Origin of the sequence: Rhodobacter sp. SY28-1 (assembly GCF_005222785.1) — a bacterium.
Classification (GTDB): Bacteria; Pseudomonadota; Alphaproteobacteria; order Rhodobacterales; family Rhodobacteraceae; genus Tabrizicola.
In genome coordinates this window covers 387,363-498,400 of sequence record NZ_STGH01000001.1, presented here as the reverse complement: position 1 = coordinate 498,400, position 111,038 = coordinate 387,363, and the positions used below count along the sequence as shown (strand labels likewise).

The 111,038-nt window shown below is 66.3% G+C and carries 118 protein-coding genes and 2 riboswitches (1 of these 120 only partly in view); of the genes, 52 read left to right on the top strand and 66 right to left on the bottom strand.

Annotated elements, in window-relative coordinates:
* The 4 genes in view from pcaG to pcaD are tightly spaced (at most 2 nt apart) and all read right to left on the bottom strand, a layout consistent with a single transcriptional unit that may run on beyond the window.
* Positions 1-342, bottom strand: the 5' portion of a protein-coding gene (pcaG, locus tag E8M84_RS02500) for a protocatechuate 3,4-dioxygenase subunit alpha (RefSeq protein WP_137109591.1). Its footprint begins 270 nt before the window's first position; only the first 342 of its 612 coding nucleotides appear in the window; its start codon is at positions 340-342; its stop codon lies beyond the left edge, outside the window.
* Between the two features lie 2 nt (positions 343-344).
* Positions 345-1,067, bottom strand: coding sequence for a protocatechuate 3,4-dioxygenase subunit beta (pcaH, locus tag E8M84_RS02495; protein WP_137109590.1), 723 nt, complete (start codon positions 1,065-1,067; stop codon positions 345-347).
* Complete coding sequence (pcaC, locus tag E8M84_RS02490) at positions 1,064-1,450, bottom strand: 4-carboxymuconolactone decarboxylase (RefSeq protein ID WP_137109589.1); 387 nt, start codon at positions 1,448-1,450, stop codon at positions 1,064-1,066. Before pcaC ends, pcaH begins: the two co-directional genes overlap by 4 nt.
* A complete protein-coding gene (gene pcaD, locus E8M84_RS02485) occupies positions 1,443-2,228 on the bottom strand; it encodes a 3-oxoadipate enol-lactonase (protein ID WP_137109588.1) in 786 nt (261 codons plus the stop codon). The genes pcaC and pcaD overlap by 8 nt, the downstream gene beginning before the upstream one ends.
* Before the next feature lie 77 nt (positions 2,229-2,305).
* Between pcaD and E8M84_RS02480 the strand changes: the two genes are divergently transcribed.
* Positions 2,306-3,235 (top strand): LysR substrate-binding domain-containing protein, encoded by a 930-nt coding sequence (locus tag E8M84_RS02480; RefSeq protein WP_137109587.1) that lies wholly within the window; start codon positions 2,306-2,308, stop codon positions 3,233-3,235.
* Here E8M84_RS02480 and E8M84_RS02475 read toward each other — a convergent pair.
* Genes E8M84_RS02475 through hmgA form a run of 6 tightly spaced genes read right to left on the bottom strand, consistent with a single transcriptional unit; the run spans position 3,226 to position 9,498 of the window.
* Entirely contained in the window at positions 3,226-3,423 is a 198-nt protein-coding gene (locus tag E8M84_RS02475; RefSeq protein WP_240790266.1) for a DUF2783 domain-containing protein, read from the bottom strand. The genes E8M84_RS02480 and E8M84_RS02475 overlap by 10 nt on opposite strands.
* A gap of 4 nt (positions 3,424-3,427) precedes the next feature.
* A complete protein-coding gene (locus tag E8M84_RS02470) occupies positions 3,428-5,044 on the bottom strand; it encodes an FAD-dependent oxidoreductase (RefSeq protein ID WP_170971825.1) in 1,617 nt (538 codons plus the stop codon).
* A 19-nt stretch (positions 5,045-5,063) separates the two neighbouring features.
* The gene (locus tag E8M84_RS02465) at positions 5,064-6,014 is read right to left on the bottom strand and encodes an MBL fold metallo-hydrolase (RefSeq protein WP_137109585.1); all 951 of its coding nucleotides are present in this window, start codon (positions 6,012-6,014) and stop codon (positions 5,064-5,066) included.
* A 9-nt stretch (positions 6,015-6,023) separates the two neighbouring features.
* Positions 6,024-7,280, bottom strand: a complete 1,257-nt coding sequence (gene fahA / locus E8M84_RS02460) for a fumarylacetoacetase (protein WP_137109584.1) — start codon at positions 7,278-7,280, stop codon at positions 6,024-6,026.
* Complete coding sequence (locus tag E8M84_RS02455) at positions 7,277-8,140, bottom strand: MBL fold metallo-hydrolase (RefSeq protein WP_240790265.1); 864 nt, start codon at positions 8,138-8,140, stop codon at positions 7,277-7,279. The genes fahA and E8M84_RS02455 overlap by 4 nt, the downstream gene beginning before the upstream one ends.
* Entirely contained in the window at positions 8,137-9,498 is a 1,362-nt protein-coding gene (hmgA, locus tag E8M84_RS02450) for a homogentisate 1,2-dioxygenase (RefSeq protein ID WP_137109583.1), read from the bottom strand. Before hmgA ends, E8M84_RS02455 begins: the two co-directional genes overlap by 4 nt.
* Positions 9,499-9,621: 123 nt before the next feature.
* On the opposite strand from hmgA, the gene maiA reads away from it, so the two are divergent.
* Positions 9,622-10,251, top strand: coding sequence for a maleylacetoacetate isomerase (gene maiA / locus E8M84_RS02445; protein ID WP_137109582.1), 630 nt, complete (start codon positions 9,622-9,624; stop codon positions 10,249-10,251).
* Positions 10,252-10,307: 56 nt separating this feature from the next.
* Positions 10,308-10,772: a MarR family winged helix-turn-helix transcriptional regulator gene (locus tag E8M84_RS02440; protein WP_137109581.1), complete on the top strand. Its 465-nt coding sequence runs from the start codon at positions 10,308-10,310 to the stop codon at positions 10,770-10,772.
* A 6-nt stretch (positions 10,773-10,778) separates the two neighbouring features.
* Here E8M84_RS02440 and E8M84_RS02435 read toward each other — a convergent pair whose 3' ends face one another.
* The 3 genes from E8M84_RS02435 to E8M84_RS02425 all read right to left on the bottom strand — a co-directional run bounded on the left by E8M84_RS02435 (position 10,779) and on the right by E8M84_RS02425 (position 14,517).
* Positions 10,779-12,131 (bottom strand): aminotransferase class III-fold pyridoxal phosphate-dependent enzyme, encoded by a 1,353-nt coding sequence (locus E8M84_RS02435; RefSeq protein ID WP_137109580.1) that lies wholly within the window; start codon positions 12,129-12,131, stop codon positions 10,779-10,781.
* Between the two features lie 22 nt (positions 12,132-12,153).
* On the bottom strand, positions 12,154-13,635 hold the full coding sequence (locus E8M84_RS02430) for an aldehyde dehydrogenase (RefSeq protein ID WP_137109579.1): 1,482 nt from the start codon (positions 13,633-13,635) through the stop codon (positions 12,154-12,156).
* 90 nt (positions 13,636-13,725) lie between these two features.
* Positions 13,726-14,517: an IclR family transcriptional regulator gene (locus E8M84_RS02425; protein WP_137109578.1), complete on the bottom strand. Its 792-nt coding sequence runs from the start codon at positions 14,515-14,517 to the stop codon at positions 13,726-13,728.
* 142 nt (positions 14,518-14,659) lie between these two features.
* On the opposite strand from E8M84_RS02425, the gene E8M84_RS02420 reads away from it, so the two are divergent.
* Complete coding sequence (locus tag E8M84_RS02420; RefSeq protein ID WP_137109577.1) at positions 14,660-15,898, top strand: Tm-1-like ATP-binding domain-containing protein; 1,239 nt, start codon at positions 14,660-14,662, stop codon at positions 15,896-15,898.
* Here E8M84_RS02420 and E8M84_RS02415 read toward each other — a convergent pair.
* Genes E8M84_RS02415 through E8M84_RS02375 form a run of 9 tightly spaced genes read right to left on the bottom strand, consistent with a single transcriptional unit; the run spans position 15,895 to position 24,278 of the window.
* Complete coding sequence (locus E8M84_RS02415) at positions 15,895-17,514, bottom strand: AMP-binding protein (protein WP_137109576.1); 1,620 nt, start codon at positions 17,512-17,514, stop codon at positions 15,895-15,897. The genes E8M84_RS02420 and E8M84_RS02415 overlap by 4 nt on opposite strands.
* Positions 17,515-17,541: 27 nt before the next feature.
* On the bottom strand, positions 17,542-17,940 hold the full coding sequence (locus E8M84_RS02410; protein WP_137109575.1) for a RidA family protein: 399 nt from the start codon (positions 17,938-17,940) through the stop codon (positions 17,542-17,544).
* Positions 17,933-18,343: a thioesterase family protein gene (locus E8M84_RS02405; RefSeq protein ID WP_137109574.1), complete on the bottom strand. Its 411-nt coding sequence runs from the start codon at positions 18,341-18,343 to the stop codon at positions 17,933-17,935. The genes E8M84_RS02410 and E8M84_RS02405 overlap by 8 nt, the downstream gene beginning before the upstream one ends.
* Before the next feature lie 2 nt (positions 18,344-18,345).
* Positions 18,346-18,795 (bottom strand): cupin domain-containing protein, encoded by a 450-nt coding sequence (locus E8M84_RS02400; RefSeq protein ID WP_137109573.1) that lies wholly within the window; start codon positions 18,793-18,795, stop codon positions 18,346-18,348.
* Between the two features lie 11 nt (positions 18,796-18,806).
* Positions 18,807-19,943 carry an acyl-CoA dehydrogenase family protein gene (locus E8M84_RS02395; RefSeq protein ID WP_137109572.1) on the bottom strand — a complete coding sequence of 379 codons (1,137 nt, stop codon included), beginning with the start codon at positions 19,941-19,943 and terminating at the stop codon, positions 18,807-18,809.
* A gap of 51 nt (positions 19,944-19,994) precedes the next feature.
* A complete protein-coding gene (locus E8M84_RS02390; RefSeq protein ID WP_137109571.1) occupies positions 19,995-20,822 on the bottom strand; it encodes an enoyl-CoA hydratase family protein in 828 nt (275 codons plus the stop codon).
* On the bottom strand, positions 20,819-21,250 hold the full coding sequence (locus tag E8M84_RS02385) for a MarR family winged helix-turn-helix transcriptional regulator (RefSeq protein ID WP_137109570.1): 432 nt from the start codon (positions 21,248-21,250) through the stop codon (positions 20,819-20,821). The genes E8M84_RS02390 and E8M84_RS02385 overlap by 4 nt, the downstream gene beginning before the upstream one ends.
* Positions 21,247-21,996 (bottom strand): SDR family NAD(P)-dependent oxidoreductase, encoded by a 750-nt coding sequence (locus tag E8M84_RS02380; protein ID WP_137109569.1) that lies wholly within the window; start codon positions 21,994-21,996, stop codon positions 21,247-21,249. Before E8M84_RS02380 ends, E8M84_RS02385 begins: the two co-directional genes overlap by 4 nt.
* Positions 21,993-24,278 (bottom strand): bifunctional salicylyl-CoA 5-hydroxylase/oxidoreductase, encoded by a 2,286-nt coding sequence (locus tag E8M84_RS02375; protein ID WP_137109568.1) that lies wholly within the window; start codon positions 24,276-24,278, stop codon positions 21,993-21,995. The genes E8M84_RS02380 and E8M84_RS02375 overlap by 4 nt, the downstream gene beginning before the upstream one ends.
* A 105-nt stretch (positions 24,279-24,383) precedes the next feature.
* Between E8M84_RS02375 and E8M84_RS02370 the strand changes: the two genes are divergently transcribed.
* The 5 genes from E8M84_RS02370 (at position 24,384) to E8M84_RS02350 (ending at position 30,198) form a co-directional block, all read left to right on the top strand.
* Complete coding sequence (locus E8M84_RS02370) at positions 24,384-25,139, top strand: enoyl-CoA hydratase-related protein (protein ID WP_137109567.1); 756 nt, start codon at positions 24,384-24,386, stop codon at positions 25,137-25,139.
* Positions 25,136-26,254: a 3-hydroxyacyl-CoA dehydrogenase NAD-binding domain-containing protein gene (locus E8M84_RS02365; protein WP_137109566.1), complete on the top strand. Its 1,119-nt coding sequence runs from the start codon at positions 25,136-25,138 to the stop codon at positions 26,252-26,254. The genes E8M84_RS02370 and E8M84_RS02365 overlap by 4 nt, the downstream gene beginning before the upstream one ends.
* A complete protein-coding gene (locus E8M84_RS02360; protein WP_137109565.1) occupies positions 26,251-27,429 on the top strand; it encodes an acetyl-CoA C-acyltransferase in 1,179 nt (392 codons plus the stop codon). Before E8M84_RS02365 ends, E8M84_RS02360 begins: the two co-directional genes overlap by 4 nt.
* A 205-nt stretch (positions 27,430-27,634) precedes the next feature.
* Complete coding sequence (locus tag E8M84_RS02355) at positions 27,635-28,633, top strand: ligase-associated DNA damage response exonuclease (RefSeq protein WP_137109564.1); 999 nt, start codon at positions 27,635-27,637, stop codon at positions 28,631-28,633.
* A complete protein-coding gene (locus E8M84_RS02350; protein ID WP_137109563.1) occupies positions 28,630-30,198 on the top strand; it encodes a cisplatin damage response ATP-dependent DNA ligase in 1,569 nt (522 codons plus the stop codon). Before E8M84_RS02355 ends, E8M84_RS02350 begins: the two co-directional genes overlap by 4 nt.
* Before the next feature lie 3 nt (positions 30,199-30,201).
* Here the strand turns inward: E8M84_RS02350 and E8M84_RS02345 are convergent, their stop codons facing one another.
* On the bottom strand, positions 30,202-30,570 hold the full coding sequence (locus E8M84_RS02345) for a DsrE family protein (RefSeq protein WP_137109562.1): 369 nt from the start codon (positions 30,568-30,570) through the stop codon (positions 30,202-30,204).
* 88 nt (positions 30,571-30,658) lie between these two features.
* Here E8M84_RS02345 and E8M84_RS02340 point away from each other — a divergent pair, with 88 nt between their 5' ends.
* The gene (locus E8M84_RS02340) at positions 30,659-31,609 is read left to right on the top strand and encodes an AraC family transcriptional regulator (RefSeq protein ID WP_205914556.1); all 951 of its coding nucleotides are present in this window, start codon (positions 30,659-30,661) and stop codon (positions 31,607-31,609) included.
* 81 nt (positions 31,610-31,690) lie between these two features.
* Here E8M84_RS02340 and E8M84_RS21385 read toward each other — a convergent pair whose 3' ends face one another.
* On the bottom strand, positions 31,691-31,837 hold the full coding sequence (locus tag E8M84_RS21385; protein WP_170971824.1) for a hypothetical protein: 147 nt from the start codon (positions 31,835-31,837) through the stop codon (positions 31,691-31,693).
* A gap of 93 nt (positions 31,838-31,930) precedes the next feature.
* The gene (gene cobO / locus E8M84_RS02335; RefSeq protein ID WP_137109560.1) at positions 31,931-32,563 is read right to left on the bottom strand and encodes a cob(I)yrinic acid a,c-diamide adenosyltransferase; all 633 of its coding nucleotides are present in this window, start codon (positions 32,561-32,563) and stop codon (positions 31,931-31,933) included.
* A 36-nt stretch (positions 32,564-32,599) separates the two neighbouring features.
* A riboswitch (cobalamin riboswitch) is annotated at positions 32,600-32,799 on the top strand.
* A gap of 82 nt (positions 32,800-32,881) precedes the next feature.
* Between cobO and E8M84_RS02330 the strand changes: the two genes are divergently transcribed.
* The 7 genes from E8M84_RS02330 to cobJ all read left to right on the top strand — a co-directional run bounded on the left by E8M84_RS02330 (position 32,882) and on the right by cobJ (position 40,984).
* On the top strand, positions 32,882-33,253 hold the full coding sequence (locus E8M84_RS02330) for a DUF1636 domain-containing protein (RefSeq protein WP_137109559.1): 372 nt from the start codon (positions 32,882-32,884) through the stop codon (positions 33,251-33,253).
* On the top strand, positions 33,250-34,284 hold the full coding sequence (gene cobW / locus E8M84_RS02325) for a cobalamin biosynthesis protein CobW (RefSeq protein WP_137109558.1): 1,035 nt from the start codon (positions 33,250-33,252) through the stop codon (positions 34,282-34,284). Before E8M84_RS02330 ends, cobW begins: the two co-directional genes overlap by 4 nt.
* Before the next feature lie 103 nt (positions 34,285-34,387).
* Positions 34,388-37,621, top strand: a complete 3,234-nt coding sequence (gene cobN, locus E8M84_RS02320; protein ID WP_137109557.1) for a cobaltochelatase subunit CobN — start codon at positions 34,388-34,390, stop codon at positions 37,619-37,621.
* 142 nt (positions 37,622-37,763) lie between these two features.
* A complete protein-coding gene (gene cobG / locus E8M84_RS02315; RefSeq protein WP_137109556.1) occupies positions 37,764-38,906 on the top strand; it encodes a precorrin-3B synthase in 1,143 nt (380 codons plus the stop codon).
* Positions 38,890-39,519 (top strand): precorrin-8X methylmutase, encoded by a 630-nt coding sequence (locus tag E8M84_RS02310; protein ID WP_137109555.1) that lies wholly within the window; start codon positions 38,890-38,892, stop codon positions 39,517-39,519. Before cobG ends, E8M84_RS02310 begins: the two co-directional genes overlap by 17 nt.
* Positions 39,520-39,521: 2 nt before the next feature.
* Entirely contained in the window at positions 39,522-40,253 is a 732-nt protein-coding gene (locus E8M84_RS02305) for a precorrin-2 C(20)-methyltransferase (protein WP_137110805.1), read from the top strand.
* Positions 40,250-40,984 carry a precorrin-3B C(17)-methyltransferase gene (gene cobJ, locus E8M84_RS02300; RefSeq protein ID WP_137109554.1) on the top strand — a complete coding sequence of 245 codons (735 nt, stop codon included), beginning with the start codon at positions 40,250-40,252 and terminating at the stop codon, positions 40,982-40,984. The genes E8M84_RS02305 and cobJ overlap by 4 nt, the downstream gene beginning before the upstream one ends.
* A 59-nt stretch (positions 40,985-41,043) precedes the next feature.
* On the opposite strand, the gene E8M84_RS02295 is transcribed toward cobJ, so the two are convergent.
* Positions 41,044-41,775: a cobalt-precorrin-6A reductase gene (locus E8M84_RS02295; RefSeq protein ID WP_137109553.1), complete on the bottom strand. Its 732-nt coding sequence runs from the start codon at positions 41,773-41,775 to the stop codon at positions 41,044-41,046.
* Here E8M84_RS02295 and cbiE point away from each other — a divergent pair.
* From cbiE to E8M84_RS02255, 8 genes are all read left to right on the top strand, one after another.
* On the top strand, positions 41,774-42,943 hold the full coding sequence (gene cbiE / locus E8M84_RS02290; protein ID WP_137109552.1) for a precorrin-6y C5,15-methyltransferase (decarboxylating) subunit CbiE: 1,170 nt from the start codon (positions 41,774-41,776) through the stop codon (positions 42,941-42,943). The genes E8M84_RS02295 and cbiE overlap by 2 nt on opposite strands.
* Positions 42,940-43,299, top strand: a complete 360-nt coding sequence (locus E8M84_RS02285) for a cobalamin biosynthesis protein (protein WP_137110804.1) — start codon at positions 42,940-42,942, stop codon at positions 43,297-43,299. Before cbiE ends, E8M84_RS02285 begins: the two co-directional genes overlap by 4 nt.
* On the top strand, positions 43,296-44,081 hold the full coding sequence (cobM, locus tag E8M84_RS02280) for a precorrin-4 C(11)-methyltransferase (protein WP_137109551.1): 786 nt from the start codon (positions 43,296-43,298) through the stop codon (positions 44,079-44,081). The genes E8M84_RS02285 and cobM overlap by 4 nt, the downstream gene beginning before the upstream one ends.
* Positions 44,078-45,394, top strand: coding sequence for a cobyrinate a,c-diamide synthase (locus E8M84_RS02275; protein ID WP_137109550.1), 1,317 nt, complete (start codon positions 44,078-44,080; stop codon positions 45,392-45,394). The genes cobM and E8M84_RS02275 overlap by 4 nt, the downstream gene beginning before the upstream one ends.
* The gene (gene cobA, locus E8M84_RS02270) at positions 45,391-46,119 is read left to right on the top strand and encodes a uroporphyrinogen-III C-methyltransferase (RefSeq protein WP_137109549.1); all 729 of its coding nucleotides are present in this window, start codon (positions 45,391-45,393) and stop codon (positions 46,117-46,119) included. Before E8M84_RS02275 ends, cobA begins: the two co-directional genes overlap by 4 nt.
* A gap of 43 nt (positions 46,120-46,162) precedes the next feature.
* A riboswitch (cobalamin riboswitch) is annotated at positions 46,163-46,382 on the top strand.
* A gap of 32 nt (positions 46,383-46,414) precedes the next feature.
* Positions 46,415-47,086 carry an energy-coupling factor ABC transporter permease gene (locus tag E8M84_RS02265; protein WP_137109548.1) on the top strand — a complete coding sequence of 224 codons (672 nt, stop codon included), beginning with the start codon at positions 46,415-46,417 and terminating at the stop codon, positions 47,084-47,086.
* A 55-nt stretch (positions 47,087-47,141) separates the two neighbouring features.
* Complete coding sequence (cobF, locus tag E8M84_RS02260) at positions 47,142-47,882, top strand: precorrin-6A synthase (deacetylating) (protein WP_137109547.1); 741 nt, start codon at positions 47,142-47,144, stop codon at positions 47,880-47,882.
* Positions 47,875-48,819, top strand: coding sequence for a phosphotransferase enzyme family protein (locus tag E8M84_RS02255; RefSeq protein WP_137109546.1), 945 nt, complete (start codon positions 47,875-47,877; stop codon positions 48,817-48,819). Before cobF ends, E8M84_RS02255 begins: the two co-directional genes overlap by 8 nt.
* Before the next feature lie 64 nt (positions 48,820-48,883).
* Here the strand turns inward: E8M84_RS02255 and E8M84_RS02250 are convergent, their stop codons facing one another.
* Together E8M84_RS02250 and E8M84_RS02245 are read right to left on the bottom strand one after the other, a co-directional pair.
* Positions 48,884-49,771 (bottom strand): DMT family transporter, encoded by an 888-nt coding sequence (locus tag E8M84_RS02250; RefSeq protein ID WP_240790264.1) that lies wholly within the window; start codon positions 49,769-49,771, stop codon positions 48,884-48,886.
* A complete protein-coding gene (locus E8M84_RS02245; protein WP_137109545.1) occupies positions 49,771-50,655 on the bottom strand; it encodes a LysR family transcriptional regulator in 885 nt (294 codons plus the stop codon). Before E8M84_RS02245 ends, E8M84_RS02250 begins: the two co-directional genes overlap by 1 nt.
* A gap of 127 nt (positions 50,656-50,782) precedes the next feature.
* Here E8M84_RS02245 and E8M84_RS02240 point away from each other — a divergent pair, with 127 nt between their 5' ends.
* The 16 genes from E8M84_RS02240 to E8M84_RS02165 all read left to right on the top strand — a co-directional run bounded on the left by E8M84_RS02240 (position 50,783) and on the right by E8M84_RS02165 (position 61,774).
* The gene (locus E8M84_RS02240; protein ID WP_137109544.1) at positions 50,783-51,316 is read left to right on the top strand and encodes a hypothetical protein; all 534 of its coding nucleotides are present in this window, start codon (positions 50,783-50,785) and stop codon (positions 51,314-51,316) included.
* 63 nt (positions 51,317-51,379) lie between these two features.
* Complete coding sequence (locus tag E8M84_RS02235; protein WP_137109543.1) at positions 51,380-52,264, top strand: glycosyltransferase; 885 nt, start codon at positions 51,380-51,382, stop codon at positions 52,262-52,264.
* A gap of 193 nt (positions 52,265-52,457) precedes the next feature.
* Positions 52,458-53,975, top strand: a complete 1,518-nt coding sequence (gene ffh, locus E8M84_RS02230) for a signal recognition particle protein (protein WP_137109542.1) — start codon at positions 52,458-52,460, stop codon at positions 53,973-53,975.
* Complete coding sequence (locus E8M84_RS02225) at positions 53,972-54,514, top strand: GNAT family N-acetyltransferase (RefSeq protein WP_137109541.1); 543 nt, start codon at positions 53,972-53,974, stop codon at positions 54,512-54,514. The genes ffh and E8M84_RS02225 overlap by 4 nt, the downstream gene beginning before the upstream one ends.
* A complete protein-coding gene (locus E8M84_RS02220) occupies positions 54,511-55,038 on the top strand; it encodes a GNAT family N-acetyltransferase (protein ID WP_137109540.1) in 528 nt (175 codons plus the stop codon). The genes E8M84_RS02225 and E8M84_RS02220 overlap by 4 nt, the downstream gene beginning before the upstream one ends.
* A complete protein-coding gene (locus E8M84_RS02215) occupies positions 55,035-55,673 on the top strand; it encodes a GNAT family N-acetyltransferase (RefSeq protein WP_137109539.1) in 639 nt (212 codons plus the stop codon). The genes E8M84_RS02220 and E8M84_RS02215 overlap by 4 nt, the downstream gene beginning before the upstream one ends.
* Positions 55,670-55,966, top strand: coding sequence for a chorismate mutase (locus E8M84_RS02210; protein WP_137109538.1), 297 nt, complete (start codon positions 55,670-55,672; stop codon positions 55,964-55,966). Before E8M84_RS02215 ends, E8M84_RS02210 begins: the two co-directional genes overlap by 4 nt.
* Positions 55,967-56,006: 40 nt before the next feature.
* Complete coding sequence (gene rpsP, locus E8M84_RS02205; protein WP_137109537.1) at positions 56,007-56,360, top strand: 30S ribosomal protein S16; 354 nt, start codon at positions 56,007-56,009, stop codon at positions 56,358-56,360.
* Positions 56,350-56,997, top strand: coding sequence for a 5,6-dimethylbenzimidazole synthase (gene bluB / locus E8M84_RS02200; protein WP_394347394.1), 648 nt, complete (start codon positions 56,350-56,352; stop codon positions 56,995-56,997). Before rpsP ends, bluB begins: the two co-directional genes overlap by 11 nt.
* A complete protein-coding gene (gene rimM / locus E8M84_RS02195) occupies positions 56,997-57,500 on the top strand; it encodes a ribosome maturation factor RimM (protein WP_137109535.1) in 504 nt (167 codons plus the stop codon). Before bluB ends, rimM begins: the two co-directional genes overlap by 1 nt.
* A gap of 60 nt (positions 57,501-57,560) precedes the next feature.
* The gene (locus E8M84_RS02190; RefSeq protein WP_137109534.1) at positions 57,561-58,529 is read left to right on the top strand and encodes a hypothetical protein; all 969 of its coding nucleotides are present in this window, start codon (positions 57,561-57,563) and stop codon (positions 58,527-58,529) included.
* Positions 58,530-58,573: 44 nt separating this feature from the next.
* Positions 58,574-59,377 carry a tRNA (guanosine(37)-N1)-methyltransferase TrmD gene (gene trmD / locus E8M84_RS02185; RefSeq protein ID WP_137109533.1) on the top strand — a complete coding sequence of 268 codons (804 nt, stop codon included), beginning with the start codon at positions 58,574-58,576 and terminating at the stop codon, positions 59,375-59,377.
* A 256-nt stretch (positions 59,378-59,633) separates the two neighbouring features.
* Positions 59,634-60,008 (top strand): 50S ribosomal protein L19, encoded by a 375-nt coding sequence (gene rplS / locus E8M84_RS02180; RefSeq protein ID WP_137109532.1) that lies wholly within the window; start codon positions 59,634-59,636, stop codon positions 60,006-60,008.
* An 11-nt stretch (positions 60,009-60,019) separates the two neighbouring features.
* Positions 60,020-60,241, top strand: coding sequence for a 50S ribosomal protein L31 (gene rpmE, locus E8M84_RS02175; RefSeq protein ID WP_137109531.1), 222 nt, complete (start codon positions 60,020-60,022; stop codon positions 60,239-60,241).
* A gap of 110 nt (positions 60,242-60,351) precedes the next feature.
* Complete coding sequence (locus E8M84_RS02170) at positions 60,352-60,849, top strand: hypothetical protein (protein WP_137109530.1); 498 nt, start codon at positions 60,352-60,354, stop codon at positions 60,847-60,849.
* A 115-nt stretch (positions 60,850-60,964) separates the two neighbouring features.
* Positions 60,965-61,774, top strand: coding sequence for a division plane positioning ATPase MipZ (locus E8M84_RS02165; RefSeq protein ID WP_137109529.1), 810 nt, complete (start codon positions 60,965-60,967; stop codon positions 61,772-61,774).
* On the opposite strand, the gene E8M84_RS21380 is transcribed toward E8M84_RS02165, so the two are convergent.
* The 13 genes from E8M84_RS21380 to xdhA form a co-directional block, all read right to left on the bottom strand.
* Positions 61,743-61,916, bottom strand: coding sequence for a hypothetical protein (locus E8M84_RS21380; protein WP_170971823.1), 174 nt, complete (start codon positions 61,914-61,916; stop codon positions 61,743-61,745). The genes E8M84_RS02165 and E8M84_RS21380 overlap by 32 nt on opposite strands.
* Positions 61,917-62,066: 150 nt before the next feature.
* Complete coding sequence (locus tag E8M84_RS02160; RefSeq protein WP_137109528.1) at positions 62,067-62,864, bottom strand: GH25 family lysozyme; 798 nt, start codon at positions 62,862-62,864, stop codon at positions 62,067-62,069.
* A gap of 72 nt (positions 62,865-62,936) precedes the next feature.
* The gene (locus tag E8M84_RS02155; RefSeq protein ID WP_137109527.1) at positions 62,937-63,440 is read right to left on the bottom strand and encodes an EF-hand domain-containing protein; all 504 of its coding nucleotides are present in this window, start codon (positions 63,438-63,440) and stop codon (positions 62,937-62,939) included.
* Positions 63,441-63,504: 64 nt separating this feature from the next.
* The gene (locus E8M84_RS02150) at positions 63,505-63,849 is read right to left on the bottom strand and encodes a carboxymuconolactone decarboxylase family protein (RefSeq protein ID WP_137109526.1); all 345 of its coding nucleotides are present in this window, start codon (positions 63,847-63,849) and stop codon (positions 63,505-63,507) included.
* A 61-nt stretch (positions 63,850-63,910) separates the two neighbouring features.
* Positions 63,911-64,987: an FAD-binding oxidoreductase gene (locus tag E8M84_RS02145; RefSeq protein ID WP_137109525.1), complete on the bottom strand. Its 1,077-nt coding sequence runs from the start codon at positions 64,985-64,987 to the stop codon at positions 63,911-63,913.
* Between the two features lie 49 nt (positions 64,988-65,036).
* Positions 65,037-65,945: an aldo/keto reductase gene (locus tag E8M84_RS02140; protein ID WP_137109524.1), complete on the bottom strand. Its 909-nt coding sequence runs from the start codon at positions 65,943-65,945 to the stop codon at positions 65,037-65,039.
* 79 nt (positions 65,946-66,024) lie between these two features.
* Positions 66,025-67,113: a BMP family ABC transporter substrate-binding protein gene (locus E8M84_RS02135; protein WP_137109523.1), complete on the bottom strand. Its 1,089-nt coding sequence runs from the start codon at positions 67,111-67,113 to the stop codon at positions 66,025-66,027.
* Between the two features lie 52 nt (positions 67,114-67,165).
* Entirely contained in the window at positions 67,166-68,092 is a 927-nt protein-coding gene (locus tag E8M84_RS02130) for an ABC transporter permease (RefSeq protein WP_137109522.1), read from the bottom strand.
* Position 68,093: 1 nt separating this feature from the next.
* Complete coding sequence (locus E8M84_RS02125) at positions 68,094-69,173, bottom strand: ABC transporter permease (RefSeq protein ID WP_137109521.1); 1,080 nt, start codon at positions 69,171-69,173, stop codon at positions 68,094-68,096.
* Positions 69,160-70,689: an ABC transporter ATP-binding protein gene (locus E8M84_RS02120; protein WP_137109520.1), complete on the bottom strand. Its 1,530-nt coding sequence runs from the start codon at positions 70,687-70,689 to the stop codon at positions 69,160-69,162. The genes E8M84_RS02125 and E8M84_RS02120 overlap by 14 nt, the downstream gene beginning before the upstream one ends.
* Positions 70,686-71,651, bottom strand: coding sequence for a xanthine dehydrogenase accessory protein XdhC (gene xdhC / locus E8M84_RS02115; RefSeq protein WP_137109519.1), 966 nt, complete (start codon positions 71,649-71,651; stop codon positions 70,686-70,688). Before xdhC ends, E8M84_RS02120 begins: the two co-directional genes overlap by 4 nt.
* Positions 71,644-74,055 carry a xanthine dehydrogenase molybdopterin binding subunit gene (gene xdhB, locus E8M84_RS02110; RefSeq protein ID WP_137109518.1) on the bottom strand — a complete coding sequence of 804 codons (2,412 nt, stop codon included), beginning with the start codon at positions 74,053-74,055 and terminating at the stop codon, positions 71,644-71,646. The genes xdhC and xdhB overlap by 8 nt, the downstream gene beginning before the upstream one ends.
* A complete protein-coding gene (gene xdhA, locus E8M84_RS02105; protein WP_137109517.1) occupies positions 74,052-75,428 on the bottom strand; it encodes a xanthine dehydrogenase small subunit in 1,377 nt (458 codons plus the stop codon). The genes xdhB and xdhA overlap by 4 nt, the downstream gene beginning before the upstream one ends.
* Before the next feature lie 298 nt (positions 75,429-75,726).
* On the opposite strand from xdhA, the gene E8M84_RS02100 reads away from it, so the two are divergent.
* The 6 genes from E8M84_RS02100 (at position 75,727) to E8M84_RS02075 (ending at position 84,429) form a co-directional block, all read left to right on the top strand.
* Positions 75,727-76,266, top strand: coding sequence for a DUF2269 family protein (locus tag E8M84_RS02100; protein WP_137109516.1), 540 nt, complete (start codon positions 75,727-75,729; stop codon positions 76,264-76,266).
* Positions 76,267-76,361: 95 nt separating this feature from the next.
* Positions 76,362-76,976 carry a glutathione S-transferase family protein gene (locus tag E8M84_RS02095; protein ID WP_137109515.1) on the top strand — a complete coding sequence of 205 codons (615 nt, stop codon included), beginning with the start codon at positions 76,362-76,364 and terminating at the stop codon, positions 76,974-76,976.
* Between the two features lie 103 nt (positions 76,977-77,079).
* Entirely contained in the window at positions 77,080-80,526 is a 3,447-nt protein-coding gene (dnaE, locus tag E8M84_RS02090; protein WP_137109514.1) for a DNA polymerase III subunit alpha, read from the top strand.
* A 79-nt stretch (positions 80,527-80,605) separates the two neighbouring features.
* The gene (locus tag E8M84_RS02085; protein WP_137109513.1) at positions 80,606-81,337 is read left to right on the top strand and encodes a heparan-alpha-glucosaminide N-acetyltransferase; all 732 of its coding nucleotides are present in this window, start codon (positions 80,606-80,608) and stop codon (positions 81,335-81,337) included.
* Positions 81,338-81,394: 57 nt separating this feature from the next.
* On the top strand, positions 81,395-83,812 hold the full coding sequence (gene pheT / locus E8M84_RS02080; protein WP_137109512.1) for a phenylalanine--tRNA ligase subunit beta: 2,418 nt from the start codon (positions 81,395-81,397) through the stop codon (positions 83,810-83,812).
* A 149-nt stretch (positions 83,813-83,961) separates the two neighbouring features.
* Positions 83,962-84,429 (top strand): DUF411 domain-containing protein, encoded by a 468-nt coding sequence (locus tag E8M84_RS02075; protein ID WP_137109511.1) that lies wholly within the window; start codon positions 83,962-83,964, stop codon positions 84,427-84,429.
* A 10-nt stretch (positions 84,430-84,439) separates the two neighbouring features.
* On the opposite strand, the gene E8M84_RS02070 is transcribed toward E8M84_RS02075, so the two are convergent.
* The 12 genes from E8M84_RS02070 to panB form a co-directional block, all read right to left on the bottom strand.
* Positions 84,440-85,120: a DUF1523 family protein gene (locus E8M84_RS02070; protein WP_137109510.1), complete on the bottom strand. Its 681-nt coding sequence runs from the start codon at positions 85,118-85,120 to the stop codon at positions 84,440-84,442.
* A 12-nt stretch (positions 85,121-85,132) separates the two neighbouring features.
* Complete coding sequence (locus tag E8M84_RS02065; protein WP_137109509.1) at positions 85,133-85,411, bottom strand: hypothetical protein; 279 nt, start codon at positions 85,409-85,411, stop codon at positions 85,133-85,135.
* Position 85,412: 1 nt separating this feature from the next.
* The gene (locus E8M84_RS02060; RefSeq protein ID WP_137109508.1) at positions 85,413-86,762 is read right to left on the bottom strand and encodes a DUF6638 family protein; all 1,350 of its coding nucleotides are present in this window, start codon (positions 86,760-86,762) and stop codon (positions 85,413-85,415) included.
* Positions 86,759-87,361, bottom strand: coding sequence for a hypothetical protein (locus E8M84_RS02055; RefSeq protein WP_137109507.1), 603 nt, complete (start codon positions 87,359-87,361; stop codon positions 86,759-86,761). Before E8M84_RS02055 ends, E8M84_RS02060 begins: the two co-directional genes overlap by 4 nt.
* Positions 87,362-87,409: 48 nt before the next feature.
* The gene (locus E8M84_RS21770; protein WP_170971822.1) at positions 87,410-87,805 is read right to left on the bottom strand and encodes a hypothetical protein; all 396 of its coding nucleotides are present in this window, start codon (positions 87,803-87,805) and stop codon (positions 87,410-87,412) included.
* Positions 87,802-88,113: a hypothetical protein gene (locus E8M84_RS02045; protein ID WP_137109506.1), complete on the bottom strand. Its 312-nt coding sequence runs from the start codon at positions 88,111-88,113 to the stop codon at positions 87,802-87,804. Before E8M84_RS02045 ends, E8M84_RS21770 begins: the two co-directional genes overlap by 4 nt.
* A 3-nt stretch (positions 88,114-88,116) precedes the next feature.
* Positions 88,117-90,045: an ATP-binding protein gene (locus E8M84_RS02040; RefSeq protein ID WP_137109505.1), complete on the bottom strand. Its 1,929-nt coding sequence runs from the start codon at positions 90,043-90,045 to the stop codon at positions 88,117-88,119.
* Between the two features lie 66 nt (positions 90,046-90,111).
* Positions 90,112-91,239, bottom strand: coding sequence for a hypothetical protein (locus E8M84_RS02035; protein ID WP_137109504.1), 1,128 nt, complete (start codon positions 91,237-91,239; stop codon positions 90,112-90,114).
* The gene (locus E8M84_RS02030) at positions 91,232-91,579 is read right to left on the bottom strand and encodes a hypothetical protein (protein ID WP_137109503.1); all 348 of its coding nucleotides are present in this window, start codon (positions 91,577-91,579) and stop codon (positions 91,232-91,234) included. Before E8M84_RS02030 ends, E8M84_RS02035 begins: the two co-directional genes overlap by 8 nt.
* Entirely contained in the window at positions 91,576-92,646 is a 1,071-nt protein-coding gene (locus E8M84_RS02025; protein WP_137109502.1) for a hypothetical protein, read from the bottom strand. Before E8M84_RS02025 ends, E8M84_RS02030 begins: the two co-directional genes overlap by 4 nt.
* A gap of 274 nt (positions 92,647-92,920) precedes the next feature.
* On the bottom strand, positions 92,921-93,760 hold the full coding sequence (gene panC, locus E8M84_RS02020) for a pantoate--beta-alanine ligase (RefSeq protein WP_137109501.1): 840 nt from the start codon (positions 93,758-93,760) through the stop codon (positions 92,921-92,923).
* Positions 93,757-94,593, bottom strand: a complete 837-nt coding sequence (gene panB / locus E8M84_RS02015; protein WP_137109500.1) for a 3-methyl-2-oxobutanoate hydroxymethyltransferase — start codon at positions 94,591-94,593, stop codon at positions 93,757-93,759. The genes panC and panB overlap by 4 nt, the downstream gene beginning before the upstream one ends.
* Before the next feature lie 155 nt (positions 94,594-94,748).
* Here panB and E8M84_RS02010 point away from each other — a divergent pair, with 155 nt between their 5' ends.
* Positions 94,749-95,090, top strand: coding sequence for a cupin domain-containing protein (locus E8M84_RS02010; RefSeq protein WP_137109499.1), 342 nt, complete (start codon positions 94,749-94,751; stop codon positions 95,088-95,090).
* On the opposite strand, the gene E8M84_RS02005 is transcribed toward E8M84_RS02010, so the two are convergent.
* The gene (locus tag E8M84_RS02005) at positions 95,087-95,959 is read right to left on the bottom strand and encodes a L,D-transpeptidase (protein WP_137109498.1); all 873 of its coding nucleotides are present in this window, start codon (positions 95,957-95,959) and stop codon (positions 95,087-95,089) included. The genes E8M84_RS02010 and E8M84_RS02005 overlap by 4 nt on opposite strands.
* 223 nt (positions 95,960-96,182) lie before the next feature.
* Between E8M84_RS02005 and E8M84_RS02000 the strand changes: the two genes are divergently transcribed.
* A complete protein-coding gene (locus tag E8M84_RS02000; protein WP_137109497.1) occupies positions 96,183-96,437 on the top strand; it encodes a GlsB/YeaQ/YmgE family stress response membrane protein in 255 nt (84 codons plus the stop codon).
* 36 nt (positions 96,438-96,473) lie between these two features.
* Here E8M84_RS02000 and E8M84_RS01995 read toward each other — a convergent pair whose 3' ends face one another.
* Positions 96,474-97,682: an aminopeptidase P family protein gene (locus E8M84_RS01995; protein WP_137110802.1), complete on the bottom strand. Its 1,209-nt coding sequence runs from the start codon at positions 97,680-97,682 to the stop codon at positions 96,474-96,476.
* A gap of 245 nt (positions 97,683-97,927) precedes the next feature.
* Here E8M84_RS01995 and E8M84_RS01990 point away from each other — a divergent pair, with 245 nt between their 5' ends.
* From E8M84_RS01990 to E8M84_RS01980, 3 genes are all read left to right on the top strand, one after another.
* Positions 97,928-98,266 (top strand): zf-TFIIB domain-containing protein, encoded by a 339-nt coding sequence (locus E8M84_RS01990; protein WP_137109496.1) that lies wholly within the window; start codon positions 97,928-97,930, stop codon positions 98,264-98,266.
* A 139-nt stretch (positions 98,267-98,405) separates the two neighbouring features.
* The gene (locus tag E8M84_RS01985; protein WP_137109495.1) at positions 98,406-98,756 is read left to right on the top strand and encodes a cupin domain-containing protein; all 351 of its coding nucleotides are present in this window, start codon (positions 98,406-98,408) and stop codon (positions 98,754-98,756) included.
* Between the two features lie 82 nt (positions 98,757-98,838).
* On the top strand, positions 98,839-99,828 hold the full coding sequence (locus E8M84_RS01980; protein ID WP_137110801.1) for a P1 family peptidase: 990 nt from the start codon (positions 98,839-98,841) through the stop codon (positions 99,826-99,828).
* A 143-nt stretch (positions 99,829-99,971) separates the two neighbouring features.
* On the opposite strand, the gene E8M84_RS01975 is transcribed toward E8M84_RS01980, so the two are convergent.
* From E8M84_RS01975 to E8M84_RS01925, 11 genes are all read right to left on the bottom strand, one after another.
* On the bottom strand, positions 99,972-100,412 hold the full coding sequence (locus E8M84_RS01975; RefSeq protein ID WP_137109494.1) for a molybdenum cofactor biosynthesis protein MoaE: 441 nt from the start codon (positions 100,410-100,412) through the stop codon (positions 99,972-99,974).
* A gap of 1 nt (position 100,413) precedes the next feature.
* Positions 100,414-100,662: a molybdopterin converting factor subunit 1 gene (gene moaD / locus E8M84_RS01970; protein ID WP_137109493.1), complete on the bottom strand. Its 249-nt coding sequence runs from the start codon at positions 100,660-100,662 to the stop codon at positions 100,414-100,416.
* A complete protein-coding gene (pgsA, locus tag E8M84_RS01965) occupies positions 100,659-101,324 on the bottom strand; it encodes a CDP-diacylglycerol--glycerol-3-phosphate 3-phosphatidyltransferase (protein WP_137109492.1) in 666 nt (221 codons plus the stop codon). The genes moaD and pgsA overlap by 4 nt, the downstream gene beginning before the upstream one ends.
* A 67-nt stretch (positions 101,325-101,391) precedes the next feature.
* Positions 101,392-102,687 carry a pitrilysin family protein gene (locus tag E8M84_RS01960; protein ID WP_137109491.1) on the bottom strand — a complete coding sequence of 432 codons (1,296 nt, stop codon included), beginning with the start codon at positions 102,685-102,687 and terminating at the stop codon, positions 101,392-101,394.
* Positions 102,684-104,033, bottom strand: a complete 1,350-nt coding sequence (locus E8M84_RS01955) for a pitrilysin family protein (protein WP_137109490.1) — start codon at positions 104,031-104,033, stop codon at positions 102,684-102,686. The genes E8M84_RS01960 and E8M84_RS01955 overlap by 4 nt, the downstream gene beginning before the upstream one ends.
* 84 nt (positions 104,034-104,117) lie before the next feature.
* On the bottom strand, positions 104,118-104,648 hold the full coding sequence (locus E8M84_RS01950) for a DUF3035 domain-containing protein (protein WP_137109489.1): 531 nt from the start codon (positions 104,646-104,648) through the stop codon (positions 104,118-104,120).
* A 61-nt stretch (positions 104,649-104,709) separates the two neighbouring features.
* The gene (gene lspA, locus E8M84_RS01945; protein ID WP_137109488.1) at positions 104,710-105,204 is read right to left on the bottom strand and encodes a signal peptidase II; all 495 of its coding nucleotides are present in this window, start codon (positions 105,202-105,204) and stop codon (positions 104,710-104,712) included.
* Between the two features lies 1 nt (position 105,205).
* Positions 105,206-106,792 carry a bifunctional phosphoribosylaminoimidazolecarboxamide formyltransferase/IMP cyclohydrolase gene (gene purH, locus E8M84_RS01940; protein WP_137109487.1) on the bottom strand — a complete coding sequence of 529 codons (1,587 nt, stop codon included), beginning with the start codon at positions 106,790-106,792 and terminating at the stop codon, positions 105,206-105,208.
* Positions 106,793-106,804: 12 nt separating this feature from the next.
* The gene (locus E8M84_RS01935) at positions 106,805-108,538 is read right to left on the bottom strand and encodes a heparinase II/III family protein (protein WP_137109486.1); all 1,734 of its coding nucleotides are present in this window, start codon (positions 108,536-108,538) and stop codon (positions 106,805-106,807) included.
* Positions 108,539-108,626: 88 nt separating this feature from the next.
* Positions 108,627-109,778 carry a saccharopine dehydrogenase family protein gene (locus E8M84_RS01930; protein WP_137109485.1) on the bottom strand — a complete coding sequence of 384 codons (1,152 nt, stop codon included), beginning with the start codon at positions 109,776-109,778 and terminating at the stop codon, positions 108,627-108,629.
* 98 nt (positions 109,779-109,876) lie between these two features.
* Positions 109,877-110,926, bottom strand: coding sequence for a saccharopine dehydrogenase (locus E8M84_RS01925; protein WP_137109484.1), 1,050 nt, complete (start codon positions 110,924-110,926; stop codon positions 109,877-109,879).
* Between the last annotated feature and the right edge of the window lie 112 nt (positions 110,927-111,038).

Here is a 111,038-nt window from a genome sequence, read left to right as displayed (position 1 = left end):
GACCATCCACTGACCACTGTCGAAATCGGTGATGATCCGCCCCCAGCCCCGGAAATCAGCCGAGCATTCGGCATGGCGCGGGTCTTCGGGATGCGGATAGATCCCGGCGCTGTCGGCCTGCCAGACCTCCAGGAGCACGTCCTTGACCGGCGCGCCGGTGCCGTCCAGCACCACGCCTTCGACCCGGATACGCTCACCCTTCGTGTCCGGCCCGGCGATGACCTGTCCCAGCTCCTGCCGGAAGATCGAAAAGCCGGCCGCCCCCGGCGCAAGCCCGATGTGCACATAGGGTCCCGCCGTCTGCGACGGGGTTTCCTTCAGGTAGTCCAACGGCTGCGGCATGGTCAGTTCCCCTCCAGCCGGTTTTCGAACAGCGTCGACCGGCGCCCGCGCAGGACGATGTCGAACTTGTAGGCCAGGCAGTCCAGCGGAATCGCCGCGTTCATGTCCAGCGGAGCGATCAGCTGGTCGATTGCGCGCGGATCGGGGATCGTGTTCACGATTGGGCACTGCCGGATCAGCGGGTCTCCTTCGAAATACATCTGGGTAATCAGCCGCTGGCTGAACGCCGACCCGAACACCGACACATGGATATGTGCGGGCCGCCAGTTGTTCACCCAGTTCCGCCAGGGATAGGCCCCGGGTTTGACGGTGCGGAAGTAGTAATAGCCGTTCTCGTCGGTCAGGGTCCTCCCGCAGCCGCCGAAGTTCGGGTCCAGCGCGCCAAGATAGCCGTCCTTCTTGTGCCGATAGCGGCCCGAGGCATTGGCTTGCCAGATTTCCACCAGTGTCTTCGGCACAGGGCGGCCATTTTCATCCAGCACCCGGCCGTGGACGATGATCCGCTCCCCCACCGGGTCGCCGGTTTTGGCGTAGTTGCGGATAAGGTCGTTGTCGATCGGGTCGATGTCGTTGTGCCCGAAGGTCGGCCCGGTGATCTCGGACAGCGAGCCTTCCAGCGACAACAGCGCCAGTCGCGGGCTGCGTGGCACGCTGGTCTTGTAGTCCTGCGCGAGCGCCGGCGGATGCCAGAGCCGGTCGCGCTGATAGAACTCGGCGGGCTTCATGGGGTCTCCTCCTTGGCCATGGCGGCGAATGTCTCTTTGGCGATCTTGATCGCATGATTTGCCCGGGGCACGCCTGCGTAAATTGCGACGTGCAGCAAGGCCTCCATCACATCGGCTTCGCTGGCCCCGGTGTGGCGCGTAGCGCGGATGTGCATCGCAAGCTCGTGGTCATTCCCAAGCCCGGCCAGGAGAGCGATGGTCAGCATCGACCGTTCCCGCAGGCTGATCGTGTCTCGCGCCCAGACATGCCCCCAGGCCGCATCGGTGATCAGCGCCTGGAAGGGGGCGTCGAAATCGGTCTTTGCCGCCTCGGCCCGGTCGACATGCGCGTCGCCCAGCACCTTGCGGCGGATCGCCATGCCGCGTTTGGTCAGATCAACCATGTGCATGTGCTTTCAGAAAGGGGCCGACCAGTGTGGCCCAGGCCTCGGGCGCCTCGACGCACGGCAGATGCCCCGCACCCGGAATGACATGGAAGGCGGCACCCGGGATCAACCCCGCCGTCGCCCGCACCAGATCGGGAGAAGATGCCCCGTCCGCTTCCCCCGCGATCACCAGCGCAGGCACCCGCAGCCGCCGCGTCGCTTCGGTCTGGTCTCCCCCGGCAAGCGCCTTGCAGGCTGCGATGTACCCATCTGCCGGGGTCCGGGCCAGCATCGTGCGCCACAGCGCAAGCTCGGGCGTCGCGCGGAAGGGTGCCGCAAACCAGCGTTCCATCACCGCATCGGCGATACTCTCCAGCCCGCCCGCCTGGATCGCGTCGATCCGGGCCTGCCAGCTTTCCACTGTCCCCAGCCGCGCCGCGGTGTTGGACAGGACAAGCGCACGCACCAGATCGGGGCGCAACTCGGCCACCCGTTGCGCGATCAGGCCGCCGATGGACAGGCCAACGAAAACCACCGGTCCACGCGCCACCGCCTCGATCACCGCAATCGCGTCCTCGGCATGATCGTCCAGCCGCTCGCCGCCGCCCAAGCCCGACAACCCATGCCCGCGCTTGTCATATCGGAGCAACCGAAGCCCCTGCGGCAACAGCGGCAAGACCTTGTCCCACAGTCGCAGATCGGTGCCCAGCGAGTTGGCAAACACCACCGCAGGCGCGGCTTCAGGGCCGTCGACCTGCACATGCAGCACTCCGAACGGACGACATAAGGCTTGCATCGCGACTCCTCCCGTTCATAACCTAAATCAGCTGAACCCGGCGCGATAATGCAAAGGTGGCTTAGGGTCATAATCGTATGGCTATGCATCCCGCGATCAAGCTGCGCCACATCAGGGCCTTTCTGGACATTGCAGACCAGGGCAGCCTGTCCACGGTTGCCCGGCGGCAGCGGATCAGCCAGCCCGCGCTCAGCCGGACCCTGGCAGAGCTGGAACAGCTTCTCGACACATCGCTGTTCCAGCGCGTGCGCCGCCGTCTGGTCCTGACCGAAGCCGGAGCCACCTTCCGCCGTCACGCCGCGCTTGGCCTGCAATCGCTTGAGGCGGCGGCCGAGGCCCTGCGCCCCGATGGCAGCGGCGGGGCAATCCGCGTGGGCCTGCTTCCGACCGCCGCGACCCGGCTTCTGCCCCGCGTGGCCCTGCGGTTTCATGCCGACCTGCCCGAGGTCACTTTGAAGATCGAGACCGGCCCCCATCGTTATCTTATCGGCCTTTTGCGCGACGGTCTCGTCGATCTGATGATCGGCAGGATGCCGGTGGCCTCCGAAATGGCGGGGCTCAGCTTTTCCCACCTGCACGAAGAGGCTGTCGTCCTTGTCGCCCGAGCAGGTCACCCGCTGGCCGGCACAAGCATCCGCAGCATGCTGCAGATCTCACCGCTGATCCTGCCGCCCGGCGATGCCCTGATCCGGCCCGGAGTGGACGAATACCTGGCCAGCCTCGGCCTGACCGGCCTGCGCCCGACGGTCGAAACCGTGGCCCTTGCCGTCGGTCGCGGCCTTCTTGCCGGATCGGACGCGCTCTGGTTCATCTCGCGCGGGGTGGTGGCCGAAGAACTGGACCGCGGCGAACTGATCGAAATCCCGACCGGGGTCCGCTTCCTGTCCGGCGCGGTCGGCATCACCCGGCGTCAGGCGGCCGAACCGAGCCCGGGCATCGAGCACCTGGTCAGCCTTTGCCACGAGGCGGCGGCCACCCTGTACGGATCAGCCCGGCCTCAGCCCTGACCCTTGGGGTCGCGCGCCAGCCGCATGGCATCGGTCAGGATGGCGTGATCGCCGATATGGTTCATCAGGATCAGGATCAGCCGGGCATTCAAGGCGTGGCTTTCCGCCTCGCTCAGTCCCTCATGGGTCGCGATCAGCGCGGCATAGCTTTCGTCGGGCCGGGTCAGGTTTGGGGTAGTGGTCAGCACGGGCTCACTCCTTTCCAAGCGCCTTGGCCAGCGCAGCCGCAACGGCGGCCTCGTCATAGCGGTCCCAGCGCGCCGCGACATGCTGGTCGGGCCGGATCAGATAGACCGCGCCCGGTGCCTCACCCAGATAGCGGGCCGCAATCTCGGGCGTCGTTGCCAGCGCCAGTCGCGGGACGGTCAGGCCGTGGGCCGTCACCTGCTCCGGCGCCTCGGCGTTGATCGTCATCAGCGTGAAGCCGCGCCCCAGTGCCTGCAGCAGCCAACCTCCCGCGACCGGCGCATCGGGGCAGGGCGAACCGGGCCGGGTGCGGGGCGGCATGTCCGGGTGATCCGGCCCGTTCAGCGCCGATCCGTCATAGGTGCAGGGCACCGAAAGCCGCCCCGAATTCACTACGGTCCTGGCAAAGGGCAGGTGTTCGGCCAGGGTCAGCACAGCGTTGCGGAACAGCTTCGAGACCGGCGTCTTGGGTGTGATGAAATCCGTTGCCCGCGTGGAATTCAGGATGTTCTCGTCCGCGCCATGTATCCGCTCACGGTCATAACTGTCGAGCAGACTTTCGGGCGCGGTGCCGTCCAGTACGAGTGTCAGCTTCCAGGCCAGGTTGTCCACATCCTGAATCCCCGAGTTCGCCCCGCGCGCCCCGAACGGGCTGACCTGATGCGCAGAGTCCCCGGCAAAGAGGATGCGGCCATGGCGGAACTTCTCCATCCGGCGGCATTGGAAGGTGTAGATCGAACACCAGTCCAGTTCATACTCGACTCCCGGCCCCAGCATCGCATCCACCCGCTTGCGGATGTTGGCCGGCTCCAGCTCTTTCGCGCGGTCGATGTTCCAGCCCAGCTGAAAGTCGATGCGCCAGATGTCGTCGGGCTGCTTGTGCAAAAGCGCGCTGTCGCCCGACTTGAAATACGGCTCGAACCAGAACCAGCGTTCGGTGGGGAAATCGGCCTTCATCTTCACGTCGGCGATCAGGAAGTTGTCCTCGAACACCCGCCCGTCAAAGGACAGCCCCAGCATCCCGCGCACCGGGCTGCGCGCTCCGTCGCAAGCAATCAGCCAGTCGGTTTCCAGCCGGTAAGGCCCGTCCGGAGTCATGATGTCCAGCGTCACATGATCCGCTGCCGGGGTCACCGCATCGACGCGGTTCCGCCCCCGCAACTCGATCGGGGCACCCTCGGCCTGCGCCTTCACGATGGCGTCGTGCAGGAACTTCTCGAACCAGGGTTGCTGCAGGTTGATGAAGGCCGGGAAGGCATGGCCTCCTTCGGGCAAGAGGTTGAAATCATACAGCAGCCGGTCGTCGTGGAAGACCTTGCCGACGTTCCACTGCACGCCCTTGTCCAGCATCGGCCCCGCCGCGCCCAGCCGGTCGCAGATTTCCAGCGTGCGCTTGGCAAAGCACAAGGCCCGGCTGCCAAGTCCCGCGCCCTCGTGGTCGTCCAGCAGCACCACCGGCACCCCGCGCCGCCCAAGATCCAAAGCCGTGGCCAGACCGATGGGCCCCCCGCCCACGATCACGACCTTCCGGCGTACCGGGGTCGCGGCATCCTGATCCGGGGACTTCGCGTATGGGTAAAGGCGGAACGCAACGGCGTAGCGTTCGGGAACCAGCGCAGTCATTTCATCCTCCCCAATACCGTCAGCTTTGCAGGGCCGCCCACATCTCCAGATCGCGGGCGGCGGTCCAGATCCGGGGATGGCTGATGCCGCGCGCCTCGTCGTAGGCCCGGGCCACGTTGAACGGCAGGCAATGCTCGTAGATCGCATAGTCCTTGAACTTCGGATCACACTCCGCGCGGCAGGCGTCCCAGGCCTCTTTCAGCGACCCATTCCGCGCCGCGACCCGGGCCACCGGCTTGTAGGTGGACTCCACAAAATCCTTCGTCCGGTCCAGCGCGGCATTCACAGCCTTGGCCCCGATCACTGCATCGCCACGTCCCGGAGCAATCGCATCCAGATCATAGGCCCGGATCGCCTCCAGCGTTCCGCCCCAATCGGCGAAATGGCCGTCACCGCAGTAGCAGGCCGAATGCGCCTCGACGATGTCGCCGGTGAACATCACATTCTGATCCGGGACATGGATCACTGCGTCGCCCGCCGTATGCGCGCGGCCCAGCTGGAGAATATCGACCCGCCGGTTGCCCAGCCAAACCGACATCTTGCCGTTGAAGGTCGTGGTCGGCCAGGTAAGCCCGGGGATGCTTTCATGCCCCTGGAACAGGCGCGGAAAGCGCTGGAACTCACTGTCCCAGTCTTCCTGCCCTCGTTCCGCCACCATGTTGCGGGCGGCTTCCGACATGATGACCTGCGGCGCCTGGAAGGCCGACGCCCCCAGCACCCGCACCGCGTGGTAATGCGTCAGCACCACATGGCTGATCGGCTTGTCGGTCACCCCCCGGATGCAGTCGATCACCTTCTGCGCCAGCCGGGGCGTCGCCTGCGCCTCGACCACCATGACGCTGTCATCCCCGATGATGACGCCCGAGTTCGGGTCGCCCTCGGCCGTAAAGGCGTATAGCCCCTCGCCGATCTCGGTGAAGCTGATGGTCTTCTCCGCCATGTCGCCCTGCGACGCGAAAGCCTTTGCCATGTCCTGTCCTTATCTCGCGTAGGGGTCGGCCAGCGCTGGAATCACCTTGCCCGTGCACTCGCCAAACCCGATGGTGTAGCCGTCCCCCTTGCACTGTCCGCGCAGGGTGAGGGTGTCGTTGTCCTGAATGAAACTGCGGGTGCCGCCTGCAACCGGGAAAGGCTCTTTCCCGCCCCAGGACAGTTCCAGCAGGCTGCCGCGCGCGTCCTTTGTTGGACCCGAGATCGTGCCGGACCCCAGAAGGTCCCCCACATTCATCGCGCAGCCCGAGGTCGTGTGATGCGCCAACTGCTGCGGGGCCGAGTAATACATCTCGGCGTAATTGGTCCGCGCGATCACGGTTTCCGCGCCGCCTTCGGGGGTCAGACCAACCTCCAGCGCGATGTCGTAGAGCATCGGGCGCGGCTCCTGCAGGTAGGGCAGCAGCGGCTTTTCCCGCGCGGGGGTCGAGGTCCGGAACGGCTCCAGCGCGGCTTTCATCACGATCCAGGGGGAAATCGTCGTTGCCGTCGCCTTGGCCTGGAACGGCCCCAAGGGCTGATACTCCCAGGCCTGGATGTCCCGCGCCGACCAGTCGTTCAGAAGCACATAGCCGAAGATCATCTCGTCCGCTTCGGCCACCGTCACCGGCTGGCCATGGGTCGAGGGCTGACCCACGACTGCCCCCATCTCCAGCTCGATATCGAACCGGGCCGAGGGCGCAAAGCGCGGCACCGCGTCATCCGGACCCTTCACCTGCCCCCAGGGGCGGCGGACCGGCGTGCCCGACACCACCACCGAAGACGCCCGCCCGTTGTAGCCGATGGGAATGTGCAGCCAGTTCGGTGGCAAGGCGTTTTCCGCCCCACGGAACATGGTGCCCACGTTGAAGGCATGGTTCCGCCCGGCGTAGAAGTCGGTGTACTCACTGACGAGGAAGGGCAGGTGCAGGGTTGCACCCGCACGCGGCACCAGATGCGGCTCCACCTCCGCACGGGATGCCGAGCCCTCAGCCAGCAGCCCCGTCACCTGCGCCCGCAGATCGGCCCAGACCGCCGGGCCTGCCTCCATCACCTCGTTCCAGAAGGGCACATCCAGCAGCGAGCCACCCGGCAAGGCGATAACGCCCTCTTCCTCCAGCGCCGCGAGGTCCAGGATGAAATCTCCGATGGCCATCCCGCAACGCGGTTCATCCTCCAACGAGAACACCCCACAGGGCAGGTTGTTCAACGGAAACGGATGGTCCGGCGCGTTGGCGCTTTCGACCCAGGACCGCAGAAGGCTCATAGCGCTATCTCCATTCCGTCGCGTGCGACGATGACCGGCCCGTCATAGGCCACCCCGGCCCGCGCCTGCCACATGGCATCGGTGAAGGCCGGATCATCGACCGGCACCTGATGGTTCAACACCAGCTTCCCCACCTTGCCGATGGCAGCCACCCGGCCGACATCGTCGATCATCGTATGGCTGCCCACCAGATGCGCCCGCAGCTTTTCGCCCCCGCCGGTCCGTTGCAGGATCGCCTCAATCCCCTCGGGCAGCAGCGCTTCGTGCACCAACACGTCCGCACCCATGGCAAACGCGCCAAGACCCGGATCAAAGACCGTATCGCCCGAGAAAACCGCCGTCTTTGCCCCCTCGAACCGGTAGGCAAAGGAGTGCTCCACCGGCGGATGCGTCGTCCGGTAGGCGCTGACCCTCAGCCCTTCGAACGGCACCACACCCGCTTCGACCTCCACCACCTCGACCAGACCCGACAGCGGCACCCGCCCGTCGTCCACGACGCGCAGGTGGATGTCCATCGCCATCGCCGCCTGGAACCCCGCCCAATAGGCGCGCACCCCGGGAGGGCCATAGACCCGAATCCGATCCTTCCGACCCGAAACCCAGGCGGTGTGGATCAGCCCCCCAAGCTCCAGCACATGGTCCGAATGCAGGTGCGTGACAAACACCACCGCCAGCCGGTTCAGCGCCACGCCCGCCTCCACCAGCCCCCGCGCCACGCCCAGGCCTGCGTCGATGACGATCAGCTGCCCGTCCAGCTCCAGCAGCGAGGACGACGGCATCGACGCCCCCGCCCGCAAGGACGGGCCGCCCTTCACCCCAAGGGTCACGATCCGGTTCACGCCCGCACCACCTGTCTTCACTTGATCCCGGTCGTCCCGTCGAACTTCTTCTCCAGGGACCCCCAGCAGTCGATGTAATCCTCTTGCGCATGGCCGTTGGTCGCGGCCCAGGGGGTAAGGTGCTGAGGGAAACGGGTCTCGAACATGAAGCTCATTGTCTCGTCCAGCTTCTCGGGCTTCAGCGCGGCGTTCGAGGCCCCTTCGAACGCGTTCCGGTCCGGCCCATGCGGGATCATGCAGTTGTGCAGGGACATGCCGCCCGGGACGAACCCCTTGGGCTTGGCATCATAGACGCCGTAGATGTTGCCCATCAGCTCGGACATGACGTTCTTGTGGTACCACGGCGGGCGGAAGGTGTTTTCCGCCACCATCCAGCGTTCGCGGAACAGGACGAAGTCGATGTTGGCCGTCCCTTCGATCCCCGACGGGGCCGTCAGCACCGTGAAGATCGACGGATCGGGATGATCGAACAGGATCGCCCCCACCGGGCAGTAGGTCCGGAGGTCGTATTTGCAGGGCGCATAGTTGCCGTGCCAGGCCACCACATCCAGCGGGCTGTGGTCGATCTCGGTCACATGGAACATCCCCGCCCATTTGACATAGACCTTGGACGGCGCATCCCTGTCCTCGAACGCTGCGACGGGGGTCTTGAAGTCCCGACGGTTCGCCATGCAGTTCGCGCCAATGGGCCCCCGCCCCGGAAGGGCGAACTTCTGGCCGTAATTCTCGCAGACAAAGCCTCGCGCCGGGCCTTCCAGCACCTCGACCCGGTAGACCAACCCGCGCGGCAGAATGGCAATCTCGCGCGGTTCCAGGTCGATGATCCCCAGTTCGGTGCAGAACCGCAGACGACCTTCCTGAGGCACCACCAGCAATTCGCCATCGGCCGAGAAGAAATATTCGTCCTGCATCGACTGGTTGACCAGATACATGTGGCTGGCCATCCCGGTCTGGGTCGACACATCCCCCGCCGTGGTCATCGTCCGCATCCCCGTGACCCAGGTCAGCGGCTCGGATGGCACGGCGACCGGATCCCAGCGGTACTGGCCCAAGCTCATGATTTCGGGGTCGATCAGCGGGGCCGACTTCCAGTGCGGCACCTGAATACGCTTGAACCGGTGCGTGTGCTTGACCGAAGGCCGGATGCGGTAGCACCAAGTCCGTTCGTTCTGGTGGCTGGGCGCGGTGAAGGCGGTGCCTGACAGCTGTTCGCCGTAAAGCCCATAGTTGCATTTCTGCGGGCTGTTCATGCCCTGCGGCAGCGCGCCGGGCAGGGCCTCGGTCTCGAAATCGTTGCCGAAGCCGGGCATGTAGCCTTCGTGCGGGCCGGCAACAGAGGCGGCCCGGATCATGCCCTTGGGCAAGGAATGACTGGTCATGCGCTCCTCCAGGATGGTGGTATACAACCCGCGCCCAAAGGCTGGGTGAATGACGACTTGCACTTTAGTTGCGGATGCAACAAAGTCAACATTAAGTTGCACTAGCAACTATTGGAGAAGTGAATGCCCAAGACTGTGCTTTACGATTACTGGCGGTCCTCGGCGGCCTACCGCGTGCGCATTGCGCTGAACCTTTTGGGCCTCCCCTACCGGGCGGTCGCGGTGGATCTGACGCAGGGCGAGCAGGCCGAACCGGACAACCTGGCACGCAATCCGCAGGGTCTAGTCCCGACGTTGGAGATCGACGGCATCCGCCTGACCCAATCGCTGGCGATCCTGGAATACCTGGACGAAACGCGCTCGGCGGGCTGGCTGCCGCAGGACCCCGCAGCGCGGGCGACCGTGCGGGCCATGGCCTACGCCGTCGCCATCGACACCCACCCCGTCTGCAACCTGCGGGTCGCCCGCCATGCCGTCAGCCTTGGCGCGACGATGGAAGGCTGGATGCAGCACTTCATCGACCTGGGCCTGCAGGGACTGGAGGGTCTTTTGCAGCAGCATCCAGAGGGCCGGTTCTGCTATGGCGATACCGTGACCCTAGCCGACATCTGCCTTGTCCCGCAGGTCTACAACGCCCGCCGCTGGGGGGTCGACCTGACGCCCACGCCGCGACTTGCAGGCATCGCCGACGCGCTTGAATTCTCGCCCGCCTTCCGGGCCGCACATCCTGACCGCGTCAAACCCGCAGGATGACGTGCCCCATCTTCAAATGGTAACCACCTGACAGCAAGAAGGGCACCCTGCCGACGATGACCGACCGGAACGACCGCTTCGACCTTGAGGACTTCCTGCCCTACCTCCTGAACCAGGCGGCGGAGGCGACCTCGCACGGGTTCCAGGCGATCTACCGCGACCGTTACGGGTTCACCCGGACGCAATGGCGCGTGATGGCCAACCTCGGCAAGTTCGGTGCGATGACGGCCCGCGACATCTGCGCCATCAGCCATATCGAGAAGACCAAGGTCAGCCGGGCGGTCGCCGCGCTGGAAGAGGCCGAGATGCTCTCGCGCACCCCCAGCGAGATTGACCGCCGGGCTGAAGTTCTGTCGCTGACGCCAAAGGGCCAGTCGGTCTTTGCCGAACTGGGGCAACTTGCCATCGGTTTCGACCAGCGGCTGCGCGACACCTTAGGCACAGCCGAAGCCACTGCCCTGACGGCAATCCTGAAGCGCCTGGCCAGCCGTACGGCACCGACCGGCTACCCGGACGACTGACTACCCTCAGATCGCCCCGAACCCCGCCTCCAGCGCCGACAGGATCTTCGCCACATCCGCCTCGGTGACGACCAGCGGCGGCGACAGGATGATGTTGTTGCCGGAAACCCGGATCATCACCCCAGCCTCATAGGTCGCGCGATGCACCTTCCCGATCACCTTCTTGTCGATCGGAGCCTTCGTCGCCCGGTCCGCCACCAGTTCCAGCGCGCACATCAGCCCATGCCCGCCGCGCACATCGCCGATCACCTCATGCCGCGCCATCAGCGCCTGCAGCCCGGCGAACAGCTGATCCCCCCGCACGGCCGCGTTCTTATGCGGCTGAATCCGCTGCGTCTCGTTCAGACAGGCAATCGCCGCCGCCGCGCCCACCGGATGCCCGGAATAGGTGTACCCCGACCCGATGGCACCCTTGCCGCTGGTATCCTTCTCGAACACCTCGGCCACGCCTTCCGACACCATGACCGCCCCAAACGGGAAGTAGCCGTTGGTGATCGCCTTGGCCGACACCAGCAGGTCCGGCCGCACCCCCCAATGGCGCGAGCCCGACCAGCTGCCCGTCCGCCCGAAGGCCGTGATGACCTCATCGGCGACCAGCAGGATCCCGTACTTCGAACACAACGCCCGCACCCCCGGCATGAAGCTTTCATGCGGCGGGATCACACCACCTGCGCCCAGCACCGGCTCCATGATGAAGGCGGCGATGGTGGACGCGTCCTGAAACTTGATCTCATCCTCGATGGCCGCCAGACACAGCTGCGCCAGCCGCGCCGGGTCGGTCTCGTTGAACGGGTTGCGGTAGGTGTAGGGTGCTGGAGTGTGAAAACAGCCCGGCATCAGCGGCTCATACTGCGTCCGGAAGTTCGCGTTGCCGTTGACCGAGGCCCCCAGCGTGTGTGTCCCGTGATAGCCCTTCTTCAGGCTCAGGAACTTCACCCGGCCCGCCTCGCCCCGGATCTTGTGGTACTGCCGCGCCAGCCGCAGCGCGACCTCCACCCCATCCGACCCGCCAGAGGTATAGAAGGCCCGCGTCAGCCCGTCGGGGGCAAAAAACTCCGCCAGCATCTCGGCCAGCTCGATCACGTTGTCATTCGTCGTGCCCCGGAAAATCGAATAGTAGGGCAGCCGGTTCAGCTGCGCCGTGATCGCGTTTTTGACCGGTTGGCAGGAATAGCCCAAGTTCACGTTCCACAGACCCCCCACCGCATCGACGGTGCGATGTCCGTCGATGTCGATGATCTCGACTCCCTCCGCCTCGACGATGATGTCCGGCGGGTTCGCCAGACTATCCGCCGGGTGCGCCATCGGATGCCACAGGTGCCGGGCGTTGTTTTCCTTGAGGAAATTCGAATCCTTCATCGTCAGGCTCCTTGGCCTTGGGTCACAGCTTCACCCAGGCGGTTTTCAGGTCGAGGTATTTGTCAAAGGCATGCAGCGACTTGTCATGCCCGTTGCCGGACTGCTTGACTCCGCCCAGCGGCACCGTCAGGTCCGACCCGCCATAAGTGTTCACATGCACGATCCCGGCGCGGATCTTGCGCACCATGCGATGCGCCCGCGACAGGTTCGAGGTCCAGACCGCCGCCGCCAGCCCGTAATCGGTGCCATTGGCCAGAGCGACCGCCTCGGCTTCGGTGTCGAAGGGCGTGACCGTGACCACGGGGCCAAAGACCTCTTCGCGGAACACCCGATCCTCCGGCCGCGCATCCGCGACAATCGCGGGCGACATGTAGTAACCCCCGGTCTCTTGCAGGATGCGGTCGCCGCCGATGACATTGCGCCCAGCCTCTCGCGCCTCGACGACAAACCGCAGGTTCTGCGCCAACTGCCGCTCCGAGTTCACCGCCCCAGCCTGAGTCGCACTGTCCAGGGGATCGCCCACCTTGATCGCCGCCGCCTGCGCCGCCAGCTTTTCCACGAATGCCGCGTGGATGCTCCGCTCCACCAGAATGCGCGACCCGGCAATGCAGACCTGCCCCGAGTTGCGGAAGATGCCCATCGCCGAGACCTTCGCCGTCTCGTCCAGATCGGGCGCATCGGCAAAGACGATGTTCGGCGACTTGCCCCCCAGCTCCAAGTAAACCCGCTTCAGGTTCGACCGCGCCGCAGCCTCCAGCAGCCGCCGCCCGGTTGGACCCGATCCGGTGAAGACCAGCACATCGACATCCATCGACGCGGCAATCGCGGCACCGACAACCGGCCCCTCACCGGTGACAACGTTCAGAACACCCGGAGGCAGCCCCGCCTGCAACGCCAGTTGCGCCACCCGGACCAGCGTCAACGATGCGGTTTCGGCAGGCTTCAAGACCACCGTGCATCCGGCGGCCAGGGCCGGGCCGATCTTCCATGCCCCGATCATCAGCGGAAAATTCCACGGCACGATGGCCCCGACGACCCCCACTGGTTCACCGTGCACCAGACCCAGAAACGCCGGATCGGTCGGGGTAATCTCGCCGTTCAGCTTGTCGATCGCCTCGGCATAATAGCGCACCGTCGCCGCCGCCGACAAAGGCTCGGCCTTCAGCGCCATCCCGATCTCGGTGCCGTTCTCGCGCACGCCCAGCACGGCCAGTTCTACCGCATGGGCCTCGATCAGATCGGCCCATTTGAGCAGGATCTTCTTCCGCGCCGCCGGGGCCAGGTCGGACCAGCGGCCATCGTCAAAGGCACGGCGGGCGGCAGTTATGGCCGCCTCGGAGTCGGCCTGCGTGCCCCGGGCATAGGTGGTCAGCGGCGTCCCATCAATCGGAGACACGACAACAGTCGTACCCCCATCTGACGCCGGAACCGACTGTCCGTCGATCAGGTGCTTAAAGGCCTCAACCGGCGCTGCGCGCAGGGATTCGATCTGATTCTGGCTCATGTCGTTTCATTATTGCCACCACTGGTATATATTATGCACCGTGGTGAGCCTTCGGTCAACCGGCCAGCCTGCAATCTCAGGCCCCCACTCTCAGGTCGGTGAGAACCGCGCGGCCACGCTGAGAAAGGCCGCAGGCATGCGCCCGCCCGAATTCACCGTCAGTTTCTCGGCTTCTACGAACAGGGCGGCGATGATCTCGCTGCGCAGGTCGTTCGTCATCCGGTGCGCCGGCGTGGCAATCGCAATCGCCCCGGTCGCCTCGGCATCGCTGTCGAACACCGGCACCGCGATGCCATAGACATCGTCTTCGGCGGTCTGGTCAGCTTCGGCAAAGCCGGTCAGGCGAACTTCCTCCAGCCGGGCCCTTATAATACTGGGGTTCGTGATCGTCCGCGACGTCCTTGCGACCAGCGGTTCCGACAGCACCCGGTCCACCAACTCGGCCCGCGAAAAGGCCAGAACCGCCAGGCCCGACGCGGTGCAGTGCATCAACAACAGCTCTCCCGCCACCAGCGACACCCGGCTGCCCCGGTTGCTTTCGCTGATCCCGATCGTTGCCAGCGCCCGCCCCGACACCAGCGAGGCATGCGCCGTCTCGCCCAGCCTGGCCGACAGGTCCGCCAGTGATTGCTGGAACAGCGACGACACCGGAAACGCCGTCTCGCGCACCCGGGCCAGCCGCAAGACCCCTGCCCCCAGCCGGTACTGCCGCGCATCGCCGCGCTTTTCCAACAGGCCCGCGTCGCACATCACCCCCAACATCCGGTGCACCGTCGCCTTGTCGACCCCAGACCTGCGCGCCAGTTCGGACAGGCCGATCTCTGGCTCCGCTTCCGAGAAATAGTCCAGCAAAGACAATGCTTTGGCGACAGTGGTGGACATGGCTGCTCCAACGATACCCGACGCGCCCCAAATCCGTTGACGCAACGGCGCAGGGCGATTATTCTTGAACCACTGGTGATTATAATGAACCAAATCTTCGCGTCAACGCGGAACTCGGACGGCACCAGCAGGGGAAAAGCACATGACGAAAACCATTCTGGTCATCGGCACATTCGACACCAAGGCGGATGAACTCGCCTACCTGATCGACAGGATCAAGGCGCAGGGCGGCGACGTCTTGGCGATGGACGTCAGCATCCTGGGCGAAGCGAAAACCCCCGTCGACGTGACAAAGCATCAGGTCGCCGCCGCTGCCGACACCACCATCGACGCCCTGATCGCCCTGGGCGAGGAAGGCGAGGCCTTTGCCCGGATGAGCGCGGGTGCCGCCCTCCTGACCCGGAAACTCCACGCCGAGGGCCGGTTCCACGGCATGATCGCGCTTGGCGGCACCATGGGCACCGACCTCGCGCTGGACTGCGCGCAGGCCCTGCCGCTGGGCGTGCCGAAATACATCGTCTCCACCGTTGCAGGCTCCCCCCTGATCGCCGCCGAACGGATGGCCGCCGATGTGCAGTTCATCCTCTGGGCCGGAGGGCTGTATGGGCTGAACCCCCTCTGCAAATCCTCGCTCAGCCAGGCCGCGGGTGCCGTCCTTGGCGCCGCGCAAGCCGTCGAGCCGCCCCGGTTCGACCGCCCACTGATCGGGATGACCTCGCTCGGCTCCTCCTGCCTGAAATACATGAAACGCTTGCACCCCGAACTCACCCGGCGCGGCTATGACATCGCGGTCTTCCACACCACCGGCATGGGCGGCATGGCTTTCGAACGACTGGCGTCAGAGGGCACCTTCGCCTGCGTGATGGACTTCTCCTTGCAGGAGCTGGTCAACATGCTCCACGGCTCGCTCGTCAGCGCCGGGGCCGACCGGCTGACCGGCGCGGGCCGCAGCGGCACGCCGCAACTGGTGGCCCCGGGGGCGGCGGACATCCTGGACCTCGCCGGATGGCAGCCGATCCCGCCTCGCTTTCAGGACCGCCCCTTCCACGAACACAACCGGCTGATCAAAAGCGTCGGCTTCAACGCCGACGAACGCCGCGGCCTGGCCCAGGCCATCGCCGACCGGCTGGCCGGCGCCAAGGGCCAGACGCATTTCTTCCTGCCCAAAGGCGGGATCGAGGAATGGGACAAACCCGGCGAAGCCGCGCATGATCCCGAGGGCCTCGCCGCCTTCACCGAAGCCGCCGAACGCGCCCTGAGCGGTCGGGTCGACCACACCGTCCTCGACTGCCACATCAACGACGCGGCCTTCTGCGACGCGGTCCTGGCCAAGCTGGACGAGTGGGTGGCCGCCGGGATCGTCCCGAAGGGCGCCGCCTAGGCCTTCCCCCGCAACTGAAACCGCTGGATCTTCCCGGTCTGCGTCTTCGGCAGCGCCGTCGTGAACACCACGCTGCGTGGATACTTGTAGGGCGCGATGACCTTTTTCACATGGTCCTGCAACAGCTTGACCATCAGCGCATCGCCCGTCTGCCCCGCCGCCAGCACCACATGCGCCTGCACGATCTGGCCGCGCTCCTCATCCGCCACGCCCACCACCGCACATTCCAGCACCGCCGGATGCGACAGCAGCGCAGCCTCCACCTCGGGCCCCGCGATGTTGTAGCCCGCCGACAGGATCATGTCGTCCGAGCGGGCCGCAAAGTGGAAATAGCCGTCCGTATCCTGCCAGAAGCTGTCCCCCGTCAGGTTCCAGCCGTCCCGGACATAGGCCCCCTGCCGTTTGTCGGCCAGATACCGGCACCCTGTCGGCCCCCGCACCGCCAGCCGCCCGACCTCTCCGCGCGGCTTTTCCCGCATCTCTTCATCGACGATCCGCGCCTGATACCCCGTCACCGGCTTGCCCGTGCACCCCGGCCGGTGGTCGTCGAACCGGTTCGAGATGAAGATGTGCAGCATCTCGGTCGCACCGATCCCGTCCAGCATCGGCTTGCCAGTCTTCTGCTGCCATTCCTCGTAGACCGGCGCGGGCAGCGTCTCCCCCGCCGAAACCGCCGCCCTCAAGGAGGACAGATCCGCCCCCTCGTCCATCGCCTTCAGCATCACGCGGTAAGCCGTGGGCGCGGTGAAACAGATCGTGGCCCGGTGCTCTTCGATCATCGCCACCATATTCGGAGGCGAGGCCTGCTCCAGCAGCGCCGCCGCCGCGCCAAAGCGCAAGGGGAACACCGCGAGGCCCCCCAGCCCGAAGGTGAACGCCAGCGGAGGGCTGCCGATGAACACGTCCTCCGGCGTGACCCCCAGCACCTCGCGCGCATAGCCGTCCGCGATGATCAGCAGGTCGCGGTGGAAATGCATCGTGGCCTTCGGCTCGCCCGTCGTGCCCGACGTGAACCCCAGCAAAGCCACATCGTCCCGCCCGGTCCGCACCGCCTCGAACCGCACAGGTTTCTTCAACGCGACCCGGTCCAGTTCCGCATCATGGTTCGCCGTGCCATCAAAGCCCACGATGGTCCGCAGGAACCGGCTGTCCTTGCCACAGGTGACCAGCTCCTCCATCAGCCGGGTGTCGCACAGCGCATGGCTGATCTCGGCCTTGTCGACGATCTTGGTCAACTCACCCGCCCGCAGCATCGGCATTGTGTTGACCACCACCGCCCCCGCCTTGGTCGCCGCCAGCCAGCAAGCCACCATCGCCGGGTTGTTGGCGCTGCGGATCAGCACCCGGTTGCCGGGCTTGACCCCGTAATCCTCGACCAGCGCATGGGCGATCCGGTTCGACCAGTCCGACAATTCCTTGTAGGTCCGGCTGCGCCCGTTGCCGATCAGGGCGGTGTGGTCACCAAAGCCCTTCTCGACCATGCGGTCGGTCAGCTCGACGCCCACGTTCAGCCAATCCGGATAGTCGAAGCCCTCCAGCCGCATCTCCGGCCAGTCCTCCAGCGCCGGAAGCCGGTCGCGTGTGAACGTATCGCTATGTCCTGTCGGTCCAAGCATCCTTCGGGTCCTCCCAAACCCTTGCCGTCACGCCTTCGGAATGACGGCGGTTGCCTCGATTTCCACGCGGGCCCGGTCCTCGACCAGCGCCACCACCTGCACCAAGGCCATCGCCGGGTAGTGCCGCCCGATCACCGCCTTGTAGACCGCGCCCAGCTCTTTCAGGCTGCCCAGATACTCAGCCTTGTCCGTGACGTACCATGTCAGCCGCACCAGATGCTCCGGCCCTGCCCCGGCTTCGGCCAGCACCTCGACGATAGACCGCAAGGCCTGTTCGACCTGACCCACGAAGTCATCGGTCTCGAACTCCTGCGCGGCGTTCCAGCCGATGATCCCGCCGGTGAATACCATCCGCCCCTCGGCGGCCACGCCGTTGGAGTACCCCCGCGCCGCTTTCCAATGCTTCGGGTGAAGGACCTCATGCATCCTGCGTCTCCTTGTAGTACTCCAGCGCCGCCCGCATGTCCGAAGGCCAGGGCGCGGCCTTCATCCGGTCGATCCAGGCCACCGTCATCCGGACAGTCAGCAGCAGCCCGTCCGGCCCCCGCCCTTCGATCACCAGCCCCAGCGAGGACCCGCCGATCTTCTCGATCATCAAGGAAAACAGCACCTTGTCGCCCAGCCTGGACGGCTTCAGGAAACTGGTCTCGATCGCAACGGTCGGCACGCCGTTCGACGCGCCATTGTGCATCTGGGCAAAGGACCGCCCCACCACATCGGCAAAGAAGTTCTCGACGACCGAGTTCACCATCTCGAAATAGCGGGGATAGAAGACGATCCCCGCCGGGTCGCAATGGTTGAACTCGATCTGGATCAGGCGTTCATACATCGTCAGTCGTTGGCCTCGGGCGGCAGGAAGTCGACGTCGTGCCTGGCCGAGGCTTCGATGATCGCCGGGATGTCGGTCATGTCGTGCAGCGTCTCGAACAGGGCCTCAAGTTTGCCGGCCGGAGACACCCAGAACAGCGCCTTCGCCGGCTTGTCCGACTTGTTGAAATAGCCATGCGGCACGCCCTTCGGCATCCGCACCAGATCGCCCGCCTTGGCCACCGACCAGACCCCGTCCAGCTTCAGATGCAGCTCGCCCTCCTGCACCAGGATGAACTCGTCCTGATGCGGGTGGACGTGGACCGGCACGAACTGCCCCGCCTCGCTGTTGGTCTCGAAGCTGAAGGTCGTCTCGCAGGACGCCTTGGGGAAATACCGCTGCCCCAGGATGTTCAGCATCCGCCCGTGATAAGCCGTGCCGTCGCGGGTGATCCCGCCTTCAAGGTCTGCCATCTGTCCCTCCCCTATCCCAGAATGCTTCTGGCGATGATGATGCGTTGCACGTCACTTGCGCCCTCGTAGATCCGCAGCGCCCGGATCTCGCGGTACAGGCTTTCGACGGCGAACCCCTGCCGGACCCCGTCGCCGCCATGCAGCTGGACCGCCATGTCGATCACCCGGTGCGCCGCTTCGGTCGCGTAAAGCTTGGCCATCGCCGCCTCACGGCTGACCCTTGCGGCCCCCATGTCCTTGGTCCAGGCTGCCCTGTAGACCAGCAGGGCCGAGGCGTCGATTTCCAGCGCCATGTCGGCCAGATGCCCCTGCACCAGTTGCAACTCCGACAGCGCCTGCCCCTGAATGCGCCGCCCTTGCGTCCGCGCCACAGTCTCATCCAGCGCCCGCCGCGCCATCCCCAAAGCCGCCGCGCCCACGGTTGACCGGAACACGTCCAGCACCGACATCGCGATCTTGAACCCGTCGCCCGCCTTCCCGATCAGCGCGGCCTCCGGCAGGTCCACATCGGTAAGGCGCAGATGGGCCAAGGGATGCGGCGCGATCACCTCGATTCGCTCCACCACCTCCAGCCCCGCCGTTGCCGCAGGCATCAGAAAGGCCGACAACCCCTTCGCACCCGGCGCCTCGCCGGTCCGCGCAATGATCACATAGACATCGGCAATCCCGCCGTTCGAGATGTAGGTCTTCTCGCCCGACAGCCGCCAGCCGCCCTGCACCCTCTCCGCCACCGTCGCCGTCGCCGCCACGTCCGACCCCGAGCCCGGCTCCGTCAGCGCAAAGCCGGAAATCGCCGTCCCCGCCCGCGTCCGCTCCAGCCACTCCCGCTGCTCCGGCGTCCCGAACAGCGACACCGCCCCCATTCCCAGCCCCTGCATCGCAAAGACGAAATCGGCCAAGGCATCATGCCGTGCCAGCGTCTCGCGGATCAGGCAGAGGGACCGCACATCCAGCCTCTCCCCCTCACCCGTGCCCGAGTGCCGCAACCAGCCCCCCGCCCCCAGCGCCGCGACCAGCCCCTTGCAGGCCGCGTCCACATCGGAATGCGACACCGGCAGGTTCGCCGCGCACCAGTCCTCCAGCGCCGCCGCCAACTCTCGATGGCGAGCCTCGAAGAAGGGCCAATCCAGGAAACTCTGATCGCTCATTTTCTGTCCACAAATATCCCGCGGGGGTCCGGGGGCGCGAAGCCCCCCGGGTCAGTCACCCTGAAACACCGGCTGCTCTTTGGCAACGAACCCCCGGTACGCCCGCTCAAAGTCGCGGGTCTGCATGCAGATCGCCTGCGCCTGCGCCTCGGCCTCGATGGCCTGCTCCAGCCCCATGTTCCATTCCTGGTTCAGCTGGGTCTTGGTGATGCCATGCGCGAAGGTCGGCCCCGCCGCCAGCTGCCGGGCCAGCCCCATCGCCGCGTCCTCCAACCCTTCCGGAGCATGCAGCGCGTTCCAGAAACCCCAACGCTCGCCCTCCTCCGCCCGCATGACGCGGCCAGTGTACAACAGCTCTGCCGCCCGCCCCTGCCCGATGATCCGCGGCAGGATTGCGCAGGCCCCCATGTCGCAGCCCGCCAGCCCGACGCGCGTGAACAGAAATGCGCATTTCGCCCCCGGTGTCGCCAGCCGCAGATCCGAGGCCATCGCGATGATCGCGCCCGCCCCTACACAGACCCCGTCCACCGCCGCGATCACCGGCTTGCCGCAGCCGATCATCGCCTTGACCAGATCGCCCGTCATCCGGGTGAAGGCCAAGAGGTCCTTCATCTCCATCCCGACCAAGGGGCCGATGATGTCGTGCACATCCCCGCCCGAGCAGAAATTCCCGCCATTCGGGGCAAAGATCACCACATCGACGTCCGTCGCATAGACCAGCGCCCGGAACAGGTCGCGCAGCTCGGCATAGCTTTCGAAACTCAGCGGGTTCTTCCGCTCGGGCCGGTTCAGCCGGATGGTGCCCACCCGGTCCGCGACCTCCCACAGGAAATGCGCGGGCTTCAGCCCCGCCAGTTCGGTCTTGGTCAACAGGCTCATCGCTTTGCCGCCCTCTTCAGGATTTCGGTCAGCGTATCGACATCCGCATCGTCCAGCCCGGCGAAGATCTTCGCGACCTCCGCCTCATGGTCCCGGGCCAGCGCCTCGAAATGCTGCAGCCCCTGCGGCGTCAGGCTGACAAAGACCGTGCGCCGGTCGGTCTCGGACGGGCGGCGCTCCACCATCCCGTCGGCCTCCAGCCGGTCCACCACCGCCGTCACGTTGCCGTTTGACACCAGCAGCATCCGGCTCAGCTCGCTCATGCTGCAGCCCTCTTTCCGGCGATACAGCGTCGCCATCACGTCGAACCGCGGCAGGGTCGACCCGTGCTGCACCCGCAGGAATTCGCGCAGCGAGGATTCCGCCCCCCGGGTCACCGACAACAGCCGGATCCACAGCTTCAGCCGCCGCTTCGACCCTTCGGTCATGCCTCACCCCCGGAAATGGTGATCGCCTGCCCGTTCACCCCATCCGACCCCGGCCCGCACAGCCACAGCGCGGCCGAGGTGACCTCGTCAGGCCGATAAAGCCGGTTCTGCGGGCTCAAGGCTTCCAGCGCAGCCCGCGCCTCGTCCAGGCTGCGTCCGGTCTTCTCACTGATGATGCGGATGCTTTCGACCGTCATGTCGGTGTCCAGAAACCCGGGGCAGATCGCGTTCACGGTGACCGGCCCCCGCGCAACCTCCAGCGCCAGCGACCGCACCATGCCCATCACCCCATGCTTGGCCGCCGCATAGGGCGCGACCTTGGCATAGCCCTTCAGCCCGGCGGTCGAAGCTACCGCCAGCAGCCGCCCCCAGCCGTCGAATTGCCGCAAGCCTTCACGAAAGGTCAGGAACACGCCGGTCAGGTTTACCGCCAGCATCCGGTTCCATTGCTCCAGAGAGGTGCGGGCGAACGGCGCACTGTCTGCTTGCCCCGCATTGGCAATCACCACGTCGCAACGCCCCGCCTCGGCAAACAACCGCGCCACCTCGCCCTCGTCCGTCACATCCGCCAGGATCACCCGCGCCCCGGTCCGCACGGCCACCGCGCGCAGGGGGGCTTCCCGCCGTCCGCAGATCACCACCTCGGCTCCCTCAGCCGCAAACCCGCGCGCGAGGTCGGCCCCAACCCCAGTCCCCCCACCGGTGATCAGCACCCGCCGGACACGCGGATCAAGCGCCCCGCTCATGCCCGGATCACCTCTACTGCGCGCTCGGCCAGCCGTTCGGCCTGCCTCTGCCCCGCCCGGTAGGGCTTCGGCCAGACCGTACCGCTGTCTCCCGCCGCCACCGCGGCGTGCAGCGTCCAGTAGGGATCGGCCAGATGCGGACGCGCCAGACACACAAGGTCGGCCCGCCCTGCCAGCAGGATCGAGTTCACCTGATCCGCCTCGGTGATGTTGCCGACCGCCATCGTGGCGATGCCGGCCTCGTTGCGGATCCGGTCGCTGAACGGGGTCTGGAACATCCGGCCATAGACCGGCTTGGCATCGGTCGAGGTCTGCCCCGCCGACACGTCGATGATATCCGCCCCGGCTGCATGGAACATCCGGGCGATGGCAACGGCATCCTCGGGGGTCACCCCGTCACGGCCCACCCAGTCGGTGGCGGAAATCCGGACCGACATCGGCTTTTCCGCCGGCCAGACCGCCCGCATTGCGGCAAAAACCTCCAGCGGCCAGCGCATCCGGTTCTCCAGCGATCCGCCATAGCTGTCGGTCCGATGATTGGACAGGGGGCTGATGAAACTGGAAATCAGATAGCCGTGGGCCGCGTGCAGCTCCACCATGTCGAACCCGGCCCGCAATGCCATTTCCGTCGACGCCACGAACTCCGCCGTCACCCGCTCCATATCGGCTCGCGTCATTTCCCGGGGCGCAGGATGCTCCGGCGACCAGGGCAGCGGCGACGGCCCCATCGTCTCCCACGCCCCCTGGCGCAGAGGCATCTCATCCTCCTCCCAGGGCAACTGGACCGAGGCCTTCCGCCCGGCATGGCCGATCTGCGCGCACAGCTTCGCCGCCGTCTCGGCATGGACGAAATCGACCAGCCGCTTCCAGGCAGCCTCGTGCTCCGGCGCGTAGAACCCGGGGCACCCATGCGTGATCCGCCCTTCAGGCGACACGCAGGTCATCTCGGTGTAGACCAGCCCCGCCCCGCCCTTGGCGCGTTCGGCATAATGGGTGAAATGCCAGTCGGTCGGGCAGCCGTCCACCGCCTTGTACTGCGCCATGGGCGAGACGACGATCCGGTTCTCCAGCCGCATGTCGCGCAGCTGAAACGGCGCGAACATCGGGCGGCGGCCCTCACGGCCCCCCGCCTGGCGCTGGAACCAGGCCTCGGCGCTGGCCAGCCACTCCGGGTCGCGCAGCCGCAGGTTTTCATGGCTGATCCGCTGCGACCGGGTCAAAAGCGAATAGGCGAACTGGATCGGCGGCATGTCCAGGTAACGTTCAACCTGCTCGAACCACTCCAGCGAATTGCGCGCCGCCGATTGCAAGCGCAGCACCTCGACCCGGCGTTCGTCCTGATAGCGGCGGAAGGCGTCTTCCATCGTCGGCTCGGAATGCAGGTACTCGGCCAGCGCAATCGCACTGTCGAAAGCCAGCCGCGAGCCCGACCCGATCGAGAAATGCCCCGTCGCCGCCGCATCGCCCATCAGGACGACATTCTCGTGATACCACTTCTCGCAGATCACCCGCGGGAACTGGATCCAGACTGCCGACCCCCGCAGGTGCGCCGCGTTCGACATCAGCTCATGCCCGCCAAGATGCCGCTCGAAAATCTTCCGGCAGGTCTCGACCGTCTCTTCCTTGGACATGTCGGCGAAACCGAACTTGTCCCAGGTCTCAGGCAGGGTCTCGACGATGAACGTCGCGGTGTTGTCGTCGAACTGGTAGACATGCGCCCAGACCCAGCCGTGCTCGGTCTTCTCGAAGATGAAGGTGAAGGCGTCGTCGAACTTCTGGTGCGTCCCCAGCCAGACGAACTTGCACTTGCGCGTGTCGATGTCAGGCCGGAACACCTCCTTGTATTCGCCGCGCACTAGGCTGTTGATCCCATCGCAGCCGACGACAAGGTCATACTCACGGCGGTATTCCTCGGCGGATTTGAACACCGTCTCGAATTCCAGCCGCACCCCCAATTCCCGCGCGCGGGCCTGCAGCAGGACCAGCATCGCCTTGCGCCCGATCCCGGCAAAGCCATGCCCGCCCGACACCGTCCGCACCCCGTCATGCACCACGGCGATGTCGTCCCAATAGGCGAAATTGCCCCGGATCGCCTCGGCCGACACCGGGTCATTCTTCTGCATCCGGCCCAGCGCATCATCCGACAGCACGACACCCCAGCCGAAGGTGTCGTTGGCCTTGTTCCGCTCCAGCACGGTCACGTCATGCGCCGGATCGCGCAGCTTCATCGAAATGGCGAAGTACAGTCCCGCCGGCCCTCCGCCGAGGCAAAGAATCTTCATGTCCCGGTGCTCCCGTTGCTGCTGCAACTTTGACATCGCTCCTGATAATTTCAAGCTTAAAACTTTTATGCTTGAAAAAATCCCTGGTTCTTCCAAACTGCCGCCATGACCCATCTGCTTGAAATCGGCGAAGGCGCATGGACGCGGCTGGTGCTGAACCGGCCCGCCGCCCGGAACGCGCTGAACACCGCGCTTCTGGCCGATCTCGCCGCGACGCTGCAGCGGCTGGCCACTACGCCCGACTGCCGAGCCGTGCTGCTCTACGGCGCCGAGGGCAATTTCGCCGCCGGGGCCGATATTGCCGAGATCGAGACGAAGACCACCGCCGAAGGCGCAACCGACCCCCGCAAGGCGCATTGGGCCGCGATCCGCGCTTTCCCCAAACCGCTGGTCGCCGCCGTGGAGGGCTTTGCCTTGGGCGGTGGACTTGAGCTCGCCCTCATGTCCGACCTCCTCGTCGTCGGCCCCACTGCCCGCCTCGGCCTGCCCGAAACGAACCTGGGCCTGATCCCCGGCGCGGGTGGCGGCCAGCGCCTGATGTCCCGGATCGGCCCCGCCCGCGCCTCGCGAATGGTGCTGACCGGCGAAATCATCGACGCCCCCACCGCCTTCGCCTGGGGCCTCGCCTCACACCTGGCCGACGACGCCGTGACCGAAGCTGCCACGCTGACGGCCAAACTCGCCGACCGCGCCCCCCTCGCCCTGATGGCCGCCAAAGCCGCCCTCGTCGCGGGGGCCGAGGCTGCGCTGGCCCTCGCCCAGGAACGCCAGGCCTTCGAGTCCCTCCTCGACACCGCCGACAAGGCCGAAGGCATCCGCGCCTTCCGCGAAAAGCGCAAGCCGGGGTTCCAGGGCAAATGACCGCCGTCGCCGTCATCGGCCTCGGCACCATGGGCCTCGGCATCGCGCAAGTCTTCGCCGCCGCTGGCTATACAGTGCTGGCAACCGACAGCCACGAACCCGCCCGAGCCAACGCACTCGACCGCATCGCCACTTCCCTTGCCCCGCGCGTCGAGGCCGGAAAACTCTCCTCCATCGACCGCGACGCGATCCGCTCCCGCGTCCAGATCGTCGACGGTCCCGAAGCCATGGGCCAGGCCGCCCTCGCCATCGAGGCCGTGATCGAACAACTCCCCGCCAAGCAGTCCCTCTTCGCCGCGCTGGAACAGGTCATGGCACCTGACGCGATCCTCGCCACCAACACCTCCTCCCTCTCCGTCGCCGCCATTGCGCAGGGCCTCAAACACCCCGACCGCATCATCGGCCTCCACTTCTTCAACCCCGCCCCGGCGATGAAACTGGTCGAACTCGTCGCCCATCCCGGCACCGCCCCGCGGGCCCTCGACACCGCCCGAGCGCTGATGCAGCCCACGGGCAAGACCGTGATCGACTGCCCCGACCGCCCCGGTTTCATCGTCAACCGCTGTGCCCGGCCCTTCTACGGCGAGGCCCTCGCGCTGATGGAAGAAGGCCGCACCCCGGCAGAAATCGACGCCGCCATGGTCCAGGCAGGCTACCGCCTAGGCCCCTTCAGCCTGATCGACCTGATCGGCGCCGACATCAACCTCGCCGCGACCGAAGGCCTGAACCGCGCCATGGACGGCCACCCGCGCTATCACGTCTTCGACGCCCTCCGCGCCCAGGTCGCCAGCGGCACCCTTGGCCGGAAGACGGGACGCGGCTTCGTCCACCCCGACCCTCTGCCCCCGGCCCCACAGGACGCCCCCGCCATCGTCCTGCGCATCGAGGCCACCCTTGCGAACGAAGCCGCCTGGCTGCTCGCCGAAGGCGGCACGACGCGCGACGGCATCGACACCGCGCTGAAACTAGGCCTGAACCTGCCGCGTGGCCCGTTCGACTGCCTGCAAGCGCACGGCCCTGCGACCATCGCCGCCGAACTCGCCCGCCTGGAACAGGCCGCGCCCCCGCACCTCAAGACCCGTTACCTGCCACCCCCGGATGGACTGACCGCATGACCAACGACGTCTTCCTCTGCACCATGCGCCGCACCCCCATCGGCCGCTATGGCGGGGCCTTGGCCACCATCCGCCCCGACGACATGGCCGCGCATGTCATCGACGGCCTCCTCGACCTGCACCCCGGCCTCAGCATCGACGAAGTCATCCTCGGCTGCGCCAACCAGGCCGGCGAGGACAACCGCAACGTCGCCCGCATGGCTGTCCTCCTCTCCCGCCTTCCCGACTCTGTCCCCGCCCTCACCGTCAACCGCCTCTGCGCTTCGGGCATGGATGCGGTGATCGCCGGAGCCCGCGCCATCCGCGACGGGGCCGACCTCGTCATCGCGGGTGGCGTCGAAAGCATGACCCGCGCGCCTTTCGTAATGCCCAAGTCCGAAACCGCCTTCGCTCGGCAGGCCGAGGTCTACGACACCACCATCGGCTGGCGCTTCATCAACCAGCGCATCGCCAAGGCGCATGGCATCGACTCGATGCCCGAAACCGCCGAGAACGTCGCCGAGGACTTCGCCATCCCCCGCGCCGACCAGGACGCCTACGCGCTCCGCTCGCAGGACCGCTACGACGCCGACTGGCATCGCGCCGACATCCTGCCCGTCACCCTCCGCTCCCGGTCAGGCGAGACGATGGTCGACCTCGACGAACACCCCCGCGCCACCTCGCTGGACCGCCTCGCCGCGCTCCCCACCCCATTCCGCACCCCCGGCACCGTGACTGCAGGCAACGCCGCCGGGATCAACGACGGCGCCTGCGCCATCCTCCTCGCCTCGGCGCAAGCCGTCCGCGCCCACAAGCTCACCCCCCTCGCCCGGATCGGCCGCGCCGCTTCGGCCGGGGTCGCCCCCCGGATCATGGGTATCGGCCCCATCGCCGCCGTCGAACGCCTGGTCGCCCGCGGCGCGAAACCGCCCGCCGAACAGGACGTCATCGAACTCAACGAGGCCTTCGCCGCCCAGGTCCTCGCCTGCACCCGCGCCTGGGGCCTCGACGACGCCGACCCGAAGCTGAACGCCAGGGGCGGAGGCATCAGCATGGGCCACCCCCTCGGCATGTCCGGCGCCCGTATCACCGCCACCGCCGCCCGCCGTCTGTCCGAAAGCGGGGGCCAATCAGCCCTCGCCACCCTCTGCGTCGGCGTCGGCCAGGGCGTCGCGGTGGAACTTCTTGCCGTCTAAGCGGGACGGCTGACTGGGGCGAAAATCCTTCGAAGGATTTTCCAAAACTTTTCGAAAAGTTTTGCCCCCGGCCGCACCCGATCAGACCAACGTCAACCACTCCCTTAACCCCACCCCACAGGAATCCCGCGACGCCAAACGCGTTGACACCCAGGCGCAAAGCCACACCTTTGCATCGGCGCCCCCGCACCGCTTGGACACCCGAATGGCCCGACCGCCCCTCCTTATCCCGCGACCCGAGGGGCTTTACTGCCCGGGCGGCGATTTCTTCATCGACCCCCCCCCCCCCGTCCCCCGAGCGCTGGTCACCCACGGCCATTCCGACCACGCCCGCCCCGGCCACGCCGCCGTCATGGCCACCCGGGAAACGCTCGACATCATGGCGATCCGCTACGGCGACGACTTCACCAACGCACGCCAGCCCTACACCGACCCCACCCGCATCGGCGAGGTCACCGTCTCCTTCCACCCGGCAGGCCACGTCCTCGGCTCGGCCCAGATCGCGGTGCAAGGCTCGGGCCAAAAGATCGTCGTCTCCGGCGACTACGCCCGCGTCCCCACCCCCACCTGCGCCCCTTTCGAACCCGTCCCCTGCGACATCTTCGTGACCGAGGCGACCTTCGCCCTCCCCGTCTTCCGCCACCCCCCACCGCAAGTGGAAATCGCCCGGCTCCTCGCCAGCGTCGAAGCCTTCCCCGAACGCGCGCACCTGATCGGAGCCTACGCCCTTGGCAAAGCCCAGCGCGTCATCGCCGCCATCCGGGCCTCAGGGTGGGACGCTCCCATCCACATCCACGGCGCGCTGCAGCGCCTCTGCGACTACCACGTCGCGCAAGGCATTGACCTCGGCGACCTCCGCCCCGCGACCGAGGGCAAGAAGTCGGACTTCGCCGGAGCCATCATCATCGCGCCCCCGTCGGCCTTCGCCGCCACCTGGGCCCAGCGCTTCCCCGACCCGGTCCTCGCCTTCGCATCCGGCTGGATGCAGGTCCGCGCCCGCGCCCGCCAGCGCGGCGTCGAACTGCCGCTCATCATTTCCGACCACATCGACTGGCCCCACCTTACCGCCACCATCACCGAGCTTAACCCGTCCGAAGTCTGGATCACCCACGGCCGCGAAGACGCCCTGATGCGCTGGTGCGAGGTGACCCAGCGCGCCGCGAAACCCCTCCACCTCGTCGGCTACGAGGATGAAGCGGAATGAGCCTTTCAGCCTTCGCCACCCTCCTCGAACGCCTCGCCTTCACGCCGCAACGGTTGGGCAAGGAACGCCTCCTCACCACCGCCTTCGCCGAACAGACCGACCCCCAGCGCGGCCTGATGCTCGCCGCCCTGACCGGGGATCTGAAGCTGCGACAGGTCACCCCAAGCCTCCTCCGCGGCCTGACCGAAACGCGAGTAGATGCTCAGCTTTTCACCTACAGCTATGATTTCGTTGGCGATCTGGCCGAGACGATCTCGCTGATCTGGCCCGAAGGCACCCGCTCCGACCCGCCTCTGTCGGAAGTCGTCCACGAACTCGCGACCACCCCCAAGACCCGCCTTCCGGCGCTGATCACCGCCCGGCTCGACAGCCTCGGCCCCTCCGAACGTTACGCCTACCTGAAACTCGCCACCGGCGCGCTGCGCGTCGGCGTCTCCGCCCGCCTCGCCCGCACCGCCTTCGCCACCTGGGCCAACCTTCCCCTCCCCGAGGTCGAGGAGATCTGGCACGCCCTCACGCCCCCCTACCTCGACCTCTTCGCCTGGGCTGGCGGAGCCCCACGCCCCGAAGCCGCCGCCCGCGCGCCTTTCCGCCCGGTGATGCTCTCCACCCCCACCGACCTCGACCAGCTCTCCGCCCTCGACCCCGCCGACTACGCCGCCGAATGGAAATGGGACGGCATCCGCGTCCAGGCCGTCAGCGACGGCGGCACCCGGCGGCTCTATTCCCGGACCGGAGAGGACATCAGCCCCGCCTTCCCCGATGTCCTCGACCTGATGCACTTCGACGGAGCCCTCGACGGCGAACTCCTTGTCCGCCGCGGCGACGACATCGCCAGCTTCGGCGACCTCCAGCAGCGTCTGAACCGCAAGACCGTCACCCCCGCCATGCTCCGCTCCCACCCCGCAGGCCTGCGCCTGTATGACGTCCTGATCTGGAACGGCCAGGACCTGCGCGACCAGCCCTACGACGCCCGCCGCGCGACCCTGACCCAGGCCGTCGCAAACCTCGGCCCCCGCATCGACCTGTCCCCGAACCTGCACTTCGCCACCTGGAACGACCTCGCCGCCCTCCGCCTGAACCCGCCCGCCGACGTCATCGAAGGCGTGATGATCAAGCGCCGCGACAGCCCCTACCTCGCCGGCCGCATGAAGGGCCCCTGGTTCAAATGGAAACGCGACCCCCACCTGATCGACGCCGTCCTGATGTACGCCCAGCGCGGCCACGGCAAACGCTCCGGCTTCTACTCCGACTTCACCTTCGGCGTCTGGAACGGCGACGACCTCGTCCCCGTCGGCAAGGCCTATTTCGGCTTCACCGACGAGGAACTGAAGGAACTCGACCGCTTCGTCCGCAACAACACGGTCGAGCGTTTCGGCACCGTCCGCTCCGTCGCCCGCACCCGCGTGGTGGAGGTGGCGTTCGAGGGCCTCAACCGCTCCTCCCGCCACAAATCCGGCGTCGCGATGCGCTTCCCCCGCATCAACCGCATCCGCAGCGACAAACCCGCGTCCGAGGCCGACCACCTCTCAACCCTCCAGGCCATGCTACCGCCCGAGGCGTAGCGCCTAGAACGACACCACCGCCGCCCCGGCCTTGATCTCGGCATGCATGGCGCTGGCCCCCTGGATCACCACACCGTCCAGCAAGTCCTCCGGCCCATAGCCCCGCGCCTTCACGCAGGGCGGGCAGGCCCAGATCACCCCACCCCGCGCCTGAAAGTCGGCGATCAGCGCCGCCAGCGGGTCCAGGGGCGGCACATGCGTCATCGCCTGCCCACCCTTCCGCACCAGGTCCACCGCGTTCGAGGTGAGGAAGACACTGACCTGCAGCCCCGCCGTGAGCCCGCCATTGGCGATAGTGAACCCGACCGAAGACAACTCGCTCGCAATCCCGTTCGTCATCACCACCACAAGTTTGTCGCTGCCCGTTGCCATGATAATCTCCTGTGCAATGCATGGGTTTCGATGCCCCCTCATTGCCCGAAGCAGGAGCCTTCCGTCTTTGGCCGACCCGCCGAAATCCTTGACCGATCTACCAGAGACCGCGCAGCTCCTCTCCCAGGCCCTGCGCCGCATCCGCATCTCCGGCTCACTGCAATACTGCTTCATGCCGCAGGGCGACTGGACCACCGACGCCACCCCCGCGCCGTGGCGACCGAAGGACGCGATCGGCTTTCACATCGTCGCCGCCGGCCCCTGCTGGGTCGACTTGCATGGACGTCGCACCATACTTGAAACCGGAGACATCGCCGCCTTCCCCTTCGGCACACCGCACATGCTTGGCGCGGGCGAGGGCGGTCGGCTGATCGACCCCGGCGGAGACCTTCCGGCACAGCCCTGGCCCGCGACCCCAACGCTCCACTACCCCGCGCCAGGTCCACAGGTCCGCATCCTCTGCGGCTATGTCCAATGTCAGGCGACAGGCTTCGCCCCGTTCCGCGCCGCGCTGCCCGAGTTCATCCATTTGCGGACAGCAGGCCAAAACGACTGGCTCTCCGGCACCATCGCCCAGATCGTAACCGAGGTTGACCAGCCCCAACCCGGCGGCGGCCCGATTCTCGAACGCTTGACCGAACTCGCTTTCCTGGAAATCCTGCGCCGCCAGTTCCAGACCCCGGCGCCCAAGGGCTGGCTGGCCGCGATCCTCGACCCCACGCTGTCACGCGCCCTCCTCGCGCTGCACGACGCGCCCACCCGTGACTGGAGCCTACCCGCGCTGGCGCAGGCGACCGGCACCTCCCGCTCCGCCCTCACCGCGCGCTTCACGGGCCTTCTCGGCACCTCGCCCATGCGCTACCTGCGCGACTGGCGCCTCTACCTCGCTACCGAGGCACTTGCGTCCACTCCCGACCCGATCATCACCATTGCAACCGGAGCCGGTTACGGCACCGAAGCCGCCTTCACCCGCGCCTTCACACGCCAGTTCGGCACGCCCCCGGCAGAGTGGCGAAAAACCCGGAGCCGTCCGGAGTAGGCTGCGCGACAGCGCACCGTCCGAAGGTCGGGCCTCAGACCGACGCCCAACCAAGTAGGTCGGGGCCTGCCCCGACTTCGGTCAGAACAGCCCGTCGCCGCCCTTGTCCTGCTCCACCGCCTCATCGGCTACCACCGCCGCAGCCCCGCCGATAACCAGCGGCGCACAGCCCGAGGCCATGAGGCCCGTCATCAGAAGCACCAGTGCCAGACCCGTTTTCCGCATCATTCCATCTCCTGCCAAATTCTTTCCAATTCCCTAACGTCCGCGACCAAGTCCTTGATTCCAAGATGGTCCCAGCGTTTGTCCACCGTGGACAAATCAGAACTCCACCCCCGGCTGCGCCTTGATCCCGGACCGGAAGGGATGCTTCACCAGCGTCATCTCGGTCACCAGATCGGCCGCCTCGATCAGCTCTTCCTTCGCATTCCGACCCGTCAGAACCACATGAGTCAAGGGCGGTTTCTCGGTCTTCAGAAACTCCAGCACCTCGCCGATATCCAGGTAGTCATACCGCAGCGCGATGTTGATCTCATCCAACAACACCATGCGGACCTCCGGGTTCCGAATAATCTCCTTCGCCTTCTCCCACCCCGCCTTCGCCGCCGCGATGTCGCGGGTCTTGTCCTGCGTTTCCCAGGTGAACCCCTCGCCCATCGCATGGAACTGGCAGAGGTCGCTGAAATGCGAGGTAATCAACCGCCGCTCGCCGGTATCCCAGGCCCCCTTGATGAACTGCACCACCGCCGACGGCATCCCGTGCGCCACGCAGCGCAGGATCATCCCGAAGCCGCTGGAGGACTTCCCCTTCCCCGCGCCCGTGTGGACGATGATCAGCCCCTTCTCACCCTCCTTCCCCGCCATGATCTTGTCCCGCGCGGCCTTCTTCTTGGCCATCTTCGAGGCATGCCGGGCAAGGTCATCCACTTCGGGCGTCGCAACGGGATCGGTCATGGTCGGTCGTGTCCTTGACAAGGGGGGGTGCCATGGCTCAGGTGGGCTGGCGCTGGTTCCTGTTTATGACAGGCGAAGAGGGAATGCGACAGGTCGGAAGCGACCCACAGCAGCCGCCCCCGCGACCGTGACCGGAGAGGTCCCATGGCCACTGGCGATCAGCCGGGAAGGCGGGGGCTGTGGGGGAAACCCCGTATCCGCAAGCCGGGAGACCTGCCAGCGTGGAAGGTAACCGGCGGACGGGGTGTTCCGCGACCGGTGATCGGCGGTGTCCCCGCCCCTCGCTGGCCCACCCTTTTCGCCTTTTGGAAGGCACCGATGGGCACGACCCTTTTCGTCTGCACCACCTGCAAGGCCGGGAACCCGGTGCCTGAGGGCGACCTGCCCCCCGGTGCCCAGTTGCACGCCGCCCTGCTTGCCGAACCTGCGCCCGAGGGCGTCCGCATCGTCGGGGTGGAGTGCCTGTCTGCCTGCAACACCGGCTGCGCCGTATCGCTCACCAAACCCGGTGCCTGGTCCTACGTCTACGGCCGCCTTACCCTTGACGACGTCCCCGCAATCATCGAAGGCGCCGGGAAATACGCGGCCACCGCAGACGGAATCGTCCCCTGGCGCGACCGCCCCACCGTCTTCCGCAAGCAATCCATCGCCCGCATCCCGCCCCACCCCCTGCAAGAGGCCGCCGAATGACCGATCTGACGAAAATCCCCGTGACCGTGATCACCGGCTTTCTTGGCGCGGGAAAAACCACGCTGATCCGCCACCTGATGCAGAACCCGCAGGGCAAGCGCCTTGCGATCCTCGTGAACGAGTTCGGCACCGTGGGCGTCGACGGCGACATCCTGAAATCCTGCGCGGACGAAAACTGCCCGGTCGAGAACATCGTGGAACTCGCCAACGGCTGCATCTGCTGCACCGTCGCCGACGACTTCATCCCGACGATCGAGCAGCTGATGGCCATGCCCCAGCGCCCCGACCATATCCTGATCGAGACCTCGGGCCTCGCCCTGCCGAAACCCCTCCTCAAGGCCTTCGACTGGCCCGCGATCCGGTCGAAGATCACCGTCGACGGCGTCATCGCGCTGGCCGACGCCGAAGCCGTCGCCGCCGGCCGCTTCGCCCCCGACGTGGAGGCTGTCGAGGCCCAACGCGCCGCCGATGACTCTCTCGATCACGAGACCCCGCTGTCGGAAGTCTTCGAAGACCAGATCCTTTGCGCTGACCTGATCCTGCTGTCCAAAGCCGACCTCGCCGGGGATGCAGGCCTCGCCGCTGCGAAAGAGGTCATCGCCGCCGAGATGAACCGCCCGGTCCCGATGCTGCCGATGACCGACGGCGTGATCGACCCCCGTGTGATCCTTGGCCTCAACGCCGCCGCCGAGGACGACCTCGCGTCGCGCCCCTCGCACCACGACGGCGAGGACGACCATGAGCATGACGACTTCGATAGCGTCGTCATCGACCTGCCCGAGGTGACCGACCCCGAGGCCCTGTCCGCCGCCATTGTCCGGCTGGCCGAAGAACTGCACATCCTCCGCGTAAAGGGCCACGTCACCGTCGCCGGGAAACCCCTGCGCCTCCTCGTCCAGGCCGTCGGCGCCCGCGTCCGTATGCAGTACGACCGCCCCTGGGGGGCCGAGCCACGCAAGTCACAGCTGGTGGTCATCGCCGAGCACGACGACATCGACGAGGCGGCCATCCGCAAGGTCCTGGGGGCCTGACAGCCGTGACCCGTCCCTTCCCATCCCGCAGGCACCAAGCGCCTCCCTCCCCCCACCGTGGGGGAGGGTTGGGGTGGGGGGGCACCTCCCCTGGGAGGACCTGATGCACGTCGTCTTCCGCGAAAGCCACGGGCTGGAGGAAACCGAGACCCCCTTCGACCCCGGCCAGGACCCGGCCGACCTGGTGGTCCTCAGCTTTTCTGACAGCGACCTCGGGGCCTTCACCGCGGGGTATGAGCGCGCCCGTAGGGTGGGTTTCCAACCCACCGTCCGCCTCGCCAACATCATCGCGCTGAAGCACCCGATTTCTGTCGATACCTACGCCGAGCGCACCCTTTCGGGCGCAAAGGCCATCCTGGTCCGCCTGATCGGGGGCGAGGCCTACTGGCCCTACGGCCTCTCCACCCTGCAGGACCTCGCCCGCCGCAACGGCACGGCCCTCGCCATCCTCCCCGCCGACGGCCGCCCCGATCCGCGGCTCGACGAACTCTCGACCCTCCCCGTCTCCACCCTCCGCCGGTTGCAGGCCCTCTGCGACGAAGGCGGGGCCGTCGCTGCCCATGCCGCTCTGGCTCAACTCGCCTTGGCCGCAGGCATCTATGCCGCTCCGGTGATGGGCGAAAAGACCGTGCCGCAGATGGGGTTCTACGATCCGGAAAAGGGCGTCTCGCCTGCACCCGCAGGCTCGAACCCGGTCCTCGTCACCTTCTACCGCAGCTACCTGACTTCCGGCGACACGAGCCCCGTGGACGCGCTGATCCAAACCCTCCGCGCCGAGGGCTTCGCGGCCTACGGCGCCTTCGCCCCAAGCCTCAAGGCCCCCGGCGTTGCCGACTGGCTGTCAACCCACCTGACCGCGGCACCCCCGGTCGCGATCCTCAACGCCACCGCCTTCTCCGCCAAAGCGGACGACGGCGCGACGCCCTTCGACGCGGCCCGATGCCCCGTCTTCCAGGTCGCCCTTTCCACCGCCCGCCGCCGCGACTGGCAGACCTCCGACCGCGGCCTGTCGCCCGCCGACCTCGCCATGCACGTCGTGCTGCCGGAAGTCGACGGCCGCCTCTTCGCCGGGATCGTCAGCCACAAGTCCCCCGGCAAACGCCACCCCGAGCTGCAATTCTCCCGCTTCGCGCACCGCGCCGACACCGCACGCATCCAGGCCGTCGTTGACCGCGCAAAACACTGGCACCGCCTCGCCACCACTCCCGCATCAGAGCGTCACCTGGCGATCATCCTCTCCACCTACCCCGGCCGCGCGCATCAGATGGCCCACGCCGTCGGCCTCGACGCATTGGCCTCGACCGACCGCCTCCTCGAAACCCTTGCCGCCGAGGGCTACCGGGTCACCGCAGGCCAACCCCTACCGCAGGCGCTGACCGAAACTCTCACCTGGCCCCTCTCAGCCTACGAAGCCGCCCTCGCAACCCTCCCGGAACCCCTCCGCCAAGACCCGACCGAGGCCTGGGGCGACCCCGCCTCCGACCCCTCAGTCCACCAAGGCCAGTTCCACTTCCCCGCCACCCGTCGCGGGAACACCGTCATCGCCCTCCAACCCGAACGCGGCGAAGTCACCCAGCGGGACAACGACTACCACGACCTCTCCCGCACCCCGCGCCACGCCTATGTCGCCTTCTACCTCTGGCTCCGGTCGCAGGGCCTCCACGCCCTGATCCACATGGGCGCGCATGGCACTTTGGAGTGGCTTCCGGGCAAATCCGTCGCCCTCAGTGACACCTGCTGGCCCGAGGCGCTCATCGGCTCCACCCCGGTCATCTACCCCTTCATCGTCAACGACCCCGGCGAGGCCGCCCAGGCCAAGCGCCGCATTGGCGCCGTGACCCTCGGACACCTGCCCCCTCCGTTGGCGCAAAGCGTGGTCCCCCCGGAACTCCAGCGCCTCGAACGCCTGCTCGACGAATACTCCACCGCCGACGGCTTGGACCCCGCCCGCCGCACCCGTCTGATCGCTTCCATCCGCGATGAGGCCTCCGCCTCCGGTGTCGCCGCTGACCTCGGCCTGTCCGCCAACGCCACCCCCGCCGAGGCGATCACCCGCATCGACCGCTTCGTCTGCGACCTGAAGGAAAGCCAGTTCGGCCAGGGCCTCCACATCTTCGGCGATGGGCAAGGTGAAACCCAAGGCCTCCTTACCGCCCTGAACGGCCACCGCGTCCCTCCCGGCCCGGCAGGGTCTCCGAACCGGGGCCGCAGCGACGTGCTGCCAACGGGCCGCAACCTCTTCTCCGTCGACCCCCGCGCGGTCCCCTCGCGCAACGCCCATGCCCAGGGCGTCAAACTCGCCGAGGAACTGATCCGCCGCCACCTGCAGGACCACGGCGACTACCCGCGCGGCCTTGTCGTCGACCTCTGGGGCAGCGCCACCATGCGCACGGCGGGCGAGGAATTCGCCATGGCCCTCCACCTGGCAGGCCTTGCACCGAAATGGGACGAAGGGTCGGCACGGGTCTCCGGCTTCGAAATCCTCCCCCTCGCAATCCTTGGCCGCCCCAGGATCGACGTCACCCTCCGCGTCTCCGGCCTCTTCCGCGACGTCTTCCCGACGCTGGCGCAACTCTTCGAAGCCGGGGCCGAGGCCCTGAGCCAGCGCGAGGAAACCCCCGAAGACAACCCCTACACGGCCCGCGAAGCCCGCGTCTTCGGCCCCAAGCCCGGCCTTTACGGCCTCGGCATGGGAACCGCCGCCGACACCTTCACCGACGAAGCACGCCAGGCGGCAGGCGAAGCCTGGCTCAACGCCTCAAGCTGGGCCATCGGCTCCGACGGACAGTCCACCGAGGCTCGCGCCGCCCTCGAAGCCCGCGTCCTCTCGGCGGATAGCTTCGTCCACGCCCAGGACCTCCCCGAAACAGACGTCCTCATCGCCGCCGACTACGCCGCGCATGAGGCAGGTTTCGCCGCCGCCGTCGCCAAGCTCGGCGGAGCCAAACCCACCCTCTACCACCTCGACGCCACCCGCCCCGACACACCCCATGCAAGAACCCTCACCGAGGAGATCGCCCGCGTCGTCCGCGCCCGCGCTGCCAACCCGCACTGGGCCGAAGGCATGATGAACCACGGCTTCCGGGGCGGAGCCGAGATCGCCGCCACGCTCGACCACATGGCCGCCTTCGCCCATCTCGCGCAGGTCGTCCCGCCGCATCTCTTCGATCTCTACCACGACGCCACCCTCGGCCGCGACGAGGTCCGCGACTTCCTCGCCCGCGAAAACCCCGCCGCCCTTCAAGCCATGGAAGACCTCTTCCGCCGCCTCCATGACGCAGGACTCTGGCAGACCCGCCGCAACTCCATCGCCGCAAGGCTGGACGGTGCCGCATGACCAAGCCCTTTCACCTGTTCCCAAATATCCCCGCCGGAGGCACGTCCGAGCCGGTTGCGCGCCCTTCGCGCGCAGAGGCGAGACAAAAGGCTTGCGCGTCAGCGCTCATTTCGAGAACCGACCCAAGCCGGGGGCGAGCCGCATGACCGCCTGGGAGATCAAGGGCTGGTGCCCCGGCGCCCTCCGCCCGATGCAATCAGGCGACGGCCTCGTCGTGCGCATCCGCCCTCCCTTGGGCCGCCTGACCCCACAACAGGCCCAAGCCATTGCGCAAGCCGCCAAAACCCACGGCAACGGCATCATCGACCTCTCCGCCCGCGCCAACCTGCAACTGCGCGGCGTGACCGAGGTCTCGCACCCCCGCCTCATCGACGACCTCCGCGCGCAAAACCTCATCGACCCCGACATCGAAACGGAATCCCTGCGCAACCTCATCGTCACGCCCTTCCGCGACGCCGAGACAACCCAACTCGCCGCCACCCTCACCGCCGCCCTCACCCGGATGCCCAAACTCCCCGGCAAGTTCGGCTTCGCTCTCGACACCGGCCCGCGCCCCGTCCTGACCCAAGCCTCCGTCGACATCCGCGTCGAACGCAGCCCGGACGGCCGCCTGATCCTGCGCCCCGAGGGACACCCGCTTGGCCAATCCGTCACCGACCTCGCCCAGGACGCCATCGCGATGGCCAACTGGTTCGTCCAGAGCGGCGGCATCACCAACGGCCGGGGCCGCATGGCTGCCCTCATCGCCAAGGGCACCGTTCCACCGGGCTGCACCCTCGCCCCCGCCGAGCCGCTGCCGACCCCGACACCCGGCCTTTATCCTGACGGAGCCCTGGTCGCCCTCGCCTTCGGCCAGATTCAGGCCGAAACGCTGCACGCCCTCGCCGCCCTCGGCCACGAGATCCGCCCGACCCCGTGGCGCATGCTGCTGATTGTCGGCGCGACCGAACTCCCGGCCATCCCCGGCCTCATCACCGACCCGTCAGACCCGATCCTCAGGATCACCGCCTGCACCGGGGCTCCCGGCTGCCCGCAGGCCCTGGGCGATACGCGGACCCTCGCCCGAAAGCTCGCCCCTCACCTCGCGGCCGCGCAGAGCCTCCACATCTCCGGCTGCGCAAAGGGCTGCGCTCATCCCAGCGCTGCCGAGACAACCCTCACCGCCACCGGCCAGGGCTACGACCTGATCCGCAACGGCACTGCCCATGACACGCCCAGCCAGCGGAACCTTTCCCCGCAGGCGATCCTCGACCACCTGAAGGCCCCGAATGCCCCACACCTATGAAACCGACGGCGCCGCGATCTACCTGCAATCCTTCGCCATGATCCGGGCAGAGGCCGAGCTCGCCCGCTTCACGCCCGAGGAAGAGATCGTCGCCGTCCGCATGATCCACGCCGCCGGGATGGTGGAGCTTGCCCCGCATATCCACTTCACCCCCGGCATGGCCATCGCCGCCCGCGCCGCGCTGGAAGACGGTGCGCCGATCCTGTGCGACGCGCGCATGGTCAGCGAAGGCATCACCCGCGCCCGGCTGCCCAAGAACAACGAGGTCATCTGCACCCTGCACGACCCCAAGGTCCCCGCGCTGGCCAAGGAGATGCAGAACACCCGTTCCGCCGCCGCCCTGGAACTCTGGCGCCCCCATCTCGCTGGATCCATCGTCGCCATCGGCAACGCTCCCACGGCGCTTTTCCACCTTCTCAACATGCTGGAAGACCCCGCCTGCCCGCGCCCCGCCGCGATCATCGGCTGCCCGGTGGGCTTTGTCGGCGCGGCTGAATCGAAGGACGCGCTGATGGCGGCCCCGCCCGCGCCATCCGTCATCGTCAAGGGTCGCCTCGGCGGGTCGGCCATCACCGTGGCCGCCGTCAACGCGCTGGCCTCCCGGAAGGAATGACCATGGGTCGCGTGATCTGTGCGGGCCTCGGCCCCGGCGACCCGGACCTGATGAGCCTCAAGGCCGCCCGCACCATCGGACAGGCGAAGCACGTCGCCTATTTCCGCAAGGAAGGCCGCGCGGGACAGGCCCGCCGGATCGTGGAAGGCATGCTGAACCCGCAGGCCATCGAATATCCGATGGAGTACCCGGTCACGACCGAGCTTCCCTTCGACAGCCCCGGCTACATCGACGCTCTGGCGCATTTCTACGACGACTGGGCGCACCGCCTTGCCACCCTTGCCGCGACCGAGGATGTTGTCGTCCTCTGCGAAGGTGACCCCTTCTTCTACGGCAGCTTCATGCACCTCCATTCCCGCCTGCAGGGCCGCGTGACCGTGGAAGTGATCCCCGGCATCACCGGCATGACCGGCTGCTGGAACGCCACCGACACGCCGATCACCTGGGGCGATGACGTGCTCACAGTCCTCATGGGCACACTGCCCGAAGAGGACCTCGTGCGCCACATGTCGAATGCCGACGCGCTGGTGGTGATGAAGACCGGCCGCAACCTGCCCCGCGTCCGCCGCGCGCTGGAGCGGACGGGTCGGCTGGAGCAGGCCTGGCTCGTCGAACGCGGCACGATGCCCAACCAGCGCGTCGCCCGGCTGGCGGAGGTCGACCCGAACGACTGCCCCTACTTCGCCATCGTCCTCGTCCACGGCCACGGTCGCCGCCCGGAGATCCTGGAATGAGCGGCTGGCTCGCCATTGCCGGCCTCGGGCCGGGGGACGACCGTCTGGTCACTCCCGAAGTATCCGCCGCGTTGGCCGAAGCAACGGACGTGGTCGGCTACATCCCCTACGTCGCCCGCGTCGCCCCGCGGCAAGGCCTGACCCTGCACCCCTCCGACAACCGGGTGGAGCTTGACCGCGCCCGCGCAGCGCTGGAAATGGCTGCTGCTGGCCGGAAAGTTGTAGTCGTCTCCTCGGGCGACCCCGGCGTCTTCGCCATGGCGAGCGCCGTCTTCGAGGCGCTGGAAGGCCGTACGGACTGGCAGGCCCTGGACATTCGCGTGTTGCCCGGCATCACCGCGATGCTCGCCGCCGCCGCCGCCGCCGGTGCGCCGCTCGGCCATGATTTCTGCTGCATCAACCTCAGCGACAACCTGAAACCCTGGGAGGTGATCGAAACCCGCCTCCGCCATGCCGCCCGTGCCGATTTCGCGATGGCCTTCTACAACCCCCGTTCGGCCTCACGTCCCCAGGGGTTCACGAAAGCCCTGGCCACCCTGCTTCAGGAATGCGGCCCCGACCGACTGGTCACCTTCGCCCGCGCCGTCTCGACCCCCGAGCAGCGCCTCACGACCGTCACGTTGGGCGAAGCCACGCCCGAAATGGCTGACATGCGCACCGTGGTCATCGTCGGCAACTCCGCCACCCGCCGGGTCGGACGTTGGGTCTATTCGCCCCGGAGCGTGACATGAGCGCAACCAAAATCCTTAGAAGGATTTTGCCAGACTTTTCGAAAAGTCTGGGTCCCGGCTCAGCCGTTCAGCCAGGCCATGACCGCTTCGACGCTTCGCGCCACCTGCCGTTTTGGCACAAGGGGCCGGTCGATCAGGATCACCGGAAGACCCAACTCTCGTGCCGCGACAAGCTTCGCCTCGGCCCCCACACCGCCCGCATTCTTGGCGACGATCACCTCGATCCGCTGGGCCTGCAGCAGCGCAAGGTCTCCCTCGACCGTGAAGGGACCCCGAGCAATCACCGCCTCGGCGCGGGGCAGAGCAAGCGGTTCGGTCGGCGGGTCAACCAGCCGCAAGAGGTAGTGATGCTGCGGGGCGTTGTCGAAGGCGTTCAGGTTCTGGCGGCCGATGGCGAGGAACACCCGACGCGGAGCCTCTCCCAGCGCGGCCACTGCTCCGGGAAGGTCCGGGACATGGGTCCAGCGGTCGCCCTTGACGGCAGCCCAGGGCTCCCGCTCCAGCGCGATCATGGGGATTCCTGTCGCCGCGCAGGCTTCCACCGCGTTACGGCTCATCTGTGCCGCGAAAGGATGAGTGGCGTCGATCACATGGGTGATGCTCTCGTCCGTCAGGTGGGCCGCCAGCCCCTCCACGCCGCCAAACCCACCCACCCGCACCGGCAGCGGCTGCGGCACCGGACTTTCCGTGCGGCCCGCATAGGAATAGATCGCATCCACCCCCGCCTCGGCCAGCGCGCGGGCCATGGCTGCGGCTTCGGTTGTGCCGCCCAGAAGAAGGACGCGGGGCATGGCTGATCCCTGGCTGACGATCATCGGTCTGGGCGAAGATGGACCGGAGGGCCTGTCGCCCGCAAGTCGCGCCGCGCTGGACACCGCCACCGCAATCTTCGGCGGCCCGCGTCACCTTGCACTTGTGGACGCCGGGGACAAGGGTCACCCCTGGCCCATTCCCTTCGACGCCACCCCCGTCCTCGCCCATCGCGACCGTCCCACTGTCGTCCTCGCTTCCGGCGATCCGTTCTGGTTCGGCGCGGGCGGCAGCCTGATGGCCCATCTCCAGCCGGGAGAATGGGTGTCGCACCCCGCCCCCTCGACCTTCCAGCTCGCCGCGAACCGGCTGGGCTGGCGGCTTGAGGAGATGCTGACCCTCGGCCTCCACGCCGCCCCCTTCTCCCGCCTCCGTCCGGTCCTTGGCAAAGGCGTCCGCGTGATCTGTACCCTGCGTGACGGCGCGGCGGTTGGCGAACTTGCCGTCTGGCTGCGCGAGAATGGCCACCCCAACGCCCGACTCACGGTCCTCGAGCGCCTCGGCGGCACGCACGAACGCGTCACACAGGGCCTGCCCACCGAGCCCGTCGGTGCCCCGGTCTCTGCCGCCATCGAGGCCACCGATTCCGGGCTGCCGCAAGCCTCTGGCCTGCCGGACGAGGTGTTCCAGCACGACGGCCAGATCACCAAGAGCCCTGTCCGCGCGCTGACGCTTTCTGCCCTCGCCCCGCGTCCGGGCGAAGTGCTGTGGGACATCGGCGCAGGTTCCGGGTCCATCGGAATCGAATGGCTTCTCGCCGGGGGCGCCCGTGTCGAGGCGTTGGAGGCCGACCCCACCCGCGCCGCCCGCGCCCGGGGCAATGTCGAAGCCTTCGGCCTGTCGCACCGCCACCGCCTGACCGAGGCCCGCGCGCCCGACGGACTGGCGGACCTTCCCACGCCGGATGCCGTCTTCATCGGTGGCGGGGCGTCGGACGACCTCCTCACCCGGCTTTGGGAACTCATCCCCCCCGGCAGGCGCCTTGTCATGAACGCGGTGACACTGGAAACCGAGGCCCTCGTCCTGGCTTGGTCCGCCCGCCACGGGGGCAGCCTTCTCAAGATCGAACTGTCGGAGCCCACCCCCCTCGGCCGCAAGCGGGGCTGGAAATCGGCCTTGCCCATCCTGCAATGGAGCGTCACCCGATGATCGTCGCAGGCTTTGGCTTCCGGTCGGAGGTCACCCTCGCAGCGCTGCAAGACGCCCTCGCACGGGCAGGTGGCGCGCAGGGCGTGACCCATCTGGCGACACTTGCGGCAAAGGCCGATGGGCTGGGGCCGCTTGCGATGGCATTGGACCTGCCGATCATCGCCCTGGACCTCACGGCCTTGCACGGCGTTCCGACACCGACCCGGTCCGACCGGGTTGAAAAGATGTTCGGCACCGGATCAATCGCAGAAGCGGCGGCGCTTGCAGCGGCAGGACCGGGTGCTCGATTGCGGGGGCCGCGAGTGGCTTCGTCCGACGGCACAGCGACAGCGGCCATAGCGGAGAGTGCGATATGACTGTCCATTTCATCGGGGCGGGACCGGGTGCTCCGGACCTTCTGACCTTGCGCGGACGCGACCTGATCGCCGCGTCGCCCGTGTGCCTCTACGCCGGCTCTCTCGTGCCCGAGGGCGTGCTGTCGCATTGCCCGCCCGGCTGCCGCATCGTGAACACCGCGCCCCTGTCACTGAACGAGATCATGGCCGAGATCGCCCAGGCGCATGCGGCGGGGCAGGACGTGGCGCGGCTTCATTCCGGGGACCTGTCGGTCTGGTCGGCGATGGGCGAGCAGCTGCGGCGGTTGCGGGACCTCGGCATCCCCTATGACGTGACGCCGGGTGTCCCCTCCTTCGCGGCGGCTGCGGCGGCCCTTGGGGTCGAGCTGACCTTGCCGGGCCTGGCGCAGTCCGTGGTCCTGACCCGCACCGAAGGCCGGGCCACGCAGATGCCGTCCCGCGAAACCCTGCCCGCCTTTGCCTCCACCGGAGCGACGCTGGCCTTGCACCTGTCGATTCACCTGATCGACAAGCTGACCGCCGACCTGATTCCCCATTATGGCGCGGACTGCCCCGTGGCCGTCGTCTGGCGCGCCTCATGGCCAGACCAGCGGATCATCCGGGCGACGCTTTCCACCCTGAAAGCCTCGGTCCCCGAGGAGGTGGAGCGCACCGCCCTGATCCTTGTCGGCCCCGCGCTGGCGCAGGAGGGGTTCGAGGAAAGCCGCCTCTACGCCGGCGACTATGACCGCCGCTACCGACCCGTCGGCACGCATCCGCGCTTCCCCGGGACTGGCAGATGACCCCCGGCCTTCTCATCGCGGCACCCGCCTCGGGCACCGGCAAGACAACGGTCATGCTGGGCCTGCTGGCGGCTTTCCGCGAGAGGGGGCTTCAGGTCCAGCCGTTCAAGAACGGGCCGGACTACATCGACCCGGCGTTTCACCGGGCGGCATCGGGACGCGAGAGCTTCAACCTCGACTCCTGGGCGATGCCGGGTGCGATGCTGGACGGGATGCTGGTCGCCGCTGAGGGGGCGGATATGGTGCTGGCCGAAGGCTCGATGGGTCTGTTCGACGGGGTGGCCGCGCCGGGGGCGACCGGGAATGGTGCCTCGGCGGACCTTGCGGCGCGGATGGGTTGGCCGGTGGTGCTGGTGATCGACGCCTCCGGTCAGGCGCAGACGGCGGCGGCGGTGGCGCAGGGGCTGGCGCGGTTCCGACCGGGCGTCACCGTGGCGGGCGTGATCCTGAACCGCATCGCTTCGCCCCGCCACGAGGCGCTGATCCGCACCGGGATGGAGGAGGCGGGCCTGCCTGTCCTTGGCGTCCTGCCGAAGCGCGCGGCCATCGCCATGCCGGAACGCCACCTTGGGCTGGTGCAGGCCGAGGAACAGCCCGCGCTGCAGTCCCTGATTGCCGAGGCGGCGCAATTGATGCGTGAGGGCGTCGATCTCGACGCCCTCATCGCCGCTGCGAGGACGACCGCAGGATCAGCGCCCCCCGCAAGGATCACCCCGCCCGGCCAGCGCATCGCCCTGGCTCGGGATGCCGCTTTCAGCTTCGTCTACCCCCATCTCCTGCACGGCTGGCGCGCGGCGGGGGCCGAGGTGCTGCCCTTCTCGCCCCTCAATGATGAAGCCCCCGACCCGACCGCCGATACCTGCTGGCTTCCCGGCGGCTACCCGGAACTGCACGGACCCACACTGGCCAATGCCGACCGCTTCCGCACCGGCCTGCAGACCTTTGCCGAGAACAGGCCCGTCCACGGCGAATGCGGGGGCTACATGGCGATGGGCGAGGCAATCGTGGACAAGGACGGCACGCGGCACCGGATGGCGGGGCTTCTGGGTCTGGTGACCAGCTTCGAGAAGCGGAAGATGCACCTTGGCTACCGGCTGGCCACCCTGGCGCAGCCGATCCCCGGGCACTCTGCGGACCGGCTCCTGCGCGGTCACGAGTTCCATTACTCCACGATCCTGGATCAACCCGACGCCCCGCTGGCGCAGGTCACCGACGCAACCGGGGCCAAGGTCGCAGAAACCGGCTCCACTCGACTCCAGCGCGGCGGCGGGCTATCGACCGGCACCTTCTTCCACCTGATCGCAAGCGCATGACCGGTTTCGTCTCCTTCGTCTCTGCCGGACCCGGCGACCCGGACCTTCTGACCGTCAAGGCGGTGAAGGCGTTGGGCCGGGCCGATGCGGTCCTGTTCGACGACCTCTCCTCTGGTCCGATCCTGGCACTGGCCAAACCCGGGGCCGACATGGTGGGTGTCGGCAAGCGGGCAGGTCGCGCCTCGCCCAAGCAGGACCACGTCAGCCGCCTTCTGGTGGACTACGCCTTGACCGGCGCCCATGTCGTCCGCCTGAAATCCGGCGACTCGGGCATCTTCGGACGCCTTGAAGAAGAACTGACCGCTGTCCGCGCTGCGGGGATTCCTTGCGAGATCATCCCCGGCGTGACCTCGGCCTCGGCCGCAGCCGCCGCCGCGGGCATCCCGTTGACCCGCCGCCAGCACGCCCAGCGCGTCCAGTTCATCACCGCCGCCGATGTCACAGGCAACCTGCCCCCCGGCCTGAACATGGCAGCGCTGGCCGACCCGCAGGCAACCACCGTCATCTACATGGGCAAGCGCACCTTCCCCGCACTGGCGGCCGCGCTGATCGCCCACGGCCTGCCGCCCGATACGCCCGCACTTCTGGCCGAAGCTGTCTCGACGCCCGAGCAGACCCTGCACCGCTCCACCGTCGCTGCCCTTGCCGCATCGCTGGCCGAAGACCGCTCGACCCTGCCGGGCCTCATCCTCGTCGGCAACCTGGCGGACGGCGTCGGCGACTGATCCGGCAACGTCGCGTTCCGCCTTGCCGCCCTGACCTGAACGGCGCAGAGTGGATTGGCAAGGTGTCCCACACACACGCAAAGCGTCGGGACTGAAACGGGAATGAGGAGCGGGCCGACCCTTGCGGGGGCCCGTGACATCAGCCGCCCCCGCGACTGTCAGCGGTGAGCGGGTCCAGCATCGCCACTGCCCCAAGGGGCGGGAAGGCAAGGGCCCGCCGCGATCCGCCAGCCAGGAGACCGGCCCTGCATGAACGTGAAACCGCCGTCGGGTGTGACGGTCAGGAGGGACAGACATGCATATTGAACCGGGCCTCGTTGACGGGGCCAAGATCGCGCTCAGCTACGCCACGGCCGCTGCCGCTGGTGCCACCGCACTTTACCACGTCACCAAGGCCAGCCGCGAAGGCAGCATCGCCTCGGTCGCCGTCCGGTCGCTGATCGCGACTGTGGGCGTCTTCATCTTCTTCGAGGTCCTGCCGCACTTCCCCGTGGGCGTCAGCGAGGTCCACTTCATCCTCGGCTCGACCCTGTTCCTGATCCTTGGCGCGGGACCTGCCGCCATCGGGCTGGCCATGGGCCTTCTGATCCAAGGGCTTCTCTTCGCGCCCTTCGACCTGCCGCAGTACGGGATGAACCTGACCACGCTTCTCGTGCCGCTCTTCGCGCTGCACGAACTGGCCAAGCGGGTCATCGCGCCGGGCACGGCCTATGTCGATCTTGAATACAAGCAGGTCCTCGCGCTTTCGACCGTCTATCAGGGCGGGGTTGTCGCCTGGGTGGCCTTCTGGGCGATCTACGGCGCGGGCTTTGGGGCTGCGAACCTGTCGGCCATCGGGACCTTTGGCGTCGCCTACATGGCTGTCGTCCTGATCGAACCGCTGGCCGACCTTGCCGTGCTGGCCGGGGCCAAGGCTCTGAAGGGCAATGGTTCGCCCCTTGTGACCCCGCGCCTCTACGCGGCCTGAAACCAGTTGGCGCGGCCTTGGCCTTGGGGCCGCGCCTCTGATAAAGCCCATGCCCATGACCACGCTTCACCTCATCGGCATCGGCACCGGCAATCCGGACCATGTAACCGGACAGGCCATCCGCGCGCTGAACGGGGCCGACCTGATCCTGATCCCGCGCAAGGGCACGGCGAAGTCCGACCTTGCCGAAGTGCGCGAACACATCCTGTCGCGCGTCCTGACCACCCCCGTCCCCGTCGCCGCCTATGACGTTCCGCAGCGCGCCGACCAGGACGACTACCTTGGCGCGGTGAACGACTGGCACGACGCCATCGCCAAGGTCTGGGCCGAGACGATCGCTGCCCATCCGGGTGCAACCAACGTCGCGCTGATGGTTTGGGGCGACCCCTCGCTTTACGACAGCACCCTGCGCATCGCCGCCCGCCTGACGGGCATCAGCGTCAAGGTGATCCCCGGCATCACCAGCCTGCAGGCCCTCACCGCCGCCCATGCCATCCCGCTGAACACCCTTGCCGCGCCGGTGACCATCACCACCGGCCGACAACTGCGTGACAACGGCTGGCCCCACGGCGCGACGACCCTTGCGGTGATGCTGGACAAGGGCGGCGCCTTCACCACCCTGCCGCCCGACACCGAAATCTGGTGGGGTGCCTATGTCGGAATGCCGGAGGAGACGCTGATCCACGGCCCCCTGTCGCAGGTTTCAGACGAAATCCTTGCCACCCGCGCCCGCCTGCGGGCCGAACACGGCTGGATCATGGACATCTACCTCCTGCGCCGGGGCGGCGATGTCTGACCTGATCGCCCGGGCACTGCCCGTCTACGGCCTGCCCGAAGACACTCCGCTCACCCTTCTCAACCGGTCCGAAAACGAAACCTGGCGCGCGGGCGACCTGATCCTGCGTCTCCATCGCCAAGGCTACCACACCAAACCCGAGATCGCCTCGGAACTCGCCTGGCTGACGGCCCTGCAAGACCTCCCCGGCCTGAACGTCGTCCGTCCAGTTGCTGGCGCGCAGGGGTTGGTGACACAGGTTGACCACCGTTTCGTCGTCGCCTTCGCTCCGATCACAGGCCAGGAACTGCAACCCGGCGACGACCTCGCCCGCTGGTTCGCACCTTTGGGAGAAATCACCGCCCGCCTGCACCTGCAGTCCCGGCAATGGACCCCGCCCGCAGGCTTCACCCGCAAGCGCTGGGATGTCGAGACGATCCTCGGCCCCAACCCGCACTGGGGTGACTGGCGGCAAGCCCAGGGCCTTGAAGCGAGAGGCGAAGCCCTGCTCACCCGCGCCACGGAGCTGCTCGGCGCAAAGCTGCACGCCTACGGCACGGGACCCGAGACATTCGGCCTGATCCACGCCGACCTGCGCCTTGCGAACCTGATGGTGGACGGCGACCGCTTAACCGCCATCGACTTCGACGACTGCGGCTTTGGCTGGTGGGCCTACGACCTTGCCTCGGCCCTCAGCTTCATCGAAACCGACCCGCGCCTGCCCGACCTGATCGCCGCCTGGGTAGAAGGCTACACCCGCATCGCGCCCTTGCGCGCCGAGGACCGGGCGATGATCCCCTCGCTGATCTTCCTGCGCCGGGTTTTGCTGACCGCCTGGCTTGCGACGCGGGCAGACAGCGACACCGCACAAGGGTTTGGCGGTCCGGCCTACACGCATGGCACGCTGGACTTGGCCGAACGCTACCTCACTGATGGGCTGGCAGAGTTCCTCGCCTGACCGCTCCTCGTTCGCCTTCGGCTTCTCGTCGCAAGCGAGGAGGGACCACGTCCCCGACGAGCCGCTACTCCTTCAGCAAAAGCCCCAGCGCCAGCACCGTCATCGCCACACCCACCAGCACCAGCCCCGGCTGCACCAGACCATGCAGCACGATCTCCCACAGCGCGACCCAGCTGGGCACCAGATAGGTATAGGCCATTACCTTCGCCGCCGGCAGCCGCAGCGAGGCGTATTGCAGCAGGACAAAGGTCATCGCGCTTGCCGCCACCGCCACATAGACCAGCGTGACCCAGACGATCCACGGCAGCGCCGCCCAGTCCGTCGCGACCAGCGCGGGCCAGGCATACAGCGCCAGCAGCACCGTCCCCGCCACCATCATCCCGAAGGTGAACACCACCGCCGGCTCGCCCCGGTTCAGCTTGCGGATCAGCGGGGCGTAGGCAGCATGGGCCACGCAACCGACGAAATAGATCGCCTCGCCCCGCCCGACCTGAAACGCCATGAGCGCCCCAAGGTCGGCCCGGAAGATTACCCACAAAGCCCCCGCGCCGCCCACGGCCAACGCCAGGGCCATCCGACCCGTCAGCCTTTGCCGCAGGAAAAGCCAGCCGAATCCCGCAGCCATCACCGGGGTCAGCGTGAACACGGCCGCGGCCGAAACCGGCGCCGCCGTCTTCAACCCCTCGAACATCAGCACGAAATAGGTGCCCATCAGGCCGCCCAGCACCAGATAGCGCCAGGGTGCCGCCCAGGCCTGCCGCGGGATGCCGGTCGTCAGCACGGCCGCCGCGCCCACCAGCGCCCCCGCCAGGACGAACCGCACCGCCGTCACGGCGCCAGGGTCGATGAACGGCGCCGCCAGCACGCCCAGCGAGAACGACCCCGCGACCAGCGCCGAGAACGCCAGCATCGCCAGATGCCCGCGCGCGGGCTGGGACAGGCGGGCAAGCATCAGGTGCAGGACTTCCAGTCCTTCGCCGATTCCTTCAGATGCGTCAGGAACGCCTGCACCTTCTTCGTCCGGTGCAGATCGACATGGGTGACGATGCGCAGCGGAGAATCCCAATCGGGACGCGACGGCAGGATCTCGACAAGGTTCGGATCTTCGGCCGCCCGGAACACCATCATGAACCCGATCCCGATGCCGTTGCGGATCGCAAGCTCCATTGCCGGTGCTTCGGTGGCGGCAAAAGCGATCTGGTCGGGATGCACCGTCGCCCGCAGCCAGCGGTGGAACGGCGCGCGGGTCACCTCGGCATCGGTGCAGACAAAGCGATGGCCGTCGAACTCGGCCTCGGAGGCCGGACGACCGAACCGCTCGACATAGGAACGCGATGCATAGAGCCCCGCGTTGATCCGGGTCAGCGGCTGCACCACGTTGTCCGGCTCTTCCGGCCCGGCCCCGGCGCGGATCGCGACATGGGCCTCGCCATAGTCCAGCCGGAACACGCGCATGTCGGTCAGGAACCGCACACGGACGTCCGGATACTTCTCCTGAAAGCTGGTGATGACCGGGATCAGCAGATCGGACACCCCGGCAATCGACGTGACCACCAGCTCGCCCGAAACCGTCTCGCCCTGACCTTTGATCCGGCTGACCAGATGGGCGAACTGCTCTTCCGTCGTCTGCGCCACCGACAACAGGTCCCGCCCCGGTTCGGTCGGCGTGTAACCCCTTGCGTGGCGCTGGAACAGCTTGACCCCCAGCCGCTTCTCCAGCGCGTCGATATGGCGGATCACCGTCGCATGGTGGACCCCAAGCACTTCGGCCGCCCCCGAAACCGTGCCCAGCCGGGCGACCTGAAACGCGGTGCGGATCTCGTCCCAGTTTTCCATGACGCCCCCGATTGCTCTGTGCGGATTTGCACATCAACCCGATTCAGCGCCGGATACAAGAGGGCCGATTGACGGCTTCGCCTCCGCCCCGCCATGCTGCACCCCTGCATCAATCCGGAGTCCGCCCGTGAAGGTCATCGAACGCACGCCCGACCGTCTGGTCCTGCGCGACGTGCCCCTGCGTGCGGGCCTGTTCCTGCTTGCCGTTGCCCTGTTTCCGATGCTGTGGGGCTGGGCCCTGTTCCGGGCAGGAGAGCCGACAGGCGGCCTGGCCCTGTTCGGGATCGGGCTGCTTCTGCTGTTCGGCTGCTTCGGCGTCTTCGTCAGGGTGCATCGCATCACGCTCGACCGCGCGCGCGATATCGTCGAGATCACCGAGACCGGCATCCTCGGCCGCCGCCGCACGCAGCATGTCCTCCGCGACCTGCACGGTGCAACGCTGCAATCGATGGTCATCAAGCGCAAACCCGGCGACCGCGACCGCAGGGCCGGGTCAGGGTGGGTGCCGGAACCCCGGGTCTGGCGGGCGGCACTTGTGCATCGCAACGGTCACGCCGTGCCCCTGTCCAATGTCTATGGCAGCGAAAAATCGGCCGGCATTGCCGCCTCGGCGATCAATGCCTGGTTTGGCTCCCCGCCACCCGACAGCACCAAGGGCTGACCGCTTGACTTGACGCGCAAGTTTGTAGCTCTTGACCGCCAGTGATCACAGGGAGAGACGCGCGTGTTCGAACAACGGGCGATTTACGGCCATATCCGCTTTTCGTTCTACGGTCTGACCGACACGCGCACCCAGCCCGACGAAGACGGGGCCGCACTGGCCCGGCTTTATGACGAGACGCGCATGGCGCGCAGGTTCTTCCTGTTCGAGAACCTGACGCTGCCCAGCCTGATGCATCAGACTGACAAGGACTTCCGCACCGTCATCATGTCGTCCGAAGTGATGCCCGACCGCTTCAAGGAACGGCTCAGCGCGCTGGCGGCGAAACTGCCCGGCGCCGTGGTCGAGTATTCGCACCACCAGCGCGGCGACCTCGCCTTCCACAAGTACATGGTCGAGGCTTCGGGCTACAAGGGACGCGCCAATTCGGTGCATTTCCGGCTGGACGACGACGATGCGGTGTCCGTGAACTACATCGCCCGCCTGCGCGAAGTGACACGGATCCTGTCACCCTCGACCCATGTCACCTTCCCGACGGGCGTCTTCGTCTTCCCGGCCAGCGCGACCGAGGCGGTGGGCGTGTCGATGGTCCAGCAGCGCTATCTGACCGCCATCGGCCTGGCCACCGTGAACGGGCCAAGCTTCCAGAAGAACCCGTTCCAGATGCAGCACGGCAATGTCTGGACCCGCTGGCCGGTCATCTCGGACCCCGGCTTCTGCTCGCACATCCGCAGCCAGCATTTCGAGAATGACTCCGGCGCGATGCAGGACCGCATCCTTGGTGCCGTCCAGCGCGAACGCAACAGTCGCCGTGGCCGCCGCCATGCCTCGGCGGTGGACCGGCGGCTGGCCGAAACCTTCCCCTGGATCGACCGTGAAAAGCTTGACGGCCTGATTGGCCGCTGCGAAGCGGTGAAGTCGTTGGCCGACCTGCCGCCGGTGACGTGACCCTTCCTGCTTGACTCGCGCCCACACCGGGCGTATCCGCCACGCTGAATTCCCCGGAGGCACATGCTTCCGGTCCCTTGGGCATTGCCCGGGATCGCCATCCGTCAGCGCGTCTGCGCCCACGGGTGCCTTTCCGCTTTGCGCCTTGGCTTCGCCGCCCCATATCGGGGCAAACGTCTGAAAGGGTGACGCGATGTTCGAAAGTCTCTCCGAACGCCTTGGCGGCGTCTTCGACCGGCTCACCAAGCAGGGCGCCCTGTCCGAGGCCGACGTCGTCACCGCTCTGCGCGAGGTCCGCGTGGCCCTCTTGGAGGCTGACGTCTCCCTCCCCGTCGCCCGCGACTTCATCAAGCGCGTCACCGAAAAGGCCACCGGGTCCGCGGTGACGAAGTCGATCACCCCCGGCCAGATGGTCGTGAAGATCGTCCATGACGAACTGATCCGCGTTCTGGCCGGTGACGACACCCCCGAGGCGCTGAAGATCGACAACCCGCCCGCGACGATCCTGATGGTCGGTCTGCAGGGTTCGGGCAAGACCACGACCACGGCCAAGCTGGCCAAGCGGCTGAAGGAAAAGAACGGCAAGAAGGTCCTGCTGGCGTCCCTCGACACCAACCGCCCCGCCGCGATGGAGCAACTGGCGATCCTCGGCACCCAGATCGGCGTCGACTCGCTGCCCATCGTGAAAGGCGAAACCGCCGTCCAGATCGCCAAGCGCGCCAAGACGCAAGCCAACCTCGGCGGCTATGACGTCGTCTTCCTCGACACCGCCGGACGCCTCCACATCGACGAAGTCCTGATGGACGAGGTCCAGGCCGTCCGCGACATCGCCCAACCGCGCGAAACGCTGCTGGTGGTCGACGGCCTCACCGGCCAGGACGCCGTCAACGTCGCCACTGAATTCGACGGCAAGGTCGGCATCTCCGGCGTCGTCCTCACCCGGATGGATGGCGACGGTCGCGGCGGTGCCGCCCTGTCGATGCGCGCCATCACCGGCAAGCCCATCCGCTTTGTCGGCCTTGGCGAGAAGATGGACGCCATCGAACCCTTCGAGGCCGAACGCGTCGCGGGCCGCATCCTTGGCATGGGGGACATCGTCGCCCTCGTCGAAAAGGCGCAGGAGACGTTCGAAGCCGAACAGGCCGAACGCATGGCCAAGCGTTTCGCCAAGGGCCTGTTCAACATGAACGACCTGAAGATGCAGCTCGACCAGATGCTGAAGATGGGGGGCATGCAGGGCCTGATGGGCATGATGCCCGGCATGGGCAAGATGTCCGCCCAGGCCGAGGCTGCGGGCCTGAACGACAAGATGCTCCACCACCAGATTGCCCTCATCAACTCGATGACCAAGAAGGAACGCGCGAACCCTGATCTTCTGGCCGCCTCTCGCAAGAAGCGCATCGCCGCTGGCGCGGGCCTCGACGTCGCCGATCTCAACCGCCTGCTGAAACAGCACAAGCAGATGGCGGACATGATGAAGAAGATGGGCAAGGGCGGCATGATGAAGAACATGGTCAAGCAGTTCCTTGGCAAGGGGGGCATGCCCGACCCCTCGAAGATGTCGCCCGAGCAACTGGCCGAGATGGCCAAGGGCATGCAGCAGGGCGGCGGCCTTGGCGGCATGGGCGGCGGCCTGCCCCCCGGCATGGGCGGCCTCCCGCGCGGGATCACGCTGCCTGCGGGCCTCTCGGGACTGATGAAGAAGAAATGATCCATCTCATCGCGCGCCAGTTTGACGATGCCGTGCCGGTCCTTCGGACCGAGCGACTTGTCCTGCGCGCGCCCCGGCCCGACGACTTCGACGCTTACGCGACCTACTACGCCGAAGACCGCAGCCGCTTTACCGGCGGCCCCCTGGACCGACCCACCGCCTGGCGCGCCTTTGCCGCCCAGATCGGTCACTGGCACCTGCGCGGCTACGGTCTCTGGACCGTCACCGATGCGACGGAGGCTCCGGTCGGCCATGTCGGATTCTGGAATCCGGAAGGCTGGCTGGAACGCGAAATCGGTTGGGCGCTTTATCCCGGCCATGAAGGCAAGGGCTATGCGTATGAGGCCGCCATGGCAGCCCGCACCCACGCCTATACCGTGCTGGGTTGGGGACCGCTGACCTCGGTCATCGCGCCGGGCAACGACCGGTCCATCGCGCTCGCCGTGCGCATGGGGGCAACCTTCGAACGCGACTGGGTCTCCCCCTCGGGCAAGCCCGCGCTGATCTACCGCCATCCCGGCCCAGGGGGCGCGGCATGACCTATACCTTCGCGTTGCCCATCCCGACGCTGACCACCGACCGCCTGATCCTCCGCGAACCGCGTGAGGGTGACTTTGCCGCCATGCTCGCCTTCAACGACAGCCCCCGCGCTGGCTTTGTCGGTGGTGGCGTGCCCCGCCAGCAGATCTGGCGCGGGCTTCTGGCCAACATCGGCCATTGGGCGCTGCGCGGGCATGGGTTTTACTCGGTCGACACCAAGGCGGGCGACTTCATCGGCCGCGTCGGCGTGATCTTTCACGACGGCTGGGATGAACCGGAACTCGGCTGGCATCTGTTCGACGGCCACGAAGGCCACGGCTACTGCGTCGAGGCCGCCCGCGCTGCAAAGGCCGACTACCATGCCCGGCTGAGCCACGCGCCGCTGATCAGCTACATTGACCCGGCAAACCCGAAGTCCGAGGCCGTGGCAAAGCGCCTTGGTGCTACTCCGGAACGCGAGAAGGTCTTCTTCGACAAGACCATCAACGTCTGGCGTCATACTGGACCGGAGGTCCTGGCATGACGTCGCGCGCCCCGCATGAAATCGCCATCCCCGGCCCGGCCGCCACCTTCGCGGCCACGCTGTCCGGCATGCTCCCGGAGATCGAGACCGCGCGCCTGCGACTTCGCGCGCCAACCCTCGCCGATTTCGACGCCTGGGCCGAGATCTTCACCGGCCCCGCAGGCCCACATCTGGGCGGACCTTTCGACCGTGACGACGCCTTCACCGAATTCGCCGCCAGCTGCGGCCTCTGGCTGCTGCGCGGCCATGGTCTGTGGACCGTTGAACGCAAGGCTGGGGGTGACCCGCTTGGCTTTGTCCTGATCGGCTTCGAACCCGGCGACCAGGAGCCGGAGCTGGGCTACCTGTTCCGCCCCTCGGCGGAAGGGCAGGGCTACGCCACCGAGGCCGCCCGCGCGCTGCGCGACCATGCCTTCGTGGCGATGGGGATGGACCGGGTGGTCAGCTACATCGACCCGGCCAATCCCCGCTCGATCTGCGTCGCCGAACGGCTTGGTGCGACGCGGTCCGCGGATTTCGACGGGGCGCAGGTCTGGGTCCACACGCCCGTTGCGCCGAAGGCCGGACATACGCGCGTGCATACGCCCGGTATACCGAAAACAGACGCAATGCAGACGTCGAAAAGGGGGGACTGATGGACGCCGCAACCCGCGCATCCGAACTGCTGAAGGACCATCGCGCCTCGATCGACCGGCTTGATGCGATCCTTGTCTATACGCTTGCCGAACGGTTCAAGCACACCCAGGCCGTCGGCCGGCTGAAGGCCGAACACGGCCTTCCTCCCTCCGACCCCGACCGCGAGTCGCGCCAGATGGCGCGGCTCCACCAGCTTGCAACCGAGGCCGACCTCGAACCCGAGCTGGCCAAGAAATTCCTGACCTTCATCATCTCCGAAGTCATCAGGCATCACGAGAAACTGCAGAAATAACAGGGGCTTGCCCCGTTACCAGCCAAATAGGAGTAACATCATGGCTATGAAAATCCGTCTCGCGCGCGGTGGTTCCAAGAAGCGCCCGTTCTACTCGATCGTCGCCTCCGACTCGCGCATGCCGCGCGACGGCCGCTTCCTTGAAAAGCTCGGCACCTACAACCCGCTGCTGGCCAAGGACGACGAAAAGCGCGTCGTCATGAACATGGAGCGCGTGCAGCACTGGCTGTCGCAGGGCGCCCAGCCGACCGACCGGATCGCCCGCTTCCTGGAAGCCGCCGGCGCCCGCCCGAAGGCCGCCCGCAACAACCCCAAGACCGGCACACCCGGCAAGGCGATGGCCGAGCGCGCCGCCAAGAAAGCCGCCCGCGCCGCCGAACCGGCTGCCGAGTAACATTTTGACCGGCCAGTTCAGCCCTGCCTTTCGGGCCGAGCTGGCCGGGCTCATGCGGTGGCGGCGTGATGTGCGCCGCTTCCGCACCGATCCGGTTCCCGAAGACCTGCTTGCCCGCGGCCTGCAGGCCTTTGCCTTGGCACCGTCCGTGGGCCTGTCGGAACCCTGGCGCATTCTCCGGGTCCAATCGGCCCAGGCCCGTGCCGCCTGCCTTGCCAACTACCGCGACTGCAACGCCCAGGCACTGGCCTGTCAATCAGACGACCGCGCGGCCGTCTACGCCCGACTGAAACTCTCCGGCATGACCGAGGCTCCGGTGCACCTCGCCGTGTTCAGCGACGACTCGACGCCCAAGGGCCACGGCCTTGGGGCCGCGACCATGCCCGAGACCCGCGCCTATTCCGTTGTTGGCGCGATCATCCAACTCTGGCTCGCACTCCGGGCCGAGGGCCTCGGCCTCGGCTGGGTCTCCATCCTGGACCCCACCCGCCTCGCCCGGGACCTTGACGTCCCGGCCAACTGGCGTTTCATCGGATATCTCTGCATCGGTTGGCCCGAGGAGGACAATACCGTGCCCGAACTGGAACGCGCCGGCTGGGAAATCCGCGCTGCCGCTCTGCACCTGGAGACACGCTGATGTCCGACCTGATCTGCATCGGTGCCATTGCTGGGGCGTTCGGCGTCTCGGGAGAGGTCCGGCTCAAGTCCTTCTGTTCCGAACCCACCGACATCGGCGCCTACGGTCCGCTGTTTGACGAGGGTGGCGAACGCGAGTTCCAGATCACCCTGACCCGACCCGTTGCGGGCGGATTCGGGGCCAGGATCAAAGGCATAGCGACAAAGGAGCAGGCCGATGCCCTGCGGGGCACCAGCCTGTTCGTGCCCCGCGACCGGCTGCCGTCCCTGCCGGATGATGAGTTCTACCACGCCGACCTGATCGGCCTGTCCGCCTTTGACACGGGTGGTGCGCAGATCGGAAAAGTCACCGCCGTTTACAACCATGGGGCGGGTGATATCCTCGAAATATCGCCCACTGGTCATAAATCGGCCCTGCTTTTGCCCTTTACCACGGCAATCGTGCCCAATGTCGATTTGGCCGCTGGACGCGTTGTTGTCGATCTGCCGGAAGAATCCGACTGATCTTCTGGCCTGCCTGGGCCGGGACTGGCAATTGGGAAAGGGTGGAACATGCTTACGCGCATGCGCCTTGTGAAGGGTGCGACGGCACTGCTCTACATCGGGCCGCTGATTGCCGGGCTCTGCGGCTTTGGCTGGAGCATGGTCGCCCCCTTCACCGCAATCTTCGTCGTCTGGCTCATGGTCCTGCGTCCCGAACAATGGCCCGCCTCGCCCGAGGAATGGCTGAGCGGCAGCGCCTGGCTTGCGGCCCTGGCCCAGGTGCTGTCGCAGATCGTCCTGGTCGCTGTCCTGTTCGGCATCGGTCGCGGGTTGGGCGGCCTGGCCGATATCGGTTTGGTTTCGGTCAATCCGGTCCTGCCGCTTTCGGTGTCGTTCATTGCCATCCCGCTGTGTCGCATGCTGTGGGATTCGCACGAGGCGGCGAGCCTTGGCTACTTTCTGGATGACGAGGCCGAAACAGCCTATGGCCAAAGCGCGGCAGGCGATGCGGCCCGGGCAATCATTCCCCTGCTGAACCTGCCCGATTCCGCCCCTGATACCCAGGTCAGCACCGCCGTTGCCGATACTCTTGCCGTCGTGACTGCCGACCTGCGGCTGGATGCGCTTTGCGCTGCATTGGCCAAGCCGGATCGCAGCCATGCTGCCTTGCGCCGGGCGCTGGTCCTCTGGGCGACCGAGCCTGAAATCGTCGCCCCCGGCCTGATTCCCGAAGGCATGGCGAAGGCCTTCACCATCGCCAACGGCAATCCGGATGTCCTGCGGCTTTATGTGCCGCGTGCCGTCGCGTTGCTGGCTGCCTTCCCGAACCGGGCCACGGACTTCCCCACCCCGCAAGACCTGCGCGATGCGGCCGAAGCCGATCTCGACCCTGGCCAGGACCTGCCTGCCCATCTGCAGGCCGATCTGCGAGATGGGCTGCATGCGCTGGCCCGCTCGATCGAGAACGCCCTGTCCTCCGGCGCTGCTCCGGTCGCGCGCCCTGCGGTCGACGCGGTTCGCCCGGCAAAGGTCAGTGCGCGCCACGCCTGACGCGGGACTTCCCAGACCGGGCGTTTCACGCTAAGCCCCGCGCCATGTCCGACGCCCCAGATACCCCGAGAAGCCATGGTCGCCTGCAGGTCCGCGCCAGCCTGCAGCCGCGCGACCTGATGGAGGAACCCCGGCTCGTCAAGGGCGCCTTCACGGCCAAGATCATCACCCTGTTCCCCGAGGCCTTCCCCGGAACGCTGGGCCTGTCACTGACCGGCAAGGCGCTGGACTTCGGCCTCTGGCAGCTTGAGACCATCGACTTGCGCACCTTCGGCGAAGGCAAGCACCGCAACGTCGACGACACTCCTGCAGGCGGCGGCGCGGGCATGGTCCTGCGCGCCGACGTGGTCGATGCCGCCTTCCGCCACGCCCGCATCGGCACCCCCGTCGACCGCGCCCGCTGGCCTGTGATCTACCTCTCCCCGCGCGGCGCGCCCTTCACGCAAGGCACCGCCCGCCGTCTCGCCCAGGCCGAGGGGCTGACGATGCTTTGCGGCCGCTTCGAAGGCGTCGACCAGCGCGTCCTCGACCACCACCAGGTCGAAGAGATCTCCTTGGGCGACTTCGTCCTGACGGGCGGAGAGATCGCCGCCCAGGCAATCCTTGACGCCACCGTCCGCCTGATCCCCGGCGTCCTCGGCAATGCCGCCTCGACCGAGGAGGAAAGCTTTTCCGACGGCCTTCTCGAACACCCGCAATACACCCGTCCCTCCGTCTGGGAGGGGCAGGAGATTCCGTCCGTCCTGCAATCCGGCAACCATGCCGAAATCGCCAAATGGCGGAAGGCCGAAGCCGAGGCGCTGACCCGCACCCGTCGCCCGGATCTGTGGGAGAAACGGGGCCGCTGACCGCGCCGCGACCCTTGACCCGACCGCCCCTTCCCCCTATACGCGCCCAGTCCGGGGTCATCAGGCCCGCGGACCCGATTCCCTTTGCCTGCCTGCCTTCTTCCGCAGGGTCATCGCAGAGGGCGCGGCACACACAAAGCAGGCGCCACCTGCGGCGGGCTTCCTGGGCAACCAGGGGGGACCCGGACGAAGACCGGAAGCTCTGGCGCGGCATCACCTCTGCGGAAAACACCGCAGGCAAAACTGGAGAAAGCGCATGAACCTCATCGCGCAGATCGAGGCGGAGCAGATCGCTTCCCTCGGAAAGACCATCCCGGACTTCAAGGCCGGCGACACCATCCGTGTCGGCTACAAGGTGACCGAAGGCTCGCGTTCGCGCGTGCAGGCCTACGAAGGCGTCTGCATCGGCCGCAAGGGCGGCGCCACGATCGCTGCCTCGTTCACCGTTCGCAAGATTTCGTTCGGCGAAGGCGTGGAACGTGTGTTCCCGCTCTACTCGACCAACATCGATTCCATCGAAGTGGTCCGCCGCGGCAAGGTCCGTCGCGCCAAGCTGTACTACCTGCGCGCCCGTCGCGGGAAGTCGGCCCGGATCGCCGAAGTTACCAACTACAAAGAAAAAGCCGAGTGAGGAGTGGAGCCATGAAAGCCGATACCCATCCCGACTACCACACCATCACCATCAAGATGACCGACGGCTCGACCTACGAGACCCGGTCGACCTGGGGCAAGGACGGCGACACCATGTCGCTGGACATCGACCCGCTGGCGCACCCGGCCTGGACTGGCCAGCAGGCCAAGCTGATGGACACCGGCGGCCGCGTGTCGAAGTTCAAGAACAAGTACGCCGGCCTGGGCTTCTGATACCTGCCTGCGTGAAGATCAAGGGGGGGGGCGCGCCGAATGGTGCGCCCCCACTTCATTTTTTGCCCTTGGCAGAAGTTGAACCAACCATTGCATCCAAGAGATCACTCATGCGCTGGAGTAAACTCAAGCAACTTATCGAAGATGGTTTCGCCGACTCGGTGAAGGGGCGCGTAGAGATCTGGACCACGCGCTATCGTCACTCACATGATCAAGAAGGAGAGTGCTGGATCACCATTGACGGCGTTCGGTTGCACAGCATGGGTTCGATGCGCTTCTTTATCGATGAATGGGAAGCTCAAGGCAGTCCCAATTTCATGGTTGGAGAGAAGACCAGGAAGCGAACCGAAGATGTTGAGGCCGAACTCCATGCCAAGGGTTCGATGGGCCTCTGGTCCGTCAATTCTGCGCTTTTCGATTTTCTATCTAAGCCCATCGAAGAGGTTCTTTCCTCAAGAGTAGCACTTGTGCGTGCCTTGGGAATGCTGGACCGCCGGGTCGGCAAACGTCGACTCGCCGTTCTGGATACGTCCGACGCGCCAGAGTTTGTGAGGGAGCTTCACCGTTTCCGCTGTGCAGTCGAGCGGATCAGACTTCCGCCACTCTAGAAGCAGGCTACGGTCGGATTCATTGCGCAGACCGCCCCCTCCCTTGGGCGAAATCCTGCTTCCCCCTGCCCCCCTGCCCGCATAGAAAGCGCCCGGGACAAGGACAGGGAACAGCATGGCGCGGATCATCGTCGTCGGGAATGAAAAGGGCGGCTCGGGCAAGTCCACCACCTGCATGCACGTCGCCACCGCCCTGTCGCGCCTTGGGCAGAAGGTCGGCGCGCTGGACCTTGACCTGCGCCAGAAATCCTTCGGCCGCTACATCGAGAACCGCCGCGCATACATGGCCCAGGCCGGGCTCAACCTGCCCACACCGGACTACCGCGAACTGCCCGAGGTCGATCCCTCTAGCGTGGCCGACGGTGAGAACGCGCAGGACCTGCGCCTGTCCCGCGCGGTCGAGGCGATGGACGCCGAGATGGACTACATCGTCATCGACTGCCCCGGCAGCCACACCCGCCTGTCACAGGTCGCCCACACCCTTGCCGACACGCTGATTACGCCCCTGAACGACAGCTTTGTCGACTTCGACCTCTTGGCCCGCGTCGATGGCGTTACCGGCAAGATCAAGGGGCCATCAATCTATTCCGAAATGGTCTGGGGTGCGCGCCAGATGCGGGCGCAAGCTGGACTGGCCCCGATCGACTGGATCGTCGTGCGCAACCGGCTTGGCGCCCAAGCGATGCACAACAAGAAGAAGGTGGGCGCGGCACTGGAAGAACTGTCCCGCCGCATCGGCTTTCGGGTGCTGAACGGCTTTTCTGAACGGGTGATCTTCCGCGAACTGTTCCCGCGCGGCCTGACGCTTCTGGACCTCAAGGATACCGGCGTCGATCAGTTGAACCTGTCGAACATCGCTGCCCGGCAAGAGTTGCGCGATCTGATGACCGGCCTCAGATTTCCGTCTCTGGCTGTCGGTTTTTGAAGACCGGGCCACCAAGCCCCTGCTGGTTGACCACACGGATGCGCGTCACCTTCTTCAGGCGCTTCTCGAACGGAGTGTCATCCTCGGTCTTGCGAACACGACCAAGACCCAGTTTCTTCAAAATGCGGATCGTTTTATCCATCTTGGGCGTCCCTTATTCGATGCCCCATTTTTCATCGGCAAGCAGGGCAGGACTAAGGCAGCTTAAGTCAAATGCTGCGTCATGGCTGTGCTATTTTGGCGACAGATTGTCTCCAATCTCGCCACATATAGGGCAGCAAGGCCGGGAATGTCATAGGGATCGTTGTGCCACCCAGTCGGCCCAGGCCTGACGGGACCCCGCGAACACGTTGATGTCGACCGATCCGGCGACACCCGGGATCACCCCTGTCGAGGTGTATTGCCAGAAGCTCCAGGCATTGCCGTCATAGACGCCATGCGGATGATCGGCGACCGAGCGGAGCCAGAATTCCACCCCTTTCAGCCGCCACAGCTCGGTATCGTCGAAGAAGTCGACCGTGGTGTAGATCATCGGCCTCTGGCCGTAATGGCGCTCCAGGATGTCGAGGAAGATCTGTGCTTCCTCACGGATCGTCGCTCCATCGCGGCGGATGGTGCAGGTCGGGCTGGTCGGCGTCCATTCCATGTCCAGAACCGGGGGCAGCGCGCCCGGAGTGCGCGGGACATGCTTGATGAACCAGCGCGCCTGCTCGGCCGCCGGGCGGCAATGATAGAAGAAGTGGTAGGCCCCGCGCTTGACCCCCGCCGCTGCAGCCCCGCGCCAGTGAGCATCAAACATCGGGTCCACCAGGTCGCCGCCCTCGGTCGCCTTGATGAACGCGAAGTTCACCCCGTTGGCCCGCGCCTCGCGCCAGTCGACACTGGTCTGGAACCGTGACAGGTCAATCCCGTGCACGGGATAGCGGTCGGGGGACCGCCCGGGCCAGTCCGTCGGATCACTGTCCGCGAAATTCGCGCTCATCACGGTAATCTCGTCAGGGGAAGTCGCATCAACCCGGCCTGAGCGAGCGCCACAGGCAACAAGGGTCAGGCAAAGCAGGACAAGCGAGAGAAACCGGATCGACTGCATGCCGCGATGGTCTCACGCCGGAGCTGGTCCTGTCATCAGGTAGCGCGGCCCCGGCGGGGAATTCCGCTGACATCAGCGCCCGAAGTCGTCCTCGGTGATCTTGCCGTTGCCGTCGCTGTCCATCATCGCGAACCAGTCCGGCGTGCGTCCGACAAACTCCTCGCGCGAGACCAGGCCATCGCCGTCAGCATCGTTGAAGCCGCGCATCATGCCGCCTTCCGCGCGCATCATGCCCGGTCCCATTCCCTGCCCCATGCCCTTGCCCTGGCCCATTCCTTTGCCCTGGCCCATGCCGACACCGGCCATCGCGCCCATCTCTTCCCGCATCATCTCCTGATCGGCGGCCCGCAACTCGTCAAAGGCGGCGTATTCCTCGGACGACAGCTTTCCGTCCTCGTCCGCATCGAACGAGGTGAAAAGGTTGTCGCGCTTGGTTTGCGCCTCCTCCAGCGTGACGGCCCCGTCGCCGTCGTCATCCCAATTCTGCACGAAATGCGCACCGGGATTGCCCGCTTGGGCGAAAGCTGCACCGGCAAGCGCAAGGGTCAGGGCAGTGGACGTGAGAATCCGTTTCATCATGCATACTCCTTCAAAGGTTTATACATGTATTACGAACCTCCTCCCGGTTTCCGTCGCTGGATCAGGCTGCAGACAATTCGTCCCAACAGGCCAGCGCGTGCCCGGCGTACATCAGCCCCGGCCCGCCGCCCATCTGCACCGCCATGGCCAGAACATCGCCCAGCTCCTCGCGCGTCGCACCCGCCTTCATCAGCGCCTCGACGTGAAAGTTGATGCAAGGCTCGCAGCGCAGGATCACGGACATGCCAAGCGCGATGTATTCCTTCTCCTTCACGCTGAGCGGTCCGTTGTCCTTGACGGCCCTGGACAGCCCGCCAAAACCCTTGGCCGTTTCCGGAACCAGGGCGTTCAGGGCGCGCAACTCCTTGCGCATGTCGGTGATCTTCGTGGCGTAGCCTTCGGTCATCGCGGTCTCCTTTTCCGGCCCACTGCATTGCACAGGGACCGGAAAGGAGCCTTGACGTGCGTCAACCGAAGCGTGAGGGCGCCAGTTGTGCGACCAGTTCCGCGTCCAGCTCGGGCGTCCGCCCCCCGATCAGGTCGGCGGCCAGACGGCTTGCCGCCGCGCTTGTCTGGAACCCATAGCCGCCCTGGCCCGCCAGCCAGAAGAACGCAGGCTCCCGCGCGTCCGGCCCGATGACCAGCACCCGGTCCGGCGCAAAAGTCCGCAGACCCGCCCAGTTGGAAATCAGCCGCGTCACCGGTTCCGTAACCATCTCCTCATATCGCGCGAGGCCTTCCGCCAGCACCATGTCGTCGGCCCAGGCGTCATGCGGCTCCATCAGGTCCTCCTCGGCGGGGCTGACGATCAGCGCCCCCGCATCGGGCTTTGCGTACCAGTCCTCGCCGGGTCCGAACATCATCGGCCATTTGCTCACATCATGCCCGCCCGGTGCCGGAATCCGCGCCATCGACCGGCGGTAGGGCGTGAAGCCAAGCGGCCGCACCCCGGCCATCGCGGCTACCTGGTCCACCCAGGCCCCCGCCGCGTTCACCACTATCCGCGCGGTGAACTCCCCCGCAGACGAGGTCACGCGCCAACCCGCACCTTCCTTCGCAATCGCCGTCACCCGAGCCTTGGTCAGCACCTTAGCCCCGCGCCCCTTGGCCTCACGCGCGAAGCCCTGCACCAGAAGGTCTGTATCCACATCCTCGGCATGGGCGGCGTAACCCGCCATCGCCACGACGTCCGGGTTCAGGATCGGCACGATCCCCCGCGCTTCCTCGACGCTGATCCGGTCGAAGTGCATGTCCACCAGATCATGCTCGAAGGCCTCCGCCCTGTCGGCCTTCCCCACCAGCAAAAGCCCGCGCGGTGACAGCACCCCCGGCACCGACCGAAAGTAGGCCTCGGACGCCATCGACAGCCCCACCACCGCAGGTGCGCCATAACGCGGCTCGAACAGCGCGGCGGACCGGCCCGAAGCGTGATGCGCCAGCGCCTCCTCGGTCTCCAGCACGATGACCGACCCCAGCTCCGACATGCGCGCCGCCGCCGAGATGCCCGCGATCCCGCCCCCGATAATCAGAAAATCCGCGTCCATGCTTGCCCCCCGCCTTACCCGCCCCTCAAACCACTCCCGCCCGCCGGTTTCAACCCGGCCCTTCCTCGCTGCGGTCGGTCGCGGGCGGCGGGGCAGGGACCAGCGCGGCCACGGCGGCATACAGATCATCGTCCAGCCGCACCCTGGCAGCCGCCAGCGCCGGGGCCAGCTGCACCGCATCGCGGGCCGAGACGATGGGCACCACCCGCGCCGGATGCGCCATCACCCAGGCAACCGCCAGCGTCACCGGAGATAGACCCGCCTCGGCCGCCAGCCGCGCGAAAGCCCCATCCACGCCCGCAGGCACACCGGCATAGCGGCGGGCATAGCGCGCATCCGTTGTCAGCCGCCCCTCGCCCCCTGCCGCATATTTTCCGGTCAGGAACCCACCGCCCAGTGGCGAATAGCTGTAGACCGCCATCCCCTGATCCATCGCCATCGGCAGGATCTCGACCTCGGCCTGCCGCTTCACCGCCGAATACATCGGCTGGATCGCGTCGATCCGCCCGCCCATCGCACCGGCAATCGCTTGCGCCTTCATCACCTGCCAGGCCGCGAAGTTCGATACGCCGACACGCAGCGCCAGACCCTCGGCCTTCACCTCCAGAAGCGCCGCCACCGTTTCCTCCAGCGGAGTGCCGGGGTCGAAACGATGCAGGTAGAACAGGTCCAGCGGCAGCCCGATCCGGTCCAGGCTTTCCGACAGCTGCGCCCGCAGGTTCGCGCGTCCTGCCCCGCCGAAATAGCCCGCCTTGGTGGCAATCCGCACGCCCTCGACCCCGCGCAGTAGCGCACCCAGCATCCGCTCGGACGCCCCATCGCCATAGCCATGCGCCGTGTCGAAATCGCGGACACCTGCCTCCAGACAGGCCTCGACCATCGCCGCCGCCGCACGGTCATCGGCGGTGGTGCCGAACTGCATGGCCCCGAAGGCCAGCCCTTGGGAAATCTGTGTCATGGCCGCACCCTGCCACAGGCCCGCAGCATGAAAAAGGCCCGCCAGAAGCGGGCCTTTACCTGTCAGACGGGCTGCCCCATCACTGCGGGATGTCGCCCACGATGCCTTCGACGTAGAAGTTCATCCCCAGAAGGTCGCCATCGGGGGCAGTCGCGCCCTCTGCCAGCCAGGGCGAGCCGTCCTGCTTGTTGATCGGCCCGGTGAACGGGTGATAGGTCCCCGCCGCGATCGCATCGCGCAGCGCCTCCGCCTCGGCCTTCACTTCGGCCGGAACCGCTGCCGTGATCTCGCCGATCTCGACTTCGCCGCCCGCGATGCCTTCCCAGGCGTCCTGCTGCGCGTAGGTCCCGTCAAGCAGAGCGCCGACGCGCTTCACATAGTAGGGCGCCCAGTTGTCGATGATCGACGACACCCGCGGCCCGTCCTTGTATTCCGCCATGTCCGACGCCTGACCAAAGCCGATCACCGCGCCGTTGGTCTTGGCAGCCTCGGCAAGGGGCGCAGTCGAGTCGGTGTGCGACGCGATCACGTCCACGCCCTGGTCGATCAGCGCCTTGGCCGCGTCGGCTTCCTTGGCCGGGTCGAACCAGGTGAAGGCCCAGACGACCGACAATTCGACGTTCGGGTTCGCCTTCTTGGCGTGCAGGTAATAGCTGTTGATCCCCATGACGACCTCGGGGATCGGGAAGGACCCGATGTAGCCGATCTTGTTCGACTTGGTCATCTTGCCCGCGATATGGCCCTGGATCGCGCGGCCCTCATAGAAGCGGGCGTTGTAGGTGGAAACGTTCGGATGCTCCCGCTTGAAGCCCGTGGCATGCTCGAACTTCACGTCCGGGAACTTGGCCGCGACGGCGTTCGTCGGGTCCATGTAGCCGAACGAGGTCGTGAAGATGATGTTGCAGCCGCCCAGCGCCATCTGGGTCAGCACGCGCTCGGCGTCTGCACCTTCCGGCACGTTTTCCTGATACTGGATCTCGACCTTGTCGCCATAGGCCTCTTGCACGGCCAGCGCGCCCTGGTGGTGCTGGAAGGTCCAGCCGCCATCGCCGATCGGGCCGACATAGACGAAGCAGGCCTTCACCTTGTCCATGCCCTGCGCAAAGGCGCCGCCCGAGGCCAAGAGCAGCCCCATTGCGGCGGTCGCCAGCAGATTTCTCCGTTTCATACTCGTTCTCCCCTTGGTGGCAGGGCCTGTTGCGACCCTGCAGTTGTAGGCCTCAACGCGAGGCGTGAAAGTTTTGGCCCAGCGCAGCCGGAGCGCCATTCGCTTTGCGTCCCGCAGACATGATGACCAGCACAAGGATGGTTATCAGATAGGGGGCCATGGACAAGTACTCGACCGGGATGCCACTGCCCGCGACCTGCAGGTTCAGTTGCAGCACGGTGATCCCGCCGAAAAGATAGGCACCGATCAGCACACGCCAGGGCTTCCAGCTGGCGAAGACGACTATGGCCAGCGCGATCCACCCCGCCCCCGCCGTGATCCCGTCCACCCACTGCGGCACCCGGGCAAGCGAGACATAGGCCCCGCCCATCCCCGCCATCGCCCCGCCAAAGGCGATGCACATCAGCCGGATGCGGTTGACCTTGTAACCCAGCGCATGGGCCGCCTCATGGCTTTCGCCCACCGCGCGGATGATAAGTCCCACGCGGGTCGCCTTCAGCACCCACCACAGCACGGCGGTCATCGCGATGCTGAAATAGACCACCCAGTCATGGCCAAAGACAATCGGCCCCACCACCGGCAGGTCTGCCAGAGCGTCCGGCAGCAGTTGCGTGGTCGGCGGCGGCTTGATCCCGTTGTAGCCTTGCCCGCCAAGGCTGGACACACCCAGTCCGAACAGTGTCAGCGCCAGCCCCGTCGCCACCTGGTTCGCCAGGAACACCTGGGTCAGCAGCGCGAAGATGAGGCTCAGCACCGCCCCCGCCACGGCCCCGCCGACAAAGCCCAGCACGGGGCTTCCCGTCTCGACCGCCACGATGAACCCGCCAAGGGCCCCGATGACCATCATCCCCTCGACGCCTAGGTTCAGCACACCCGCGCGCTCCACCACCGTCTCGCCCAGCGCCGCCATCAGGATCGGCACCGCCGAGGCCATCAGGGTTGCGATCAGGATGACCGGATTGATCCCACCAAAGTCCATCTCAACGCGCCCCCACAGCCAGCCGGAACCGATAGTTCGTCAACACATCCACCGCCAACAGGAAGAACAACAGCATCCCCTGGAACACCTGGATCGCCGCATCCGGCAAGCCAAGGTTCGTCGACGCCATCTCGCCCCCCACATAGGTCAGCGCCATCAGGAACCCGGCCAGCACGATCCCCAAGGGGTTCAGCCGCCCAAGGAAGGCCACGATGATCGCGGTGAACCCGTAGCCGGTGTTGAAGTCGATGCTGATCTGCCCGGCCGGTCCCGTCACCTCGAACATCCCCGCCAGCCCGGCCAGCGCGCCGGAAATCCCCATGCACAGCACCACCAGCCGCGCAGGCGACACCCCGTGGAACCGCGCCGCCCTTGGCGCTTGCCCGGCCAGCCGGATCTGGAATCCCGCCTGATGCCGCGTCAGCAGGACATAGGCCAGCACCCCCGTCACCAGCGCCGCAACGCCACCCCAATGCAGGCCCAGCGGCTCATACAGGAACCCGTTCTGCGCCGCCGGATAGCTGCTGAAGTTGCGGCTTCCCGGAAAGCCCATCCCCTCGGGGTTCTTCAGGAAACCTGTCGAGGCCTTGGCGAGGATCGTCTCGGCCACATAGACCAGCATCAACGAAACCAGGATCTCGTTGGTGTTGAACCGCGTCTTCAGGATCGCCGGGATCATCGCCCACAGCCAGCCGCCAAAGGCCCCTGCCACCACCATGACCGGAAAGATCCACCGGCTTTCCGTCGGAAACACCGCCAGCCCGACACTGGCGCCGAAGATCGCGCCCATGATGTACTGGCCCTCGGCACCGATGTTCCATATCCCCGCCCGGAACCCCAGCGCAAGCCCGATGGCAATCAGAATCAGCGGCCCTGCCTTCACCAGAAGCTGCCCGCGCAGATAGAAGGCGAACTCGCCAAAGACCGGGTCCCAGAAGATCGTCCGGATCACCTCGAACGGGTTCTTGCCCATCGCGGCAAACAGGATGCCGCCTGCGATCATCGTCAGGATCACCGCAACGGGCGGCGTCGCATACAGCCAGAACCGGCTCGGCGTCGGGCGCTTTTCAAGCATCAGCATGATGCGCGACCTCCATCCCGTGGGCGCCGCCCATCATCAATCCGATCTCGTCCATGGTCAGCCCCTCCGCCGGCCGCGGCTTGGTCAGCCGCCCTTCATTCAGGACGGCAAAGCTGTCCGAGACTTCCAGAAGCTCGTCGAGGTCCTGACTTATGACCACGACCGCCGCGCCTTCGCCCGCCCGGTCCAGGATCGACTGCCGGATCTGCGCCGCCGCTGCCGCATCCACCCCCCAGGTCGGCTGGTTGATGACGATGACGGATGCCCCCTGCATCAACTCGCGCCCCATCAGGAACTTCTGCAGGTTCCCACCCGACAATGCCCGTGCGGCCACATCCGGCCCCGGCGTGCGTACGTCATAAGCCTTGATGATCTCCTCGGCGAATTTGCGGGTGCCTGCCCAGTCCACGAACCCGTTCTTCGTCAAACCCTTGCGGACGCCTGCCGTCAGAAACGCGTTCTCGACCAACGACATGTCCGGAGCCGCCGCATGCCCATAGCGATCCTCCGGCGCCGCCACCAGCCCAGCCTTCCGCCGATCCACCGGTCCCCGGTCGCCGACCGGCTGACCCGATACTCGCACCTTGTCCGCCGCCGCCTTCAGCTCCCCAGACAATGCGAGCAAAAGCTCATCTTGTCCGTTCCCAGCCACCCCCGCGATGCCCAGCACCTCGCCCTTCGCCACCGTGAAGCTGATCCCTTTCAACGAGGTCCCGAACGGAATCGGCGACTCCACCGACAGGTCTGACACCCCAAGCGCCACCTCGCCTTTCGCCCCTACCCGCCGCTCGGGCGTCTTCAGCGCCTGGCCGACCATCAGCTCCGCCATCTCCCGCGCAGTACGTTCCCGAGGCGTGCAGGTGGCCACCACCTTCCCCCGGCGCAGGATCGTCGCCTCGTCGCACAGGCTTTTGATCTCTTCCAGCTTGTGGCTGATGTACAGGATCGCCGTTCCCTCGCTCGACAACTGCCGCAGCGTGCGGAACAGGATCTCCACCTCCTGCGGCGTCAGCACCGACGTCGGCTCGTCCATGATCAACAGCTTCGGGTCCTGCAGCAGACACCGGATGATCTCCACCCGCTGCCGCTCCCCCGCCGACAGGTCCCCCACCATCCGCGACGGGTCCAGCGGCAACCCATACTCCTCCGACACCGCCCGGATCTTCGCCGCCAGCTCCCGCATCGGCGGCGGGTTCTCCATCCCCAGCGCGACGTTCTCCGCGACATTCAGCGCCTCGAACAGGCTGAAGTGCTGGAACACCATCGCCACGCCCAGCCGCCGCGCCTCGGCCGGCTTCGACGGCGTGTAAGCCGCGCCCCGTAGGGTCATCGTCCCCGTATCCGGTCGGACCAGACCATAGATCATCTTGACCATGGTCGACTTCCCCGCCCCGTTCTCGCCCAGAAGCGCGTGGATCTCTCCCTCGCCGATGGAGAACGACACGTCCGAGTTCGCCACCACCCCCGGATAGGCCTTGGTGATCCCCTCAACCCGCAGCAGTTCAGGTCTGGTCATGCCCGCTTCTCCCCCACCGCCAGGGCCGAAGCCCGCAACATCTCCGCCACCACGCCCACTGCAATCGCCTGCGGATGCTTGCCCAAAGACGGATCGCCAATCGGACACCTGATCCGCGAGATCGACCCCGCCTCATGCCCCACCGCCCGCAACCGAGACCGGAACCGCCCCCACTTCGTCGCCGAACCGATCAACCCGCACGACCGGAAACCGCGTAGCAACAGCCGATGGCACAGCTCCAGGTCCAGCGCATGGGAGAACGTCAGCACCAGATGCTCCGCCCCCACGGGCGCGTGATCCGCCACCAAAGCCGGATCGCTCGCCGGAACGACCGTAACCCCCTCCGGCACCAGATCCGGAAACCGCTCCGCCGCCACATCCACCCAGGTCACCGCAATCCCGGGCAGCGGGGCCAGCACGGACACCAAAGCCCGCCCCACATGCCCCGCACCCCAAACCCAGACCTGGCGATCCGCCTCAGCCACCGGCTCCACCAGCCAGCCCGCTATCAGCCCCGGCGCAGGCCGCACCCCTTGCCCCCGAGCCGCCGCCAGCACCCGGCTGACCGCCAAGGGCATCTCGTCCGCACCGCGTGCCACGACGCCGGCCACAGCCTCCGGCACCGCTTCGAATACCTCGGTCCACAGCACCACCGCCCCACCGCAGCACTGGCCCAGCGACGGCCCCAGAGCAATCCGCTCAACCCGGGGTGCAACATACCCCCTCTCCCCACCGGGGGAGAGGGTTGGGGTGAGGGGGAAACCCGCCAACCATTCCCGCGCCTTCGCCGCCGCCTCGAACTCCAGCGCCCCGCCGCCAATCGTCCCCGACTGACCGTGATCCCAGACCAGCATCGAAGCCCCGACCTCACGAGGGCTGGACCCCTCGACCGAGGCAATCACCACCCGGGCCACCCGCCCGTGAACCGCCAAGGCTGCCGCCAATGCCGAAAGGTCAAACACGCTCGACCCTCCGCACCGCCATCAACACCCGCTCCGCTGTCGCCGGGGCGTCCAGCGCCGGATAGACCGACCCATCCCCGCAAGCCGCCACCGCATCCGACAGCGCGTACAGCGCCGAGATCCCCAGCATGAACGGCGGCTCGCCCACCGCCTTCGACTTGCCCACCGCATCCTCGCGGTTGGGCTTGCCCCACAAGGCCACGTTGAACACGTCAGGCCGATCCGAACAGGCCGGGATCTTGTAGGTCGACGGCGCATGCGTCGCCAAACGCCCTTTCCCGTCCCAGACCAGCTCCTCGGTCGTCAGCCACCCCGCGCCCTGAACATAAGCCCCCTCGACCTGCCCGATATCCAGGGCCGGGTTCAAAGAGGTCCCCGTGTCATGCAGCAGATCCGCCCGCAAAATCCGGTTCTCCCCGGTCAGCCGGTCGATCACAACCTCGGTCACCGCCGCCCCGTAAGCGAAGTAGAAGAATGGCCGCCCCGTCCCCTTCACGCGGTCCCAGATGATCTTCGGCGTCGCGTAATAGCCGGTCGAGGACAACGAGACCCGCGCCTGATAGGCCCAGGCCACCACCCGCGCCCAGTCGTAGACCTCCCCGGCGACCTTCACCGTCCCATCCACGAACCGGACAGAGGAGGGCTTAACCTGATGCTTCTCGGCGATGAACTCCGCCAGCCGCCCGCGGATCGTTTCCGCCGCCGCCTTCGCCGCCATCCCGTTCAGATCCGCCCCCGACGACGCAGCCGTCGCAGACGTGTTTGGCACCTTCCCGGTATCCGTCGCCGTGATCTTCACCACCGAGGCATCCACCCCGAACACCGACGCCGTCACCTGCGCCACCTTCTGGAACAACCCCTGTCCCATCTCGGTCCCGCCATGGTTCAGCGCGATGGACCCGTCCTGGTAAACATGCACCAGCGCCCCCGCCTGGTTCAGCCAGGTCAGCGTGAACGAGATCCCGAACTTCACCGGCGTCAGCGCGATCCCCCGCTTCAGGACCGGAGACCGCCGGTTCCACTCCGCGATCTCCGCCTTCCGCGCCCGGTAGTCGCTGGTCCGCTCCAACTCCGCCACCAGCTCATGCCCGATGAAGTCTTCCACCGGCATGTGATACGGCGTCGTCTGAACCCGCCCGTCCGGCGCAAGATCATGCGATCCTACCGGAGCCGCCGCCCCACGAGAGGTCAGATCGACCTCCCCCATTTTCTGTCCGGAAGTATCCTCGGGGGGTCCGGGGGGCGAAGCGCCCCCGGGGCTGGCCATCCCGCGATAGAAGTTGGCCTTGCGCACCTCCAGCGGCTCGCGCCCCACGACGAAGGCCACATGGTCCATGACCCGCTCGACGCCCACCATCCCCTGCGGCCCGCCAAAGCCCCGATAGGCCGTGGCGCTGCAGGTGTTGGTCTTCAGCCGGTGGCTCTCGATGCGGATATGCGGCAGGTGATAGCAGTTGTCCGCATGCAACATCGCCCGGTCCGCCACCGGCAGGCTCAGGTCCTGAGACCACCCGCAACGGAACAGATGCGTGAACTCCAGCCCCAGTATGCGGCCCTCATCATCCACCCCCGCGCGATACTTGATCCTCAGATCATGCCGCTTTCCCGTGATGACCATGTCGTCATCCCGGTCATACCGCATCCGGCACGGCCGCCCCGTCAGACGCGCCGCCACCGCACAGGCAATCGCCAGCGCGTTCCCCTGGCTCTCCTTACCCCCGAACCCCCCGCCCATCCGGCGCACTTCCACGCGTACCGCACTCATCGGCAGGTGGAGCGCGTGCGCCACCTTGTGCTGCACTTCGGTCGGATGCTGGGTCGAGGAATGGACAACCACATCCCCGCCTTCCTGAGGCACCGCCGCCGCGACCTGCCCCTCCAGATAGAAGTGCTCCTGCCCCCCCACCTCGAACGACCCCTCGACGACCCGTGGTGCCCCCTCGATGGCCCGAGCAGCATCGCCCTTCGCCCAGACCACCGGCCCCTGCTCGAACCGGCTGTTCGCCGCCAACGCATCGTCCACCGTCAGCAGCGCCGGCAACTCGCGATAGGTGATCTTCCCCAACCGCGCCGCCTTCCGGGCCGCGAGGTGGCTTTCGGCAATCACAAGAAATACCGGCTGCCCGACGTAGTGGACCTTTCCCACCGCCAGCAGCGGCTCGTCATGCGCGGAAGGGCTGCAATCCGGCATGTCCGGAAGATCGTCGGCCGACAGCACCGCGAAAACGCCCTTGGCCGCCCGAACCGCCGACAGATCAATTCCCGTGATCTCGCCATGCGCCACGGTCGACAGCCCGAAGGCCAGATGCAGCGCACTGGCCAAGGGCAGGTCATCCACATACCGCGCTTGCCCCGTCACATGCAGCGGCGCCGCGTCATGCGGCAGGGCTTTCCCCATGCTCATGGCATCACCTCCAGCACCGAGACGGGCACCCCCGACAGATCGTGGAAATACCGACGCAGCAGGTTCTGCGCCGTCAGCATCCGATACCCAGCCGAGGCCCGCATGTCCGACATCGGCGCAAAATCCCCCGCCATCGCCTCGGCCGCCGCTTCCACCGTGGCCTCGGTCCAGGGTTTCCCGACCAACGCCACCTCAGCCGCAGAAGCGCGTTTCGGCACCCCCGCCATGCCGCCAAATGCGATCCGGGCCGAGGTCACGACGCCGCCCTCCACGGCTACATTGAAACACCCGCAAACCGCCGAGATATCCTGATCGAACCGCTTGGAAATCTTGTAGCAGCGCAGCGCCTCCGCCCGCTCCGGGAACGACACCCCCGCCACGAACTCCCCCGGGCGGCGATCCTGCTTGCGATACTCCAGGAAGAAGTCCTCCAGCGGCATCGACCGCATCTCATCGCCCCGCCGAAGATGCAGCGTCGCCCCCAGAGCGATCAGCGCCGGCGGCCCGTCCCCGATGGGCGAGCCGTTGGCGATATTCCCCCCGATCGTCGCCGCATTCCGCACTTGCACAGACGCATACCGCCGGAGCAGCTCGCCAAACGATGGCAACCGCTCCGCCACCGCCTCCCGCAGCGCGCTGATGGTGACACAGGCCCCGACATGCAGCTGCCCGCCCTGCACCTCGATGCCCTTCAGGTCCTCGACTCCATTCAGGAACGCCACCGGACGCAGATCGCGCAGCTGCTTTGTCACCCAAAGCCCCACATCCGTCGCGCCCGCCACCAGCACCGCGTCGGGGTTGGCCACATACCACTCCGCCAGCTCATCCGACCCAGAGGGCCGGAACACCCCCGCCTCGCCTGCCGCAAAGGACGCAACGGCGTCACGATCAGCCCTCATCCACTCCGGCACAGGCGCGTCAGCCGCAGCCTCCGCCGCCCGGACAATCGGCGCATAGCCCGTGCACCGGCACAGGTTCCCCGCCAGCGCATCATCATGCGCGCGGTCCCCGTTCAGATGCGCCACCGCCATGCTGACCACGAACCCCGGCGTGCAGAACCCGCACTGCGACCCGTGATGCGTCACCATCGCCGCCTGCACCGGATGCATCGCTCCATCAGGCCCCGACACACCCTCAACCGTCCGCACCGCCTTGCCATGCAACTGGGGCAGGAACAGGATGCAGGCGTTCAGCGCCTTTGACCCCGAGCCATCGGTGACCATCACCGTGCAGGCTCCGCAGTCGCCCTCGTTGCAGCCTTCCTTGGTCCCGCGCAGACCATGCACTTCGCGCAGCCAGTCCAGCAGGGTCCGCGTCGGGGCTTCCCCCTCGATGCGAACCGGCGTTCCGTTCAACAGAAACGCAATGCTCATCCGTCAGCCCGCCGCGGTCTCCCCGTTTGGAGCACTTTGCGTGGTCGCCCGATGCGGCGTAAAGCGACCCACGCGCCCCTTCTTCTGATTATCATTCCATCAAGCGCGGTCGGACGATTCAAGGCAAGAACAAACTCTTCCGCAAAAGGCGAAGCTGTTTTCAAGATTTGCCGAAAATTCCGGCAGCGCGAGGCTGTCCTAGCGACAGTTGACCCAAGGTAAGGCTTCCCCTACTCGCCCTTCGCAGCACCGCGGACTATTGGGCAGCCATCAACTGTTCTACAAATGGATAATTCGAATGGACTTCGCTTCCCTCCTTAAATTCGCTCACGTCGTCGCCGCCGTCCTCTGGGTCGGCGGTGGTTTTACCATGATTATCGCCGGCATGTTCATGGCCCGTCACTCCAGCGCCGAAACGCGCATCGCGGTGATGCGGGCCACGACACTGCTTGCCCCCCGTCTGTTCATTCCATCCAGCGTCCTGACCCTTGCCACTGGCGTGGCGCTCCTGTTTGTCGCAGGCTGGGGCTGGCAACCGTTCACCGTCCTCGGTCTGATCGGCGTACTCTTCACCGCCGGGTTCGGGGCCACTGTCATCGGTCCGGGCTGTGAACGCGCGATCAAGATCGCCGAAGACCACGGCGCCGAGGCCGCTCTGCCCCAGGCGAACCGCCTCTACCGGCTGGCGACGATGGATTATGCCGTCCAGTTCGCCATCGTTTTCCTGATGGTGATTAAACCGTCGTGGAGCGATTTTGCCGTCTTCGGCGGCATCGGCTCGATCATCGCCCTCGCGACCCTTGCCGCCCTGCGCCCAATGCCCCGCATCGCGGCCTGAGGATCGCATACCCGCAGCCCGGACCTGCAAAGTTTCGGGCTGCGCCCCACGCGGCGATCTGACAGGATGACCCGAACCAACAACGGGGACGGATCATGCTCACGCTCTACTACACCCCCAGGACCTGCGCGCTGGCGACCCATATCGCTCTGATCGACGCCGGGACCGACTACACGCTGCACCGCATCGACTTCGCCAAGGGCGAGCAGCGCGCACCCGAGTTTCTCGCCGTGAACCCAAAGGGCCGCGTCCCCGCCCTTGCCACCCCACAAGGTATCCTGACCGAGACGACCGCGCTTCTGACCTACGTCGCCCAGTCCTTCCCGGTGGCCAACCTCGCCCCCACCGACCCCTTCGCCCTGGCCCGGCTCCAGTCCTTCAACGCCTTCCTTTCGTCCACCTTGCACGTTGCCCACGCCCACGGCCCTCGCGGCAACCGCTGGACCGACGACCCCGCCGCCCAGGCCGCGCTGAAATCCTATGTCCCCACCTCAGTCACCGCCGCCTTCAAGCTGGTCGAGGACACCATGCTGGAAGGCCCCTTCGTGATGGGCGACACCTACACCATCGCCGACCCCTACCTTTTCACCATGTCCACCTGGATCGAGGGCGACCAGGTCGACACCGCGGAGATCCCCCGAGTCATGGCCCACCGTCAGATGATGTCCGAACGACCCTCGGTCATCCGCGCGCTGGCCGAGGAAGCCTGACCTCCTCGTTCGTCTTCGACTCCTCGTCGGTGCGTCCTGCGAGGAGTGACGAAGTCCACGACGAGCCTTCCCGTCACCTGCGAACCTGCGCTAGACTCGCCTCATGCCCGGCGCAAATCCCCGATTCATCCACCTTCGCACCCACACAGAACACTCGCTTCTTGAAGGCGCGGTGCCGGTCAAGAAACTCGTCGGCCTCTGCACCGCGCAGAACATGCCTGCTGTGGCGGTGACCGACACGAACAACATGTTCGCCGCGCTGGAATTCTCTGTCACCGCCATGGGCGCAGGGGTACAGCCCATCGTCGGCTGCCAGATCAGCATCGCCCACGACCCCGCCCAGCCGGGCGAGAAACCCCGCCTTCCCGCGTCCATCGTCCTCCTCGCGCAGAACGAACGCGGCTACATGAACCTGATGCGGCTCAACACGCTTCTCTACATCGAGGGCACCATCGACAGCTCGTCGAACTTGCCGCAGGTAACGCTCGACGAACTGGCCCAACACGCCGACGGCCTCATCTGTCTCACCGGCGGCCCCGAAGGCCCCCTCGGCCGCTTCCACGCCACCGGCCAGCAGGCCAAGGCCCGTGCAATCCTGGAACGCCTTGCCGCGATCTACCCGAACCGCCTCTACGTCGAACTGCAGCGCCACCCCGGCCCGGGCGGAGCGCTTCCAGAAACCGAAGCCCTTGCCGAACGCGGGGCCATCGACCTTGCCTACGAACTTGGCCTCCCCATCGTCGCCACCAACGACGTCTACTTCCCCAAGGCGGACCTGTATGAGGCGCACGACGCCCTGATCTGCATCGCAGAAGGCGCATACGTCGACCAGCAGCAGCCCCGCCGCCGCCTGACGCCGCAGCACTACTTCAAGTCCGAAGCCGAGATGGTCGCCCTCTTCGCCGACCTCCCCGAGGCGCTGGAGAACACCGTCGAGATCGCCCGCCGCTGCGCCTATGCCGCGCAAAAGCGCAAACCGATCCTCCCCAAATTCGCCGATGACGAGGTGCAGGAACTCCGCCGCCAGGCCAACGAAGGCCTCCAGGCCCGCCTCAAGGTCATCCCCCATTCGGCGACGCCCGAAGAATACCAGGAGCGCCTCGATTTCGAGCTGTCGATCATCGAAAAGATGGGCTTCCCCGGCTATTTCCTGATCGTGGCCGACTTCATCAAATGGGCCAAGGACCACAACATTCCCGTGGGTCCGGGCCGGGGCTCGGGCGCAGGTTCCCTCGTCGCCTATGCGCTGACGATCACCGACCTTGATCCCCTGCGCTATGCGCTGCTGTTCGAACGCTTCCTGAACCCCGAACGCGTCTCGATGCCCGACTTCGACATCGACTTCTGTATGGACCGCCGGGAAGAGGTGATCCAATACGTCCAGGAAAAATACGGCCGCGACAAGGTGGCCCAGATCATCACCTTCGGTGCTTTGCTGTCCAAGGCCGCCGTCCGCGACGTGGGCCGGGTCCTCCAGATGTCATACGGCCACGTCGACAAGCTGTCGAAAATGATCCCCGTGGAAGGCGTGAAGCCCGTCAGCATCACCAAGGCCCTCGCCGACGAACCCCGCCTGCGCGAGGCCGCAAAGGAAGAGGTCGTCGGGCGTCTGCTGGACTATGCCGCCAAGATCGAAGGCCTCTACCGCAACGCTTCGACCCACGCCGCGGGCGTCGTGATCGGCGACCGCCCCTTGGACCAGCTGGTCCCCCTCTACCGCGACCCGCGCTCGGACATGCCCGCGACCCAGTTCAACATGAAATGGGTCGAAGCCGCCGGTCTGGTGAAGTTCGACTTCCTCGGCCTGAAAACCCTGACCGTGATCCAGAACGCGATGGACCTCCTGAAACTCCGGGGGATCGAGTTCGACATCAACCTGATCCCGCTGGACGACAAACCCAGCTACGACCTCTACGCGTCAGCGAAAACCGTCGCCGTCTTCCAGGTCGAAAGCTCCGGCATGATGGACGCGCTTAGGCGGATGAAGCCCACCTGCATCGAGGACATCGTCGCCCTCGTCGCCCTCTACCGCCCGGGCCCGATGGAAAACATCCCGACCTATTGTGAGGTGAAGAACGGCCTCCGCGACCTGGAATCCATCCATCCGACCATCGACCACATCCTTGCGGAAACCCAGGGCATCATCGTCTACCAGGAACAGGTGATGCAGATCGCCCAGGTCATGGCGGGCTATTCCCTCGGCGGCGCCGATCTCCTCCGCCGCGCGATGGGGAAAAAGATCGCCGAGGAAATGGCGAAGGAACGCCCCAAGTTCATCGAAGGCTGCAAGGCCACCCACAACATCGACGCCAAGAAAGCCGGTGAGGTCTTCGACCTGCTGGAAAAGTTCGCCAACTACGGCTTCAACAAATCCCACGCCGCTGCCTACGCCGTGGTCAGCTACCAGACCGCCTACCTCAAGGCGAACTACCCCGCCGAGTTCATGGCCGCCGTGATGAATTGCGACATCCACCTCACCGACAAGCTGGCGGTCTACAAGCGTGAGGTCGACAAGCTGGGCCTGAAAACCATCGCTCCCTGCGTCAACGCGAGCCTCGCCACCTTCACCGTCCGCGACGGCGCCATCGTCTACGGCCTCGGCGCGTTGAAGAACGTCGGCGTCGACGCGATGAACCTGATCGTCAAGGCGCGCCAGGACAAACCCTTCGCCACCCTCTTCGACTTCGCCCGCCGCGTGGACCTGAAACGCATCGGCAAACGCCCCCTCGAAATGCTCGCCCGCGCCGGGGCTTTCGACCAGCTCGACCCCAACCGCGCCCGCGTGTTCGAGGCGCTCGACCCCCTCGTCGCCTATTCCGCCGCGATCCACGAGGCCGCCGCTTCCGCCCAGAACTCCCTCTTCGGCACCGCCGGGGCCGACATCCCCGAACCCCGCCTTCCCTTCCGTGACGACTGGCTTCCGACCGAACGCCTGTCTCAGGAACACCAGGCCATCGGCTTCTACCTCTCTGGCCACCCGCTGGACGACTACATGTCAGCGCTGCGCAAGAAGGGCGTCGAGACGCTGGCGCAAGTCACCCAGAAGGCCGAACGCGGCCCCTGCATCGCCAAACTGGCAGGGTCGGTGTCCTCCCGCCAAGAACGCAAATCCGCCAAGGGCAACCGTTTCGCGTTCATCCAACTCTCCGACCCCACCGGCCTCTACGAGGTCACCTGCTTCTCCGACGTCCTCGAAGCCTCCCGCGATTACCTCGACGCCGGGGAGAACGTCGTCCTCACCGTGAAAGCCGAGCTTGAGGGCGACACTCTTAAACTCCTCGCCCAGGGCATCACCCCGATCGACATGGTCGCCGCGCAGGCGGGTGCCCCTGACCTCCGTATCCACCTCACCAGGCCCGAGGCCGCCATATCGCTCGCCTCGCTCCTCGCCCGGGTCGAAGGTCGCAGCCGGGGCACGATCACCCTCTGCATCACTGATCCCCAGGGACGAGAGATCGACATCGCGCTCCCCGACAGCTACCCGATCACCCCGCAGGTCAAGGGCGCGATCAAGGCCATGCAGGGCGTTCTGGCAATCGAAGAACTGTGACCCATAGGTAGGGTGGGCAAAGCTGCCCACCCTACGAACCCGCCTTGCAGCCCCCGCCGTTCCGCGCCACCTTCGCGCCATGTCCAGCGCCTCCGACCTCCTCCCTCCTGGCCGCCTGATCGGCCTCGACGCCGCGCGGACCCTCGCCGTGGTCGCGATGGTGATCTTCCACTTCACCTTCGACCTCGCCCTCTTCGGCCACATCGACCCCGGCACGATGTCCCAGCCGTTCTGGTACTACTTCGCCCGGATGATCGCCGGCAGCTTCCTGTTCCTCTCCGGCATCAGCCTCTGGCTCGCCCACGGGCGCGGCATCCGCTGGCCGTCGTTCTGGAAACGCTGGGCGATGATCGCCGCCGCCGCCGCGCTGGTCACCGCTGGCTCGATCTGGTTCGTCCCCGGAGGCCCGATCTGGTTCGGCATCCTCCACGCCATGGCCGCCACCGCCCTCATCGGCCTCATCGCCCTGCGCCTCCCCTGGCCCGTCACCCTCGCCCTCGCCGCCGTGATCTTCGCCGCCGCCTTGGGCCCGCGCTTCCCTGCCTTTGACCCGCTCTGGCTCGTCTGGACCGGCCTTGCCGAAACGCGGCCCATGATGGGCGACTATGTCCCCCTCATCCCCTGGGCCGCCCCCGCCCTGGCCGGGATCGCCGTGGCAAAGGCCCTGAAACTCGACCAATGGCGCGGCACCGCACCCTCACGCCTGACCAACGCCCTCACCTTCCCTGGCCGTCACAGCCTCATCATCTACCTCGTCCACCAGCCCATCCTCTTCGGCCTCTTCAACCTCTACGCCCGCTTCATCGGCTGACTTCCCCTCGCCCCCGCTTTCCGCTAATCGGAACCCCGAAGTTTGGAGGCGCCTGCGATGAAGTTCACCCTGTCCTGGCTGAAAGATCACCTCGACACGACGGCCACCGTCGATGCCCTGGCCGAGGCGCTGACCGACCTTGGCCTTGAGGTCGAAGGCATCGAGGACCCCACCGCGCAGCTTGGCGCCTTCCGCATCTGCCGCGTGATCGAGGCCGTCCAGCACCCCAACGCCGACCGCCTCCGCGTCTGCCGGGTGGAGACCTTCCCCGACGGCCCCGGCGGCCGCACCGAAGAAATCCAGGTCGTCTGCGGCGCGCCCAATGCCAAGACCGGCCTCGTCGGCGTCTTCGCCCCCCCCGGCACCCATGTCCCCGGCACCGGCGTCGACCTGAAACCGGGCAACATCCGGGGCGTGGATTCGAACGGCATGCTCTGCTCGGAACGTGAACTCATGCTGTCCGACAACCACGACGGCATCATCGAGCTGCCCTCTGACGCCCCGCTCGGTGTCCGCTACATCGACTATCGCGGCCTGAACGACCCGGTCATCGAGATCAAGGTCACCCCCAACCGCCCCGACGCGCTTGGCATCCACGGCATCGCCCGCGACCTCGCCGCGCGGGGCATGGGCAAGCTGAAGCCTGTCACCGCCACCCCGGTCGCTGGCAAATTCCCCACCCCCATCGGCATCCACATCGCTCCTTCGCTGAAAACCAAAGGCTGCCCCCACTTCGCCGGCCGCCTGATCCGCGGCGTCAAGAACGGCCCCTCGCCCGCTTGGATGCAGGCCCGCCTCAAGGCCATCGGCCTTCGCCCGATCTCGGCCCTGGTGGACATCACCAACTACTTCACCTTCGGCCTGAACCGCCCCCTCCACGTCTTCGACGCCGCCAAGGTAAAAGGCGACCTGATGATCCGCCCCGCCAAGGACGGCGAAACCCTGCTGGCCCTCGACGGCAAGACCTACACGCTGACCCCCGGCCAGATGGTCATCGCCGACGACCACGGCCCGGAATCGCTTGCCGGGATCATGGGCGGCGAAGCCTCGGGCTGCACCCCCGAGACGACCGACGTCTTCCTGGAAAGCGCCTACTGGGACCCGATCACCATCGCCGCCACCGGCCGCGCGCTGAAGATCAACTCGGACGCCCGCTACCGCTTTGAACGCGGCGTGGACCCGGCCTTTACTCTCCCCGGCCTCGAACTCGCGACGCAAATGATCCTCGACCTCTGCGGCGGCGAGGCGGGGACCGTGGTGCAAGACGGCACCCCCATCGACCCGACCCGGACCTACCAGCTGAACCCCGCCCGAGTCATCAGCCTTGTCGGCATGGACATCCCCGAACCCACCCAGCGCGCCACATTGGAAGCGCTCGGCTTCACCCTCAACGGCAACGCAGTGACCCCGCCCACCTGGCGCCCCGACATCCTGGGCGACGCCGACCTCGTGGAAGAAGTCGCCCGCATCGCCAGCCTGACGAAACTCCAAGGCGCGCCGATGGCCCGCCAGCTTCCCGGCGTCCCCCGCCCGATCCTGACGCCCCTGCAGGTCCGCGAACGCACCGCCCGCCGCACCATCGCCGCGCTTGGGTACAACGAAGCCGTCACCTACAGCTTCATCGACGCCAAGTCGGCCGCCCTGTTCGGCGGCGGCACCGAGGCCGTCCGCGTCGAAAACCCGATCTCATCCGAGATGACCCACCTCCGCCCCGACCTCCTGCCCGGCCTCCTGTCAGCCGCCGCCCGCAACCAGGCCCGCGGCTTCATGGACCTGGCGCTGTTCGAGATCGGCCCGGCGTTCAGCGGTGGTGAGCCCGGCGACCAGCACTTGCAGGCCGCAGGCCTTCTGGTAGGGGCCGTCGCGCAACGTGATCCGCACGGCAGCCGCCGCATGGTCGATGTTTTCGACGCCAAAGCCGATGCAGAGGCGGTGCTGTCAGCCCTCGGCGCACCGTCACGCGTCCAGATCACCCGCAAGGTGGCCGACTGGTGGCACCCCGGCCGCTCTGGCGTGATCGGCCTTGGGCCCAACACCATGGCCACCTTCGGCGAGGTCCACCCACGCGTCCTGCAAGCCATGGATGTCAAAGGCCCCGCCGTTGCCTTCACCATTCTGATCGCCAACGTCCCCGCGCCGAAGGTGAAGACCCCCACCCGCCCTGCCCTCGCGATCAGCGATCTCCAGGCCGTGGACCGCGACTTCGCTTTCGTGGTGGACACGAAGGTCGAGGCCCTCACCGCCGTCAACGCAGCCCAAGGCGCCGACAAGACCTTGATCGAATCTGTCCACGTCTTCGACCAGTTCACCGGCGACAAGGCCGAGGCTCAGATGGGCCCCGGCAAGAAGTCCATCGCCCTGACCGTCCGCCTGCAACCGCAGGACAAGACCCTGACCGAAGCCGAGATTGAAGCCGTATCGGCTAAGATCATCGAGAAGGTCACGAAGGCGACGGGCGGAACTCTCCGCGCCTGACGACCGCTCATCTCATGTCTTCGACGCTCTTCGCTGCGCCAGCGAGGAGCGCACGAAGCGCGACGACGAGCGGTGTTTCCCGTTCGTGACTGGAAGTTGGGCGATGCCCGGCTATCCTGCAGCTTAAGACCTCAGGAAGGACTTGCCCGATGCATACCCTGTCTCGCCGTCATCTGCTTGGCCTCGCGGCCGCCCTTGTGGCCGCCCGGCCCCTCGCAGCCCAGACGCTGCCCAAGATTCATGTGGTGAAAGACCCCGATTGCGGCTGCTGCAAGGACTGGATCGGCCACATCCGCGACGCGGGCTTTCCCGTCAGTTTCGAAGACATGGCCCCCGGCGCGCTGGCCGACCTCAAGGCCTCGCTGGGCCTCAAGCCGACCCAAGTCTCCTGCCACACCGCCCAGGTCGAGGGCTATGTCATCGAAGGCCATGTCCCCACCGACGACATCAAGCGCCTGTTGACCGAACGCCCCGACGCCATCGGCCTTGCAGTGCCCGGGATGCCCTATGGCTCGCCCGGCATGGGCCCCGAGTCGGACCGCGAAGCCTATGACGTCCTGCTGATCGCCAAGGACGGAACCGCGAGCACCTTCAACAGCTACCCAGCGGCGGGCTAACCGAGGAAAGCTACTTCTTCGCCCGCCAGGTGTTGAACCAGGCCCCGATCCGCCCGAAGAACCCCCGCGCCTCTTTCCGCGCCGCATCCACCCGTTGGCCCGCCGCGTCAAACGTCTCGCCCACATCCGCCAAGGCCGGGTCCACCATCCGCTCACGGAACTGCAGCCACATCTTGCGGATCATAAGGATCACGAAGGCCAGGAAACCCAGGATCACGAGGTTCAGCCAGGGGATCAGCGTCACGTCCGGCCCCTCGACCGGAGTGATCTTAACCGCGTTCGGGAAGATCGAGAAGATCGGCAACCGCCAGCCGTAATGCGTCACCGCGACCCATTTGGGATTCGCCTTGTCCGACTTCAGGTTCTGCGCCTCGGCCTGCAGGGTGCTGCTGTCCCACTTGAAATACGGCGGCCAGAACCAGCCGGTATCCTCGTTGCGGTAGACCATCACGCTGGTCCCGTCCGCATAGACCGCGTCGATGAACCGGATGTCGCGGATGGTTGCGGTGGTTTCGACCCCGGTCCCGGTGTCCTCGATGGAATAGAACATCCAGTTCGCGCCAATGGGCGTGTTCTTGTTGTAGGTGTTGATGATCTGCACCACATCGCGCTGCGGCAGGGTGTAGTGCAGGAACAACCCGATGATCAGCACCACAAGGATCCGGATGCCCCACTTGATCTTGGTCCACATGGGTTCGCCCTCTCAGTGCCAGTTGATGAAGTAGATCGTCGCCAAAAAGCCTATCGTCGGCAGGATGTAGATAAGCCACAACAGCCGCTTTTTCAGCCCCTTGTCGTAATGAACCATCCCGGCCTCGATGAAGGCCGACCGCTCCTCCACAGTCAGCCCCTCCCGTGCGGGGTCGGTGTCCCATTCCTTCTCCAGCTTCTCGCGCCGAACCGACCGCGAGTAGATCGAGGTCAGGAAATAGGCAATCGTCAGCCCGACATACATGAAGAACGCAAGCCGTAGCCAACCCATGTTAACGTCTCCCTCCCCAGGGGCCCACCACCGGACGTGAGGGCTTCGGCCCCTCCGCCATCTGCGGGCGGTGCAACTCGTCCATGCTCGGCTCCGGCCCGAACAAAGCCGTCCGCGCGCCTTCCCGGTCCACCTGATACTCCCGCGCCAGGAAGTCCGCCACATAGGTCTTCTTGCGGTCGCTCCACGTCGCGTACTGCGCGTAGAACAGCTCCTTGTGGACGATGAACATCTGCCGGACGTCCATCGGGGACAGCTCCGACAACAGCATGTTCACCAGATCCCGATCCGGCCCCTTGCCCCTCAAGGTATAGAAATACGCCGGATGCTCGCTGGTGATCTTCGGCCAGGGCCCACCGGCCTCTACCCATCTCAACAGCGCCGCGAGGCCCAGAAACTCCTCCGGCAGAGCCGAACCCAGCTTGTAGGCCACCTTCCGCAATTCCGTCCGCCGAGCGTCCCCGATCTCGATCCCCAGCCGGTCCGCCGCGTCCACAAGGATGAAATCCATCTTCTGCCGCAAGATCGCCGCCGCATCCGTCCCGCGAGCCTGCACGATGGGCTCCACCAGCGCATTCCGCTCCAGCCAGTCGGCGATCTGGTTGCGGTGGTCCAGGTCCATCACCTGCGCCACCGGCACCTCGCCCAGCGATTGCCAGTCCAGCGTCGAGATCGCCGCCGGATAGCGCACCCCCTGAAAGATGTAGACCCCGCCGAAATGGCTGGTCCAGAAGTTCTGCTGCTGGAACGTCATCGCCGGAAGCGAGATCGGCACCCGCGTCACGTCGCCCGTCTTCTTCGCCAGCCCGATCATCTCGGCCACCAGCACATCATCGCGCCAACCGTCCGGCTCCTGCCGGAACCGCTCGATCAGCTTCGCCAGCTTCCCCGCATCCGCCACATGCCCGCCGATCGTATCCGCCTCGACCGTCACCTGCCTTATGTCGAACAGCTTCGCCGGCGTGTCGAACGCGTATACCGAGTTCTGCAGCTCCCCCGCCACCGCATCCCTTGCGGTCAGCGCAAACAGCTGCGCCTCGTTCTTCTCGATGAACTGCGTCAGGATCCCCCGGCTGGTGGAGAACTTGATGTTCAACAAAGGCGCATCCTTCTGCGCCGTGGTGAGCAAAATGAACTGCCGGTTCGCCCCGTTGGGGTTGAGGTAGAGGTCGTCGTTAAGCTCATCCCCGATCTCGGGCGAATAGCCGGACAGGTCGATGTGGAAATCGTCCAGCTTCGTGGTCTTGCCGGTCAAATGCTTGAGCGCCCGGTTGTAGCGTTCGACAAGGGCGGGCGAGGAGACCTCGATCAGGTTCCCGAACATCAGACCGCGTTGGATGAGGCGTTTCATGGTTCTTCGACTTTGAAGGTGAGGGCCTTCTGAATGTCCATTTTCATTCTTGCCCATTCCCCCCTGAGAAACGCGTTAGCCTTTTTGGTAACAGCTAGAAGAGCTTCGACTTCAGAATTTGTGTCAGAATGGTCGTGACGGGCTGATTCCAGGAGCGCTTGGTAGAGTTCCCGCGCTGGCGTTTCTGATAGATTCAGGCGCATATGTATCTTTCCTATGAGCGCAGTATGTCTGTTATGGTCTCGCTCATCTGGAGGAGAGAAAGTGATCTGGCAAAACTCCTCTATCTCGTCTCGCAGTTCATTAATCCACGCCTGTCGAAAGTCAGCAACCTTTAGCTCCGCCTGCAGCATTCGATTGGCAGCATCTCTTTTCTCCGCGGAACGGTTTGATAAGTGACTTGTCCATACAGAAAGGCCAACGACCAGAAATAGAGTTCCGAGAGCAATAAGAAGCTCCTGTCTCTCCAAAATGAATGCTTCGATCTTCTCTAGTGTACCTCCGGGATAGCTTCCCAGCGCTACAAGCAGGGGCGGTGCAAACGCAAATAGTGCCAGAAGTACAAAGACAAATGCAACGAGAAGCTCACGTCTAATCATCGGTCCCCCATATATGGAAGCAAGGTCGTGCAAAGTGGTTCCAGCATATCAGGAATCCAACTCACCTTGTGTCGTAACATCCACCATCCGCATCCCCAACCGCCGGTTAAGCTCCTGCGCCTTAACCAGCCAGACAAAGCCCAGGACCGGCCCCCAGAGCAGCGCGAACAGCGCCGAGCGGCCCAGGAAGAACCCCGCCCGCTCCAGCGGAGCCGCGAGGACCCCCGCCCAGACCCCCTCGTTGATCGCCGCATAAAGCCCGGCCGCCAGCCCGGCCCCCACGACCAGCGCCACCACAGCCGTCACCCCCACCGCCCGCGCAAGCGCCCGTTGAGACAGGTTCCCCCGCCCCACCAACCACCCCGGCAGCCAGGCCACCAGCGCGCACAACCCCGCCAGCGGCAGGATGGAGTTCCAGAGGTCGAGGGTCAGCGCGTTGCTCACTTCCCCTCCGGCCGCCGCAGTTTCCAGATCACCGACCCAATCGCCGCACCGACCAGGAAGCTGGCGATCCACATGATGCTTTCACTGGTCATGTAGCCAAAGGCCGACGCGACCCTGCCAGACCCGTCAGGATTGACCCCCGGACTGACCTGAAAGAAGAACAGCAGAAACACCCCGACCAGCGCGGGGATCACCGCGAAAAGGATCCCCCGGTTCGGCCCCCAGCGCAGACAGAACATCAGCGCGACCACCAGCGGCAAGATGAAGTCGGCCAGGAAAACCAAGGGGTTGTGCATCACCGCTCCCATGGCTTACCCCTTCCCCTCCAGATACCGCCGCTTCGCCTCTTCCGTCCGGCCAAAATCGCGCACCATTGCCTCGATGGCCACCTCGTCCGACTTGTCGGCATAGCGGAATTCGCTGTCGGCGTAGCGGTTGATCTCCTGGATCACCATCTCGACCGTGATCGGAGTCATCAGCCCCCGGATCATCGCCAGCTTCTCGTCATAGGGCTTGAAGAGGAACAGGTCCGGCTCCGCCATCCACTCATCCGGCAGCTCAAAGTCCATCGCCCGGACCTTCACCGCATCGGTGATGTTCTTGATCGCCCGCCCTGTGAACCGCTCATCCGCCTGCTGGATCGCCTTCAGATAGGTCCCGATCTTCGCCAGCGTGTCGAGCTTGCCGATCTCCCCCGACACCCGGTCCCAGACCTTCAAGAGCCCCTCCTCATGCGGCTTCGAATGTCCTTCGAAGCTGGCCGCGACAGCCTTCTTGATCTCCTGCGCCGCGAACAACTCATGCGCGCCCACCGGGATCGCATGGTTCTTCCCCAACAGAAGCGAGAGGATATCAATGTAATCCTCCCGGCTTTGCGGCCCGTCGACCAGAAACCGTGCCCCGGCGCGTTGGCGCAGGGCGTCGTCCACATTCTCCGGGTAGTTACTGAACATCCCGAACGTGCAGTTCCCCCGCACCACCGTCCCCGCCCCCGCGAAGGCCTGCATGAAGACCGCCGTCACCTCCTGCTGGCCAGCAGAGGACTGCCGGTCCCCCCGCTTCCCCGCCACCTGGTCGATGTCGTCAATGGTCCCGAACCCGATGACCGAGGGGTCCAGCACCGCATCAATAAACGCCTTCGCGTTCTGTCCCGACTTGCCCTGATAGCTGTCGATCTGATCGATGCTGAAGTTCTGATACCGGAACGGATACCCCGCCACCTTGCAGTAATCGTTCAGCAATCCCGCCATCATCTGGATCAGCGTCGTCTTCCCCGTCCCCGGTTTCCCATCCCCCATGAAGGTGAAGATGAACCCGCCCAGTTCCGCAAACGGGTTCAGACGGCGTTCAAAATCATAGGCCATCAGCATCTTCGCCAGCCGCAGCGACTGGTACTTGGCGATATGGTTCCCCACCACCTCATGCGGCTTCTTGAACGCCATGGCGATCATGCCACCCTTCGCCGCCTTCGCCGGCTTGAACCCCGAAAGCGTCAGCCCATCCGCCTCCACCTTCCACGACCCGGCGGTAAACACAGACGTCCGCGCCCCATTCTCCGCCCGGATCTGCACCTTCTTCATCAGCGCCTCGGCAAAGGCCGACACCACCGCCACCAGCTTCACATCATCCGTCGCCAGCGCGCCGATGTCCTGATCCAGCTCCCACAACACCCCCTGCAACGCCAGCGGAGCATTGTCGGTCAGCACCTCCTCCACCTCGCCCAGTTCAACGGTCGAAGACCCCACATGCGGCGCAATCAGATAGGCCAGCGCATTGCCAAAGGTGAACAACACCACCAGCGCCTCACCCGCCAGCAACTCGCCAAACTCCGCGCGCTTAGGCTCCGGCACCCGCCCCTCAAGGTTCGCCCGCTTCAGCTCCGCCAGGCCCGACTGAGCCGAAAACGTCTCCCCCATCGCCAGCGCAATCGCCAGGGACCGCCGCAGCGCGTTCAGACAGGCCGCCTGCACCGGCGACACGAGCCCATCCCCCAACCCCTCGATCCGCTCCGCCAGCCGCACCCCGCCCGGCCGCGCCGTCGTCCGCGTCGCCATCCCCGGCACCGTCGACCGGAACGTGGGCCGCGTCCCAACCCCCGGAGACCGCTCCGCCGCCACAGCCACCACCAAAGGCTTCGCCAACCGCGGCGCATGATCGAACCCAAAGACCATCCCCAGTGCCGCCTCATACTGCGCCCGGATCGTCTCTTCCTTCAGCTCCATCGTGTCGCGCGTGCTCATGAAACCCTCATTTTCTGTCTGAAAATATCCCGGGGTCCGGGGCAGCGCCCCGGGGGTGACCCCAAGTCACAACGTCGGAATCAACCGCCCCCCGGCCCCCACGACGAACTTCCGCAGCCCTTGAAGCCCCCGCGGGTTCTGCTCCACCAGAACCTGATAGGGCTTCTCCGGCAAAATGATCATCCGGTCCTGCCGCGTGGCCCCAAGCTCGGCCCCCGCCACCGGGTCCAGCTTGTAGACCTGCCGCCCGACGGTGGAGAACCAGCCGTCCTTCACCGCCTCCTCGCGGTCCGAGACCAGGTCCTCCACCGTCCAGACCAAAGCCCAATCCTCACCCTCCGGCGCCTTCGCGCCCTCCAGCACCTTGGAAATCGGCCCCGATTGAAGGGTGAAACTCGCCGAATACATCGGCCCCAGAATGATCCGCCGCAGCCGCTTCGGATGCAGATCGGCAAAATCCTTGTCGAACCCGGTCGCAATGGTCAGCAGCTTCAGCCCGCCCACCGACTGCGCCATCAGCGCCGCCTGCGCCTGCGGCCAGCGATATGCATCATTCAGGATCGGCCGCTTGCCACTGTCCTCCAGGTCCATCAGATACACCACCGGCAGGTTGGTCTGAGTATCCCAGACCGCCCAGTGCACCAGGAAATGCCGCCGCTCGCCCAGGTCCTCGATCCACTGCGCATCCGGGTCGTTCCGCGCCCAGAACATGCCCCCCGCCGCCAGCGCCTCATAGTAGTACCGCTGCGACAGTGCGAACTGCAGCGCGGTGGGGATCGTCTGGTCGCCCACGATCTGTCGGATCATCCGGTCCTTCAGCTCCGCCTCCGAAGGCATCCCGGCCAGGTGCTTCTCCGCCTGCTGGGCATCGACGGCCATCGTCATCAGCTCCTGTGCGACCGGAAACCCGCTCTCATGCCGGTCGATGGTCAGCTTGGGGGCCGTCTCCCCGCGCCCGGTCATCAGGTACTTGTGGTTCAACGCCCGGAACGTCCCCGCCACCGCCGTCAGATAGCGCCCCAAGACCCGAGCTTCAGTCCGCGTCAGCTTCCCCTCATTCTCCACCTCCGCCGCCACCCGGCCGAGATGCCCGGTGATCCGGTCGAACTTGGCAAAGTAGCGACGGGCGACGAGCGTGTCGTACAGCTCGTGGTGGTCCGAGGTCAGGACGTCTTTGACAGTGGGATCAGGCATGTCGGTCTCGGTTCTCACCGTATTCGTCGATCCAAAATACCCAACGGTAAAGCGGATTGGAGGCGATCAGCGATTTCATTTCCGGTGGGCTGCCCGTGACCCAAATTGGCCAGCGTGGAAGAATGACATGGAAAAAGAACTTGCCCCACATTCGGAGCAACGCGACAGCCGACACGACAAACCCAACAACAAACGATCCAAGAACGAGGTACAGAGCAACGGCCTCAGAACTTGTCGCTGAGTCAGCCTTGGGATGATACATGGTGTTCGCGATTACCAACGGAGCCACACAGGCAGCTCCGATGGCCAGGCTAAGCGCCGACTGCTTCCAGAACCTCATTCCCCATACGCGTTCTTGTCGTGCTTCTCGACAATCGCGGCGAAGCGCCGGGCGAAGCGCTCATCCGCCTTCGCCTTCTGCTCCAGGATCTGCCGGGCGAAGACCATATGCCCCTCGTGCGCTTCCAGCATGTCGGCCATCTTGTCGTTGGTCGCAGCGCCAATCGCCGCCATCGCGGTCTGGGCTTCCTGGTCGGTCTTCACCCCGATCTCGTTGATCCGGTGCGCCACGTCCTGCTGCTGGGCAGTCTTCAAGGACGAAGTCAGCGCGTCATAGAGGACCACCCGCTGCTTGGTGTCCGTCTGCAGCTTGTTGATCAGCACCAGCTGCGTCGCCGCCTGGTTCTGCAAGCTGTCTACCCAGGTCTTGCCCTTCTCGATATAGCGCTCCAGCGTCTGCGACTTCGCCAGCTTCACCTGCTCATCCTGGACCAACGCGTTGTACTGCGCGTTCAGCGTCGCCAGCTCGGTCTCCAGCTTGGTCCGCGCCGCAGCGTCCTGCTCGACCGAGATCTTGTTCTCCAGCTCGATGATCTTCGGGTCGAGGCTCGCCACTTCCTTCCGCACCGCCTCCAGCGCCGCGACGGTCTCTTCCCGCTCCGTCAGCGTCCCCGCCAGGTTCGTCTCGACGCGACCCTTCTGGGTGTTCAGAAGGTCAAGCTGCCCTTGCAACAGCTTCACGATCACGTCCGACTTGGAAATCAGGTCCTGCAGCTTGTCGTCTATGGTGGCCGCGCGCATCCGTTCCTGCCGCATCGACTCGGCCTTGGCAGACGAGAAGATGCCGATGAACGACTCCATCCCGGTCTTCGTCCGCATCTCGTTGAATTCGGCCGAGAATCCCGCGGTCACATCATCCAGCCCCATGATCAGCTCGGCGATGTTCGCGTTCATCAGATCGGTGTGCTTCGACACATCCTCAAGCGTCGCATTCTCCACGTCCAGCTGCACGCCCTGGTCCAGCTTCGACCGCGCCGCCTCGATCCGGCTGGTGATCGCCGAAATCTTCGCCTGCGCCTCGGCGACCTGAGCCTGGCTTTCCTTGATCTGCGTCTCGAAATCGGCCATCCGACCCTCCGTTGAACCACGTTTGCATCACATAGTGATGTAACAGCGAATTACATCATCCCGGCCCCGATTAATCGGACACCGCCGAACGCCCCAAGTCTTGCAACAACTCGCGTTCCCCGCCAAGCGCGGAATCCCGCCCCGCTGCATTTGCCCTTGGCCAAATACTCTCAGGGGGTTTGGGGGCAGAATGCCCCCATCGACCGAGGAGGAGGCGCAGCCCGACGACGAGACAAAAGGCTCGCGCGCCAGCGCTCCGCCAGATACCCGACCGTCACACCGGGATGTTGTCGATCAGCCGGACCCCGTCGATCCAGGCCGCCGCCAGCATCCGCCGTGGCCGCCGCGGATCGTCGGACGGCATCAGCGTCTCGGCATCGCGCAGCTCGATATATTCCACCCGCTCGAACCCCGCTTCGCGCATCGTCTCCGCCGCTTCGCGGATCGCCATCCGGTCGGCATGGCCCGCCCGGATGTCCTCCGCCGCCCGGGTAATCGCCGCGTACAGGACCGGAGCCTTCGCCCGCCCTTCTGCCGTCAGCCGCACGTTGCGCGACGACATCGCCAGCCCGTCCGCCTCGCGGATCGTCTCGCAACCCACCACCTCGACCGGCACGTTCAGGTCGCGCACCAGCCGCAAGACCACCTGCAACTGCTGCCAGTCCTTCTGGCCGAAATACCCCTTGTCGGCCAAGGACATGCCAAAAAGCTTGGTCACCACCGTCGCCACGCCGTCGAAATGCCCCGGCCGCATGTAGCCTTCCAGCGGCTGCGCGACGCCCTGCATCGTGACGTTGGTGATGAAGCCCTCGGGATAGACCTCCTCGACCGGGGGCGCAAAGATCGCGTCCACCGGGACCGTGCCCAGCAACTCGGCGTCGGCCTCCAAAGTCCGGGGGTATTTCTTCAGATCTTCGGGGTTGTTGAACTGCTTGGGGTTCACGAAGATCGTCGTGATCACCCGGTCACACTCCGCCCGCGCCCGGCGCGCCAGCGACAGGTGGCCGTCATGCAGCGCGCCCATGGTGGGGACTACGCCGATCACCTCGCCCTTCGCCCGCCAGCCCCGCGCCAGCGCGCGCAGGTCCGCCACCGTCCGGATGATCGGGATCATTTCTTCTCCTTGGCGGGCAGCACATCGGGGAACGAATGCTCCGCCGCCGGGAAGGCGCGCGACCGCACCTCGGCCGCATAGGCCGCAATCGCCTCATCCGCCACTTGCCCGAGCTCCGCATAGCGCTTCACGAACTTCGGCCGGAAGTCGGTGAACAGCCCCAGCATGTCATCCACCACCAGCACCTGCCCGTCGCAATTGATCCCGGCCCCGATGCCGATAGTCGGGATCGACAAGGCCGCCGTGATCCGCCCCGCCAGCCCCTCCGGCACCTTCTCCAGCACGATGGAAAACGCCCCCGCCGCCTCGGTTGCCTTGGCATCCGCCATCACCGTCTCGGCCTCCTCGGCCCGGCCCACCACCTTGTAGCCGCCCAAGGTGTTCACCGACTGCGGCGTGAGGCCGACATGCGCCATCACCGGCACACCCCGCTGGGTCAGGAACGCAATCGTCTCGGCCATGTGCTGCCCGCCTTCCAGCTTCACCGCCGGAGCCCCCGTCTCAGCCATCAGCCGCGAGGCATTGCGGAACGCGTGCTGCGGGCCTTCCTCATAGGACCCGAAGGGCATGTCGATCACCGGCATCGCCTTCTGCGCACCCCGAACCACAGCCCGCCCGTGCAGGATCATCATCTCTATCGTCACGCCCAGCGTGGACGGCAACCCGTGGATCACCATGCCCACCGAATCCCCGACCAGCACGATGTCGCAATGCGCGTCGACCAGCCGGGCCACAGGAGTGGAATAGGCCGTCAGCACCACCAGCGGCGTGCCACCCTTGCGGGCGCGGATGTCGGGGGGAAGCACAGGCCGGACTGGGGACGTGGCGCTCATCGCAAGGCCTCCGCTTTCACATTCTGCCCGCCATATGGGCACAAGCGAAACGCCGCCGCAACAAATTTGCGCCGCAGCGCAGCACCGCCGACCGCAGCGTCACAGGGTTGACCGCACCCCACCGCCCATCGTGAATACCGGGAAAGGAGACACCCATGCCCCTGATCCAGCGCGTCAGCCGCGACGGCACCGCCCCCGACATCACCCGCCCCGATCCCGCCAAGCTGATTTCGGGCGATCCGGTGCACAGCACCTGGAACCTCGAAGAAAGCGACGGGCTATACGCCGGGCTCTGGCAATCGACCCCCGGCAAGTGGCGCGTCAGCTATTCCGAATGGGAGTATTTCCGCATCCTGTCCGGCTATTCGATCCTGACCGGCACGGATGGCAGCGTCACCCAGCTGCACCCGGGCGACAGCCTGATTATCCGCCCGGGGTTCGAAGGAACATGGGAGGTCGTGCAGACCACCCTGAAGGATTACGTCATCCGCGTTTAGCCAGCGGTGCCGACACTGACAGCTTGCGTCGGCAGGCACTCGGCATCCGGGATGCCGCGACGGGCGCAGGCAGCCAGACGCTTCTTCTCGGCCTTCTCGGCAGCCGCCTTGTCGCGTGCCTCCTGCTTGGCCAGCATTTCTGCCTGCTTTGCCTTCTTCGCCTCGTTCTCCGGCGTTGCCGGGACCATGTGGCCATAGGCGTTCAGCATCTGCGGCCCTTCGATGGCCAGGCTTTCCGCCTCGGTCCGGACCTTCACCCGGGTCCCGTTCGGCACCCGATTGTAAAGGTCGATGGCGTCCTGGTTGAACAGGCGGATGCAGCCCGCGCTCGTCGCGTGACCCACCGAGGCCGCGTCCGAGGTGCCGTGGATCCGGAACATCGTATCCCGCCCGCCGCGATACAGATACAGCGCCCGCGCGCCCAAGGGGTTCTGCAGCCCCCCCGGCAGCCCGCCGGCATAGGCCGCATAAAGGTCGGGCCGGGTGCGGATCATGTTCGCGGTTGGCTGCCACGACGGCCATTCCGCCTTGCGCCCGATCACGCCACTGCCCCGGAACGCAAGTCCCTCGCGCCCGACCGCGATGGGATAGCGGGTCGCCGTTCCACCCTCGCCCACCAGGTAAAGCTTCCGCGCGAAGGTATCGACCACGACGGTCCCCGGCGCCTCTGGTCCCGAATAGGACACTTCGGTCCGGATGTTGCCATCCTGCAGGTACTTCGCGGGCACGGGTTCGATGAAGAACTCCGCGTCCTGAACACCTTCATACCCCGGCACAGCCTCGGGAGCTTTCTGTTTCGCAGTGCCCGCGCAGGCGGCAAGCAACGGAAGGGCGAGGATCGCGAAGATCCGGGCAAGGGAATGGGACACTTTGGCAGACTCATGTAAGGGCAGCTATCCCACTTGCGCCATGGCCATGCCGATGCGTCAAGTCCAAAAATGCAAGCTTTTCCGAATCTTCCCGGTCGAAGCTGGTCTGGACGGCGATTCCTGTTCGATTCTGCGCAATCGGCCCCGGCATCAGGGAACCCGGCGGATTTCCGCGCGTTGTGGTATACCGCTCAAATCAGAAGCGGCAGCAAAGGGGACCACCATGGCCATCGAAGCACTCATCATCACGCTCATCATCGGCGCCGTCGCGGGCTGGCTCGCAGGCCTGATCGTCAAGGGTTACGGCTTCGGCCTCATCGGCAACATCGTCGTCGGCATCGTCGGCGCCTTCATCGCGGGCCTCCTGTTGCCCTACGCCGGCATCAGCCTTGGCGGCGGCATCGCTGGCGCGATCATCTCCGCCACCCTCGGCGCCGTGATCCTGCTGCTCCTCATCCGCGTCATCAAGCGCGCCTGAACGGAAAGGGCCGGGGTCTGACCCCGGCCCAAAGCCTTATCCCACCACGTTGAACGCAGGCCCATAGGGGTAATGCGTGATATCCTCGGGCTCGTCCTCGGTCACGACGAAGATGTCGTGCTCACGATACCCGCCCGCCCCCGGCATCCCCTCGGGGATCGTCAGCATCGGCTCCATGCTGATCACCATCCCCGGCTCCAGCACCGTGTCGATGTCCTCGCGCAGCTCCAGCGCCGCCTCGCGGCCATAGTAGTGCGACAGCACCCCGAACGAGTGCCCATAGCCGAAGGTCCGGTATTGCAGCATCTGCCGTTCAGCCAGGAACTCGTTGATCTTCATGGTGATCTCGGCGCAGGACGCACCCGGCTTCAGCAGCTTCATCCCGAATTCGTGGCTGTCGATGTTGGTCTGCCAGACCTTCATGCTGGCATCATCCACCTCGCCCACGAACAGCGTCCGCTCCAGCGCCGTGTAATAGCCGCTTATCATCGGAAAGCAGTTCAGCGACAGGATATCCCCATGCTTCAGCTTCCGGTTCGTGACCGGGTTATGCGCCCCGTCCGTGTTGATCCCCGACTGGAACCAGACCCAGGTGTCGCGGTATTCCGCATCCGGGAACCGCTTGGCGATCTCGCGCTCCATCGCGTCACGACCCGCAATGGAAACCTCAAGCTCCGTCGCCCCGACCTTGATCGCATCGCGGATCGCATAGCCGCCCACGTCGGCGACGTTCGCCCCGTGCTTGATCAGCGCGATCTCGGCCGGAGATTTCATCATCCGCTGGTGCATCGTCGCCGGGGCAATATCCATGCCCCGCTTCGGCTTCAGGAAAGTGTTGAACTTCTCGGCCCGCTCCATCGTCAGATGGTCGGCCTCGCAGCCCACCGCCTTGCCGGTGCCCACCACCGACACCACCGCCCGCCAGAAGTTGTCGCGGGTCCAGTCGGTGTAGGTGATGTTGTCCTCGATCGACCGCCGCCACGGCTGGCCCGCGTCAATGCCTGCAGAAATGGTCACGCACTGGGTCTTGGTCACCACGCAGGCATAGGGCCGCCCGAACGAGCAGTAGAGGAACCCCGAATAATACGCCACGTTGTGCATGCTGGTCAGGACGACCGCGTCCAGCTCGTGCATCTCCATGATCTCGCGCAGGCCTTCCAGCCGGTCATGGTATTCCTGATCGGCGAAGGGCAGCGTGTCCTTCTTGCCGCCATTGTGAAAGCGGTACATCTCGGGACGGTTCAACGACATTTCCAGACCTCATGTGCAGGGGTCCGGGACAGGCCGCAGGAACCCCGAAAGGTCCCGGCGTACAGGACGGAAGCAGCATCAACTGCAAGCGTCGGGGCGGAAAACCCCTGCGGCGACGCCATCGCCACGGCTCCCCCCTTCCATGCGCCCTCGCGGCATTTCGCGCAAGAGCGTTTCCGACCCTTGCGAGGCGCAATTGCGACCCCATCTAACGCCCTGACACAGGAATGGAGAAAGTCATGCGCTGCCCGGTAGACAACGAGGTTCTGGTGATGGCCGACCGTGGCGGGGTCGAGATCGACTACTGCCCGAAATGCCGCGGCGTCTGGCTTGACCGGGGCGAGTTGGACAAGATCATCGAACGCTCCCTCGGCGGCCCCGCTGCCGCCCCGGCCCCCACGCCGCAAGCCGCCACGCAGCACCACGCCGCCCCCACCGCAGCCCCGGTCTACCAGCCCGAGCCCCGCTACCGCGATGACGACCGTCGGCGGCACAAGGACTATGACGACGACGATTACAAGTACGGCTACAAGAAGAAGCGCAAGGAAAGCTTCCTGAGCGACATCTTCGACTTCTGACGAAACGCACCCCAGAATTGCTCCTCGGCTCCGCCGTTGCTTGTCGCTGCCTCTCGCGACGAGAAGCCGGAGGCGGACGAGGAGCCGCCATTTACGCGCCCCAGCCACCCGCCTATCCTGCCCCAAGCAGGAGGCCGCGATGACCCCGATCAACCTCGCCGAGAAACTCTCCACTTTCACCGCCCACTGGTCGCCCCGGATCGTGGGCAGTTTCAACGGCCATGACCTGATGGTCGTGAAGGTGCTGGGAGAGTTCGTCTGGCACGATCACCCGGACACCGACGATTTCTTCCTGGTCCTCAGTGGAGAGCTGACCATTGACCTTCCCGACGGCGCGGTCACCCTGAAACCGGGAGAGGTCTTCGTCGTCCCCAAAGGCATGCAGCACCGCCCCCGTGCGACGGTCGAAACCCACCTCCTCCTGATCGAACCGGCAGGCACCCCCAACACCGGCGACCCCGCCACCGCCGCGACGAAGGTCCACATCTGATGCGCCCTGCCGCGCCCCTCGCCAAATTCCTTCGAAGGAATTTGCAAAACCCTTCGAAGGGTTTTGGCCCGGAGCCCCAATGATGCGCCCTGGCCCCCGCAATCTCATCACCGACGTCCCCGGCCTCCGGGTCGGCAACGCTGACGACGCCCGGCTGAAATCCGGCGTCACTGTCCTGACCGCCGACCAGCCCTTCGTGGCGAGCGTCCACGTCATGGGCGGCTCGCCCGGTACCCGGGAAACCGACCTCCTCGCCCCCGACCGCATGGTGCAGGACATCGACGCCATCTTCCTCGCAGGAGGTTCCGCCTTCGGCCTCGACGCAGGCCAAGGCGTGATGCAAGCCCTGCGCGAGGCCGGGCGTGGCTTTGCCGTCGGCGCCGTCCGCGTCCCCATCGTCCCCGGCGCCATCGTCTTTGACCTGCTCAATGGCGGCGACAAGGACTGGACCCAATCCCCTTACCCAATACTCGGCCGCCGCGCCTTCGACACAGCGTCGCAAGACTTCGCCCTCGGCAGCGCAGGCGCCGGATATGGAGCGATGACCGGCACCCTGAAAGGCGGCCTCGGTTCTGCCTCCTGCGTCCTGCCTTCCGGTCTAACCGTCGGCGCCCTCGTCGTCGTCAACGCCCTCGGACAGGCCACTGTGGGTGAGACCCCCCACTTCTGGGCCGCCCCATGGGAGGAAGGCACCGAATTCGGCGGCCTCGGCCCCGCGCCGATGGTCCCGCAGGACGCCCCTCTCCCCCGCAAACGGCTGGGCGAGGCCACGACCATCGCCATCGTCGCCACCGACGCCACGCTGACCAAGGCACAAGCCCAACGGATGGCTGTCGCCGCCCATGACGGCATGGCCCGCGCCCTCGTCCCCTCGCACACGCCCCTGGACGGGGACCTCGTGTTCAGCGTCGCGACTGGTGGCAAGCCCCTCGCCGACCCCCTGACCGACGCCTTCCAGCTCGGCCACGCCGCCGCCACCTGCCTCGCCCGCGCCATCGCCCGGGCAGTCTATCTGGCTCGATCCGAACCCCTGGACCTGCAACCGACCTGGCAGTCCCGCTTCAGTCGGTGAAGCGCCGACCGCGGCCCCAAGTGTCCCCTCTCCCCTTGGGGGAGAGGGTCAGGGTGAGGGGCCGCCCACGGTTAACACCTGCTGAACGGCCACAAGCAAAGCCCTGATTTCATTGACGCAAGACGATCCGCCCAGCGTGGACACTACCACCGCTTCAATGCATCCTCGTCAGCATCCTTCGCCGCCACCCAGGCCTCACCCCCGGCCGAAAGCTCCTTCTTCCAGAACGGAGCCCGGCTTTTCAGGTAGTCCATCAGATACTCCGCCGCCGCGAAAGCATCCCCCCGATGCGGCGCCGCCGTGGCGACCATCATGATCGCCTCGCCCGGGGCCAGCTTCCCATACCGATGGATCACCAGCACGTCAGCCAGGGCCCAGCGCCGCACCGCCTCTCCGGCTATCCCGGCAATCGCCTTCTCGGTCATGCCCGGATAATGCTCGATCTCCATCCCGGACAGCGCCCCGCCCTCGTCCCGCACCAGACCGGTAAAGCTGACGACCGCCCCCACCCCCCGAACCGCCGCCGTGAAAGCCGACACCTCGGCCCCCAGATCGAAAGCCTCGGACTGAACCGCGACCCGCATCTCAGCCGCCCGTCATCGGCGGGAAGAACGCCACCTCACGCACCCCGGCCAAAGGCGCATCGAACGAGGCCAGTTCCTGATCCAGCGCCACCCGCAGCGAGGTCAGGTCCGCAAACGCCGCCTCGTACCGCTGTTCCCGCCCGCGCAACTCCTGCACCAGATCGGCAACCGTCGCAGCCGAAGTCTCGACCCGCTCCCGCGGAAGCCCGATCCGTTCCCGGACCCAGGCGAAATACAGCACGTCGATCACTTGTCTTCCCGCAAGAAGGGCAGCGACTTCACGAAGTACTCCCAGCCGGTCACCACCGTCAGGAAGGCCGCAACCCACAGAAGCCAGATGCCCACCAGGTTCGCATAGGACGCGCAATCCCGGTTGCCACAGGTGCGGATCGCCTCGGCCTCACCCGCGGCGACGGCGGCCTGGTGCTGCTCGGGCGTCATGCCCTCCAGCGCCAGGACGTTCAGGTAATCAAGCCCGGTCCCCAGGAACAGGACGGCAATCGCGATCATCTGCGCGGTGGTCTTCCACTTGGCCAGCTTCGTGACCTTCAGAAGCCCGCTTTTCGCACCCAGATACTCGCGCAGGCCGCCGACGAAGACTTCGCGGAAAATGATCAGCGTCGCGGGCAGGATCAGCCAGGGGTTCATCCCGTTGTAGCCGGTGATGACCATGATTGCGATCACCACCATCGCCTTGTCGGCGATCGGGTCCATCATCGCACCGAACTTGGACTCCTGCTTCCAGAGCCGCGCCAGATAGCCGTCAAACCAATCGGTCAAAGCTGCACCGACGAACAGCGCCAGAGCCAGCCAATCCGCCCAGGGCCGGTGGAAATACAGGAACAAGATCGCCACACCCGGAGCAGCAAGCAGCCGAAGCACGGTCAGCGAATTGGGGATCGTCCAGCGCATGACAAATTCGTAGACGAAGGGTCCGACCGGCGAAAGGGGCTTCTTGTCCAATGCGCCTTACACGGTGTCACAGCCCTTCGGGCTGACCCACCACCACGAACTGCAGGTCATCGGGCTTGAACAGCCGGGCCGCGACGCGCTTGATGTCCTCCATGGTCACCGCTTCGACCTTGGCGTTCCGGGTCGTCACATAGTCGCGCGGCATCCCGTCCATCTGCATGCCGACCAGAATGCTGGCGATCGGGCCGTTGCCATCGAACCGCAACGGGTAGGACCCGGTGAGATAGGTCTTGGTCGTCTCCAGCTCTTCCGGCGTCACGCCCTCGGTGACGATCCGGCCCCATTCCTCGCGCACCACCTGGATCGCCTCGGCCACCTTGTCGTTCGACGCGGCGAACTGGCCCAAAAGCATGTCGGCATGATCCATGTTCACGAGATACGTCCCGATCCCATAGGTCAGTCCGCGCTTTTCCCGCACCTCGGACATCAGCCGCGCCGTGAACCGTCCACCACCCAGAACCTCGTTCAGCACGAAGGCCGGGAAGAAATCCGGATCATCGCGCGGGATGCCCTTCTGGCCGAAGAACACCGTGGACTGCGGGGTCGGGAAGTCGACCACCGTGACCCCCGCAGGCAGCAACCAGGGCGCATCCTGGGGCAGCGGAGCCCCCGTCGCCGGCAGGTTGCCCAGCAGCCGGTCCAGAAGCACACCCAGCTCCTCTGCCGTGATGTCCCCACTGGCCGCGACATAGATCCGATCCCGCGCCAGCGCCCCCTTGTGCGCAGCCAGGATGTCGTCCCGCGTCAGGGCCGTCACCGTCTCGATCGTCCCGTCGCCGGTCGTGGCATAGGGGTGGTCGCCAAAGGCCAGCTGGTCGAACCGTTCCGACGCTATGGCCCCCGGGTCCTTCTCGTTCGACCGCAGGTTCGACAACACCTGCTCGCGCACCCGGTCCACCGCGTCCTGGTCAAAGCGCGGATTGATCAGCGCCTCGCGCAGAAGGTCGACAACCTGGTCGCGGTTCTCGGTCAGGAACTTCACCGAGACGCCTACCGAATCCGACCCGGAATCAAAGCTGATGTCCGCCGCCAGCGCCTCACGCGCTTCGGCGAAGGCGCGGCTGTCCATCTCGCCCGCGCCTTCCTCCAGCGTCGCGGTCATCAGGTTGACCGCCCCGCGTTTGGCCGGAGCATCGAGCGAGGTGCCGCCCTTGAACTGGATCTCCAATGCCGCGAAGGGGATGTTGTGATCCTCGACCAGCCAGGCGGTGATCCCGCCGGGCGAGGTCACTTCCTTGATCTCGATCTCGGCCCTGGCCGGAACCGCCAACAGGAACAGGGCGACGAATACGGCGCGGATCATTCCGTGGTCTCCCCTTCGGCGGCCGGCTTGGTCAGCCAGCCCGTCACCGCGTTCTTCCGGTCCAGCACCATGCGGGCGGCCTCCATCACGTCGGCCTCGGTCACCGCCGACAGCGCTTCGTCCCAGCCGTCGATATCCGCGACGGTCAGACCGACGCTCAACCCCTTGCCATAGCTGTTGGCCAGGTTCTCGACGCTGTCGCGCGCATAGATCTCGCCCGCCCGGACCTGGGTCCGGATCCGCTCCAGCGCGGCCGGATCGGGGCCTTCCTTCAGGAATGCCTCCAATGCGCGGTCCAGATCGCCCTCGATGGTCTCAAGACTGACGTCCGGCGCCGGCACGACCGCGATCCCGAAGGTGCCGTCGTCGATGCTGGTCCCGTCGTAGAAGGCCGAGCTATAGACCGCCACCTGACGGTCAAACTGCAACTCCCGCGCCAGAAACGACGTCTGGCCATTGCCACCCAGAAGCTCGGCCAGCACGGTCAGCGCCGCCGCCGTCTTCTGGTCGCCCGGATCACGTTCCGGCGCCAGGTAGGTGCGGAAGACGTAAGGCTCCGACACCCGCTCATCCGCCAAGACGATCCGGCGTTCGGCCAGTTGCGGCGGCTCCTGCGGCCGCTCACGCGGGACGATCCCCTCGGACGGCTCTAGCGGACCGTAATGCTTTTCCGCCAGCGCCCTGACCGCCTCCGGCTCCACGTCGCCCGCGATCACCAAAGTCGCGTTGTTCGGGGCATAGAACCGTTCATAGTAGGACAGCGCATCCTCGCGGCTCAACTGCTCCATCTCGTGGCGCCAGCCGATCACCGGGATCGCGTAGGGATGGTTCATGTACTGCGCCGCCCGCATCTGCTCGATCAGCAAGGAACTCGGGTCGCTGTCGGTGCGCTGGCTGCGTTCCTCCAGGATCACCTGGCGTTCGGTTGCCACATCGTCCTCGGTCAGCCGCAGGTTCCGCATCCGGTCGGCTTCCATCTCCATCACCAGATCCAGCCTGTCGGCGGCGATCCGCTGGAAATAGGCGGTGTAGTCCCAGGACGTAAAGGCGTTGTCATCGCCGCCCTGCGCCTCGACGATGCCAGAGAAAGCATTGGGCGCGACCTTCTCGGTCCCCTTGAACATCAGGTGTTCCAGGAAATGCGCGATGCCGGAATGACCAGGGGGCTCATCCGCCGCGCCCACCCGGTACCAGATCATCTGCACCACGACCGGGGCTCGGTGATCCTCGATCACCACGACATTCAGCCCGTTGTCCAGGGTGAAGGTGGTGACCGGCTCGTCTGCGGCGGCGGGCAGCGTCAGGGACAGCGCAACCACAGCGCCAGCGCCAAGTCGTCCGAGCATCGGCTTCTCCAGATCAGGTTTTCAGGGAAACTGCGGCGCAGCATCCGGACAATCAAGTCCGGTCGGGCCGATGCCACGCGCTTGTTACTCTTCGTCAGGCTTGCGCGGCGGGGCCGAGGGGTTGCGGACCCCAAGCGCACGCCAGCGCGCCAGTTCCGCCTGCTGGTCAAGACGATACTTGCGGTAGGCCTTGTAGTAGACGTTCACATTGAACAGGCGTTCCAGGATGCGACCGTTGTTGTCGCGCCGCCATTCCAGATCTTCCGAGGCCAAGGTCGCCCGAATACCGCCATCGACGCCGAACCGCCCGGCATGGGCGTACAGCGCCGAATCCGCCGCCGGAATCCCGCCCGCCGCCTTCGGATTGCCGCCCAGAGCGATTGCCGCGTCGGCCTCGGGGTTCTGGTCAGTCCGGTTGAACCCGCCCGGGGTCGGTTCTGGCAGTTCAGCCAGGTTTTCCGGCATTTCCAGGGGTTTCGGTGGCACGATGGCAAATTCGTCCGGGCCGGGACCCGACCGCAAGTTCATCAGCTGGGGGTCGCCCTTGCCGCCGCAGGCCGCCAGCGTGATCATCGTCGCACCCGCGATGATCGCCCTGCCTTTCATTGCCCGCATACCTGCCTCCGAACCGTCTTTTGCTCGTCTTAGCCTAAAGCCGCGCGGTCGTCACGCGGGATTAGCGCGCCTTGCGCTTGGGTTTTCCGTCTGTTGCCGATCCCTTCGCAAACATCACCAGCCCCAGCGCCCCGGCAAAGATCGCGATGTCGGCCACGTTGAAGGCATAGGGATTCTCGATCCCGCAGCAAGACATGTTCAGGAAGTCCGCCACCGCGCCATAGGCGATTCGGTCGATCACGTTGCCCAAGGCGCCGCCCACCAGCAGGCCGCCGGACAGTTCGGCCCAGGTGTTCCCCCGCTCGCGCCGCATCCACCAGACCACCCAGGCCGAGATCGCCAGCGCCAGCACGATCAGCCCCCAGCGCGCCAGGTCCGACCCGTGCGACAAGAGGCCAAAGTTGACGCCGTAGTTCCACGCCATGCGCAGGTTCAGGTAGGGCGGCAGCACGTCGATCTCGTGCCGGTTCATCAGGTCCAGCCCATGCACGACTGCCAGCTTCGACAGCTGGTCGATCCCGAAGGTCGCAAGCGCGGTGATCCAGAAACGTCGCATTTCAGTGCCGGAAATGCCGCTGGCCAGTGAAGACCATCGCCAGCCCACGCTCATCCGCAGCCGCGATCACCTCGTCGTCGCGCATCGACCCGCCCGGCTGGATGATCGCCGTCGCCCCCGCCTCGGCCGCCGTGATCAGCCCGTCGGCAAAGGGAAAGAACGCATCTGACGCCACGACCGACCCCTTGGTCAGCGGCCCGGGCAGGCCCAGCGCCTCGGCCATGTCCTCGGCTTTCCGGGCAGCGATGCGGGTGCTGTCGACCCGGCTCATCTGCCCCGCGCCGACACCCACGGTCGCGCCATCCTTGACGTAGATGATCGCGTTCGACTTCACATGCTTCGCCACCGTCCAGGCGAACATCAGATCGCGCATTTCGGCATCCGACGGCGCCCGCTTCGTCACCACCTTCAGGTCGGCAGGCGACACATGGCCGTTATCCCGGTCCTGCACCAGGAAACCCCCCGCCACCTGCTTGAACGCGAGGCCCCCGGCCTTCGGGTCAGGCAAAGCCCCCGTGGTCAGAAGCCGCAGGTTCTTCTTCCCCGCAAAGACCGCCTTCGCCTCCTCGGTGGCATCCGGAGCAATCACCACTTCGGTAAAGATCTTCACGATCTCCTCCGCCGTCGCCCCGTCAAGCACCTGATTCAACGCCACGATCCCGCCGAAGGCCGAGGTCTGGTCGCACTGATAGGCGCGGGTATAGGCCTCCACCAGCGTCCCGGCCGTTGCCACCCCACAGGGGTTCGCATGCTTGATGATCGCGCAGGCCGGGGCCGCGCCCGCGAACTCCGCCACCAGCTCGAACGCCGCATCGGTGTCGTTGATGTTGTTGTAGGACAACTCCTTGCCCTGCCACTGCCGCGCCGTCGCGACTCCGGGCCGGCGCGAGCCATCGGTGTAGAAGGCCGCCGCCTGATGCGGGTTCTCACCATAGCGCAGGGTCTGGGCCAGCCGCCCGGCAAAGCTGCGATAGCGCGGCGCAGGCTCCCTCACTTCGCCTGCCAGCCAGGTCGACACCGCCGTGTCATAGGCCGCGGTCTTCGCATAGGCCGTCAATGCCAGCTTCTGCCGGAATACCATGCTTGTCGCGCCGTCCTGCGCCCGCAACTGGTCCAGAAGCGCACTGTAATCCGCCGGGTCCGTCACCACCGTCACGAACCGATGGTTCTTCGCCGCCGCCCGGATCATCGCCGGCCCGCCGATGTCGATGTTCTCGATGCAGGTCGCATGATCTGCGCCCCGGGCCACCGTCTCTTCGAACGGGTAAAGGTTCACGATCAACAGGTCGATCGGCTCGATCCCATGCGCGGCCATCGCCACCAGGTGCTCGTCGTCATCCCGCAACGCCAACAGTCCGCCATGCACATTCGGGTGCAGCGTCTTGACCCGCCCGTCCATCATCTCGGGGAAACCAGTCACCTCGGCCACATCGCGCACCGCCAGCCCCGCCGCCCGCAGCATGCCCGACGTCCCGCCCGTGGAAATCAGCTCCACCCCGTACCCCGCCAGCGCCCGCGCCAGGTCCAGAAGTCCGGATTTGTCGGATACGGAAATCAGCGCGCGGCCGATGGGAACCAGGTTGGTCATGTCACACCCCTGTCAGTCTGGCAGCGGGTCCTCAGGCTCCACGCCCTCCAGGTCCCGGATCGCCAGCGGAGTATCCTTTGCCTTCGCCAAGGTCCAGCCTATCCGTGTCTCGAAGCCCCGCGCTTCCCCGCGCAGCACAATTTGCAGGCTGGGACGGGGGTGCAAACGCCCTTTTTCCAGGTAGGCCGAGGGCTCCAGCGCCAGTTCCGCCGCGCCCGAAGACCGGAAGATCCAGATCTCGCCGCTGCGCAGGACCATCGAGACAGCCGCGCCCCCCATGTCCAACGCCGCATCGACGTCAGGATGCAGGTGAAACCGCACCGCGAAACGCCCCGCCGCCATCGCGGTCGCGGTCATCACATCCTCGAACCGCTTTCGCGCCTCGGCCTTCAACGCGGTCAGCGCCTCCACCCCCGACAGCCGCCGCCCGTCATGGCTCAGGGTCAGACTGCGGCTTGCCGTCAGCCCATGCGTCCGCAGCCAGCCGTCATGCGCCAGGTACAGGTCCGTCCCCTCGCTGCCCGTGGTCATCCGCGTCGCCGTGACCTGCGCGCGATGCTCCAGCGCCTCGCCGGTCGGATACAGCCGGGACGAAGACACCCGGTCCATCGCCAGCACCGAATGGCACTCCGTCGCCCGCGCCGCCAGCCGCCACATCGGGCCAAAGGACAGCCCCGAGCCGCAGTTGACCACCACCGGCCGCCGCCCCGAGGTCAGCTCGAAGGCACAGGTCGAGGCATGCGCCGTCTCCGCCGCCCGTCCCCCCGGCGGGGCAGAGGCGTCAACGATCACCGTCGTCCGCCCGCCATGCAGCCGCGCATAGCCCATCGCGATGGCCGGGGTCGCCCCCGCCCGCACCGCCGCCAAGGCCAGCGCTTGGTCCAACCGCCCCTCCGCTCCCTTCTCGCCACCGTGAAACCGGGCCAACTCGCCATCGGCATGCCGCAACGCCCGCAAGGCCGGAGCAATCCGGGTGATCGCCGCCTGAACCGCAGGCGGGACCGTCTGGCCCGCCTCGCTCATCGCGCTGGCGGACCAGGTCAACAGCGTCAGGACATCCAGCAATTCCTCTGGGTTCCGCGTCGGAATCCCGCCTTCTGCGTCGACATCCGCCTCGCAGGCCGCCGCCAAGGCCTCGGTCGCGGGGCCCGTGAGCGCCTCCATCCCGATCAGCGAGATTCCGGCATAGACCAGCCCGGTCAGCGCCTCGAACCGGGGCAGCCCTTCCGCCGCACTGCGCCAGCGCCGCGCCAGATAGGCCGATTGCCGCGACAGCGACCGGTAGAACGCCTCGCTGTCGACCTTGTCCCGCCCACTCAGAAGGATCGTCGCGTGATGCACCCAGCGGATGATCCGCCGACCCGTAAGGTCGGGCGTCCACCCCGGCCCCCGCCCGCCCCCGAACTTCGCGATCCAGTCCCAAGTCCAGGCCTGCGCCCGCGCCTTCGCCTCTTTCGTCCCCAGCGCCGCCAGATCGTCCAGCCAGCCGAAGCCGTGAGCATCCCGGTCAAAGGCCGGATCCGGCGCCGCGATATCCCAGATCGACCCGCCCGGGGCTTCGGCCAGATGCCCGGCCAGAAGCACATTGCCCAGCACCAGCTGTCGCCCCCGGGTCAGCTGGCCGATGGACCGCGGCTCCGGCTGCGACACAAACCCACCCGCCGCCCGCGCTCCACGCGCAGCCAGCACCGCCAGCCTGTCGGCCAGCCGGTCAAATCGTTTCGACGTGCTGCTTGTGCTGCCCACGTCCTGCCTCGCTCGTTTGCCCGGTTCTCCCGGGTCGTCAGGCGATGATAGGACAGGGCAGGGCGTCTGTCACCAAGAACGGCCCACCTCAGGCCAGATGGTCGATGCGCCGCAGGAACTGCGCCAGATGCCCGACCTGATCCAGCCACCGCGCCAAAAGCTTCGGGTCATGCGGCGCGCCATGCACCCCCGCCGGGATTTCCCGCGCCAGCACCGCCTCGATTGCCAGCGACACCGGCACCGACACCAGCCGCCCCATCGCCGTGCCACGCACATCGCCCCAGGCATCCATCGCCCAGGTCTCGTGGAACACCGGCTTGCCGTCGCGTTCGGCCTTCAGCGCCACGAACAGCACCACCCGGTCCGGCTCACCCTCGGCATAGGAGTTGTCCTTGAGGAGAGCCGCCGCCCGGGCTTCCAGTGCCGCGTTGATCTCGGCCAGGGGTTTCCCCTCCAGCCCCTCGATCTCGCGGAAAATCGGCGCCCAGGCATCGGCCCAGCCGTTCAGCCGGATCGTGCCCCGGACGAAGTCCTTGACCTTCCAGTGCTTTTCAAACCGGTACTCGTCCATGAACGGATAGCTGTCGCGGTTCGGATAAACCTCGAAACTCTCCGGCTGCGGCAGCGGAGCATCATACCGGCTGATCGCATCCCAGGGCCGCGCGACCCGCAGCTCGGTGAAATGCCGCAAACTGCGCGAGGGCGACCGCAAAGCCTTCAGCACCCCCGCCGGGGCCCAGCTGAACTTGTAGCGGAAGGCATTCGCCTCTTTCGGCACCCCGCCGCAATAGCTGGTGAAACTCAGCACGTTGTCGTTGTGATAGGCTTTCGAGGCCCGATACCGCGCCACCAGATCATGCGCCATCAGGTGGTCGATGCCGGGGTCCAGCCCGACCTCGTTGATCGACACCAGCCCCGCCTCGCGGAAGGCCTGGTCGAGTTCCCGCATTTCGGGCGCGATGTAGGACGACGAACAGAAATTCGCGCCCTTCTCCAGACACAGCTTGGCGATCCCGACATGCTGGTCCGCAGGCAGCATTGACACAGCGATGTCACCTGGCTTCAACGCCGCGCCCAGCGCCTCAAGCGAAAACGCCCGGACATCCTGCGTCAGGTCGCCCACCTCGGCGCGGGCCTTCTCGACCGTGCGGTTCCAGACCACGACTGGATGCCCCGCCTCGATCAGCCGCCGCAGCCCCGGAATCGACGACAGCCCCGTGCCGCACCAATGGATCGTCATGCTCTCACTCCCCTTTGCCCCCAGAACCCAAAAATCTTAAGCAAGATTTTTGACAAATTCCTTCCTCAAGGAATTTGGGTCCCCGGATGATCTGTTGCTCACACGCCCGCGACGTGCCTGTCGAATTCCACCTTCGCCCGCCCCCAGACGCCCGCGTCCAGCGCCGTCAGCGTCAGCAGTGACGGCAGCAACTGCGCCGCATAGTCCTGCGAGGATTCCACCGGCATCAGTGAGGGCAGGTTGTCGATGGCCGTCACGTCCAGCGGTGGGTTGTCATGCACCCGCAAAGCCGGAGAATCCCACTCCGTCGCCCGGTCATAGACCTTGATGGGTGAGAAATCCGAGGTCGGGTCGCAGGCGATATCCCCGATCACCGTCAACTTCCGCGCATCGGTCTTAGCACTGGCCGGCACGAACACCGGACACCCCGGCCGCGCCAGAATGCAGTTCAGGAAAATCTCGTGCTGCAAGATCTCCGGGAACGGCCCGCCGCTCGCCGTCTCGGCCATGTCCCACTTCGTCACCGCGACACCCATCGCCGTGCACAGGTCCGCAGCCCCCGTGCCCACGCGCCCCAAGGCCCCGATGATGATCGCGCGCGGGCGACCAAGTCCCGCCAACTCCTCACCCAGCTGAGCCAGAAGCGCATCCTTCGATGGCACCTTCCGCACCGGCCCCGCGATCCCCCCGCGCTGTTGCGCCGCCCAGCATTTCAGGCTGACAGCCGCCCCCGCATAGCCCGCCCAATAGCCAAAGGCCGCCACCCGGCGACCGTCCTCGCCCACCAGATACTCCAGATCATACAACACCCCGCCGCCAGCCTTGAACCGCTGCAACAGCACCCGCCCCGCCGGTTGCCCCTTGTAGGCATGCCCGAACATGATGTGCCGGTGCGTCAGCGGCGTCCCATCCTCCGGCAATTCCTTCAGCCCGAAGATGATCGCATCGGCGGGAGCCTTCGGCCAAAGGTTCTCCTCGGCAATCTCGCACCCCGCCGCGACATAGCCGTCCAGCGGGATCGCCCGGACCGACGACCGCTCCACCGTCACCCGGATCCCCGCCTTCACCAGCGCCGCCGCGCCTTCGGGCGTCAGACCGACCCGCTCTTCATTCGGCCGCTGTTCCGCGCGCACCCAAAGATGGGTCATGTCCCCGTCCCTCCCCAAGCTCTCGGCCCTCGTGATAGCCCAAGACCCCCCGCTGCAAAACCCCGCAAACAGACTGTTTCCAGCCCTTCCCGACTTGCAATGCGACACATAT

Coding starts and splice junctions, on each gene's coding strand:
- pcaH (WP_137109590.1), bottom strand. CDS start 1,067: ATGAAGCCCGCCGAGTTCTATCAGCGCGACCGGCTCTGGCATCCGCCG.
- pcaC (WP_137109589.1), bottom strand. CDS start 1,450: ATGGTTGATCTGACCAAACGCGGCATGGCGATCCGCCGCAAGGTGCTG.
- pcaD (WP_137109588.1), bottom strand. CDS start 2,228: ATGCAAGCCTTATGTCGTCCGTTCGGAGTGCTGCATGTGCAGGTCGAC.
- E8M84_RS02480 (WP_137109587.1), top strand. CDS start 2,306: ATGGCTATGCATCCCGCGATCAAGCTGCGCCACATCAGGGCCTTTCTG.
- E8M84_RS02470 (WP_170971825.1), bottom strand. CDS start 5,044: ATGACTGCGCTGGTTCCCGAACGCTACGCCGTTGCGTTCCGCCTTTAC.
- E8M84_RS02465 (WP_137109585.1), bottom strand. CDS start 6,014: ATGGCAAAGGCTTTCGCGTCGCAGGGCGACATGGCGGAGAAGACCATC.
- fahA (WP_137109584.1), bottom strand. CDS start 7,280: ATGAGCCTTCTGCGGTCCTGGGTCGAAAGCGCCAACGCGCCGGACCAT.
- hmgA (WP_137109583.1), bottom strand. CDS start 9,498: ATGACCAGTCATTCCTTGCCCAAGGGCATGATCCGGGCCGCCTCTGTT.
- maiA (WP_137109582.1), top strand. CDS start 9,622: ATGCCCAAGACTGTGCTTTACGATTACTGGCGGTCCTCGGCGGCCTAC.
- E8M84_RS02440 (WP_137109581.1), top strand. CDS start 10,308: ATGACCGACCGGAACGACCGCTTCGACCTTGAGGACTTCCTGCCCTAC.
- E8M84_RS02435 (WP_137109580.1), bottom strand. CDS start 12,131: ATGAAGGATTCGAATTTCCTCAAGGAAAACAACGCCCGGCACCTGTGG.
- E8M84_RS02430 (WP_137109579.1), bottom strand. CDS start 13,635: ATGAGCCAGAATCAGATCGAATCCCTGCGCGCAGCGCCGGTTGAGGCC.
- E8M84_RS02425 (WP_137109578.1), bottom strand. CDS start 14,517: ATGTCCACCACTGTCGCCAAAGCATTGTCTTTGCTGGACTATTTCTCG.
- E8M84_RS02420 (WP_137109577.1), top strand. CDS start 14,660: ATGACGAAAACCATTCTGGTCATCGGCACATTCGACACCAAGGCGGAT.
- E8M84_RS02415 (WP_137109576.1), bottom strand. CDS start 17,514: ATGCTTGGACCGACAGGACATAGCGATACGTTCACACGCGACCGGCTT.
- E8M84_RS02410 (WP_137109575.1), bottom strand. CDS start 17,940: ATGCATGAGGTCCTTCACCCGAAGCATTGGAAAGCGGCGCGGGGGTAC.
- E8M84_RS02405 (WP_137109574.1), bottom strand. CDS start 18,343: ATGTATGAACGCCTGATCCAGATCGAGTTCAACCATTGCGACCCGGCG.
- E8M84_RS02400 (WP_137109573.1), bottom strand. CDS start 18,795: ATGGCAGACCTTGAAGGCGGGATCACCCGCGACGGCACGGCTTATCAC.
- E8M84_RS02395 (WP_137109572.1), bottom strand. CDS start 19,943: ATGAGCGATCAGAGTTTCCTGGATTGGCCCTTCTTCGAGGCTCGCCAT.
- E8M84_RS02390 (WP_137109571.1), bottom strand. CDS start 20,822: ATGAGCCTGTTGACCAAGACCGAACTGGCGGGGCTGAAGCCCGCGCAT.
- E8M84_RS02385 (WP_137109570.1), bottom strand. CDS start 21,250: ATGACCGAAGGGTCGAAGCGGCGGCTGAAGCTGTGGATCCGGCTGTTG.
- E8M84_RS02380 (WP_137109569.1), bottom strand. CDS start 21,996: ATGAGCGGGGCGCTTGATCCGCGTGTCCGGCGGGTGCTGATCACCGGT.
- E8M84_RS02375 (WP_137109568.1), bottom strand. CDS start 24,278: ATGAAGATTCTTTGCCTCGGCGGAGGGCCGGCGGGACTGTACTTCGCC.
- E8M84_RS02370 (WP_137109567.1), top strand. CDS start 24,384: ATGACCCATCTGCTTGAAATCGGCGAAGGCGCATGGACGCGGCTGGTG.
- E8M84_RS02365 (WP_137109566.1), top strand. CDS start 25,136: ATGACCGCCGTCGCCGTCATCGGCCTCGGCACCATGGGCCTCGGCATC.
- E8M84_RS02360 (WP_137109565.1), top strand. CDS start 26,251: ATGACCAACGACGTCTTCCTCTGCACCATGCGCCGCACCCCCATCGGC.
- E8M84_RS02355 (WP_137109564.1), top strand. CDS start 27,635: ATGGCCCGACCGCCCCTCCTTATCCCGCGACCCGAGGGGCTTTACTGC.
- E8M84_RS02350 (WP_137109563.1), top strand. CDS start 28,630: ATGAGCCTTTCAGCCTTCGCCACCCTCCTCGAACGCCTCGCCTTCACG.
- E8M84_RS02345 (WP_137109562.1), bottom strand. CDS start 30,570: ATGGCAACGGGCAGCGACAAACTTGTGGTGGTGATGACGAACGGGATT.
- E8M84_RS21385 (WP_170971824.1), bottom strand. CDS start 31,837: ATGATGCGGAAAACGGGTCTGGCACTGGTGCTTCTGATGACGGGCCTC.
- cobO (WP_137109560.1), bottom strand. CDS start 32,563: ATGACCGATCCCGTTGCGACGCCCGAAGTGGATGACCTTGCCCGGCAT.
- E8M84_RS02330 (WP_137109559.1), top strand. CDS start 32,882: ATGGGCACGACCCTTTTCGTCTGCACCACCTGCAAGGCCGGGAACCCG.
- cobW (WP_137109558.1), top strand. CDS start 33,250: ATGACCGATCTGACGAAAATCCCCGTGACCGTGATCACCGGCTTTCTT.
- cobN (WP_137109557.1), top strand. CDS start 34,388: ATGCACGTCGTCTTCCGCGAAAGCCACGGGCTGGAGGAAACCGAGACC.
- cobG (WP_137109556.1), top strand. CDS start 37,764: ATGACCGCCTGGGAGATCAAGGGCTGGTGCCCCGGCGCCCTCCGCCCG.
- E8M84_RS02310 (WP_137109555.1), top strand. CDS start 38,890: ATGCCCCACACCTATGAAACCGACGGCGCCGCGATCTACCTGCAATCC.
- E8M84_RS02305 (WP_137110805.1), top strand. CDS start 39,522: ATGGGTCGCGTGATCTGTGCGGGCCTCGGCCCCGGCGACCCGGACCTG.
- cobJ (WP_137109554.1), top strand. CDS start 40,250: ATGAGCGGCTGGCTCGCCATTGCCGGCCTCGGGCCGGGGGACGACCGT.
- cbiE (WP_137109552.1), top strand. CDS start 41,774: ATGGCTGATCCCTGGCTGACGATCATCGGTCTGGGCGAAGATGGACCG.
- E8M84_RS02295 (WP_137109553.1), bottom strand. CDS start 41,775: ATGCCCCGCGTCCTTCTTCTGGGCGGCACAACCGAAGCCGCAGCCATG.
- E8M84_RS02285 (WP_137110804.1), top strand. CDS start 42,940: ATGATCGTCGCAGGCTTTGGCTTCCGGTCGGAGGTCACCCTCGCAGCG.
- cobM (WP_137109551.1), top strand. CDS start 43,296: ATGACTGTCCATTTCATCGGGGCGGGACCGGGTGCTCCGGACCTTCTG.
- E8M84_RS02275 (WP_137109550.1), top strand. CDS start 44,078: ATGACCCCCGGCCTTCTCATCGCGGCACCCGCCTCGGGCACCGGCAAG.
- cobA (WP_137109549.1), top strand. CDS start 45,391: ATGACCGGTTTCGTCTCCTTCGTCTCTGCCGGACCCGGCGACCCGGAC.
- E8M84_RS02265 (WP_137109548.1), top strand. CDS start 46,415: ATGCATATTGAACCGGGCCTCGTTGACGGGGCCAAGATCGCGCTCAGC.
- cobF (WP_137109547.1), top strand. CDS start 47,142: ATGACCACGCTTCACCTCATCGGCATCGGCACCGGCAATCCGGACCAT.
- E8M84_RS02255 (WP_137109546.1), top strand. CDS start 47,875: ATGTCTGACCTGATCGCCCGGGCACTGCCCGTCTACGGCCTGCCCGAA.
- E8M84_RS02250 (WP_240790264.1), bottom strand. CDS start 49,771: ATGCTTGCCCGCCTGTCCCAGCCCGCGCGCGGGCATCTGGCGATGCTG.
- E8M84_RS02245 (WP_137109545.1), bottom strand. CDS start 50,655: ATGGAAAACTGGGACGAGATCCGCACCGCGTTTCAGGTCGCCCGGCTG.
- ffh (WP_137109542.1), top strand. CDS start 52,458: ATGTTCGAAAGTCTCTCCGAACGCCTTGGCGGCGTCTTCGACCGGCTC.
- E8M84_RS02225 (WP_137109541.1), top strand. CDS start 53,972: ATGATCCATCTCATCGCGCGCCAGTTTGACGATGCCGTGCCGGTCCTT.
- E8M84_RS02220 (WP_137109540.1), top strand. CDS start 54,511: ATGACCTATACCTTCGCGTTGCCCATCCCGACGCTGACCACCGACCGC.
- E8M84_RS02215 (WP_137109539.1), top strand. CDS start 55,035: ATGACGTCGCGCGCCCCGCATGAAATCGCCATCCCCGGCCCGGCCGCC.
- rpsP (WP_137109537.1), top strand. CDS start 56,007: ATGGCTATGAAAATCCGTCTCGCGCGCGGTGGTTCCAAGAAGCGCCCG.
- rimM (WP_137109535.1), top strand. CDS start 56,997: ATGTCCGACCTGATCTGCATCGGTGCCATTGCTGGGGCGTTCGGCGTC.
- E8M84_RS02190 (WP_137109534.1), top strand. CDS start 57,561: ATGCGCCTTGTGAAGGGTGCGACGGCACTGCTCTACATCGGGCCGCTG.
- trmD (WP_137109533.1), top strand. CDS start 58,574: ATGTCCGACGCCCCAGATACCCCGAGAAGCCATGGTCGCCTGCAGGTC.
- rplS (WP_137109532.1), top strand. CDS start 59,634: ATGAACCTCATCGCGCAGATCGAGGCGGAGCAGATCGCTTCCCTCGGA.
- rpmE (WP_137109531.1), top strand. CDS start 60,020: ATGAAAGCCGATACCCATCCCGACTACCACACCATCACCATCAAGATG.
- E8M84_RS02170 (WP_137109530.1), top strand. CDS start 60,352: ATGCGCTGGAGTAAACTCAAGCAACTTATCGAAGATGGTTTCGCCGAC.
- E8M84_RS02165 (WP_137109529.1), top strand. CDS start 60,965: ATGGCGCGGATCATCGTCGTCGGGAATGAAAAGGGCGGCTCGGGCAAG.
- E8M84_RS21380 (WP_170971823.1), bottom strand. CDS start 61,916: ATGGATAAAACGATCCGCATTTTGAAGAAACTGGGTCTTGGTCGTGTT.
- E8M84_RS02160 (WP_137109528.1), bottom strand. CDS start 62,864: ATGCAGTCGATCCGGTTTCTCTCGCTTGTCCTGCTTTGCCTGACCCTT.
- E8M84_RS02155 (WP_137109527.1), bottom strand. CDS start 63,440: ATGAAACGGATTCTCACGTCCACTGCCCTGACCCTTGCGCTTGCCGGT.
- E8M84_RS02150 (WP_137109526.1), bottom strand. CDS start 63,849: ATGACCGAAGGCTACGCCACGAAGATCACCGACATGCGCAAGGAGTTG.
- E8M84_RS02145 (WP_137109525.1), bottom strand. CDS start 64,987: ATGGACGCGGATTTTCTGATTATCGGGGGCGGGATCGCGGGCATCTCG.
- E8M84_RS02140 (WP_137109524.1), bottom strand. CDS start 65,945: ATGACACAGATTTCCCAAGGGCTGGCCTTCGGGGCCATGCAGTTCGGC.
- E8M84_RS02135 (WP_137109523.1), bottom strand. CDS start 67,113: ATGAAACGGAGAAATCTGCTGGCGACCGCCGCAATGGGGCTGCTCTTG.
- E8M84_RS02130 (WP_137109522.1), bottom strand. CDS start 68,092: ATGGACTTTGGTGGGATCAATCCGGTCATCCTGATCGCAACCCTGATG.
- E8M84_RS02125 (WP_137109521.1), bottom strand. CDS start 69,173: ATGCTGATGCTTGAAAAGCGCCCGACGCCGAGCCGGTTCTGGCTGTAT.
- E8M84_RS02120 (WP_137109520.1), bottom strand. CDS start 70,689: ATGACCAGACCTGAACTGCTGCGGGTTGAGGGGATCACCAAGGCCTAT.
- xdhB (WP_137109518.1), bottom strand. CDS start 74,055: ATGAGCATGGGGAAAGCCCTGCCGCATGACGCGGCGCCGCTGCATGTG.
- xdhA (WP_137109517.1), bottom strand. CDS start 75,428: ATGAGCATTGCGTTTCTGTTGAACGGAACGCCGGTTCGCATCGAGGGG.
- E8M84_RS02100 (WP_137109516.1), top strand. CDS start 75,727: ATGGACTTCGCTTCCCTCCTTAAATTCGCTCACGTCGTCGCCGCCGTC.
- E8M84_RS02095 (WP_137109515.1), top strand. CDS start 76,362: ATGCTCACGCTCTACTACACCCCCAGGACCTGCGCGCTGGCGACCCAT.
- dnaE (WP_137109514.1), top strand. CDS start 77,080: ATGCCCGGCGCAAATCCCCGATTCATCCACCTTCGCACCCACACAGAA.
- E8M84_RS02085 (WP_137109513.1), top strand. CDS start 80,606: ATGTCCAGCGCCTCCGACCTCCTCCCTCCTGGCCGCCTGATCGGCCTC.
- pheT (WP_137109512.1), top strand. CDS start 81,395: ATGAAGTTCACCCTGTCCTGGCTGAAAGATCACCTCGACACGACGGCC.
- E8M84_RS02075 (WP_137109511.1), top strand. CDS start 83,962: ATGCATACCCTGTCTCGCCGTCATCTGCTTGGCCTCGCGGCCGCCCTT.
- E8M84_RS02070 (WP_137109510.1), bottom strand. CDS start 85,120: ATGTGGACCAAGATCAAGTGGGGCATCCGGATCCTTGTGGTGCTGATC.
- E8M84_RS02065 (WP_137109509.1), bottom strand. CDS start 85,411: ATGGGTTGGCTACGGCTTGCGTTCTTCATGTATGTCGGGCTGACGATT.
- E8M84_RS02060 (WP_137109508.1), bottom strand. CDS start 86,762: ATGAAACGCCTCATCCAACGCGGTCTGATGTTCGGGAACCTGATCGAG.
- E8M84_RS02055 (WP_137109507.1), bottom strand. CDS start 87,361: ATGATTAGACGTGAGCTTCTCGTTGCATTTGTCTTTGTACTTCTGGCA.
- E8M84_RS02045 (WP_137109506.1), bottom strand. CDS start 88,113: ATGGGAGCGGTGATGCACAACCCCTTGGTTTTCCTGGCCGACTTCATC.
- E8M84_RS02040 (WP_137109505.1), bottom strand. CDS start 90,045: ATGAGCACGCGCGACACGATGGAGCTGAAGGAAGAGACGATCCGGGCG.
- E8M84_RS02035 (WP_137109504.1), bottom strand. CDS start 91,239: ATGCCTGATCCCACTGTCAAAGACGTCCTGACCTCGGACCACCACGAG.
- E8M84_RS02030 (WP_137109503.1), bottom strand. CDS start 91,579: ATGAGGTTCTGGAAGCAGTCGGCGCTTAGCCTGGCCATCGGAGCTGCC.
- E8M84_RS02025 (WP_137109502.1), bottom strand. CDS start 92,646: ATGGCCGATTTCGAGACGCAGATCAAGGAAAGCCAGGCTCAGGTCGCC.
- panC (WP_137109501.1), bottom strand. CDS start 93,760: ATGATCCCGATCATCCGGACGGTGGCGGACCTGCGCGCGCTGGCGCGG.
- panB (WP_137109500.1), bottom strand. CDS start 94,593: ATGAGCGCCACGTCCCCAGTCCGGCCTGTGCTTCCCCCCGACATCCGC.
- E8M84_RS02010 (WP_137109499.1), top strand. CDS start 94,749: ATGCCCCTGATCCAGCGCGTCAGCCGCGACGGCACCGCCCCCGACATC.
- E8M84_RS02000 (WP_137109497.1), top strand. CDS start 96,183: ATGGCCATCGAAGCACTCATCATCACGCTCATCATCGGCGCCGTCGCG.
- E8M84_RS01990 (WP_137109496.1), top strand. CDS start 97,928: ATGCGCTGCCCGGTAGACAACGAGGTTCTGGTGATGGCCGACCGTGGC.
- E8M84_RS01985 (WP_137109495.1), top strand. CDS start 98,406: ATGACCCCGATCAACCTCGCCGAGAAACTCTCCACTTTCACCGCCCAC.
- E8M84_RS01980 (WP_137110801.1), top strand. CDS start 98,839: ATGCGCCCTGGCCCCCGCAATCTCATCACCGACGTCCCCGGCCTCCGG.
- E8M84_RS01975 (WP_137109494.1), bottom strand. CDS start 100,412: ATGCGGGTCGCGGTTCAGTCCGAGGCTTTCGATCTGGGGGCCGAGGTG.
- pgsA (WP_137109492.1), bottom strand. CDS start 101,324: ATGCGCTGGACGATCCCCAATTCGCTGACCGTGCTTCGGCTGCTTGCT.
- E8M84_RS01960 (WP_137109491.1), bottom strand. CDS start 102,687: ATGATCCGCGCCGTATTCGTCGCCCTGTTCCTGTTGGCGGTTCCGGCC.
- E8M84_RS01955 (WP_137109490.1), bottom strand. CDS start 104,033: ATGCTCGGACGACTTGGCGCTGGCGCTGTGGTTGCGCTGTCCCTGACG.
- E8M84_RS01950 (WP_137109489.1), bottom strand. CDS start 104,648: ATGCGGGCAATGAAAGGCAGGGCGATCATCGCGGGTGCGACGATGATC.
- lspA (WP_137109488.1), bottom strand. CDS start 105,204: ATGCGACGTTTCTGGATCACCGCGCTTGCGACCTTCGGGATCGACCAG.
- purH (WP_137109487.1), bottom strand. CDS start 106,792: ATGACCAACCTGGTTCCCATCGGCCGCGCGCTGATTTCCGTATCCGAC.
- E8M84_RS01930 (WP_137109485.1), bottom strand. CDS start 109,778: ATGACGATCCATTGGTGCGGCACGGGGCTGTCGTCGATTCCGGGGCTG.
- E8M84_RS01925 (WP_137109484.1), bottom strand. CDS start 110,926: ATGACCCATCTTTGGGTGCGCGCGGAACAGCGGCCGAATGAAGAGCGG.